Origin of the sequence: Aliikangiella coralliicola, assembly GCF_007004725.1 — a bacterium.
GTDB lineage: Bacteria > Pseudomonadota > Gammaproteobacteria > Enterobacterales > Kangiellaceae > Aliikangiella > Aliikangiella coralliicola.
Genome location: NZ_ML660161.1, coordinates 57,034 through 172,376, shown reverse-complemented (window position 1 = coordinate 172,376; position 115,343 = coordinate 57,034). Strand labels below are relative to the sequence as shown.

Here is a 115,343-nt window from a genome sequence, read left to right as displayed (position 1 = left end):
TGAAGTAATAGCAATTGCTCACTAAATCCAATCCATCCAACGACCAGGCCTACCATACCTAAGAAGATAATTGTCCCAATGTGAAACCGTGTTTTGAGTAATTCTCTCTGCGCTTTAACTTTCAGTACCAGTACGGACTGTTTGACATTGCTAAAAACTAAAATAGACAACATCAGCAAAAAGCCCGCAAAAACTCGATTTTGATACGCCAGGTTATAAGCTTGTTCAATGTCGAGGTTTCTCTCCGGTGCTCTCACACCAATGGGATCAACCAGCACAAATAAAGTCATGAGAACACCACTTATAGACACTGCGTACATGCCGTTAACAAACAACTGCCCAAATCGGCGGTGTTTTTTGTCGCCTTTCTTAGCAAATATTGGCAACCAGAAGACCACTAATGCAATACTTCCAGCGATCACATGAATGTAAAATGCAATTTGATGAATTAACTGAGGCACAAGTTTCTCCTACTATTGTCGGCTACCTGGTTTTAAGAGATCCAGGCTTTAAAGAGTCCAGGTTTTAAAGAACCCAGACTTCAAGGAAGCATGACCTTGAACTGATGACTCATTTTAAGAAAGCATCGTTGTTAATATCAGTGCGAAAAGTCATGAATTAAAACCGTGACTTTTGGCCTATTTCGAAGTTGGAGTATTTTTGCCATAATTTAGCCATGAACAGTCAAACTTGCCCTAAGACTTCAAAAGTCAGTATCAGCCTTGCCGAAGTTGCAGGAATTGCAACCTGGATGGTTGTGTTCGGAATTACCCTCTATTGGCTTTATAACGGGGGCCCGCAAAGACAAGAAAAACTGGGTATTGTTGTTACTTTGTTTTTGATATATCTCGGCTGTTTTCTAGCCATTACCAAAGACAATTTGTTTCCAGATAAAAGCCCTTATTACTATCTTCTTTTGGCGGTGCAGCTGTCAGCTTCACTTTTGATAATCTGGTACATACCTCTCGAATTTTTACCAATACTCACTATTATCTGGGTTGCAATATTGCCGCACTTTTTTAAAATTAGCACAGCTATTGTCATCATGATTCTCACCATTGGTGCATGGTCATCAATATTTGCGTTTCATTGGCAATATAGCTCCGCATTTTTTCAATCTTTACTGTTTTCGACATTCCACTTCTTTGCCATATTAATGGGTTACCATACACAACAGGCGGAAGCTGTGTCTTTAGAATCACAAAGATTGGCAAAAGAATTACAGGCAACACAACATCTACTAGCCGAAGCGTCGAAACAAAATGAGAGAACCCGAATTGCCAGGGACCTGCACGATTTATTAGGACATCACTTAACGGCACTGATTATTAACTTACAGGTTGCAGGACATTTGACCGAAGGAGAAGCGAAAACTAAAATCGATCAATGCTATTCTCTGGCAAAGTTACTACTAAGTGACGTTAGAGACGCAGTGACAACGCTTCGCGAAAATCAAACTCTCGATTTTTCCAAAATGATTCAGTTGATGAGCGATCAAATTCCTAAATTGAAAATTCATTCAAATATCGATACGCACCTTAACCTGGAAGAAATTGAGCTGGCCAAAGCTTTGCTCAACTGTATTCAAGAAGCCATCACTAACAGTTTGCGCCATAGTGGTGCCAGCGAGTTCTGGGTGTCTGTTGAGCGAGATGCGTCGAGCCTGAAATTAGAGTTGTTCGACAACGGTCAAGTTCATGGAGAACTCTCTCCAGGAAATGGTTTAAATGGCATGCGAGAGAGGATTGAAGAATTTAATGGCGAGTTACACTTTGAACGCGTTAAGAATGCGCTCAAAATTGTCGCACATATCCCATTATCAAGTAATTTAGTTGAGGCATAGCGTGACAATTCGCGTTCTATTAGTCGACGATCAAATGTTAGTGAGAGAAGGTATCAAAAGCCTTCTCAACCTTTCAGACAAAGTCAAAGTTGTTGGTGAAGCCCAGGATGGCACTGAAATAATCGATGCCATTCAATCCTGCCAACCACAAGTTATTCTGCTGGATCTCTCGATGCCGAAAATGGATGGTATCGAAACTCTCAATTTATTGAATGAAAAGCAAATTAAAATTCCGACAATTATCTTAACAACATTTGACGATCATGAGTTTATTCTCCGAGGCATTCACGCTGGCGCTAAGGGCTACTTACTAAAAGACGTTTCTTTAGAAACGTTGATCGAAGGAATTGAAGCAGTTCATCAGGGAAAAAGCCTGATGCAACCGGCACTGACAGAGAGGCTAATCCAAGGATTACAAGGTTTCAAGCCAGGCTTTGAGGCACCAGATACTATTGAGTCTCTTTCTCCCAAAGAAATTGAAGTGCTCGGATTAATGGCTAGTGGTTGTTCCAACAAAGAAATTTCCCAAGCACTACACAAGTCTGAGGGAACCATTAAAAACCATGTATCTAATGTACTCGCCAAGCTGGGGGTGCGCGATAGAACCAGAGCAGTTCTTATCGCAATTGAAAAAGGTATTCTTTAATTACGTTGTTTAAGTGACAGCACTACTTAATCAACCACTTTCCACAAATACCAACTGGCAACACTTCGATAGGGTTGCCAACGCTCAGCCAGTGTTGTCATTGCCTGAAGGTCGCAAGCCTCATCACCGAATAAAATTCGCATTCCCCTTTGCAACCCAACATCTAATACAGAAAAAACATCCATTCTACCTAGTGAAAATATCATAAACATCTCTGCTGTCCATTGGCCAACACCTCGCAGTTCAACCAGCTTTTGGGTGACTTCCTCATCACTAGCGTCGACTAACTTTTTAAAATTTAATTTTCGACGTTTAACCGCATCGGCAATACCGAGTACATACTCTGTTTTTCGAGTCGATAAACCACAACCACGCAAATCTTCACTAGATATTTTTAAAAGTTTAGTCGGTCTAAACTGCTTTCCCGCCAGTTTTCTAACCCGACTCTCAATAGTCGCTGCCGCTTTAACCGATAGTTGCTGTGAAATTATTGATGAAATCAAAGTGTCGAAAGGATCCGATTTTTCTACATCAATCACGCACTTGCCATGCTCCTTAACCACCGGACCAAGATAGTCACACTTGAGTAGTTCACGACGGGCTTTATTGAGTGTCTTTGGAGTCATTTCATTTTATCTTCAGCCAATAGATTCGCTTGCAACAAATACTACCTATACAAGTAGTTAACTGTCAAGCCGATCAATCGATATTGCGATGCCCAACCCACAATGTAAAAGATCGTTTGGCATCCTCAAATAATTTGTTTATGGTGTTACAAACATTTGAATTGGCCTTAGTTAAAACAAGACAATCAGCTAATCCCTCGTTCAGGAGAACAATAGTGAAAAACATAATGCTTAGTTTGTTTTTGATAAGCATCTTTTCGTTACAAGCATCAGCAGAAAACATCAGCAAAGAATTATTCAAAGCAATGAATGAGCGACTCAGTTATATGGAAGATGTTGCGCTGTTTAAAGCCAATCACCATCGGCCTATTGAAGATATTGAAAGAGAAAAACTAGTGATAAAAAAGGCCGTTATAACAGCTCGCAGTCTCGGTATTGAAGCAACGCAAATAGAAAATTTTTTTCAAGCTCAAATTGCAGTTGCCAAAGCAATTCAATATCGCTATCGCGCAGATTTACTGTCAAAACCAACCACTCGAAAACCAAAAGACTTACAAAAGTTTGTTCGTCCTGAATTGGTACAGCTAGGCGAGACAATCATCAATAAAATAGCGGCTCGAATAAAAAGTGAAGGCCAGTTCCAACCCACTCAGTTTAGCGAATTCAGCGAGATAATTGATGTAAAGTACGTGAGCCAGTCAGACAAAAGACTGTTATTTGATGCCTTATTAAAAATTAAATTGCAGACCAAAAAATCTGCTGTTCGGTCCAACAGTTAATTTGACGCGCGAGGGAAAAATGTTTCGATTATTATCCTGTTTTATACTACTTTGTTTTTCACTAACCGCAACAGCTAACGATGGCATTGTCAGTGTTGCTAGTTCAAACAGCGTCAAAACTACAGCAGATCGCTTAGAAAAAATTCTGAAAGAAAAAGGCATGACTGTCTTCGCCAGAATTGACCACACCGCTGGCGCGAAAAAAGCCGGTAAGGATTTGCGTCCTACCGAGTTAATTATCTTCGGCAACCCAAAAGTTGGTACTCCGTTAATGCAGTGTCAACAAAAAGTCGCGATTGATCTTCCTCAAAAAGCGTTAATTTGGCGAAATGACTCGGGACAAGTCTGGCTATCTTATAACAATCCCGAGTATCTAATTGAACGTCATCAGATTAAGGGGTGTGAAGAAGTTATTAAAAAAATAACCGGCGCGTTGGACAAATTTGCCAAAACTGCAACATCCAAAAAATAGATCAGGTGGTGCAATTCACCACCTGCTAAAACTTTTAGTTGCGGCCGGCCATCACGCCGCCATCTACATCCCATATCGCGCCAGTAACCCAGCTTGATTGATCGCTGAGTAAAAAGTCGATGGTAGCGGCAATATCTTTTGGTGTACCGATCCGACCAATTGGATGAAATTCATTAAAAGTGGCCAGTGTCTCATCGATTTCTTCAGGGTTAATGAAAGCACCATAAATAGGAGTTTTTACAACCGCAGGAGAGACAGCATTCACGCGAATATTTTGCTCTGCAAGTTCCATAGCCATATGCTGTGTTAACGCATGTAGACCGGCTTTTGCCATCGAATAAGCTGATGATGGAGTCGCCTTGATTGCTTGCTTGGCCCACATGGATCCAATATGAACAATTGAGCCTCCGCCATTAGCGACCATATTCGCAGCGACAGCTTGCGAGATAAAAAAGCCAGCACGATTTAAGTCAGCATAAGCGTCATAATCACTATACTGGTGTTCCAAAAATGCCGTCGGCTTAAAATATCCGGCGGCGTTAACCAGATATTTAATATGTCTGTTTTGGCTATTAATGTGCTCAATAATTCGTTTCACATCGTCAGCATTATATAAATTTGCTTGCACTGTATTGACCGGAGTCGCTCCAGACAATGATTGCTTGGCAGCATCAAGTTTCGATCTGGAATTGCCAATAATCGTTGTTTCGATACCTCGTTCGAGCAGTCGCTCAGCCGTCGCAAAACCCATTCCGCTGGAACCACCTACCACTAGCGCTGTTGGTTGATTTTGAATATCCATAGTTCACCTCTCAAGTTGAATAAAATAGTAGTTAACTAACGAGTAGCTAGCTAAAATGTAGATTCAGCATATCCAAGACGGTAGCCTATTGAAAAGTAGGTACAAAATAGTACGGTAGGTACTTTCAGGTATAAATTAATGAAAAATCAGGAAAAAATATTTCGGAAAAAATCTGCGCCCGAAAGAAGTGCTCGTATGGTGGAAACCATTTATGGTTGTAAATGGTCTCTTACCGTCTATCAATTGTTAGCTAATGATATTAATCGGCCAGGGGAAATGGTACGAAGTGTTGAGGGGTTAACCACCAAAGTGCTGAATGAATGTCTGAGAAAAAATACGCAGTTTGGTATTTTGGAACGGGTTTCCTACAACGAAGTGCCGCCCAGAGTGGAGTATAAAGTAACCCCGTTTGGCACTCGGTTTATTCGCATTCTTGATGAACTCGAAAAGTTGCAGGAAGAAATTATAGAGTTAACTTAAAATCAGGAAATTCAATCACAGATATTGATTTCAAAAAATTGAATCGTTTCCAAAACAATTAACTCACACCAATAATTTCTCCGTCCTCTAACAGTTCAACTTTTGTCGCTGCAGGCTCTTTCGGCAGCCCGGGCATACGCATGATTTTTCCCGTCAACACAACCAAAAATCCAGCGCCCGCATTCACTTGAATATTTCTCACTGTAACCTGAAAATCACGTGGCCGACCGTGCAACAAGGGGTCATCTGATAAAGAACTTGGCGCTTTGGCAATGCAGATCGGTAACCCAGTGAGCTTAAGATGTTCCACATGATGCAAATCAACTTCCGCCTCTTTGGTAAACGCCACATCGCGAGCACCATACATTGCTTTGCAAACTTTTTTAATCTTATCGACGACGCTATCGCGTAATTCATACAGGGGCTTGAACGGCCTATTTTGTTCAACGGCTATTTTTACTTTTTCAGCCAGTTCAATCGCACCTTCGCCGCCCTTGGTAAAATGGTTGCTTTCGGCGAATAAAATACCTTTCGCTTCAACATGATCGCGGATAATGGCAATTTCTTCATCACTGTCGTCGGCAAAACGGTTAAGTGCAACCACAGGCGTTTTGTTAAACAATTGAACACTTTCGATGTGTTTGTCCAGATTTTCGAGACCAGCCTTAACAAACTCTGTGTTTACCGTGGTTAAATGTTGTCTATCCATTCCTCCGTGCATTTTTAGCGCCCGAACAGTAGTGACTAATACAACTGCAGCAGGATCGAGTTCGGCCAGACGACACTTAATATCAAAGAACTTTTCAGCGCCTAAATCAAATCCAAACCCAGCTTCAGTAATTGCCCACTCTGCATGATGCATTGCCATTTTTGTGGCTAGAACACTATTGCACCCATGGGCAATATTCGCGAAAGGTCCACCATGAATAAAAGTCGGCGTTCCTTCTAACGACTGCACCAGATTAGGGTGCAGGGCATCGCGAAGTAACGCCAATAAAGCGCCGGTAATACCGAGTGCTTTAACAAAAACGGGTTCGTCGGTATAGCTATATCCAATCAGAGTGTTATCCAATCGGTTTTCCAGATCTTCAAAGTCTTTCGCCAAACACAAAATAGCCATCACTTCCGACGCGGCAGTAATATCAAAACCACCTTCCCTGGGAATTCCCTGCATTTTTCCGCCAAGTCCAAGAACAATTTTCCGTAAACTACGGTCATTCATATCCATCACTCGGCGCCATACAATCTGACGTGGATCGATATTCAACGCGTTGCCATGATAAATATGGTTATCGATAGAAGCCGAGATCAAATTGTTAGCAGAAGTAATCGCGTGAAAGTCGCCAGTGAAATGTAAGTTGATTCGATCAACCGGCACAACTTGAGAGTAACCGCCACCGGTGGCGCCGCCTTTCATTCCCAGACAAGGGCCTAGTGATGGTTCTCTTAGCGCTAAACAGACAGAATCTCCCAACCGGGTAAATGCCTGGCCCAGGCCAATGGTGGTTGTCGTTTTTCCTTCGCCTGCAGGTGTTGGCGTCGTTGCAGAAACTAAAATCAGTTTGCCACTATTCTGCTTAGTTGCCTGTTTGAGTGCATCAGCATGGATTTTGGTTATTTCTGACCCATAGGGCATTATGTATTGTTCATCGATTCCCAAACTTTTGGCAACTTCAACGATAGGTTTAGGTTTGAATTGCTTAACAATTTCTGCATCATTCAGCATTAGCTTTTTCCTTTTCATCAGTTTGGCTTGAACTGTCGGGAAACAAATTGTTCTGATCTTGCCTGGAGGTTGATTGACTTTCCACGTCTTGAGAATTTCGACCAGGTCGAAACTGGTACAGTGTATTAATCACAGAGCCAACGACCACAACAATCGCTCCGCCAATAAAAATTTGCTGTAACCTGACAGGCTCAATCAAATTGGAAAAATAAAAATACACTATCAGTGCCGCGATCAAGATCGCAAAGCCTACGCAATAACAGACAATTGCCGCTTTTGGAATTTTGTTGATTACAATGTGCATATTATGTCTGGACTCAAATTATGTCTGAGCTCAAATTATTTCTGAACTCTAGGTTTGCTCGAATTCTCCGAGAGAAAAGACTATTCCATTGGAGGTGAGTTGTACATGACTTGTGTCATTCGTTTCATCAATATCAGCTTCCGCAATCAATCGATAATAGCACTGACGACTAATTCCAGCATAAAGATTGCGGCGAATGAGGATTGAAGGAAGCCACTGTTCTTTAAACAGGCTCAACTTGAGTTGTCCGCTTGCCATTAAATCGACTTGATTGTCGCAGTTATCAAAAAATCGAAAAATCTTTTTATTATTTTCGTCAATCACCTCAAAATCAACAATAACAAATGGTAACCATTCGACCTGGATTGATAATTTTTCCACCGGTGTCACCAAAAAATAGTCATCACCTTCTTTTTTAATCACACGGGAAAATAACAACTGAATTTTGCGTCGTGTTAACGGTGTCCCACCATAAAGCCAACTACCATCAGACTTGATAATGAGTTCAAGCTCTCCGCAATACTCCGGATCCCACTTTTCAACTGGCGGTATAGGCGAATCACCAATTGATTTGATGAGCGATTCAGCAGAGACAGCTTGTCTGGAATTTGATTTCGTCTGATTCGGTCTGTTGGAAGACATTGCTACCCACGACCTTTGCGGATCCAATACTGGTAGGGAATTTCGCCCGTTTTTGCTTCAAGTAACTCGTGATCCATAAACTCGCAAAAATTGGGGACGTCTCTTTTAGTTGCCGGGTCATCGGCAACAATCAATAATACCTCTCCGGCTTGCATTGTACGAATCGACTTACGGATCATCATAATTGGCTCCGGGCAACGTAATCCTTCTGCTTCAAGGATGACATCAGGCTGAATGCTCATACTACTCACTATCTATGTTCTTTCTAGATTACTACTACAGTTTCTAATGACAATTACAATCTCTAATAACGACTACAAGTTCTAAAAACAAAAGCGTCGACTAACCCGTATCGGAATTAATAGTTTTACGCTTTATTAGCGTTTTATTCGCTTTGACCTCGGGATCGACTGGATTGATTTGGCTTCTTTCCTCGATAGTTACTTTTACCAGGTCCATTTTTATGATGACCTTTGCCCCGTCCTCCTCTATGAGCTGGTCGCTCCATACTGGCCGAGGGTTTGATATTTGCCAACAAGTCAGGAGACACATCTGCAGTCGGAATGGCACTTTCAATGTAACGCTCGATAGCTGGCAAATTAAAGGCATTATCTTCGCCGGCAAAAGAAATCGCGTCTCCCTCTGCGCCAGCTCTGGCAGTTCTGCCGATTCTGTGAACATAATCTTCCGCGTCATCAGGCAGATCGTAATTAAACACGTGAGTCACTCCGTCAATATGCAACCCTCTTGCAGCCACATCGGTAGCGATCAACACTTCTATTTTTCCTTGCTTTAAATCTTCGAGTAATCGAATTCTTCTTTTCTGCTGTACGTCACCGGTTAACAAACCAGCTTTAATATCATTGCCTTTAAGACACAACCAGACCTTCTCCGCCTGACGCCTGGTATTAGTGAAGATCATTGCTTTCTCAGGCTGGTACTTTTGCATCAATCCGACCAATAGCGGTAACTTTTCATGATTAGCAGGATAATAAAGTAGCTGACGAACTCTGTCAGCGGTGACTTGCTCTGCTTCAACATGAATGTGTTGCGGTGAGTTCATATGTTCATAAGCGAGTTCTTTAACTCGATGAGACAAAGTCGCAGAAAACAACATGTTCAGACGCTCAGTGGGCTTGGGCATTTTACGAAAAAGATAACGAATATCATTGATAAAACCCAAATCGAACATACGATCGGCTTCATCAAGAACCACACAGTCTAAGGCATAAAAGTTATATACGCGTTGCTTGAAGTAGTCGATCAATCGACCTGCGGTGCCAATCAGTACATCACACCCTTGCTCAATTGCTTTGCGCTGCTTATCGTAATCCGCGCCGCCAAACACAACGCACATCTTCAGATCAGTATATTTAGAGAGTTTCTTGGCATCTTCAAATATTTGAATCACTAATTCTCGGGTCGGCGCAATTATAAAGGCTCTGGGTTCATTAATTTCTCGTCCTTCAACCTCAGGTAAAGTCAGTAATTCATTCAAAATTGCGAGTAAAAAGGCATTAGTTTTGCCGGTTCCGGTCTGTGCCTGCCCAGCCACATCCTGCGAATTAAGTAATAATGGCAAGGCCTGAGCCTGGATTGGCGTCGCAAATTGATAACCAAGTGAATCAAGGGCCTTTAATAAGTCTGGATGAAGCCCCATATTACGAAATGCAGTTGTGGATAAATGGGTAACCATAGTAGCAATTGTTCCTGATAATTTGTTTGGATTTTGCGATCTCTGGTTGCAACTTGCACCAACTGACTGCAGAATAGACCAAAATAGTCATATTAGATTAATGCCGCATAATAGCATTTACTGTGAATGCGGGCGAATAGTGTTTTTTAGGAGAAGAGAATTCATGAGCAGTGATAAGATTGTTCAATTAACCGATGACAGCTTTGACGCTGAAGTATTACAGTCAGATATTCCGGTATTAGTCGATTTTTGGGCAGAGTGGTGTGGTCCATGCAAAATGATAGCGCCGATTCTCGACCAGCTTGCTGATGAGTATGATGGTAAAGTAAAAATCGGAAAGCTCAATATCGATACAAATCAGGCTACAGCGCCACAGTATGGCGTCAAGGGTATCCCTACTCTTATCCTGGTTAAAAATGGCGTCGTCGAAGCTCAGCAAATTGGCGCAGCCAGCAAATCACAGTTAGCGGCGTTTTTAGATAGCAATATTTAATGAATTTTTAGAGCACTTTCCCAAGCCATATTTCCTGGCTAACAGGGTAAGAGCCACTTATCACTGTGCGAACCAGGTAACTGTCGCACAGTGATAAAATCGATTAGACGCTTATCGCGTAGAGGGATGATAAATCGATAGGTCGAATAGAATTCAGTAAAATGTTGGACAATTTTTTATTTTAGTGCTACTTTTCAATTGACAGCTCGTTTCAGAGTCTCCTGGCTCCTAAAATAAGTCTGTTTCTAGAATGAACTTCTAATTTGTCGTTATTCCTCTGCAATCAAATAAGATTAATAATAAGTTCGCTATTCGGGCGTAACCCCATTTAATTTGCAGTTGGTTTGATGTCGAAACACCATATATTCAATAAAACGGGTAATTTAATCTACGTAAATTTTGAACTCATTTAGACCGAAGACTAAATTTACGGACTCAACTTCTACTTTTCCACTCTATAAATAATAAAGTACTCCTATGAATCTAACCGAAATTAAACAGCTTTCAGCAGCTAAGCTAAGCGAAATGGCGAAAGAAGCAGGCCTGGATGATGCAGCTCGAATGCGCAAACAGGATATTATTTTTGCAATTCTTAAAAACCACGCGAAAAGCGGCGAAGATATTTTCGGAGATGGTGTTCTCGAAATCCTGCCCGATGGTTTCGGTTTTTTGAGAAATGCCGGTTCTTCATATCTAGCAGGCCCTGACGATATTTACGTTTCGCCCAGTCAAATTCGCCGCTTCAGCTTACGCACTGGAGATACGATTTCCGGTAAGATTCGCCCACCCAAGCACGGTGAAAGATATTTTGCGTTACTGAAAATAAATGAAATTAATTTCGACAGCCCAGAAAACGCTAAAAACAAAATATTATTTGAGAACTTGACCCCGCTTCACCCTGACGAGCGAATGGTGATGCAGCGTGGAAATGGATCAAGTGAAGATATGACCGCCCGTGTCATCGACTTATCTGCCCCGATTGGTAAAGGCCAAAGAGCCTTGGTGGTTTCGCCACCGAAAGCCGGTAAAACCATGATGATGCAGAACATTGCACAATCAATTACCGCCAATTATCCAGAATGTGTGTTAATTGTATTATTGATTGATGAGCGCCCTGAAGAAGTAACAGAAATGCAGCGCTCAGTAAGAGGCGAAGTGGTCGCTTCAACTTTCGATGAACCAGCTAGTCGCCACGTTCAAGTTGCAGAAATGGTCATTGAAAAAGCTAAACGGTTGGTCGAACATAAAAAAGATGTTGTTATCTTACTCGACTCGATTACCCGATTAGCGCGTGCTTACAATACAGTTGTCCCCTCTTCCGGCAAAGTATTGACTGGTGGTGTTGATGCCAATGCATTGCAAAGACCCAAGCGATTCTTTGGCGCTGCAAGAAACATCGAAGAAGGCGGTAGCTTAACCATTATCGCAACCGCATTGGTTGATACAGGTTCAAAAATGGATGAAGTCATTTACGAAGAGTTTAAAGGAACCGGTAATATGGAACTTCACCTTGACCGGAAAATTGCCGAAAAACGCGTATTCCCTGCCATTAACTTTAATCGCTCCGGTACGCGTAAAGAAGACTTGCTAACAACCCCTGAAGAGCTGCAAAAAATGTGGATACTCAGAAAGATCATTCACCCAATGCAAGAAATTGAAGCGATGGAATTCCTGGTGGATAAACTCGCCCTCGGTAAAACCAACGAAGAATTTTTTAACTCCATGAAGAGAAAGTAGACTGCTAAAGTCATGCTTTCTTCATCAGTCAAATATAAAGACCTAAGAGACTTTTTGGATCATCTTGAGCAGCAAGGTGATCTCAAAAGAATTTCCGCTTCCGTTGATCCAAACCTGGAAATGACAGAAATTTCTGATCGGGTTTTACGAGCAGACGGACCCGCACTGCTATTTGAAAACCCAAAAGGATTTGACGTTCCCGTATTGGCTAATTTATTTGGCTCGACACGCAGAGTCGCCGCAGCCATGGGTTGTGAAGATGTCTCCCAATTAAGAGAAGTCGGCAAACTACTCGCATTTCTTAAAGAGCCGGAACCACCAGAAGGACTCAAAGACGCCTGGAACAAAGCGCCGCTTTTCAAACAAGTGCTCAATATGGGCCCTAAGCTCGTCAAAAAACCAGAATGCCAGTCAGTTGTTTTTGAAGCAGATGAAGTTGATTTACACAAAATTCCTGTTCAAACCTGTTGGCCTGGTGACGTTGCACCATTGATTACCTGGGGGTTAGTCGTTACCAGGGGGCCTAATCAAAAACGTCAAAATCTGGGAATTTATCGGCAGCAGGTCATTGCTAAAAATAAAGTCATCATGCGGTGGCTATCTCATCGTGGCGGCGCGTTAGATTTTAAAGCCTGGCAAGAAACCCATCCAGGAGAACCTTTTCCGGTAAGCGTGGCATTGGGTGCCGATCCGGCGACTATTTTAGGCGCAGTAACACCTGTTCCCGACTCGTTATCGGAATATGCTTTTGCAGGTTTGCTTCGTGGCGAAAAAACTCGAGTGAGTGAATGTCTTTCTAATGACCTTCAAATTCCTGCAAGTGCAGAATATGTATTAGAAGGCTTCATTTATCCAGGCGAAATGGCGCCCGAAGGGCCTTACGGTGATCATACTGGTTACTATAATGAAGTAGAAGAATTCCCTGTTTTCACAATAGAAAAAATAACCAGCCGAAACCAACCTATTTATCACTCGACATACACCGGTAGACCGCCTGACGAACCAGCCATACTTGGCGTTGCGCTCAACGAAGTTTTTATTCCTCTTTTACAAAAACAATTTCCGGAAATTATTGATTTTTATTTACCGCCCGAAGGATGCTCTTATCGTCTCGCGGTAGTGACCATGAAAAAACAATATCCGGGTCATGCTAAAAGGGTGATGTTAGGCGTATGGAGTTTTCTCAGACAATTTATGTATACTAAATTTGTTATCGTCACTGATGACGATGTCAATGCGCGTGACTGGAATGATGTTATCTGGGCAATCACAACTCGGGTTGATCCTAGCCGCGATACAACACTCATTGATAATACGCCAATCGATTATCTGGATTTTGCTTCTCCGGTGTCTGGTCTCGGCTCTAAAATGGGAATCGACGCAACCAACAAGTGGCCCGGCGAAACTAATCGCGAATGGGGAGAATCAATAGAAATGGACGAAAAAACCAAGCAGCGTGTTGATGAAATCTGGCCTAGTTTAGGGTTGTAAAAAATTTAAGCTTACACAAGAAAATACGATGAATGAATTAAACTGTACAACCACTGAAATTAAACAGCTAACGGATCAGATTTATCGAATTAGAATTCAACCTGAAAAGGGTAACCTGTTTGAGTTTAAAGGTGGTCAGTACCTCTATTTGTTAATGCCAGATGGAAAACGCATTCCACTTTCTATCGCGAGCGCGCCTGAACAAAAAGCATTTATCGAACTACACATTCGATTAATACCTGGCCATGATTTGGCGGCGGACATGCTAAACCTTTTTAAAACTGCCACACGCCTCCATATTGAAGGCCCTTACGGTGAGTGCTTTCTCAAGCAGGGAGACAAAGACTTAGTAATCATAGCCGGTGGCACAGGATTTTCACCGATGAAAAGTTTACTCGAAAGCGCTTTGGCGCAAGGCACCTCGAGAAAGTTATCCTTATATCTAGGGGCCCAGGCCTCATCCGATTTATACCAATCGGAGATCATTAACGAATGGAATCACGGACAATGTCAATTCACCTATATCCCTGTTGTTTCGGAAACTGACAAAAACTGGACGGGAGAGACTGGGTTTCCACACGAAGTTGCACTGGCACAGCTAGGTGAAAAATCCTCAGAGTGTGAGTTTTACGTTAGCGGTTCCGAAGCAATGGTGATGAATGTCTATCAATCCCTGGTAAAGGCCGGCGTACCTAAAGATCAAATTCATTCAGACATTCTTGATATAAAACGAGAAATGGGGCAACTAATATAAAAAAACCGGCAATGCCGGTTTTTTTTTCAGAAAATTAATCCTGACCGTTTAAACTAAATAACCTCAGGTTAAATTGCTTAATGGCTATATTTGGCAAGAATTTTTTGATATTCGCCATTCTGTTTTAACTTGGCCAGTGCTTTATTAAACGCATCCACAGTCTCCTGTTTGACACTTTTTTTACTAAACATAATGGCAACATCACCACTATGAACCTCCAGTGGATGTTGTTCAATATCATCTTGAAGGCCTTTACGCTTGATAGTATACGCGGCCACAAATGGATCTTCTAAAAAGCCGTCAATCTGATTTTGTACCAGGTTATAATAGTTCACTTCAGTGGTAGGAACGCTGACAAATTTCCCCTGATAGCTTTCATTGTCTTGAAGCTCACTAACCTGCTCACCATAAATGTAATCTTGCGTAACGCCAAGTCGAAAATCGCCATCTAGCAATTGTTTTAAATTAAGCTCAGAATATTTACCAGACTCGCCTTTTCGAACATAAAGAATAAAAGACTCATGGCGGTAGTTGTCGGAAAAGTGGGCGAACTTTTCTCGCGCAGTGGTCCTTGAGGCGCCACCTAGCATATCAATACTTCCATTGCGTATTCCATTAAGCAGATTCATCCAGTTTTTCTGAACGAAATTAAGATCACAGCCAGCCTCTTTTGCCATTGCGCTAACGAGATCAATTTCCAACCCTTGCACTTTGTCGTCGGGAGTCAGGTATTGATAGGGTTCCCAAGGATCCCACCCCATATTTAATTGGCATTTTGCAGCAATAATACTTGGTTTAGCTGCTTCTTTCTTTACTTGCGGTTTTTTAGGCTCAGGAGCTTCTCCACAGCCAGCCAGGACTAAAACAAAACAACTTAATAGGCCGAATAAAAGCTTTCTTTTCATCCTGTTCTCCGTTGTTGGTGGGTGAGTGTGACCTATCTTAAGTGTAGTCCAGCTAAGGCATTTTCACCTTTCATTTTGAATAAAAAATTGGGTTTTTAGATATCATAAGGCCACGTTCAAATTTAGAATTTGAGATATTCAGATTAATTCTCGTATTCCTGGTTTGCTGATCCGTGTTACTCAGGTTCAACTCACCTGAATAACATCAAGATATTTAGAATGGCAAACCCATATCGGAAGAGGGGTTCAGGTAAAAGGGTACTTTTTATCAAGCTGAGTGATTAGTAAAAATATTGGCGAGTATTCACTTACTAACGACTTTTCAGGAAATTGCTTTGCAGATATAAAACGACAAGAATTTTTACAAAAAAAGGCGCTAACAGCGCCTTTTTTAACCATATTATTTAAAGAGACCGGGCTCTAGTTTAAGATCAGCTCATCGCAGATTTAAGCTTTTTCATTGCATTCTTCTCAAGCTGACGGATTCTTTCCGCCGAAACCTGGTATTTTTCAGCTAATTCCTGCAAAGTTGACTTGTCATCGTTAAGCCAACGAGAAGCGAGGATATCCTGGCTTCGCTCGTCCAATGTTTGCATAGCATTGCTAAGCTTTTGCTGGTGAAAATCTTCCCAGTTTTGCTGCTCTAATGTTTGAGCAGGGTCGCTTTCAGGCGCTTCAAGATACGCTGCTGGCGCGAAACTGCTCTCTTCATCGGCATCATTAGGCAAATCAAAAGCAGTATCCCTTGAGTTCAAACGGCTCTCCATACGGCGAACTTCAATTTCCGAAACGCCTAAATCTTCTGCAACCACTTTAACTTCATCATTACTTAACCAATTAAGGTTTTTCTTAGCACTTCGAAGATTAAAGAACAATTTGCGTTGTGCTTTAGTTGTCGCAACTTTCACAATCCGCCAGTTTTTAAGTACAAACTCGTGAATTTCCGCTTTAATCCAATGAACCGCAAACGAAATCAATCTAACGCCAACGTCTGGATCAAATCTCTTTACCGCCTTCATCAAACCAACATTACCCTCCTGGATGAGGTCGGCTTGCGGCAAACCATAACCGCTGTAGCTTCGAGCGATATGAACAACAAATCGTAAATGTGAAACAATGAGTTCACGAACGGCATTAAGATCGCCTTCATCACGATAACGCGTAGCGAGTTCGTTTTCTTGCTCGGCTGATAATACCGGTACCGAGTGTATCGCAGTAACATAGGATTCAATGTTACCTTGCGGCACCGACATTGATAATGTAGCTAATGCTTTGCTCATAATTCATACCTTCTTGCTGTTTTAGCAAGTAATAGCGAAAGTAACCTTATTACTTTCAAATGAAATTTCGTCCTGATAATACTGGGAAAAACCCAATACAGATTCCTATAATTGCCTGCTAGTTTAGCACTCTATATTCAAGAGTGCTAATTTTTTAGCACTTTCGGTATAAGAGTGCTAAAAATAACGAAAGTTTCCTTAAGAAACAATTTGTTACAGCTTTCTCATAGGTCTATTTATAGACCTCGAAGCCACCGAAAAGTTACTAATTTAGAGATGTTTTTATGAATAATTAGGCAGAAAAATGCGTCAAATGCCAAAAATGACACTGTGCCGGGCTAATTATCGAGGCTCAATCTGTCGAATGTGTCGACCAACGCTCAACCATGAACCTAGCAATCCCAATACACAGCTTGCTGAGATTAACTGAAAGCTTTGCAGCCAACCAAGACCACTAATGCGAAATTGGCTTTGATAAAGGCCCGCCAGGTTAGCCACGGGATCTTGCAACCATAACAATGAAATGGTGAGAATTAGCCAGCAAGTAACGCCCGATAAGAGTCCATACCAGAAACCAGTATATAAAAAAGGGCGTCGAATAAACGCATCAGTCGCACCAACCAACTTAACAACTTCTATTTCTTCGCGTCGATTCTGAACAGATAAACGGATAGTGTTTCCAACAATCAACAAAACAGCTAGCGCCAGAGCCACCCCCAACGCCGAAGCTGCTTTTTCAGCCAATTGCAGCATTGCATAGAGTTTACGCACCCAATCTAAATCTAATTGGGCCAACTCGACTTCACGGTAGGTCTTAAATTGCGACAACATAATTTCAGAAGCTTCCGGCGAAGCGTGGGAAACAGCAGGCTGAACAACCAGCACAGGCGGCAGCGGATTACTATCAAGCTGCTCAATTGCCTCGGCAAATCCAGAATGCTGTTTAAAGTCATCTAAAGCCTGCTGTTGAGTAATAATGTTCACATTGGCAACACCCGGCTCTTGACTAACTTTATCTGCTAACTCAAGTAACTTCGATTGCGAGAGATCAGATTTAAGATAAAGTGAAATTCGGCTTGCGCCATCCCAATTTTCTGACAAAGACTTACCGTTTTCGAGCAGGATTTGCAATCCAGCTGGTAATGCAAGCGCAATCGCGATTACCAACACTGTCATAAAGTTAGAAATCGGATTAGCCAAAATATCAAGAATGCCGCGCCGCGCTTCAATTTTATGCAATCGAACGAGCATATTCAGGCGAGCACTTAAAGTCGCTCCCTGAGACAAACTGGCGCCGGTAAGTTGGTCGTTACTCACTAGCGACCTCCTCAGAATCCTGCTCAAGGCTATCGACCTGATCTTGAACCAGTCGGCCCTCTTTCATTACCAGAGTTCGATAGTGCATTTGGGCAATCAGGCTCAAGTCATGTGAGGCGATCAAAAGGCTCACGCCAACCTGGTTGAATTGCTCGAAAAGGTGCATGATTTCGGCGGAAAGCTCAGGGTCAAGATTACCGGTTGGCTCATCGGCGAGCAATAACGGCGGTTTATTCACAACCGCACGGGCAATCCCTACTCGCTGCTGTTCTCCCCCTGACAGCATTATGGGGGAATGCTTCTCTTTTGAGAGTAAACCAACCTTGTCTAAGGCAGCTCTGACTCTGCGGCCGATTTCTCGATGGGGGTAGCCTTCAATCATTAAAGGAAGTGCGACATTATCAAAAACCGTTCGATCAAATAACAATCGATGATCCTGAAAAATCATACCGATATTTCTGCGGACGCCTGGAATCTTTCTTCTACTAGTACGATTCAGGTTTTTGTTATTAACAACGACTTGCCCTGAAGTCGCGCGCTCCATCAGACAGATGAGTTTTAATAAAGTGCTTTTTCCAGCGCCGGAATGACCCGTCAAAAAAGCCATTTCACCGTCAGCAAGTTCAAAATTAACCCGCTTTAGTGCTTCTTGGCCATTTGGATAACGCTTGGAAACCTCTGCAAACTCTATCATCTATTTACCTGGTTATTATTTTTATAATCGACTACAGCTATTAACGCGTTGTTTGGCGTCCGATTTATTGTTCCAAGTAGCGGCAAGCAAATGATTATTGTTCAAATAAAGCCTCAATAAAATCCGCCGCATTAAAAGCGCGTAAGTCCTCTTTACTTTCCCCTACCCCGATATAGCGAATCGGTAATTTCATCTTGTCTGCTAAAGCAAACACAACACCGCCCTTGGCTGTACCATCTAACTTAGTGATAGTAACACTATTCAACGCGACAGACTTATTGAATTCCGTCGCCTGTACCAGTGCATTTTGCCCAGTACCGGCATCCACGACTAGCATTACTTCATGCGGCGCGGTTGCATCAACCTTTCCCATCACCCGTTTAACTTTACTGAGCTCTTCCATCAAATTGCTTTTGTTATGCAACCTTCCGGCAGTATCAGCGATGACGATATCAATATTACGGGCCTTTGCGGCTTCAACCGCATCATAAATCACCGACGCACTATCGGCCCCTGTATGTTGCGCAACAACCGGAACTTGATTACGTTCGCCCCAAGCCTTTAACTGCTCGACTGCCGCAGCACGGAAAGTATCACCCGCAGCTAACATGACTGAATTTCCCTGTGCTTGGAATTGGTGGGCTAACTTTCCAATCGTCGTTGTTTTACCCACACCGTTAACGCCAACCATTAAAATCACAAATGGAGAATCTTGCTGTGGAATATTCAGTGGAGCCTGTACAGGCTCAACAATTTCTAACAGAAGCTCTTTTAAACGCTGGGTTAACGCGCTGGTATCCTTAAGCTCTTTTCGATTGGCTTTGTCGGTCAAATCTTCAATAATTCTGCTAGTGGTATCAACGCCGACATCGGCCATTAACAGCAGCGTTTCAACTTCTTCAAGGATATCCTCGTCAATTTCTTTTTGCCCGAGAACTAGATTCGCAAGTCCCTCTGAAAATTGTGAGCGGGTTTTCGACAGGCCTTGCTTTAGTCGCTGGAAGAAAGAAACTTTCGGCGTCTTCGTGGGTTGCTCTGCAGGCGTTTCTACTTCACTTTGAGCTGGAGGAATTTCCGTTTCTGCGTTCTCAGTTACACTCGAAATCGGTTCTTTGACAGATGAGCTCTCATCCGCTGATAGTGTGTCTTCAGTTACAGGAAGCTCGCCATCAGGTTCTTTAGAAGCGACCTCTTGTTCTGACGGCTCTTCTGATTTGGTACTTTTTTTGCCACCAAACCAGCCAAACAGCCCCTTTTTCCCCGGTGATTTGTCGGACATGTATTTCACTTCCACCTACAGATTAAAAACTGGCGATATGCTACCACTTTATCCTTTGTCCGACTATATCCACCTGGTGACTATTATCAAGCAACAGCGCATTATTCAGACGGCGGCTTCTCAGGAGGTTGCCAAAGTTCGACTTTATTTCCATCAGGATCAATAAACCATCCAAAATAGCCATATTCGCTTTTTTCAGTGTCAGCCATGATTTGGCAGCCGCTAGGTTTCAGTTGTTCAAGCATGGCATCCAGATCATCAACCATCAGATTGAACATATAATCTTTGCTACCGGGCATGAAATATTCAGTCTCTTGCTTGAATGCTCCCCATACCTGATAGCCGTTCTCTGGAATAGCCTCTGGCTTAAAACTCATGCCATAAGGAAAAGCCATCTCCATATTCAGCCACTTTTGGTACCACTTGGCCAAGTTTTCAGGGTCTTTTGATTTAAAGAAAACGCCACCTAAACCGAGTATTTTAGCCATGCTTAATTCCTTTGTTCTCTGGTAGAAGCAAAAAACTTAGTTGAAATCAGCGGGCTAAGCAAGATGATTCAATTCACAAAGAGATAACAATCTAAATTTTAGATTGTTTTAGTAAAAAGAATATCCTTTTTTTTGTTTGTTTATGACGGTATCCTTTCCCTGTTATTTAAATCCACAATGTTGTTAGGGTTATTCATATGCCTTTTTATATAAAGCAGGGAAAAATTCCGTCAAAACGCCATATCACTTTTTACCGTGAAGATGGTGAGCTATATCGTGAAGAATTGTTCTCTACACACGGATTTTCCAATATTTACTCAAATAAATACCACCACAATATGCCAACTAAGGTTTTACGGGTAGAGCCTTATGAAGTTAATCACGGCAGAGAGTGGAAAGATGCATTATTGCAAAACTACAAAGTTCATACTCAACGTTGCGAGAGTCAGGGTAACTTCTTTACAGCAAGACGTAATCAGGTATTCAACAATGACGTGGCTATGTACACTGCAAATGTTACCGAAGATACTGACGACTTCTACCGAAATGCTTATGCCGATGAAATCATTTTTGTCCATGAAGGCACTGGGACATTAACCTCTGAATACGGCAATATCGAAATAAAAAAATGGGATTATCTGATCGTACCTAAGGGAACAACTTATCAACTCAAGTTTGATAGCTATGACTCAGTTCGATTATTTGTTATCGAGTCACCAACGATGGTATCAATCCCCAAGCACTTTCGAACACCAACAGGACAACTGCTTGAGAGCGCTCCCTATTGTGAACGGGACATTCGCACACCGGAACTTCAGGAAAAGACTGTCGAAAGAGGCGAATTTTCCCTGATTATCAAGTACGGTGAAAAATACCAGAAAAACATTTTAAAATGGCACCCCTACGATCTAGTCGGTTGGGACGGTGCTTGTTACCCTTGGGCATTCAATATCGACGATTACGCCCCAAAAGTTGGAAAAATTCATCTTCCACCAAGTGATCACTTAGTTTTTACCGCTCATAATTTTGTCGTCTGTAATTTTGTGCCAAGGCTTTATGATTTTCACCCAGAGTCAATTCCTGCGCCGTATTATCATACGAATATCGACAGTGAGGAAATTCTTTACTATGTTGAAGGAGACTTTATGAGCCGAACCGGCATAGAGCCAGGCTCAATTACACTGCACAAAAAAGGTGTTCCTCACGGCCCGCAGCCAGGAAAAACAGAAGCATCAATTGGCAAGAAAGAAACTTATGAATATGCAGTAATGGTTGATACATTTAATCCATTAAAAACCACCAACCATTTCCACGACTGCATGGAACAAGATTACAACCAAAGCTGGTTAGAAAATTAGTTTACCGGAGATTAATAATGACTGAGAATGTACAAGAAAATCCACTGAAGTTACGTGGCATCAGCTTCACCGAATTTTGTTCAGAAGATACAAAATTCATGCATGATGTTTTTATGGATTTTGGCTTTTCGAAAATAAAAAAGCATAAAGGAAAGGATATAACTTACTACAAGCAAAACGATATCCACTTTTTACTTAACGCCGAGAAAAAAGGCTTTTCTGCTGAATTTACCAAAGCTCATGGCCCAGCAATTTCTTCAATGGGTTGGAAAGTTGACGACGCAGAATTTGCTAAAGCTGAAGCAGTAAAACGCGGTGCAAAACCAGCTGAAGAAACTGATTTTCCATACCCTGCAATCTATGGCATTGGTGATAGTTTAATTTACTTTATCGATCAGCATGAAGGCGAAAACTCTATCTGGAATTCAGCGTTTGAAGATCTGGATGATCCAATTATTCAGGAAGATAAAGGGTTTATCGAAATCGATCATCTGACCAATAATGTTTATAAAGGAACGATGGAAACCTGGTCTAACTTTTATAAGCAAGTATTCGGCTTTGAAGAAATTCGTTACTTTGATATTAAAGGTGTTAAAACAGCATTATTGTCTTACGCACTTCAAAGTCCGTGTGGCACCTTCTGTATTCCAATTAACGAAGGGAAAGATGACAATAACAACCAGATTGACGAGTATCTTGATATTTATGATGGTCCCGGCGTTCAACATTTAGCGTTTAGAACTCGCGATCTAGTTGCTTCATGCGACGCGCTAAAAGGCTCGTACATCGAAACTCTGGATATTATTCCTGAGTACTACGACACTATTTGGGAGCGGGTTCCTTGGGTAAAAGAAGACAAGGAAAAAATCAAACAGCATCAGATCCTTGTTGACAGCCAGGCTGACAATACTTACCTGCTTCAGATTTTCACGAAAAATTTATTCGGTCCAATTTTTATCGAAATGATTCAGCGTGAAAATGACCGAGGTTTTGGTGAAGGTAACTTTCAGGCGTTGTTCGAATCGATCGAAAGAGATCAAGAAAAGCGCGGCGTAATCTAAGTTAACCTAGTTTACGACTATAAAAGGGCTGATTTTTTCAGCCCTTTTTATTCTCACCCCAAGATTGCCGAATTCAATTTTTACTTAAAACCTGGCAAAGTCTCAATTACTTTTCGCCTGAGTTAAGCCCACCGGATTTTTTTCTGGATCTTCAATAACTGCAAATTTCAAATCACCATATTGCATCGGTGGAATGCGAATATTAACACCAAGAGACTTAGCTTTTTCAACATAGGCCTCAACGTCATCCACTTCAATGTAGATGGTTATTTCCGCCCTTCCCTCGGGTTCATGTCTAATACCTGCTGTTAGTTCGCCTTCGGTTTCAATATCATAGTAATCGAATGTTGGAATATCACGACGAGTAATATTCCAATCAAAAAGATCGCCGTAGAACGATTTTAGTTTTCCGCCATCAATACCGGCGATATCAACATGAGTTATTTTAGCCACCCGATGCCTCCCAGAATTATTTTTAATAAAAATAGTACAAAAAAGCGAGTTTTAAAACTCGCTTTTTTAGTGTTGTGATATTTGATGGCCAACTAAAACTGGCCTGTATCGATTTATCTTTTAAATTTTCTGGAAATCGTGGTAAATAAAAGTAAAAGGATCATCCAGTAGAAAGAACCACCACCGCTACTGCTATCTTCATCTCCACTATCATCGCCCCCTCCATCATCACTTGATGGTTTTACAACCTTCACTCGAATCGATTGTTCAGTAACAACATTAAAACTATCAGTCACAGTTAATTTGAATTCAAGCTCTTCTTCTGCCGACGGTGCATCAAAACGAATGCTCGTCGTTGATTCTCCTTCAAAGTTAATATCACTTCCCGCAGTTTGCGCCCAGAGCATAGTCACAGTTTCGTCTTCTGCGTCGTTGACCTGCGCTGTTATTTCGACGGGCTTAGAAACTTCGACTTCAAAGTCATCTGGTAAATCAATTGTCGGAGCTTGGTTACTTTCATCATCAAGCAAAGTAAGGCTCACTTGCTGCTCTTCTATCAAATTATCATTAACCATTTGGTAAACCATCAGATCAACCATTTCATTTCCCTGGTTTGAATCATCATTGATAAAATTAATTGTCAATGCCTGACTATTTTGTTCGCCACTTGCCCAGACTAAACTCTGCTGATCCAATTGAACACGAGCATTTCCAACATTGAAATCAGCTTTAGTTTCTCCATCACTTCCACCAGTACGGCTTATCGAAAGGGTAACACTCGAATCAATATTTTCGCGTAGTTCGAAACTACTATCGGAAAGCATTAATCGACCGTAATTTTGATTGTTTTCATCGGTTTTAACTACCAAGGCATAATCTTCAAATTCTCCACTATCTAAGGTTGCACAAGCCCCTTCATCACTCGCCGCGTCGTTATAAGCGACCATGACACGCATGATGACTAGACCAGTGACCGCTGAATCAGGAATTGCAACATCAGTGGTTAACTGCAACGACTCTCCTTCATCTGCTGCGGTAAATGTTTCATTATGAATAACTTCAGACTCTTCAAGCTCTCCGTTTCCATTCCAATCAATCCACACTTTAAATCGTTGAGAATCATTATTCTTTCCGCTACCCGAATTGGCGTGGACAACTAATTGATAACTACTTCCAACCATGACTTCAGTTGAAAATTCTTCCAGATAGGAGCTATGTCCAGTATTGGTATTATTTGTTTCGACATTTTCAATATCGGCGAAAACCAACCCAGAAATATGTCCATATACAGCCCACTCTGCTGCTCCGACACAACTCGGTGCAAACTTGGCGGTAATCAAATTTTCTTTTGTTGTCGTATGCGAAACTTCTTCTGAATCAGTCACCGTTAGTGAAACAGGATAAACACCAGGCGCATTGTAGACAATTGGCGGTGGAGTCTCTCCCTGATAACTCTCAGGAGTGCCACCAGAGAAAGTCCAATCCCATGTTTCAATAGTGTCTTCAGAACTCGACAGGTCATTGAAATTAACCGGGTGACGAATCAGCACAGCCACATTATCCACAGCGAAATCAGCAATTGTCGTTAGTCCCGAACTTTCAATAAACAGACCATAATCCTCGGTTTCTCCAGAATCGAGTTGAGAATATGCAGTTTCGCCGCCGACACCATCAAGATAGTGGGTCACAATACGCAAACCAATTTGTCGATCCGTCACTGCATAATGTGGGATATTGATCGTCGCTCTAACGACATATTTTCCATCGACCATTTGAGAATTATTGATGACTTCAGAATAAACTAATTCGTTTTCTGAAAAGACATAATCGCCATTCCAATCAGCCCAAATTCGAACACGGTTGTTATCGTTAGGTCCACCAGCGCCCGGTGTCACTGTCACTTCTATTTCAAATGAGTCCCCTTGTTCGAAAGTTGAGCTCATTGATTCAGTTAAATTGCTATAGTTTTCATTTTCAGATGCGTGGTCTACCGTTCCAAAGCGCACATTTGACGTGGTGATATAACAACAGTAAGAGATGTCTGGGTAATCGTGATCATAACTGGTATACGCATCAATAAAACTGAATTGAAAGTCCTGAGTGGATTCGCTGATACTTGCAGTACCACCCGCTAGTGCAGGGTCTAGCCAGGTTAAAGTTGCAACGACATTATCAGTTTGTTCATTTGCCTCAGCAGCACCGCTAAAAATAAGCGTGGCGGATGTTTGGCTATTTAGCGTAATGGTCGCAGTAATCCCCTGTGGCAACCCATTAATGACATAGTCTGCGCCTTGCTCTAATGCTCCACTAGAGCGAGCAAACCGAGCGTTAGCTACTGTGCTAATGACGACTTCATTATTCTCAAAAGTACCATTATTAATAAACGCTTCGCTGAAATAATCAGTTGAATAGTTAAGTGAGTTGAGATGAGAAATATCTTCATCAATAAAGACTGCGTAGTCTTCATATTCCCCACTGTCTAAATTATCACAAGCGGTATCTCCCCATGTTCCCTGATTGTCATATCCACCAAAGGCATTGAGTATTCTCATCATTATTTTTCCGCTGACTGCATTGTCAGGGATTAATATATCTGCATTAACGGCAACTGAAGTATGCTTTTCTGTTGCCTTAAAACGATGATCGAGAACAGCTTCTTCATCACTGTAAATACCATCGCCATTCCAATCAAACCATGCACGTGTTCGCTGATAATCCGAATCTGAATCACCAGAATTACTGTAAATCGTTAAAGGATAAGTTTCACCACTATTTGCCGCAGTAAAAAATTCGTTGTAGTAAGGTGTATAACCATTTCCCTTGGTATCACCGGGCGTGTTATCAATATCAATAAATTTGACACCTGCAACATGGGCGTAGCCCCACCAGTTTGCCGTCGGTTTACATTGTGGCGCAAAATAGGGTTGAATAAAGTTTTGCTTAGTCGTGGTATGAGAGTTGCCGGAAGCATCTGTGACAGTTAAAGTCACGTCGAATTGGCCTTCGCCTCGAAAAACAACAGCGGGTTGTTGTTCTGTTGAAGTTTCAGGAGTGCCGCCCTCAAAAGTCCACTGCCATTGAGTAATAGTGTTATCTGATATCGACAAATCTGAAAAAGTAAAAACATTGTTGATGTGCTTACTAAAATTATCGACACCGAATTCAGCGACAACGGAAGAAGTTTCAGCGGCGATGTTAATACCGTAATCTTCTACATCTCCAGAATCCAGATTTCCATACGCAGAGTCCCCATCATCTCCATTTAAATAATGAACCATCACACGTAGCCCAACATTCTTATCGGTATTGCTAAAATGCGGAATATTGATCATGGTTGAGTAGGCATATTCATCACCAGAAAACTCACTTATCATGACTTCGTGAGAGGCGACCAACTCGTTATCAGCAAAAACAAAATCACCGTTCCAGTCAGCCCACACGCGAATTCGATTGGTATCGTTCTCTCCACTATTGCCTTTGTTCAGTGTGATTGAAAGTGAGTGCGAGTCTCCTTCTGCTACATCGGCGATTTCAGTAGCGGTATAATCTGCGTAAGTTTCCTCAGTCGTATCATTATTAATTGTCACAAACTGCACGTTGGTAATATGAGTGTAACCACCCCAGCTAACCGTCGGTGCATGGTGATCATATCCTTGATAAGCATCGGCAAAATTAAATTGAAGCGTTGACTGTGGGTCGGAAATAGAGTCGAGACCACCTTCAATTGCACCGTCTAGCCAACTTAGAGAAAAACTTCCTGAGTTAATCTGTTCATGACTCTGGGCATTTCCATTGATTGTCAAAACTGCCGCGGTATTGCTTTGCAGGTTGATTGATAATGACAGGCCAGCAGGTAGCCCCGTCACAACATAATCAGTCCCTTCAATCAGCGCTCCGTTATCCGCCGCAAACCTGGCTCCCAAAACAGCTTCAAGCTGGATCGCTTGGTTAAAAGAGCCATCATTAAGGAAATCTTCATCAAGACGACTATTCGATAAAATGACATTCGGTTGTGGTGTCGCTAATGCGCCGGTAGCAGCAATGTTTTCATCGCTCCATAATGTTACCCGCGCGGGATGCTGAAGCGCAGCTAGCATTCTATCTACCTGGCCTTGAGTAAAATTGGCATATTGACTGGTGTAGTCCATAAAATTTTGCCAATTGATAACTTTGTCAGCACAGTTTAAGTCGCCTTCACCTAGCCCGGAATTATCTTGTTGTGGCGTATCACAAACATAGTCACCGGTGGATTCACATAGATTATTCTCTTCATTTGCGACATTACAACCGCCATTGAAAGTATGAGGAAGGTCGACCCAGTGTCCAAACTCATGAGTTAAAACTGATCGAAAATTTTCGTTAGTGTTGGAACCAAGATAGCTGCCGTTATAAACAACCCTTGCTAAGTTACTATCAGACATAGTGACACTTGGATACCATGCCACGCCTGAATTATTAAGAACGCCATCGTTATACAAATCGTTCATGATATAAACATTCATATACCGATAATTATCCCAGGCATGTTTTTGAATTTGCTCGTCATATCCTTGACCGTGACCAAACCCCGACAACTTTGGGTGAAAAATTACGCCTGTTGTTGGGTTGCCCACAGGATCGATGGTAGCTAATTTAAATTGGATATCTAACTTTTGTTTTTCTCCACCCCAATCAGTTTTTACTTCGTCCCAGTCTTCCGCCAATCCCTGGAAATCTTCGTTTGTTTTTACTAAAGCTTCCAACACTCGCTCATAATCAACTTGGGTGCCACCATTATATTCCCGTCCAAAAACATGGAACACCACGGGAATAGTATAAATATCTGGCACATTACTGTTTTGTTTTAGTTTTCTCATTGACTCCTTTCGATATTGCTTTGCATTTTCATATTCCATCGGGTATCGCTGATAAAACTGCGACATAACATGATCAGTACCACATGAATCAGTGACCGATGTGTGCGACAACATATTTCGACTTTCGACAAATGGCGAGGCGATTGATATCAACAAAACTGTCGAAACCAATCGGCCAAATAAAACTTTCATAACTGGCCCCTTATTATTATTCGAATAAATATTATTTATTGGTAAATGTAACTGCGCTCTTTTCTCTACTTCACTGAGTATCCACAGCATGTTGTTCATACCTGAAAAGCAATTGCTTCGTGTATACCAGTAAACAACCAGGCTATTTCACGACTTAGTTTGACCTTACTAACTGATTTCGAAGAACATTCTGCGAGTTCGAGTGAAATATTAATGTTGAAGCACTTATTTTGCAATATTTATACTATAAATAAGATTATTAAAGGGCGTTCTTTAAAATAGAGTGATAACTGTGTCATGAAAATCAAGGGAGATTGGCGGAACAGGTTCGTTCAATAAGGGAAGAAAACAGGCGTGGAATTAGTCATGGAAAAATGACTTAGCACTGACAGCCTAAGTCAATTCACCAAAATAAATGATTTTTCTGAGCTAGTGAGAATGACGCGGTAACCCTTTGGATATATTACGATACTTAACCATCCGCTCAAACACCGCACCATCAGCGAGATCGGATACATTCTCTTTATAAATTTCTTGCCACCAGGTCTGGCTTTCAGGATAGAGTTGCTTTTCCTTAAGCGCATCATATCGCGACCTCAATTCATCTTCACTCAGCAATGCATCGACTCGATGGTTATTCAAATCGATTTTAACTTTATCACCATTTTTCAAAAGTGCTAAACCACCTCCTCTTGCAGCTTCAGGTGAACAGTTGAGAATTGATGGCGAACCAGAAGTTCCACTTTGTCTTCCATCACCGATTGTTGGTAAGGCGCTAATTCCTTTTTTTAACAGGTATCCTGGCGGCTGCATGTTAACTACCTCTGCAGAACCGGGATAGCCGATTGGACCGGCATATCGCATCACCAAAATTGAATTTTCATCAATTTTCAGTTCAGGGTTTTCTATATCACGGTGGTAATGTTCCGGACCATTGAAAACAATCACATTACCAGTAAACACATTAGGGTTATCGCTATTGGACAAGTACCGAGCTTTAAATTCTTGCGTGATTGCTGATGTTTTCATAATTGCAGAATCAAACAAATTTCCACTCAATACCATCAAACCTGCGTCTGAATTAACAGGCTTCTCCAAAGGCTTAATAACATCCTCGTTGATCACTAGAGAATGTTGGTAGTTTTCAGCGAGTGTTTTACCCGTTACCGTGACTGTCGTCGGGTTAACAAGTTGATTATCGACAAGTGTTTTCATCACTGCGGACAAACCACCCGCTTTATGAAAGTCCTCACTCAAGTATTTGCCAACCGGTTGGCAGTTAACCAACTGGGGTACTTTCTGTCCATATGATTGCCAGTCCTGAATATCTAATTCCACACCGGCGTGTTTGGCAATCGCATTGATATGCACCGGGGCATTGGTAGAGCCGCCAATTGCAGAGCAAGTGACAATTGAATTTTCGAATGCTTCCCTGGTTAAAATTTTATCCGGCGTTAAATCTTCGTGCACCATTTCAACAATTCTTTTTCCGGTATGATATGCCATCTGTGCTCTTTCGCGATAGGGCGCTGGAATACTTGCACTTCCCGGCAGCATCATGCCCAAGGCTTCTGCCAGACAGTTCATCGTTAACGCGGTTCCCATCGTATTACAATGGCCAGCCGAAGGCGCAGAGCCAGCAACCAGAGAAATAAATTCCTCATAGTCAATTTCACCTTTCGAATGGGCTTTTCTTGCTTCCCAGATCACGGTTCCTGAACCAACGCACCTTCCTTTATAGTCGCCGTTAAGCATTGGCCCACAAGAAAAAGCGATTGAAGGTAAATTAACACTTGCCGCAGCCATCAATAATGCGGGCGTTGTTTTATCACAACCTGTTGTTAACACCACAGCATCTAAAGGATAGCCATGAAGAATTTCGATCAGTGAAATACATTGTAAATTTCGATCTAATGCGGCAGTCGGTCTTCTTCCGGTTTCCTGTATTGGATGAACAGGAAATTCAATGGCAATGCCACCTGCATCTCTAACACCATCTTTAATTCTCTTAGCCATTTCAACATGACTTCGATTACAGGGAACAAGATCAGAACCCGTTTGGGCAATGCCAATAATTGGTCTTGCTGACTGAAGCTCTTCAACTGTTAGTCCATAGTTCAAGTAACGCTCCAGATACAGTGCGGTCATGCCGGGATTGAGTGGATCATCAAACCAATCTCTACTACGTAACTTCTTTTTCAAACTCATTTGTTTATCCTTCATACCATCACTGCGACATTTCACTTTTTGCTTTGCGATAAGCAGTCATTATCCTGGTTGCGTTGTTTTTTATTTCTGCTAATGACATACCAGGCTTATACAGTGAACTGCCAATGCCAAATCCAAAAGCACCCGCTTTCATATACTGACCCATATTTTTTTCACTAACACCTCCCACAACAAAACATTGTGTGTTTTGAGGCAACACCACATTCATTGCCTTAACCCAACTTGGTGGAAGCGTTTCAGCTGGAAATAACTTTATCGCATCGGCGCCCGCTTCCAATGCGTTGAAAATTTCAGATGAAGTTCCACAACCGGGCATCGATACCATATTCAATAATTTCGTTTTTTGAATGACATTTGGGTTGTAATTAGGAGAAACGATTATCCTTCCACCTGCATTATGAACCGCTTCAACTTGAGATTCTGAAATGACCGTTCCCGCACCGACAATTGCTTCATTGTTGATTGAGTTACTCATTTTTTCGATGGATAAAATAGCATCTTGAGAATTCAGTGGTACTTCAATAATTTTGATCCCGCTATCAATCAAAACATTCATCACATCAACAGCCGTGCTTGGTGATAAGTGCCGTAAAATTGCGACGATTGGTGCATCATTTATTTCATTAAGTTTCATCATTAAACTGACTTTTAAAAATAATTATTTTGTTTTGCAAGTGAGTAGATACCAGACACATAAGTTGTGTCTGGCTCTAAGCAAAAACTCTCAATATTAAAGTGTGAAAAAGCTAGTGTGTAAAGCTCCTGAAGGTAATGACTGCCAACAATAACGACTTTGGAATTACTCGAATATATTTTGGTGGCGGACAGAATCTCGTAACCAATAATCACTCCCGAAAGATAGGAAGACAGATGTATGTCATCGAGTTCGCCGGAAAGCAACTTTACACGTCCAGAAAAAATTGAATTGAGAAACCCTGCAGTTTGAAAGCTTGCATCAAGTCCCTTCTGAAAGGATTCTTTATCAAAGCTTTTTGAAAAAATAATCCCTTTAAAAAGATCTAAAGAAAGTAACGTGGAATACATTTCACCTGAAGCAAAAGTTGAGAACCGACGAATTTTTCCATCTTCTACAACGGCCCATTTACTATGAGTACCCGGCAAACAAATTAGCTCACAATCATTCGATAATTTGTTAACAGCGCCAAGTATTTGAACTTCTTCTCCCCGCATCACATCTGACGTTTTTTCGTCTTCGATAAAACATAAACCTGGAACAATCTTGACTGATCTATCGAATAACTCGACACTTTCCAGAGCTAAAGATATCGTCTTGGCACTACAAGGTGTTGGTAAATATTGCGTTTCTTTTAGGCCGTTCCTGCTGCCGACCATTCCCGACATTAAAACACCGGCCTGGGGAAATTTATCAAGCCAAGATGCACATTGGCTTTTAAAACAAGTCTCAATGTCGTCGCGAGTCAGATTAAAAATTCCCTGATCACTTTTTATCGTATCAAGTAATTTTCCGGTCGACTCCACTAAGTAGGCTCTGAAACTCGACGACCCCCAATCGACTGCGATCAATCGACTCACGCTCTACCACCATCAACAACGATCATCTGCCCGGTAATCATTTTGGAAGCCGTCGATGCCAAAAACAGCGCTGCATTCGCAACGTCTTGTTCAGATATTGTCGATTGTAAGCATTGCTCTGCGAGACATTGCTCCACAGCTTCCGGAGTCGCCCAAAGTTTGCGTTGTTTTTCAGTCATTACCCAGCCAGGAATGAGCGTATTGACTCGAATACCGTCGCTACCTAACTCGCGCGCCAAAGCTTTGCTGAGGCCGACGATCCCTGCTTTAGCCGCAACGTAAGCGGGATAACCTGACAGCCCAAGTAACGCCGAATTCGATCCAATATTAATGATGCTGCCACCCTGCTTTTTTTTCATCCCCTGAGTAACAGCTTGTGCAGTAAAAAAGTGCGGACGAAGGTTCACGTTTAAACTTTCATCCCATTGTTGTGCAGTGAAGTTTTCCAAGTTGTGGCGAGCGTCATTCGCCGCATTGTTGATGAGAATATCGATTTCACCAATTTTGCTGATGATCAATTTTATCGATTCATTCAAAGTCTCAACATCAGCAATGTCGCATTCGATAAATAAGGGAGACACGCCAACTCGCTGATTGACTTTATGGCACAAGCTTTCAGAATTCTCTTTGTCGATTGAAACAAAAGCGACATTCGCGCCTTGTGCACAAAAACTCTCTACCAAACAAGCACCAATACCAGACCCTCCCCCGGTAATTAGCACATTACAACCCGCCAAATCAGAATAAGAAGAAACCGTCATCTAATACTCCCGAGAACAGTACTTTGCATAAAACATACTATATATAATACAATATATTCAAAAAGACTCACAATGATCTTTTTGAAAGTGTCATTAAAGTTGGTATAAAGAATGAATTATTTCGTCTGGACTCATCAAAAACAGTCCAGATTTTTATTAACCTTTACAATTGATGCTCGATTAAGTCCAAGGCTTCAATCAGTATTTTGCGACTCGCAGCATGGGCTTTTTCAGGATCTCGCGCCACAACGGCTAGAAAGATCGCATTGTGATCGCTGAAATTGGCAGTGGGAACCCCTTTCAACTGATTGGTAAAACGAATGCTGACCCTGAGAGCTGTTTCAATAAAGCTTCTTAATTGAATGAAAAATGGGTTCTGGCTAGCCAGTAACAGACTGGAATGAAACTCAATGTCAGCGTCAAGCGCATCATCCAGGCCTTCTTCGGCCTTTCTCATTCTAAAGAGTGCGGTTTCGATACGCTTGATATCAGACTCATTGGCAGTTTTCGCCGCCAGAGAAGCCGCCTCAGGCTCAATCGCCAGGCGAAGCTGAGTAAAATCGCGCAAAGACTCCAGACTGGGCGTGCTCATCAGAATCCAGTTCAACACATCAGTGTCAAACATATTCCATTTCTCTTTCGCTTGAATGGTGATGCCCTTTTTCGGCCTAGATACAATCAGTCCCTTGGCCGACAGCATCTTCACCGCTTCTCGGGTCGCTGTTCGGCTGATTTCATATCTTTCGCATATTTCAGCTTCCGAAGGCAGTCCATCCTCAATCGAATAGTCTCCCTTAACAATGGCCGACCCCAGTTCATTAACCAAATAATGGGTTAAGTTACGACTCTCTGACATTTTTATCATTGATTAGAATTACATCACTTTTAATAATATATGTATCATAATTGAGATAGTAGTTACGCGCCAGATCTAAAAAGACTTTCACTCAAAGATCCTCGTCCCCCGCTGTTATCGCAATCTTGTCTTTGCTGTTAACAACCTACCACCAGGTAGTATAGAGTGCGCCTAATATACAAACCACTGCCACAGTTGATAGATTATAGCCTTTGGAAGTCTTATAGTTTAAATTCGTTACCCAGGAATCTTGCGCCCTGTTTTCAATTTTGGAAACGATGATAATTGTCGCGACGCACGCTAAAAACACAACACCGACCCTGTCGATAAAGGGCAACCAGGGAACAGAAATTTTTAACACAAAACTGAAAACCGCGGAGCCAATTGCCGAAAACAAGGCACCATTCGCTGTCGCATGTTTCCAGAACATCCCCGCCAAAAATAATGCAACAATTCCCGGTGTAAAAAATCCGGTGAACTCTTGAATATATTGAAACGCCTGATCAAGATTTCCCAGCAATGGTTTAGCGCAAATAACCGCAATCAACATCGCTAGAATACTGATCAATCGGCCAACCATCAAATAGTGTTTGTCATCTTTGTCTTTCGCGTAATTAGCGTATATATCCATTGTAAAAATGGTAGAAATGCTATTGGACATCGAACCTAGTGAGGAAACAATAGCAGCGACCAACGCCGCAAAAATAAGACCTTTGATCCCAGAAGGCATCAGGTTCATCAATTCAGGATAAGCTTTATCCGCCGGTTCTAATCCAGGCGCTAACGAAAACGCCGCAATCCCCGGTAATACCACGATAATGGGCATCAATAGTTTAAGAAAAGAGGCAAAAACAATGCCTTTTTGAGCTTCAGCCAAATTTTTCGCGGCCAGCGTACGTTGAATAATATATTGGTTAAATCCCCAGTAGGAAAGGTTCATAACCCACATTCCACCGACTAGCACCGATATACCTGGAAGGCTCATATAATGGGGGTTATCAGTACTCAATATCATATCGAATTTTTCCGGGCTTTTTTCCAGCAGTACAGAAAATCCTGCCAGTACACCATTCCCTTCGGCTAACAAATCTAACGACAAATAAGTTAATAACAGCCCACCGCATACCAGAACAACAACCTGGATAATATCGGTAAAGGCAATCGCCTTAAGACCTCCGTATAGTGAATAGGTAATTGACAAGACCGCTAAAAATAAGAGTCCATAACCCATATCAACGCCGGTGATAGTATTGATCGCCAATGCACCCAGCCATAATACTGAGGTTAAATTAACAAAAACATAAACACCTAACCAAAAGACAGCTAATGTTGTCCTGACCCTGTTGTCATAGCGTTTCTCCAAAAATTGCGGCATCGTATAGATTTTCTGCTTTAAAAATATCGGCAGAAAATATTTTCCAACAATCAACAAAGTAATTGCTGCCATCCACTCATACGAGGCAATGGCAAGCCCAATGGCATAACCAGAGCCCGACATCCCGATAATTTGCTCAGCTGAAATATTGGCCGCGATCAAGGACGAGCCAATTGCCCACCACGGCAAACTATTACTCGCCATAAAGTAATCATTGGCATTTTTTTGATGCCCTTTCTTTTCTTTTGACACTAACCAGGCGATCACAATCAAAATAACGATATAACCGCCGAAAATACCCAAATCTAATGAAGAAAGTTGTTCCATGCCCTACCACGAACCTTTTACGTTTTTTATACAAACCTATTATATTTGCGCCACAAATATTTTATATTTCGTATACAAAGAATCAATCTTCTTATAAAATACCTTAAATGTATTATAAATGCTACAAATAAGTTAATAAGTCTTTAACAGAAAACAATGGGAAGGTGAAAATGAAGTTGACTGTAATCGGAATGGCACTGTTTGGCCTTTTATTCGGCACAACGAGCAACGCGATGAAAAGACAGCCCTGGGAAGACCATACCGTTTTTGCGATCAACAAAGAAGAGCCTCATGCAACTTTATTTCCATTTTCGTCAACCTACGCTGCACTAACATCGAAAAAAGAAGAAAGTACCAACTACCTGTCGCTAAACGGTTTATGGAAATTTGATTGGAAAAAATCGCCTGGCTCTGCGCCAAGTGGATTTCAAAAACCAGGCTACGATGATTCGAACTGGGATACTATTAGCGTTCCGGGAAACTGGGAAGTGGAAGGTTTTGGACGCCCTATTTATCTGGATGAACGTTATCCGTTTAAAAGCGAATGGCCAAATGTACCTAAGGACTACAACCCAATTGGTTCCTATCGCCGAGAATTCGAAATTCCGGTCGAGTGGAAAAACAAGCAGATATTTTTGCATGTCGGCGCTGCAAAATCTTCACTAGATGTCTGGGTGAATGGAAAAAAAGTGGGTTTCAGCCAGGGAGCAAAAACGCCGGCAGAATTTGACATTACCCAATATATTCAACAAGGCCAAAATATTATGGCTTTCCAGATCCGCCGCTGGACAGATGCAAGTTATCTCGAAAGCCAGGACATGTTAAGAATTTCTGGCATCGAAAGAGACGTCTTCCTTTTTGCCACACCAAAGCAACATATTTTCGACTTTCACGCCAAACCACAATTAAATGAAGACTTTTCAAATGGGTTACTAGAGTTAGATGTTGAACTCAAAAACTATTCAAAGACTACTGGTGAATATTTTGTAGAGTATCAATTACTCGATGCTAACCGCGATTTAAAAATCATCGCATCAGGAAAGCATCAAACATCATTATCAGCGCTAGAACAAACCCAAATTTCTTTTCAAGGAAAAATAAAATCGCCAAAACTTTGGTCAGCGGAAACACCTTATTTGTACAAGTTGCTTATCAAATTAAAAAACCGGCAAGGCGAACTTCTTGAAGCGATCTCAGACGACATCGGCTTTCGAACAATAGTGATCAAAAATAGTCAATTGCTGGTCAATGGCAAAGCGATCACCATTCGTGGCGTCGATCGACATGAAACCTCTCCCCATAAAGGACATGTGGTTAGCAGAGAATCCATGGAGCTGGACATCCGTTTAATGAAGCAACATAACATCAATGCCGTTCGCTCCAGTCATTACCCAAACGATCCTTACTGGTATGACTTAACCGACAAATACGGGCTTTATGTGATCGATGAAGCGAATATCGAATCTCACCCTTTAGCCATTGACCCAAAAACTCAACTGGGAAATGAAATGAGTTGGCTGCCAGCCCATCTCGACAGAACCAGGCGAATGTTCGAGAGAGATAAGAATCATCCATCAATTATTATCTGGTCTTTAGGCAATGAAGCCGGTGAAGGAAAAGTTTTTGAGACGACTTACCGCTGGTTAAAAGAACAAGACCCAAGCCGTCCTGTTCAGTACGAACCAGCAGGGTTAGAGCAGTATACTGATATTTTTGCGCCCATGTATCCTTCGATTGAAAAGCTGGAAGCCTACGCAAAATCAAACCCCAGCAGACCAGGAATTATGATCGAGTATGCCCATGCAATGGGCAACTCCGTCGGTAACCTTAAAGATTATTGGGAAGTTATTAATCGATACGATGTGCTTCAAGGTGGCTTTATCTGGGATTGGGTCGATCAGTCTTTAGAATATGTGAATGAAAATGGCGTAAAGTATTGGGCATATGGAAAAGATTTTCATGCGGAACTACCCACTGACGGAAACTTCCTGAATAACGGCCTGGTTGATCCCAATAGAGTCCCGCACCCACACCTGTTCGAAGTCAAAAAAGTTTATCAACCAATCACCATTTCAAATTTTAGTGCTAAAGATAAAACAGTAAAACTAGAAAACAGATTTGATTTTATTGACCTGAGCAGATACTTGTTGAAATGGGAAATAGAGGCTGACGGAAAGCCTATCAGTCATGGATATCAAAATATTCCCACCATAAAACCAGGAAAAGAAAAAGTTGTCGCACTTCAATTAACGGGCATTCCCAAAAAAAGCGACAAAGAATATTTCATTACTGTCAGTGTACAAGTCGATAAACCAGAAGCATTACTCGATTCTGATCACGAAATTGCCTTCGAACAATTTAAAATTTCTGTAACGAAAAAGAAACCAGACCGCAGGAAAGTGAGTTCCTCTAATATCAAAAAATTAGAAAACGAAAGGGCGGTCACCCTTTCAAATGACATATTTTCTATTGAGTTTGATAAAGACACTGGATGGCTCAGTGATTACCGGTCTTATTCTAAACCGTTAATCGAGTCACCGTTAGTGCCAAACTTTTGGCGTGCGCCAACAGACAATGATCTTGGCAACAAAATGCAACATTGGGCGTCAGTATGGCAAAGTGCTGCACATCAATTAGAGCTGGTTTCGCTTTCGGTTGTTGAAAATGCAGGCCAATTTCGAATAACGACAAAACATAAAAATCGCCAAGTTCAAGCTGAATATCAAGCCGAGTACACGGTATCTGGAACGGGTGAGATTCATGTACTAACTAAACTAACACTACCCGAAAATAATGATTTGCCGAATATTCCAAGATTTGGAATGCAATTAACTTTGCCGGGTGAATTTAAATTTCTTAGCTGGTTTGGCCGCGGTCCTCATGAAAGTTATAGTGATAGAAAAACATCTGCCAGAATCTCTCACTATTCTTTTCCAGTTATCGAACAAATTCATCACTACTCAAGACCTCAGGAAAATGCGAATAGAACCGATGTTCGTTGGCTAACACTTAAAAATGAAAGCGGACAAGGAATTTTGTTCGTCGGCGACTCATTACTTTCGTCCAGCGCCTGGCCTTACAAACAAGAGGATATCGATTTTGTCGCATCACGAGACGGTGAAGCATCGGCATCCGGTCTGGTACCAGTGACATCGAAACATGGTGCAGAAGTGCCCATTCGAAATTTAGTGACCGTAAATATTGATCACAAACAGATGGGCGTAGGTGGAGATACCTCTTGGGGAAGGCTGGTTCATAAACAATACACAATTGCGCCGCGCTCCATGGAATACGGATTCACAATGGTTCCATTCAATGCTGAAGACAATGTGCCAGACCTCGCTCGAAATATCAAATTGGTCAAATGAGCAATGCTGCAAATGAGAGGGAAACTAAAATGAGCAAGGTAGAGTCTCTTGTCAATTCACAATGCATCCTGGGTGAAGGACCACTCTGGGTCGCTGATCGAAAAAAAGTGTTTTGGGTCGATATTAAAACAGGCGTGCTTTATTGTCTCAAAACCGATAATGGACACTTAGCCCAATGGCACTTTTCAACGCCATTGACCAGCATCGTCGAACGCACCAATGGACGATACTTTGGTACAACCGCCCAGGGTTTTGTGGAAATCGATTTAGAAGGAACAAAACTCAACCTGATCGGCGGCCCGGAAATTGAAAATGTCAGTAATCGCCACAATGATGCGAAAGTCGATCCATTCGGTAACCTTTGGTCAGGAACAATGGATGACAATGAAGTTCACTTAAGCGGCAATCTTTATTGTCTGGATAAGTTTGGACGATGTGAAGTTCGAGATACTAACTATTGTGTTTCCAACGGCCCAACTTTTTCACCGAACGGGCAAATCCTCTATCACACCGATACTTTTCAGCGTCGAATATTTCAATACAAGTTGTCGCCGGATGGCAAATTATCCGATAAACGGCTATTTGTAGAAATTGAGCCGAAAGACGGATTTCCTGATGGGATGACTACCGATGTTGAAGGGAATATCTGGGTGTGTCTTTATGGCGGACATAAAATCATTCGCTTTTCGCCAGAAGGAAAGTTACTGGAAGAATTTCCAATGCCTTGCGCCAACATCACCAGCTGTGCTTTCGGTGGTGATAATATGGATTTGCTTTACATTACAACGGCAAAGTGGACTTTAAGTGAAAGGGAAATAGCAGAACAACCTTTGTCTGGAAATTTACTAGTGATGACAACGAATACCCAAGGGGTAGCATCCGAAAAATACCAGGGCTAATGCTCACGCTATCGATGAAATAATGCCTGAGAAAATATCATGATAAAATCAATTGTTATCGTCGGGGGAGGAACCGCCGGTTGGATTTCTGCAGGGATTATTGCCGCCAGACACCGCGCTGATAACAATCAGTCGATAGAAGTTACCCTTGTTGAATCCCCCGATATTCCAACTATAGGTGTTGGCGAGGGCACTTGGCCCAGCATGGTCAATACCATAAAAACCATGGGTATTTCAGAGCGCGAATTTGTTAGAGAATGTGACGTTTCGTTTAAGCAAGGGATTAAATTTGAACGCTGGATTAGCGGACGAAATGACGATGTCTATTACCATCCTTTTAGCTATCCACACCGAAGCCAACAAGGAGGGTTAATTGCCCGTTGGTTAAGAAATAGCAACAGTAAATCTTACGCCGAAAGTATTACGACACAATGCTATTTAGACGAACTCTCTCTCGCACCGAAGCAATTGAACTCGCCGGAATTTAATGCCTTAGAAAACTATGCTTATCATCTTGATGCAGCAAAATTCTCAACATTTTTAAAAAAGCATTGCACGCGTAAATTAAAAGTGCGACATATTGTTGACAATGTTCAGGGAGTGAATACGAATGAACAAGGTAATATCACTTCACTAAAAACCCAGCAAAACAATGAGATCGAAGGTGACTTATTTATTGACTGTAGTGGTATTTCTTCAATCCTGCTTAGGCAACACTTTGGTATTCCATTTAAAAGCTGTAAAGATACTCTTTTTGTAGACCGTGCATTGGCAGTCCAGGTTCCTTATCAAAAACCGAGCTCGCCAATCGCTTCAATGACGCGTTCAGTTGCACAACAAGCCGGCTGGATTTGGGATATCGGATTACCCTCCAGGCGCGGAATCGGCCATGTTTTTTCAAGCAATCACATTTCAGTCGAAAACGCCGCAAAACAACTTGAAGACTACCTAAGACCAAATGTTAATAACATTAATGATTTTCAATTCAGAGAAATTCGATTTGAGCCAGGACATGCGCAAAAATTTTGGGTAAAAAACTGTATCGCAGTTGGTCTGTCAGCGGGCTTTGTAGAACCCCTTGAGGCTTCCGCATTAGGAATGATTGAACTCTCAGCCAGAATGATCGCAGAACATTTACCGGTTTCTCATTCAAGTATGGATGTTGTCGCTGAGAATTTTAACCAAATATTTTTACAACGCTGGCAACTCATTATCGACTTTCTAAAACTGCACTATTGCTTGTCAAAAAGAAATGACTCTGAATTCTGGATTGATAACAGAAAAAGTCAGTCAATGTCTGACACATTAAAAAATTTGTTACGACTTTGGGAAAACCAACCCCCGTTAGACAATGGATTTATGAACCCCTACGATATGTTTCCTGTGGCTAGCTATCAGTACATATTATATGGCATGAACTTCCTAACCCAGCCCAGTCACCTCAACTCGTCTAAATTCGAAACCCAGGAAGCGATTAAAAATTTACAAATCATGGCCAGCCGAACCGAAAAACTCGCTGCACTAGTACCAACCAATCGTGAATTAATCAAATCAATGACCGCTCGATAGTACAATCAGTTAATTCGAATTCGAAGCAATAATTCAAGCATAAAAAAAGGCGGACAAGTCCGCCTGTAAAAATGCTCGGGCGACGAACACAAGGATTAAAACGAAGCTCTCACACCAATCGCGTAACGTGGACCTGTCTCAGTAATTGACATCATCTGATTTTCAAACGTCGCCCTTTTTTCATAAGTTTCATTAGTGACATTAATTCCCTCAAAGAAAATCTGGAAATTTTCATTAATATCATAACTGGCACTCACATCAAATTGGGCATAGTCTTTTACATAAACAGGATGCTGATAAGATCCGCCACGCCAATATTGAAAAAACTCATCTCGGTTGTTGTAGGCAATTCGCGCTTGAAAATCATTTTTTTCATAAAACAAAATCAAGTTTTGCGAATCACCCAACCCAACCTGGAAAGGTTTATTCGGTTCATCTTCAGACGACTCCCCATCAACAAATGTCATATTTAAAATGACACCAAGACCGTCTAGTGGCTCTGGTAAATTATCAAACATATGTTGAATGATTAGTTCCTGCCCAGTTATTTTTGCGGTATTAACATTGAACGGGCGAGAAATAGTGTAGGTATAGGTGCCACTTGGTAACGTGATCGTTTCGATACTTTCTTCGTCTTCAATGTACCCGTCAATTCGTTTTTCGTAATAGGCTATTGACGCGTAGCTAGCATCACCGTAATACCATTCCAAACCAATATCATAGTTTTTGGACTCGTAAGGATTAAGTGCGGGATTACCGCCCGAACCTGTCAAGTCATCGATATGCCCATCGTTATAAGAAGTTCTTGGGCTCATCTTGCCAATGTCTGGACGTGTCATACTTTTTGAATAAGCAAAACGAGTAATCCAATCATCGGTTAAATCAACTTTCAGATTGAGACTGGGCAATACTTTGCTGTATTCACTTTTAAGATTGATAGGCAGGGTGTCATCGGAGTAAACACCACCCAGTGTATTAGGATCGGTAACAGACGGTTCAAGGTCAATTAGATAAAACTGCGTTCCTATACCGGTCGTGGTATTTTTGATATACCGCAACCCCAATAACGCGGACCAATTATCTTGCTCCAGAAAAAAGTCTGTATAGAAGGAGGTCACTTCTTCTTTGACCGCAAAGTTATTATTCCAGGTGCGTTCCTCGGCTGTAAAATTCGGATTAGCGGCAATCGCCTCGCGGATCCATACCTGGTCTTCTGCTGAAAACTGGCTTATTGCTTCTTCACTTGCTGCAAAATTAAAAAACTCTGCCGAGCTAAAGGTCAGCCATTGCTGAACCGGGTTACCGTCAACGGCAGAAAGAAAACCATCTGCATCGTATAAACTGAACATACTGGCCGGCATAGTGACATCACCGAAACACCCCAGTAAGCACACTAGCGGCCACGGCGTACTACCATTTCTGGTGTTTAACTCTCGCTCTGAACTGGACGCACCAAAGCTGACACTCACCAATGGACCCACATTGACATCCCATTCACCGGACACTTTCGCCTCGGTAATTTCATCGGAAATATACGAGCCACCTCTTTCTCCCCAACCGCCTAACAGGTTATTAGCATCGAGCTGTTCTTGGAAAGTTAAGGTGGGTAAGGGCGCATTAGTGGAATTGTCATAGGAATAATCGTTTCTTACCCCGGCAACGGTATCGGTCCAGCCATCGAAATTATCAGATACTGCAGTCGAACGATAAATATCCGCTGCTAGCTGCAATGTACTACCAACATTCCACTCCATATTAAAACCATATAGATCGGTCTCGGTAGGGCGGGTAGACTCTCGATTCAAATAGTCCGTTTTTCCGCCTCTTTCCCCCAGAAAATCGAGAGTAACGGCAGTTCGGTTTGAATCTAACGAAGCGCCGGCGATCCAGTCGGTATCAAACCAATGGGCGAGTGTATGCTCGGAATAACCAACGTCATATTTTGAAACCAGGTAATCAGCGGTCAAAGTAATATCTTCAGTCGGCTTGTATTGGAATACCACAGTACCTCCGGTACGTTCACGGGTTTCCAACTTAGCAATTTGATCATAGTTTCGCGGCATAGTTACATCTGCCATTTCTATCATTTGACCCGGGTTATTCGGATCTTCAAAGCTCAGGTCAGTTTGATAAAATCCGCCATTTTGCGCCTGGTCAGAACGATACTCCCGATCAGTTCGTGCAAAAGAGAGTAGTACTCCGAAAGTTTCGTCTGCGAAGGTATTACTGATTAGTCCCGACACCTGCGGTTTAGTGGTATCGGTCATTCGATCATGTAGAAATTTGGCGCTACCAACAGCTCGAAAACCTTTGATATCCAAAGGTTTAAAAGAGTCCAGGTTAATCGTCGCACCGGAAGCCCCCTCAACCATACTGGCCGACTGGGTTTTGTGAACCTGTGCGCCGCTAATCAATTCCGATGCAATCACATCAAAGCTAAACCCTCGGCCACCGCTGATTGATGCTAAAGAACGGCCATTGAGTAGCGTGGTGTTGAACTCCGAACCAAGGCCACGCACACTGACTAACTGACCTTCGCCACCTTCACGGTCAATAGCAACACCAGCAATTCGCTGTAATGACTCGGCAACATTTTGATCAGGAAACTTACCAATATCTTCGGCGGTAATCGCGTCGATAAAGGTCTTGGCTTCTCGCTTGGTGTCCATGGATTTTTCCAGACTACCCCTGATACCGACAACGACTATCTTATTTTCATCTTCCGCAACCTCTTCCTGATTAACTACGCTTTCATTGGCCGAGTTCTGCGTACTATCAGCAGATTCTGCAGCGAAGACGTTTGTACTGATTACTCCTAGATTCAACATAATCATCGCGGGCAACAGCCGCAACTTATGCTCTTTATTGTTCATGATTTTCCCCCTACGAAGCCTGATTCAATCATCAAGTCATTCATTTTTTCTATGAAACCCAATTTGAGATTGGTAGTTATACAATAACTAGCCGCCATATTGCAATATTTATCATACAATTAAATATTTCTTCAATCATATTCTTCTCGATAAAAAATGATACCGGGACCATACATGCTGGCTAAAAAATGGGAAATCTCTTATTTTTACACTAAGTTAAGCTAGATAAACCAACAGTAAAAATGCTAGGATATAGAAATTAAAATAACTTATTTATAATATAATAAAAATGCCTTTAGTGAGCCAAATCTCCAAGAATTACTACGCAAAACCGGTTTCAACGCTGCTAACCGCGATTATTCTTACGATTCTTTCGGGTTGTTCTCAAACCCAAACATCGACAGCACCGGAGCATTCCTTCGGTGTAAAGGAATTATCAACTCAATATCAAGGATCCATCGACCGAACCGGTCGGCCGACATACCACCAGGAATTCGATCAATTTAAGAACCAGAGATTCAACCCACTATTCGATCTCGGCGCGTGGCATGGTTTTTTACTACCGGAAGAGAATTCTTATTCAGCGACTTTTAACGGCCCCATGGTCATCGCCGAAGAGTACAGTTTATTTATCGCCTCGGCATTCGAGCGACTACAAGTCACCACTGAGGGCGGTAAAGCCATCCAGCTGAGCAACGGAACCAAAACCTTCGGCGCAAAGCCTGGCCAACTATGGCAACAATATGTACTGGATAATTTAACGATTCAATTGACCTTACGATTTGTTACCGACAGAACAGCTTTAGTATCGACGGAAATAACTAATCACTTACAAGCACCGCTCGTTCTAAATTTAAATTGGCAAGGTTCATTACTTTCTAACTGGGACCAATCGAAAACAGTTGCCGATAAATTTCCGCAATGGCAACGCTCGATCACATCAAGTGACTCGGGTGTCCAGTTTAATTTCGGAAAGGTAAGAGCGACTTGGGAAAACATGATGAGTGGCGAATCTATGTATAAAATTGAGCGCTCAATTCCGTCTTCCACTACTATCAAACATGCATCGCTGAGCTACACTAGCTCGACAGAACTCACTGTGCCTGCTCTTGGCAGTAAAACCATTCAAACAACGCACAGTTATCTTCATACCAAACAGGAATCAGCTTCTGAACAAATAAAAGTAACTTCTGTTCTGAATAATCCAAATCAATATATCGAAGCAACCGAGTCACGCTGGCGAGAATACATAAACAGATTGCAGTTAAATAACATTGGGAAACCAGCTATTCGATTGAAAGTTAAAGCACTCGAAACCTTGATAGGGAACTGGCGCAGTCCAGCAGGAAAACTCCAGACCGGTGGTATTTCCCCCTCAGTTACCGCTCGTTGGTTTAACGGCTTCTGGGCCTGGGATAGCTGGAAACACGCTTATGCAGCCAGTTACTTCTCACCGCAATTAGCCAAAAACAACGTGCGCGCAATGTTTGACTATCAAATCCAGTCTAACGACAAACTCAGACCGCAAGACCATGGCATGGTCGTTGACGCAATCTTCTACAACTCAGACAGCGTGAGGGCAGGAGACGGCGGCAACTGGAATGAGCGAAATAGTAAACCACCGCTAGCAGCTTGGGCAGTTTGGCAAATTTTTCAGCAAGACAACGATAAAGATTTTCTCAAAGAAATGTTTCCCAAGCTCGTTGCCTATCATCAGTGGTGGTATAAAAACCGAGATACCAACCAAAACGGCCTGGCAGAATACGGTGCCACCAACCATCGAATCCATAATAATAAGAAGGGTGAACTTCTATTTTCAGTTCAATACCCTGCGATAGGCGGAAGCCAGGAATTCCCTGAAAATCTGAATTTAAAAAATTGTCAGCAAGGTAAAAACTCGGTTTATCATTGCACCGGCGTGGAACTTTACACGTCGGTACTAAACGAAGGTAGTTATCAAAGGTTAGATATCCAGGCCCAGCACGCATCGGGCTGGGAATCAGGCATGGACAATGCGGCTCGCTTCGGATTCGTTACCGATGTTCAACTCCAGTTATACGCCAAACAAAATAAAATTACCCTGGACCAGGCTCGCAAAGACTGGCAAGTTCGTTTCTTTGAAAACAGAGATAACAGCAATAATCTTCTAGGTTACTCAATCGACCAGGAATCTGTCGACCTCAACACATTTCTATTCGTTGAAAAACAAATACTTGCGCAAATAGCGAGCGTGCTTGGTCAGGACAGTCTCAGCGCAAAGTTTATTCAGCAAGCAGCTCATCTGAAAAGCCTTATCAATCAATGCTTTTTCGATGAAGACACCGGTTATTATTACGATCGCCAAATTTCTGAGCAAGTTGATGCCAACCAATGTGGGGGTGAGTTACTAGTAAAAAGAGGCAGGGGGCCGGAAGGGTGGTTGCCGCTCTGGGCCAACATTGCAGAGCCTGATAAGGCTCGCCGCGTTATCAGGATTATGACCGACGAAAATGAGTTCAATACGACGATTCCGTTGGGAACTGCTTCACTAACCAACCCTGCTTATGGATCAGATATTTACTGGCGTGGGCGGGTCTGGCTTGATCAATTTTATTTTGGCATCAAAGCCTTAAAAAATTACGGATTCAATCGAAAAGCAGAAGCACTGACCGCTCGATTACTAGAAAAAGCGCAAGGCCTGACCGACTCAGGTTCAATTAGAGAAAATTATGATCCAGTGACCGGCGGCGCATTGGGCGCAACTAATTTTAGCTGGAGCGCAGCCCATGTCTTGATGCTTTTGGACAATTGATGCTTTTGGACAATTGATGCTTTTGGACAATTGATGCTTTTGGACAATCAATAACGAATTAGTAAACCCGAGTTCAGGTTAATAAGGTTGCGCAAAGTTTAGATACAACATTAGTGCGGTCATCAACATCACGCCTAATCCAATCATACAAACCAATCCTATGCCGATTGCGCGAAATATGGAATGGAACGGTCGATCGGAATACTCATGATCGTCTATCGACTTTCCCTGAAGAAAGCCTGTGAGTGGTAATACAATGACCGCAGCTAAAAAATTGATCAGCAAATAAAGTAACGAAGAAGGGTAGTCGATAAACAGGCTGGCAAACAACAATCCGATAGTCGCGATAATTGTTAAAAAGAGTGTAACAATCGCTTGTCGCTTTTGCCCAAACTTTTCAAAATTACTTTGCAGTAATAACCCGGCAGCCAGCACAGAACCAAATAAAGTCGCCACGGCGATCGATAATATATTATAGATACTTCCTTGATAAGTCTCGGGCTCAAACTCAACCCCAATTTGTGATTGCGGCGATTGATAAGGGTTATCGGTATTTTCTGCGGCTTTAGCTTCTGCTTCGCTTTCCATTGGGTTTATAATGCCTATTCAAATAATGGGTTTCAAACAGATCAGATCATTTAGCTAACAATATTAGCAAACAACGATTGGCCAAAACCAATCCAGCAACTTCGATTTGTCTAAAACAGCAGATTCAAAATAAAAAGGAGCTATCGTGGAGTTTTACTACACCAAATCCTCGCCTTACGCTAATTGCGTTAGAATGGTTATATCAGAGATTGGAATTGAAGCGCAAATTAACTTTATCGAAGCCCACCCGTTTGAGGATAAGGAATCTTTTCTAGCGGCCAGCCCGTTAGGGAAAGTGCCATGCCTGGTTGCTGACGGCGAAACCATTGCTGACAGCGAAGTGATTTGCGACTATCTTGATGCTACCCATACCGGCGGAGAATTATTTAATCCAATTTATGCCGACTGGCGACTGAAAACATTTTACTCAATTTGCTCAGGGCTCATTGACGTTAGCGTCGCCAGACGTATCGAGTTTTTACGCGATAAAGATGGCATTAAGTCTGAATTCTGGTGGCAGCGATATAACAATGCCATCTCACGAACGCTAAAAGATATCGAAACTCGATTAGCGATTCTGCCTGACGAATTTACCGTGTTGCACATCAACTTATTGAGTGCACTGGCTTACCTGGATTTTCGTCATTCAGACATTAACTGGCGAGAAGGATATCCGACAATAGAAAAATTTTATCAGCAATTTAGCAGTCGAAAGTGTTTTACGAGTAATCAGTTAACTGAATAATTTAGTGTCCAACTCAATCCAGGTACGCTAGATCAGAAATACTCAGAAAAAACAAAGGCGGAATATTCCGCCTTGAATGATTAACACCAATTGCTCACATCGTCTGCAAGATCACAGCTCAAATCACTGCAATCATAACGATGTGATTACTTCTTAACCCAGCCTTTGCTTTTTAGAAAAATATAATTACCTTTTACTGTTTTTTTCAATGCAGATTCTCCCGCAATTTGCTGCACTGTCTGTAGAGATTGCTTACGTTTTTTGGCAATCGCTTTGTAACGTTCTTTTCGCTTATTATTCACATTTTTAACCAATGCTTTAATTTCTGGCGAAGCATTCTTAATGATGCCCACATAACCGTCAAACCTTTCACCGATAATACCCGCTTTTTTTGGCGCAGTGAGTTCAGACGCAATAACAGAACTACTGAAAGCTAAAAATAAAATGATGATCGATTGATAAAATAATTTCATGTTAATAATCCTCATTAATTCCTGGTTTCTAGAAAAGGTCGTCTTCAGCAAGAACTTCTTCTACGTCTTTTTCAACAACAATTTTAATTTCATGATTAATCGTGATATTAGCTTCTATTCGAATTGGCTCCGTCGGCGCTTCAACTCGAACCGTTGGATTGCAAGCCGCTGTTAATGCAATTAAAAGCGCGACACCCGATAGTCTTAAAAAAGACGGCGTTTCTGGTAAAGACGATGGACTTAACATAGTTTGTCTCTTGTAACCTTTGAATAGACGCAATCATAGTCTATTTTTAATGAATTTGAACTGAATAATTAATATTCCTTGTATCAGGCTCATAATCTATGATGATTAAAAGGCCTAAAATCAGCTCCCCTAAATACGCAAATTCAATCAATATTTACTGTGAACCTGTCTTAACAGAGTTGAGAATCGCCTCTTCGAAACTCCCCGTTAAAAATAGTGACTTAAATAGTCCCGGTAAATTGCCAGATATATTTAATACAAAGTCTACTGGATAACCATCATACAAATCTGGGTTATTGCCCAGTAAATGAATCTTTATATGATATTGTTCATTCTTATCATATCCAAAATCACCGCTCAACTCTGTAAAATGAAAGTTCTCTAATGCTTTTAGTGCAATATTACTCGATTCATCCAGTGGAGTGCCGGTACTATATCGTATAATTCCTTTATTAAGACTTTTAAATGTCGCATTTTCAACAACAATTTTATCGCCATCGTTTTTAACTGGAATATTTAGATCAATATCTCCCTCCGCAAATAAAGCATCCATTTTTGTGAAAAACACTAACTCAGTTAACGACATTTTTTTCACTTTAATTTCTGATGGTAATATCTGGCCGCCTTCAATAACGATCTGCTCTCCACTGAGCGTACCGCCCAAAAGGCGTAGACCGAGTTTTTGTATATTTAACCGGTTATTGTTATCCAGCAGCAAACGAGTATTAAAATCAGTCATTTCCAGATCACTCGCAAAAACTATTTTCTCACCTGTTATTTGTGAAGAAGCAGCAACCGGGTCGAGACTTTTTAACTGAGCATCCAGATTAACATCAACGATTGTATTTTTTCCAAATTGAATATCAGCCCCTCTCAGTCTGGCTCGATTATCGACCAACAAATTCTCGCGTTGAACAAAGTTTCCCTGATGGCTCAACTCACCAGATTCAAACGCAATTTCCGGTAAATCGGAAAGTTCAAGAGATTGAATCAAAAAATTTACCAGTTCCAGGTCAATATCATGCTTTGGCAAATTCACGTCGAGATAGCCATTTTCTCTATCCAATGAGACTTCAAATGGAGAAACGATCGATTCGTTTAACTTAATTTCCCCATTTCCCGCAACAACTTTTTCTTCAATGTTCAAAAGTAAATCAGCTGATGCCTGTTGATAGGGAATATCCGAAATCTCTCCGAAACTATCCTGCATTGATATTTTGATCTTGCCGTTAGTCAGTGATTGGTTAATACCAGACAGCGCCACCGAAACCTGGTTATCCTCAGAAGGCATCCATTGAGGTGTCTTTATTGGTTTAATCGCTAATGTTCCAGAAATATTCCCTGAGTCTAAACTGGTCAATTCCAGCTTGCCCGAGATAGAGGCTACTATTTCCGATTCACTTTTTGCATTCCTGAAATTAACAATTGCATTGTTTATCTTTGTTTCAACCTGGATGTTTTCAAGAGAAAAAAGATTTAAGTCGACAGTGCTAATTTGGCTACGAGTGACCAACTGATCTACACGCAATTTATTATCTGGTAAATCAACTTCATTAAATTGAGTATGAATCTGAGGCTCTATTAACTGAAAATGTTCGGCATCAATTAATACCACCGTTTCAACACTAACGTCAGGCTTATCAATCGTCATTTGATTGGGTTTAAAGTTAAGGCTTTGATCTGAACTCAAGCGAAGCTTAGTATTCAGCTCAAATGGAAAGCTGTTAGATTCGCTAACACTATTGACTGATAACTGAACAGGTTGTTCGGTAAACGGAGAACTTCTCAATGTGCCAAGATAACTCAATTCGCTGTGTAGCTTTTGTAATTGATCATCCTGCACCAATTGAATATTAACTTGACCATCAATGTTAATTTCATTAACTAAAGCCTCATCAATATTTTTCAGATACGCTTTTAACATTTCAGGCGGAATCAGCTCCTTCACCACTAAATAGAAGCGATTAACGTCCAGCTGCAATGAAACCTCTCGGCGATTGCTATCAATTTTATACATCATTGATAGCAACTTATTTCCTTCGACTTCCAAATTTGCAGTGGTTTTCTCTTCGCTAATATTGACCAGTAAACGAGTGTTCCTGGTTTGTGCAATCAGAGGACCTTTAACTAACTGAAAAGCCATTTCCGCCTTTCCAGCCTGCTCCAGCTTCAGTTTAATATCGCTGATGTTAATTTCTTTTTCTTGTCGAATAACTTTTACCTGATCAATTTGCACCTCAGAAAATTTAAGTTGCTGATAGAGGCTAGAAAAATCGATTGTGGGCAAATCAAGTTTAAATTGGTTTTCAGGCGTACTGGCTTTCTCATTATTCTCGTTCAAAAACTGCAGTGAAATCGCTTCAGCTTTTATTTTTTCCAACGAATAATCCAGCGAGAAATTTGTCAATTGAATATCAATTTGCGCAACTTTTATTTCGACTCGATTGACGCTAACACCGTGCAAACCGGGATAGCCAATCTCAATATTAGTCAGTGACATATTTTCCGGTAAAAAGCGCGCTGCCAAATTTGCAGCCCACCAGGGAAAAGTGGCATAGCTGAATAAAATCAGGAACAACAGAACAACAGCAACCAGTTTGAAACGATTAACCATAACCTGAAAACTTCCTCAAAAGCTTACAACTGCCAGTAACTTCTGGCAGGTACAAGCATCAATAATGCTAAGCTGAATGACTGATAACAAGAAATAGGAATAATAAACACTATTCTGCTAATAAAATCTATTCATAAATAAAAATGAGGCAAAATTGATTGTTGTATGAGAGCGGCTTGGCTATATTAAAACTTGAAACTAACTAAAATCGAGTGACTGAATGAACTTCCCAAATAATGGCACCACCTTATTGAAACAGTTGTCGTTCTGCATGTTTATTTTTTATGCAGGTTTTGTTCATGCCAAAGCTGAAAAAGAGCCGCTACCACTCGATGAGTTGCGCGCATTTTCCGAAGCCTACTATCAGATAAAGTCCTCTTACGTTCAACCGGTGGATGACGTTGATCTTTTACGTGCCGCGATTAGAGGCATGGTAGGCAGTTTAGATAGACACTCAAAATATCTGTCACCACAAGAGTTTGAGCGGTTCAATACTGATAATGAGGGAGAATATGCTGGAATAGGGTTGAGTTTTAACGATCATAAATATGGTATCGAAGTAGCCGAAGTCGTTAAAAATAGTCCCGCTGCTCGCGCTGGTATTAAACCGGGCATGATAGTGACTCATATTGATCAGCGAGAAATTCAGTTCATTCCGGTCATGGAAGCCTATACAATGCTGAAAGGCGAAGTCGGCTCTTCAGTCAATCTCACCGTCGCCGCAGCTGAATTTGCAAAACCACAAGACTATGATTTGCAAAGAGAAATTATTCTATTAGAAAGCATTACCAGCCAACAATTGCCTGATAACACCGGTTATATTGCAATTTCACAATTCACGCTTAACAGCGTTAGTGAATTTGTTGACGCCATTAAAGATCTCTCTAAGGAACACGAGTTAGAAAAGTTAATCATTGATCTAAGAGATAACCCTGGGGGTGTTATGGAAGTTGCCGTTGAGTTATCCGATCTCTTTATACCCAAAGGTAAATTGCTGATTTCAAACGGAAGAACCGATGACTCTAATCAAACTTACTACGCTCACACGAAGGCCCCATTAAGCAATTTGAAAGTGGTTGTCGTCATCAATAATCGCTCGGCCTCTGCCAGTGAAATCTTAGCTGCTGCTTTAAAAGATCATCACAAGGCTTTGATTTTTGGTGAAAATTCATACGGAAAAGGGTCTATTCAATCGATTGTTCCTCTCAATCACGAATCTGGAGTCAAATTAACTACTGCGGAATATTTTTCTCCACTAGGAAACAAAATCCAGGATGTCGGCGTAAAACCTGATGTCGAATTTGAACAAACAGAGGGAAAAAATCCCTATAGTGTGAGCTTACTCGACGATCCCCAATTGTTACAGGCCTATAATCTACTATCTAAAAAACCAGTTCATTAAGAGCGCTAAATTTTGATAAGAAGTATTTTAATCACATTGGTGTTTTTGGTATCGCCATTTGCCTGGTCGAATTCAATCGGTATCCCCACTCAGCAGAAACCCAAAATTTCAATTGTCGTTGATGATCTGGGCGACAATTCCGTTATCGCCCGACAAATGGTAGCGCTGCCGGCGACATTAACCATGGCGATATTGCCTCACACCCCCCACGCTAAAAAGATATCGGAGCTTGCCAATCAACGAGGTCATGAAGTTATTATGCACCTGCCAATGGAAGCGGAAACTCGTCCTGACTTGCTCGGCCCCGGTGCGCTTTTTTCTAACATGGCAGTCAGTGAATTTAAAAATACTTTTTTAACCAACGCAGGTTCCATTCCAAACCTGGTAGGCTTTAACAATCATATGGGCAGCCTGTTAACGCAAGATCCGGAGAAGATGGCCTGGTTAATGATTTTGGCCAAACAAAAGAACTGGTACTTTCTGGATTCTAAGACCAGCGAAGCATCAATTGCTGAAAACGTCGCAGAAAAACTTGGATTACCGACAATTGGCCGAGATATATTTCTTGATCACCACACCAATGAAAAAGGGGAAGAATTAACCAACATTCTTAAAGACAGGTTGGAGCGGGCGAAACGGATTGCTCAATTTCGTGGAAAAGTCGTCATTATATGCCATCCTTACCCTGAAACTTTGGCTTTTCTACAACAAGTTTTACCAAGCTTAGTTAATGAATTTGAATTAACAAGCGTTAGTCGCTTGTTAAATAAGGAAAAATTTATTGAATTTTCAGATTCATCAATATTAAGTCGAAAATTTGTAAAATAGTACACCGACAAATATAACCAAACAGTCTAATATCTCAAAAATCTGATATTAATAATGAGGCATATCATGAAGAAAATAACCAATCCCTTGGCGGCCATTTTATTGAGCGGCATAATCGCCTGTGGCGGTGGAGGCGGCGGTGGTGGAACAACCACACCTCCAGCAAACCAGGCACCCAATGCTGCGGCTCCAGCGGATTTTAATGCTGTAGAAGCAACGACAGTAACTTTAGATGGAAGCGGTAGTAGTGATTCTGACGGTTCGATCGCAACTTATGCTTGGACACAAACAGCTGGCACGCCAAGTGTTACTTTAAATAATGCCAGTATGGCCAGCGCTTCATTTACTGCACCTGACGTTGCCGCAAACACTCAATTAACATTCCAATTAACGGTCACTGATGACGATGGCGCGACCAACTCCGATACCGTCGTTGTTACCATTACCCCAGATATGCCACCTCAGGCTGTTGCACCCGCTGATTTTCAAGCGGTCGAGGCGACAACTGTATCTTTAAACGGCACAGGAAGTAGTGATGATGTCTTGATCACAAACTACTTATGGGAACAAATCAGCGGTGACTCGGTGACTCTGACCAATGCCAATATGGCAACGGCTAGCTTCACAGCCCCCGATGTTCCTGATAATCAAACCACCGAACTCGGTTTCAGGCTAACAGTAACAGATTCAGCGAGTGTAACGGCAGCGGATGAAGTAACTGTTACCATAATCAATCAACCAGCAACCGTGGCACTATCAGGAAAAGTGACCTATGATCACGTTCCTCACAATACGTCAACCGACGGCCTGGATTATAACAACACCTTTCAGGCACCTGTTCGAGGCGCGACGGTAGAATTATTAAACGAAAGCAAAGCTTCTATTTTGCAAACTACCACTAGTGACGCAAATGGTGACTACAGTTTTGATGTTGACCCATCAACAAGCTATGTCGTCCGTGTTAAAGCTGAGCTCAAGAAAACCGGTGCAGTGCCAACCTGGGACACCACCATTGTGGATAACACTAATAGTCAGGCGCTTTATGCAATGGATTCCGCAATTCAAGCGGTGAATACTTCGCCCGTCACTTTAAATATTAATGCGGCTTCTGGATGGACAGGTTCAAGCTACGGCAATACTCGAGTTGCGGCACCTTTCGCTATTCTGGATTCAGTCTATGAAGCGCACGAAAAAATTGTCGCTGTTGACAGTACTGTCGCTCTGGCTGCGTTGAAAATTAACTGGAGTATTAACAACGTCGCGGTCAACGGTGATACGTCTCAAGGTCAGATCTCAACTTCCCACTTCAATGGCACTGAAGTCTTTATTTTAGGAGACGCCAATAGTGACACTGATGAATATGACGGCCATGTTGTTGTTCACGAATGGGGACATTACTTTGAAGGTCGACTATCTCGTTCAGACTCGTTGGGTGGTTCTCACAGCGGTAGCGATAAACTTGATATGCGAGTTGCAGTCGGTGAAGGATTTGGAAACGCGCTTTCGGGTATTATTACCGATGACTCTTTCTACCGAGATTCATTTGGCAGCGGCCAAAGCCAGGGCTTTAATATCAATGTTGAATCAAACCCAACTTCCAATCAAGGTTGGTTTTCCGAATTCACAGTACAATCCTTGTTATACGATATTTACGATTCTAACAATGACGGTGCAGACAACCTATCGCTGGGTTTCGGACCAATTTACCAGGCATTAATTAACGGTGAAAAAACAACCGATGCATTAACATCGATATTTTCTTTAGCTAATCAAATCAAAGTTGAATCTCCAGCAAACGCCAGCGCGATTGATGCACTACTAGCTTCACAAAGTGTTATCGCTGCAGACGATTTTGGTTCAACAGAAACCAACAACGGTGGCGATGCCAGAAACCTACCTGTCTACAAAGCTATCACTATTGGCGGCGGTAGCATTGAAGTTTGCAGCTTTGGCGATAACGGGTCATACAACAAACTTGGCAACCGCCAATTTATCCGCGTCGATATTTCTACTGCAGGCAGTTATCAATTTACCGCCAACGGCAAATCTGCAGGCGACAACCCTAATTTCCATGTTTACCGACAGGGTCAGTTCGTATTTGGCGGCGAAGCAAGTGGAGACGAATCGGTCACCCGAAGCCTGGATCCTGGCACCTATATTATGGATGTCCATGAACGCTCAAATATCACCGGCGGTGCCGGTAAAGACACTTGTATTGATGTCAGCATTAGCGCAAATTAGAGGATTAACAATGAACACAATCAATCGAATTGGATTAGCAGCGCTATTGGGTGGCGCACTTATGGCTTGCACTTCCGAGTCAGGTCAGAGAGTAGTATCGCAAGTCGAAAAAAGCCCAGTGAGCCACACTTATAGTAAACCAGGCGCTCCAATAACTATGACCTACAATGTTTTGACTTCTTCGCCTAAAGCCGGCGAAGAAATCGAAATTGAAGTCAGTTTTAAGTCAGCAGCAAAATCTTCAGTTAAATCTGAAATGGCATCAGCTAAAAAGCTAACCTGGCTCAATGGCAACACAAACTGGACTAGCCAGCTACAAAAATCAGGTCAAAGGGAATCGCTCCCGGTGTTAAAAGTTATTGCACCACAAAATGGTATTTACTACATCAACCTGGTTGCCAGCGTTGAGCAAGATGGAAAAACCATGGCAAAACCTTTTACTATTCCAGTCAAAGTTGGGGAAGGCCCTTTTGAATTAGCACCTGTTGGTGAAGTTGTTACTGATGAAAAAGGTCAACGAGTTATTGTTCAGAAAGCTGAATCGAATAACTAATCTTTAATTGAAACAAGAATCAACAAAGTTGGTTCTTGTTTCTTTTTCTACCAACGAAACAAATGCAAACTAGCAACAATAAAGAATAAATATTAACGGCCCCACCACCGCTACTCGACTGAGTAATACCACTCACAGCGTCAATCCAGACAGCATCAGCACCTGCAGAATTTCGATTGTCTTTTTCATAACTCCAGCTAAGAATGTGTAGTCCTGGTTCTAACGGATAATAATTAAGTTGCCATGGCACTTCACCATCCCAAGAATCAACCAGGCGGTTATCAACGTAAAAGTTGAGTTTATCTTTTCCAGACTCTGTAGAAGTTTTAACAGCAAAACTGATGAAATTATCCGTGGGGTGGTTAAAATTATGAATAAGTTCGATTGCAGCTTTTTGCGAATTATTAATGGGTTTCGACTTTAGGCTGAGCCCACCTTCAAAAAAGGAATTTGAGTCAATAAACCAGCCATCGTCTGCACGGCGAGACTGAGACCAACGGGAAGAAAGACGACCGGCCAATGGGAATATTTCTTCTTCCGGGGGCAACACAGATATCGCTCGGGTTAGCGTTTGGGTGCAACCGTTTTCAGCGACCACTTTCAAACGTAAATTTCCTTTATATAAATAATCATAGGTATACTCAGGCGCGGCACTGGTTGAATCAATTCTCCCGTCATCGTTAAAATCCCATCGATACAAATAGCTATCTTCGCCGTTATTTATCACAAAGCGTGCAGCTTCATTAATCTTGATATTTTGCGGCTCAACGGTCACCGACACTTCAGGAGGAGAGCACTCGTCAACGCCAGCCAAGGTTAAATCATCAGTCGTTTCAGGATCTAACCAAGCTTTAACTTGTGCTGATTGACTTAAATTCGCATCCCAGTGGACTGCCATTCTGCCATACCAATCAGATTCTTGTGGCGCCTGACAGGAAGCAAAGCCACCAGTTAATGTACCGGTTAGTTGTCCTTGAGAGTTCCATATTCCAGACCCGGATGACCCCGGCGCAGTCGAGCCTTCATCCCAGCTGGTTACTCTTAAATAAGCGCCATTTGTATTGTTAGAGTCACTAAATCTCTGCGTCCTGGAAAATGGTCCAAAATCAAGAGAAATACTTTTTTCCAGACCGCCAGGATGATGAATGGATGCAACCATATCTGGAATCGAATTTCGTCTATCCCAGCCAGACCAATGGACATTAAACGGACTTGGCGGTACTTTATTAAGCTCCACCAGCGCGAAATCAGAATGCTCCGATGCTGCTCGAAAAGCCGCGCCCGATTGGACATCAGTGAGACTGCCGTTGCGCGCACCATTGCAACTTGATGTCTGATAGTTCCAATAAAAAATCATTGATGCTGCAGACGAAGGGGTCACTTCACAATGTTTCGCGGTCAAAAAATAAGGCGTTCGATCATTGGAAGTATTGTTAACCAATGTGCCGGTACATAAAAACTGTCCTTTAATCGTATACCTCGCGACAGAACGAATAGGATCTCGCCAATCATCACCTTGCGAGCAGACGACATCAATATGGCATTCATTATCAGGTAAGCTAGCCTGTTGCCAATCACGATAACCCAGATTAATTTGCGACACTTCAAAATTCAATTGAGGTTTATCAGAGACAGGAACATTGATTTCAATGGTCGCTTCCGATGCTTCTATCAACGGAGACCAAAATTCCTGACTGCCGGCGACATCGTCTTTTGTATAAGGCCCCAATACTTGCTGAGCACTTTTATTATAAAAATAGAGTTGTGCACTCTCAGGTAACGTCAATTGTGATAGCACAAAGTTGAAAGACTTTGCTTGCGTAGAAGCAATATTCAAACGCCAGATAGCCATTTCACCAACAACTTGCCACTCTCCCGACATTTCTTTTGATTGTTGTGGAAAAATTGGAATAGCAAAGCGAAACGGCTGGTTTTGTTGCGCCCGGATTTTATCTTGTTTATTTAGCTGCTGTAGATTAACAGATTGAAGATAATTGACGGGTAGCTCTGGCAACTGCCTGGTAGTAAAACTCTCCGGTCTTTCTATTAAACGACTTTGCTGTATTTGTTCAGAGAGTGCCTTAAGCGGTAACGCTGAAATTATCAAAAAAATAAAGAGTAAAATAGCAATCAATTTATTCAATAAGTTTGCAACTTTAAGCGCCATTAACCACTCCTTTATTGTTATTATTTTATTCTCGTTGCCAAACTAAAATACGATTGTTGGCTGGCATTTCATAATCGTGACGCAATGATAACGAATTATTTCGTGCTAAATCTTGTAATGCTTCAAAGTTTCGGATCCCTTGGTGAGAAAAACGTGATTTCAACCATTGATCAAAGCGGCGATTACTCTCGCTCGTATACTCTCCCTGATAATTAAAAGGTCCATAAAGTATCAATAAGCCTCCGGATAAAAGAACCTCTCCTGCGCATTGATACATCTTCTCCACAGCAGCCCATGGCATGATATGAGCGGTATTTGCGGAGAAAATACAGTTAAACTTTTCCTCAGGTAAAGAATCATTCAGTAAATCGAGCGGAAATGGTTGCACCACATTATCTAGATTTGCATCGCTAATCCAAGCCTGAATACCAGCATGATTTTCTGGTAAGTCACTGGTATACCAAGTAATTTCAGGTAGATTCTGCGCAAAAAAAACAGCATGCTGACCAGTACCGCTGCCGATTTCCAATACTTTGTCTTTTGGTACCAGTAGTGATTTAATTTTCGCTAAGATTGGCTGCTGATTTCTCTCACAAGATTCAGCAAAAGGCTTACCAGACATGATTAAAATTCCCGTAAAAAAGAGTTTCGACTATAACTTGATTTCCGCTGTCAGTCATTTTGCAGTGAAGCATCGATTATCTTAGAAGCTCACCGCCTCTTGGTCTGTACTAATAATATTGAATTTGTCTCTGCAAAATTCAATCAGCGAGGATTCCGACTACAATTAAATTAATAGCAATTATAGTCAAGGTTATATGGATACAGTGGGTTAAAGTAAATGCGCGTTTTCCGGTGCTTACTATTTATATTTTTTGTTTCGACCAGTGCTTGCGGCGCTAAAGCAACTGCCAGTGCCAAGTCAGAGGTCGAATTAAAAGCTACATTCCCTGGCAAAATATCAATTATTAAAGGAGACGCTGATCCTGCTGACTATCAATTGATTACACTAGAAAATGGCATCAAAGTTTTGCTTGTAAGCGACTCAAGAGCAAAACTTGCAACGGCGTCGTTATCGGTGGCGGCGGGCTACTTTCACGACCCCAACAACATGGCCGGCGTCGCGCATCTTTTAGAGCATATGATATCGAAAGGATCAGCAAGATACCCCGGCGTCTCAACTTACCGAGACTTTATTGGAAAAGTCGGCGGAGGCGCTAATGCTTCAACTTCCCGCGAAGTAACAAACTACTACTTTTATGTTCCGGAATTAGCATTTGAACAGGCCCTTGATCGATTTTCCGCACAATTTGAATCACCCGTACTTTCAAAAGAAACAATGTACAAAGAGCGGCAAGTTGTCGACGCGGAGTTTAGGTTAAAATATCAGGATTCTTATCGACGTAACCGGGAAGTTATTCGTCTGACCGTTTCAAAAAAGCATCCATTTCGAAAATTTTCGACAGGAAATATTCAGTCACTACAAGACACTAAAAATGCAACCTTGCATCAAACATTAAAAGATTTTTACCATCAATATTATGGTAGTGAAAATATGGTATTGGCGTTACATTCAGCCAAAACAGTAGAGGAAATGTCACAGCTAGCCAAACGCTATTTCTCACAGATAAAAAATAAAGGAAAATTGACAAAAGTAAATACGATTATTCCAACAACAAAAAAACACCAAAACGTTCTTATCAAAATACAACCTAATGCCAATCAGCAAAGACTAACCATGAATTTTATAGTCCCATCATCAGCGGCACCAAAAAAGAGCAGTGTGGCGGGATTTTTTACCTGGTTATTTGATAGCAATCAACCGGGCAGCTTACAATACTATCTTCGGAGTAAGGCTTTGATCTGGAGCCTAAAATCTTCAACAGAGCCAGTTGATGAACACTACGATTTTTTCAATATTGAGTTTCGCTTAACGCAAGCAGGTCTCCAGTCAACAGATAAAATTCTTACCGCAACCTACAGCTACCTGACAACTATTCAATCAAAAGGGCTCAAGTTAAGACAGTTTTCAATTTTTAAGCAAATGAAAGACAAACAATTTCATACAACCGAAGAAGTATTATCAGGCGAAAAAATAAGAAATTTATCACGTCGGTTATTGCGAGCGAATCCACCACAATTTTTCACTTCGCAAGACCATATTAGCAGTTTCGACAAAATGAGCTCGATGAATTTTATAGACGCACTTTCACCAGAAAATTTACGAGTAATTATTCATGCAAAACAATTTGAACCGGGGAAGATTGAGAACTACTATGGCACGCGATACGAAATTAAACCGCTAAAGTGGCAATTTAAAGAAGCGTTAGACTATCAGTTTCGCTTGCCCGATAAATCACCTTATTTAACGGAACTAGTTGAAGATAGTGGCGAAGAATATTTTCGCAAAGCGAAACTGATTCAGTCATCTAAGTTTGTTCGTCGGTATTTTCCCAGTATGCGGCCAGGAAGCCAGTTTTCAGCAATTACCCTATTTGTCGATAGTGCGCTAGCTAATCGCACCGATAAAAATCGAGTGCTTAACCACTTGTGGGTAACCAGGTTAGACGAACAACTTAGAGAATTACAACAGCTTGCAGAGTGGGCATTAATTGATTTATATGTCAATACCACTCCCAGTGGGTTCCATGTAACCATGACAAGTCCAGACGAGTTATCAGAACAGATACTCGAATCAGTTTTGCAAGAAATTTTATTTCCCAGCCTTTCGCCAAACAAAATGCTCTCTACTTTTCAACACCAAAAGCTGCAATACAAGACACAAAAAAATATGAGAGTTAAAGATATTTTACAACAGCAGCAAAACGAAATTTTACGAGTTGTTCCCAGAAAGCAATTTGCCTATCACTTTCTCGACCAAGTTTCACAAGAGAATTATCGAAAGTTTCTCAAACGCTATCTTAGCAAAGCGCGCGTCACCAGTGTTTTTTATGGAAATATATCTGCTGGAAAATTTAAGAAAATGAACATTCAGATCAGGAAAAAGCTAGTTAACAAAATAAGAACGCCATGGTATCGAAAGCCAACGAGTCCACAGTGGCCAGAAAGCTCATTAACTTCTGAAGTTGAGACAGAACACCAGGACTCAGCTGTCAGCATCGCATTAACTTCTAAAAACCACAATGTCGACAGTGAAGCGAAAATCAGATTGTTATCAAGTTTAATAAAAGCGCCATTTTTTCGCCAGTTTCGAACAGAGAACCCGTTAGGATATTCTGTTTCTGTCAACCATAAAACCGTGTTAAATGAGTCATACCTTCATTTTTTCATTCAATCACCAGATACCGACATCCATCAGCTTTTCGGTGAGATTAGCCGTTTTAAAAAGAATTATTTAAATCAGTTAAAACAACTCAAGACAGATGAATTTGAAACGATAAAGCAGTTAGTATCAACCAGATACAGTGCAAGAGCACTCAATGAGGCACAGGCTTTCGAGATTGTAAAATTAAACTTTCGAAGCGGTAAACCATTAGACTACGAAGCCAAGGTCTTTGCGGCACTCAAGCAAATCACAGTAAATGAATTATATCGCTATGCCAAAGCGCTGTTTGAAAATACAGATACCGTTTCATTGCAGATAGCAGCAAGTCAATAACACACCGCCTGGTAAAGAAAATAAGCCAGACTCACTGAAAATAAGTTCAATTGCCCCTTTAAATTCAGTGATTGAGCTTTTTCCTACGAATAAAATTAACTAGAATGTAAATACCTTTACCCAGCGACACTTTTCAATAAGGAAGATCGAATGATAAAAGGGTTCTACAAAAACCTGTTTTTTACCTTAATTCTGCTTAGCTCGATGTGCTCAGCTTTGCCTGCATGGGCCAAAGTTGATTACTTAATAGAAATGAGTGACCCGGAACATCATCTTGCCGAGATCACCATAAAATTTCCAAAAGGGCACTCAGAACTCGAATTGAAAATGCCAGCCTGGCGAACGGGTAAGTACAAGCTGCTCAACCAGGCAAATGGTATCAGACACTTTCAAGCGCAAACCAAAAAAAGAAAAGCCCTTAAATGGACTCGTCGAGACAAGAGCAGCTGGGTAGTAGACAATCCCGAGCAGTCAGCTATCGTTGTAAAATATACCTTATATGCTAATGAATTGGGGCTTCGTACCCGACACATCGATAACACCCATGCATTTCTCGATGCCACTGCGACTTTTATGTACTCGCCACAATTAATGGATCAGGTGCATAAGGTGGAACTGAAAGTCCCTGATGGCTGGAAGAGCTACTCTGGTATGGTTCAAGTTGATAAACATCAGTTCATTGCGCAAAACTACGATCAGCTTGCTGACTCGCCTATTGAAACAGGAATTAATGAACTCCACGAATTCAGTGAAGATGGAAGAGATTACCAGGTGGTATTCTGGGGCAAAGCCAACCGGAGTAACGACAAAATAGTTGAAGATTTACGCGCATTGGTAGGGCAAAGTCAAACTATCTGGAAAGGCTATCCTTACAAGAAATATGTGTTTATGATTCACGCAACTTCTGGCGCCACCGGTGCGACAGAGCACTTGAATTCAACAGTTATTCAGCGCCCTCGACATATTTTTGGCAAACGAAGTGATTATCTCGATCGCTTTTTACGGACAGCATCACATGAACTCGTTCACACCTGGAATGTGAAGGCTTATCGTCCACAAGCACTCGTGCCTTATGATTACCAGCAAGAAAATTATAGTGACTTGCTTTGGATCGCAGAAGGTTCCACTAGTTATCTTCAAGATCGATTATTGCTTACCGCTAAGTTACAGACAGTCAAAGAATTCCTTACCATGTTAAGCAAAAGAGTTGATAAATTTCGTCGTAAACCCGGCACCAAAGTTCAATCAGTCAAACAGGGGAGTTTCGAAACCTGGACAGCTCAAGGTGGAGATTTTGCCAATAACCACAGTGCAGGTATTTATTCCGAAGGCTTTATGGCTTCGTGGCTATTAGATTTTCAGATTTTGTCAGATACCAAACTCAAGTCTGGTTATAAAAACATCCACCAGATGATTTATCAGAAAAAAGAACAGCTAACCAACAATAACGATCCACTAAAAACGATTCCTTTTTCTGAAGAAGACATAAAACAACTTTTAAAACAACTGACTGATAAAGATTATCAAGATTGGTGGCAAGACAATATTGACTCCCCTTTATCAATCGACTTCGAAGCGCTATTGAAAAAAGCTGGTTTACAATTTGCTGCATTGAAAGAAAAAGATTTCAAGGTCTGGACAGGTTTTAAAAGTAACGAGTCAAAGGGCTTGATCACCTTAACCGAAGTAGAAAAAGATGGTCCTGCCTGGCGTGCCGGATTAACCACAAAAGACCAGTTAATTGCTGTCAATGGATATCAAGTCAATCAACAAAATCTGGAAACCTGGTTGAAACAATTTAAGCCGGAAGACACGATTGAATTAACATTGTTTCGCAATCAGCAACTCGTCCAGAAATCCTTAACGTTAGGTAAAATTGCTAAAAAAGTTCACCAGATTGAATTGATGAAAAAGCCAAGTAAAAAGCAAAAAGCATTTTTCAAAGCATGGCTAGGCGTTGATTTCCCTGAAGAGAAAAGCGAATCATAGTTAACTTAACTCCAGGTTAACTTAATTCAGAAATAACAAAACCTGGAAAATGACATTAAAAAAGGCGCTCAATTGAGCGCCTTTTCATCATTAGAAGCAGAATAATGATTACATCATTCCAGGCATTCCGCCCATTCCGCCCATGCCACCCATATCAGGTGCACCGCCGGCTTCTTCTTTTGGCAGGTCAGCAACCATAGCTTCGGTAGTGATCATCAAACCAGAAACTGAAGCGGCGTGTTGAAGCGCGCTACGAGTTACTTTAGTTGGGTCAAGAATACCCATTTCAATCATGTCACCATATTCGCTGTTAGCAGCGTTGTAACCGTAATTTCCTTCACCATTTGCAACATTGTTAAGAACAACTGAAGCTTCTTCACCAGCGTTATCAACAATCTGACGTAGTGGTGCGTTTACTGCGCGAAGTAAAATTTGAATACCAGCAGTTTGGTCATCGTTAGCACCTGTTAAGCTACCAACTTTAGCTGCTGCACGAACCAGAGCAACACCACCGCCCGGTACAACACCTTCTTCAACTGCTGCGCGAGTTGCGTGAAGTGCATCTTCAACGCGTGCTTTCTTTTCTTTCATTTCAACTTCAGTCGCTGCGCCAACTTTAATAACCGCAACACCGCCAGCTAATTTAGCAACACGCTCTTGAAGTTTTTCACGATCATAATCAGAAGAAGTTTCTTCGATTTGACGACGAATTTGCTCAACGCGAGACTCGATGTTTCCTGCATCACCAGCACCATCGATAACAGTTGTGTTTTCTTTAGTGATAGAAACTTTCTTAGCAGTACCTAAATCTTCTAAAGTTGCGCCTTCAAGATTAAGACCAACTTCTTCAGAGATAACTGTTGCACCAGTCAAGATTGCGATATCTTCAAGCATTGCTTTACGACGGTCACCGAAACCAGGCGCTTTAACAGCAGCGACTTTAACGATTCCACGCATGTTGTTAACAACCAATGTTGCCAGGGCTTCACCTTCAACATCTTCAGCGATGATTAGTAAAGGCTTGCTCGCTTTTGCAACGGCTTCAAGTACTGGAAGTAAATCGCGAATGTTAGAGATCTTTTTATCAACCACCAAAATGAATGGAGATTCAAGTTCAACAGACATGCTGTCCTGATTGTTGATGAAATAAGGAGAAAGGTAACCACGGTCAAACTGCATACCTTCAACAACGTCTAATTCGTTGTCTAGACCAGAACCTTCTTCAACAGTGATAACACCTTCTTTACCAACTTTTTCCATCGCTTCAGCAATGATGTTACCAACATCAGTGTCTGAGTTAGCGGAGATTGTGCCAACTTGAGCAATTGCTTTACCGTCTTCACAAGGTACAGAAACGCCTTTAAGCTCACCAACAATCGCTTTAACAGCTTGGTCAATACCACGTTTAAGATCCATTGGGTTCATACCCGCAGCAACTGATTTTAAACCTTCAGCCAGGATAGCTTGAGAAAGAACTGTTGCAGTTGTTGTACCGTCACCGGCCACATCAGAAGTTTGCGAAGCAACTTCTTTAACCATTTGTGCGCCCATGTTCTCAAATTTGTTTTCTAATTCGATTTCTTTTGCAACAGAAACACCGTCTTTAGTGACTGTCGGCGCGCCGAATGATTTTTCTAATACAACATTACGACCTTTTGGTCCAAGCGTTACTTTAACTGCGTTTGCTAAAGTGTTAACGCCAGCCACCATTTGTGAACGCGCGTCATCACCAAATCTTACGTCTTTTGCCATAATAATTTCCTCTAACTCAAATTTTCGAATTCTTTGATGTGAATACTAAAGTAAGTATTTACTTACTCGATGATTCCCATGATGTCGTCTTCGCGCATCACCAATAATTCTTCGCCGTCGACTTTAACTTCGTTTCCAGCATACTTACCAAACAACACTTTATCGCCAACTTTAACGTCTAACGAACGAACTTCGCCATTATCAAGGTGCTTACCGTTACCAACAGCAAGTACTTCACCACGGCTAGGCTTTTCTTTGGCATTATCAGGGATAACGATACCGCCGGCAGAGGTAGTCTCATCTTCAGTACGTCTAACCAGAACGCGGTCATGTAAAGGACGAATACTCATTGATTGTTCTCCTAATGTGACTATATATTAACTATTAAAATTTACATCGACCGGTAATATGGGGATGAATTTTTAGCACTCAACCCCTGAGAGTGCTAATTTTGAAAATTTTTAAGCTTTTTTGCGAAAAAAACAGTCTGAATTACGTTTAGACGGCTATTTACCCACTTAGCGTTTTTATGTCCATAAAAAATGTCTAACTTCTCAAAATTTCGGATTAGTTGTACCCCGAATAAAACAATCTTGATATGATTTCACGTTAGTTTTTTTACCTTCTTTCGTGTTATCAGGATTTCCGTTGCTTACTCGCCCATTGGCTTATAAAGGGCCAAATGACCACTTATCTCAACTGTTTCCATTACCGACGCTCTACTCGGGAATGCACCTATTGCTAAACGAAATGTTAATGGATTGGCAATACCTCAAAGAAGAACAACTGGTACAGGGTGTTTTTCTTTTCGCAGACCGGTTAATTAAAACGCGCCTGGCCTGGCCTTTAGACATAGCGGACGAAAAAAACATTTGTGACTGTGCCAAAAGCTCAGGTGAGGATATTTGCTCACATCTGGCGGCATTAGCAATAGAGAGCAAAGTACATAACGATCGGCTGCCACCGCCATTAAAACAAAACGAAAACTTTTCATCTGAGTGGCAATATCTATCCGACTGGATCAGCAAACAACAGTTCGACCCTTTTCCCAATATGGCCCGTCATCGTGTGATTTACCTGCTTGACGGCGAGCCGGGCAACATTTATGTCACCATTCACAAGGCCTATCTAACCCAGCAAAACGAGTATGTTCGTAAAGCTGAGCTAGATCTGTCAATTATCAATAATGACAAGCTGCCCAAATTTGTCAGCCTGACCGATCAGCAAATTCTGAATGACATGCAGTTTGCCATCGCCAAATCTGGAGACATTAAGCAAATCACCCTCACAGAACAGGCCGATAGCACTGACTCTGAATACCTCAACCGATATTTATTTCAAACGTCGGAAAATCATCATACTTTATCCAGAATAGTAGCGTCAGGACGATGCTTCTGGCGATCTTGCCATCGTCATGCATTAGCCTGGCATACAAGTTATGTTAATGATGAAGATTGGTGGCCAATATCGAATACCTTATATTTAGACCGAGCAGGTAGTCGTGTCGTTAATTATCTGCCGATCTCGTCAATTCAAAAGCAGCAACATCAGTTGTTCTCGTGCTATCAACCGGAAACGACTCCTGTTAAGCCACGCTTAACGATTTCTACCAAACAGATCGGATTACCCTGGCACAAGCAGACTTTACACGAGCTAGATATTGCTGAAATCAGTTTTGAAGTATCGAATCAGGCGTTTTCGCTGCAAGATTTAATGATCTGGTATCAAATCAGTACAGAAGCAAGCAATCGCACTTCCACGCCTGATGATACTTCCACACCTCGCGATACTTCCACACCTGGTGATACTACAGCACCAAATGACGCCTTGCCGGAAAAGGTTGCCGGGCTTTTGCATCAGCTCGACTGGGTGCCAAGTATTCAAGCCGGCTTTGAGCAACCCATTAGTCAAAATTTTGATATCAGTTGCCGCTACCTAGATGATAACCTCGCTCATTGGTTTCCGTTATTAAGAGGCCTCAATCTTGAAGGTTGGCAAATTTGCTTTAGCCCCGAGTTCCGATTAAATCGGCGTAAGGTAGACGACTGGTATAGTCATGTTTCGGCCAAGGATTCTACCGCTCTTTTTTCGACTGATGATTGGTTTGAAGTAGAAGTCGGCGTTAAAGTCGATGGTGAATCTGTCAATTTACTACCTTACATCGTTGATGCACTTCGCAAAGGCCAGTTAAATTTTTCAACCGAAAAAGAAACAATCACAATTGCACTTGATGGCCAGAAAAACATTGAGATTAGCCAAGCTCGCGTAAAAAGTATTGTCGATATTCTGCTGGAACTCGCTGAACAAAAACCGCTTTCCGCGAATCAAAAATTGCGGCTTCCGGTCAGCCAGCTGGTGCGCATAAAGATGCTCGAAACGAAAATGGAACAAGCAGCGGAGTGGGGTGCCCAGGAACTAGAACGCAAAGCAAAAGTCCTGGCACAAAGTAACGGCATTGCAACGGTAACCATTCCCACTAATGTCCATGCCCAACTAAGAGACTATCAGCAGCGGGGTGTTGACTGGCTACAGTTTCTCGCCAATGAAGGACTGTCTGGTATTCTGGCGGATGATATGGGGCTCGGAAAAACGCTGCAGACCCTCACCCATATTCAACTCGAAAAAAATAGCGGTCGTATGCAGGGCCCATGTGTTGTTGTTGCGCCGACCAGTCTGCTGGGTAATTGGCAGGCCGAAGCGGCAAAGTTTACGCCTGAACTGAGCATTATTAATTGGGCCGGTAACCAACGCCATCGCCTGATTGAGAAGCTGGCCGATGTCGATCTAATCATTACGAGCTACGGACTACTACTTAGAGACGCAGAAAAACTGAATCAGGTAGGTATTCACCTGCTAGTGCTCGACGAAGCGCAGGCAATTAAAAATTCTCGCAGCAAAATTACCAGGATCGCGTTCGAGATGTCTTCAAAACATCGCCTATGTTTAACTGGAACGCCATTAGAAAATCACCTGGGTGAACTCTGGTCACTGTTCCACTTTTTAATGCCCGGATTGCTTGGCGATCAAGCACAGTTTAAGCGCCTGTTTCAAATTCCCATTGAAAAAGAAAATGATTGGCAGCGCCAGCAACAACTCTCGCAGCGAATTGCGCCTTTTATGTTGCGCAGAACTAAAAACAAAGTTGCAGCAGATTTGCCGGCGAAATCAGAAATCGCAGAGTTTATCGAGCTGAGCGAGTCTCAAACCGATCTTTACGAAACGGTCAGAATGAGTATGCTGGAAGAAGTACAGAAAGCGATTACCCAAAACACAAAAGGCGGGAATCAGTTACTCATTGGGAACGCATTACTAAGGCTGAGGCAGATCTGTTGTCACCCCGGACTCGTTGAATTTGGAAGAGAGTTAACCGAGCCGGAAAACTCCTCAAAAATGATCTGGTTGCAAACAACATTACCCGAATTGATCCAGTCAGGCAGAAAAGTTCTGATTTTTTCATCATTCACCTCGATGTTGGATATAATCGCCCAACAACTTGAACAAATGGATATTCGCTATTTGATGCTAACCGGGCAATCCCGGCATCGTAGTGAATTAGTGAGTCAGTTTCAGAATGGAGACACGCCGGTATTTCTAATCAGCCTGAAAGCCGGTGGTGCCGGACTCAACTTAACCTCCGCTGATACAGTTATTCATTTTGACCCCTGGTGGAATCCAGCAGCGGAAGATCAAGCGAGTGATCGAACTCATCGTATCGGCCAAGATAAACCTGTCTTTATCTACAAGTTAATTACCAAGGGAACCGTTGAAGAGCGCATTTACCTGATGCAAAAACATAAGTCTCAACTGGCTAAAGATTTGTATCAACAAAATGAGCTAGCCCAGTCGTTATCCAAACCAGACTGGGAAGCATTATTAGCACCGTTGGGTGATTCGTAATTCAATTTCGTTTTGCCACAATTACACGACATAGTAACTAACTTTATGATGTTGTTTTATGTTGGCTCAGCTTGTTGACAAATGCTCACCCAACTCCCGCCGCTCGATCAGCTGCAGACTTTCTTCCGCAAAACCTGTACCGGCTTCAGTAAAGAAATTAAATACCTTATCGATACCGATATGAAGTAAGCGTTCTTTCTCGTCTTCATATCGAGCGATCGCGGCAATCTTCCCGGTGAAATGGGAGCGACGTAATTGCTCAGTGATATTATGGCTGTCTTGCACAGAAGGTAGCGCCAGCAAAATGAGTTTTATTTCGGTCAGATCAAGATTTTCCCAAAGATCCGGATCTTCACCATCCCCCGGGAAAACCTTCATACCACTCCGTTTATATTTACGCACTCGATCCCGGTTAGCATCAACTCCCCAAACCCTGTCACCGGCCAGCTGGTTTAAGGAAACATAAGCGCCGCGCCCAACCCGTCCCATACCAACAACCAGAATTTCTGCAGTTTTAGGCAACAAGTAAACATCTTCTCTTAATCTCAGTTTAGTTTCAAAACGCTTAAATCTTCGCTTCCAGCGAGCAAATATTTTATGGGCAAAGTGATACAAAATACTGGTGAACACAAACGAGATTGATACGCTGAGCGCAACCACAACCAGCCACTCTTTAGCCACTAATCCTAGCTGGCTACTAAGCGCTAATACAATTAACCCAAACTCGCTGAAATTAGTCAGCGCCAGTGCGCTCAAAAAGGAAGTTCGCCCACGTAATCTAACGCTACAAAAAATAAAGAAGAACAAGGTAAACTTAATTAACAATAGTAAGGACAAAATAACGGCGCTAAATAGCATCGTCCAATCGGGGAGTGCGGTGAACCCGATTGAAACGAAAAAGCCAATCAAGAAAAGATCTTTGAAACTCAGTAGAGATTTAGCCAGCTCAGTTGCTTTGCTGGTACCGCTCAAAAGCAATCCAGCAACGAGAGCACCAAGATCACCTTTAATTCCTACCAGCTCAAAAGCCTGGTAACTCCCCAGTGCCAAAAATATTCCTGCCAGAGGTAGCAATTCACTATGACCTGCCTTCTCAACCAGTTTTTTCAGAAACGGCTTTAACATCCATACTAACACCAGTAAAAACGCCCATAACGATGGTGTCTTCCCGGTGATAACGACCAAATAAACCACGGCAATAATATCTTGCATAACGAGAATAGCCACCGCCAGGCGTCCATGTCGGGTACTCAGTTCACCGTTGTCCTCAAGTAATTTAACAATACAGACAGTGCTACTAAAGCTCAGTGCAAACGCGATGATTGCCGCTGAAGAGTCATCGATATCAATAAAGAGTGGCAGTTGGATGGCGCTAAGAAAGAGTAATATGGCAAAACTGAGTGAACACCACAATAAAATATGGACGCTTGAACCAAGCCATACCTCCCGCTTTAAGAGATCGCCTGTTTTCAATTTTAAACCAATGGTAAATAACATTAGCGTGATTCCCAAATCAGCCAATGTCTGTAAGCTTTCGTCTGGGACTTGCCCCATCAAATGCAACAGAAAGCCCGCTAGCAAATAACCAATGAGCGGTGGTAAGCTCGCTAATTTGAATAACATTCCACAAGCAAAAGCAAATAGAATCCAGATAAAATCCATTGTTTTTCTTTACCTCTAGCCAAATTGTTACAGTAATTTGTGGTTTATTGCATTACTAGCCTGATAAAAAGATACTACTCGCCTGTTTAGTCCCAGATTATATCTGCAGGGAATTTCGTTGCACAGTCATGGATTAGTTTTTTTGACGCGCTAGTCGACAAACCGATTAAACCTGATCAAACAATAGTTTTTCAATATCAGCTGAACTTAAGGGTTTTGAAAAATAATACCCCTGGGCAAAGTCTGCGCCGGCATCTCGCAGAAACTCAAGTTGTTTTTCAGACTCAATACCTTCTGCAACCGTTGTTAAACTAAGCGAATTTGCGAGCGAAATAATGGTTTTGACGATTGCATCGTTTTCATCACTAGCACCGATTTTACTGACAAAACTTCGATCAATTTTTAGACGGTTGATAGGGAGTTGATTGAGATATTTTAACGATGAATATCCAGTGCCAAAATCGTCCAGAGCGATTTCAATGCCCTTTTCTGATAGCTGCTTAAAAATCTTTTTAACTTTTGGTACATCTCTCATCAACACACTTTCTGTCAGCTCAAACTCCAGCAACCTCGTATTGAATGGATATTTCTGTATCATACTATCAACAAATTTGACTAAATCGTAATGATTCAAATGTCTGGCAGATAAATTAAAAGCCAAACCAATCAATTGGCCGGCGTTATGCCATCTGGACAAATTCTTTACAGCCTGTTCAAAGAGAATCTCTGTCAACTGAATGATGACCCCTAAATCCTCGGCAACTGGAATAAATACAGACGGAGGAATAATTTCGCCTGACTGCGTTTTCCATCGAGCTAAAGCCTCCATACTTGTCATTTTCTGGCTTGCCATATCATATTGAGGTTGATATTCGAGAAAGAACTCATTATTGGTAATGCCGCTTCTAAGTTTGTTTTCGAGTTCAAGCCGTTTCTTGACAGCTTGATTCATCGATGGTTCGAAGTATCGAAATTGATTCCGTCCTCGACTTTTTGCGTGGTACATAGCAATATCTGCATTTTTTATTAGCGCACTGGCGCTGTTTCCATCATTCGGATAGATCGCAATTCCAATGCTCAGTGAAACCGACATTTCGTGTTTTTCAATAATCATGGGAGGATCGACCAATTCAATAATTTTTTGTGCTATTTTGTGAGTCACACTGTCTTCAATAATATCCTCTAGCATAACGACAAATTCATCTCCCCCTAACCTGGCCACAGTGTCATTTTTACGAATAGCGCCGCGGATGAGCAAAGCGACATTGACCAAAAGTAGATCACCCACTTCATGTCCAAGTGTGTCATTGATCTGTTTAAACTTATTCAAGTCGATAAAAAAGATTGCTAACTTTTTCTTTCTACGATGACAGTGCGCTACCGAGTAGGCGATTCTGTCGAGTAAAAGAACGCGGTTGGGAAGTCCAGTTAATGCATCATAGTTAGCAAGTTTTCTTAGTTTAACTTCTGCCAGCTTTTGCTTTTTTATATCGGTTAAAGCAAAAACATAGTGCTCATTATTTTCGCTATCGAAGAAGCTTGTTGAGTTGATTATCACTGGAAGGGGGGATTGAGTGTTCCTTAACAATTGCGCTTCACCTTCCCAATGATTATTAGTAGCGATTCGTTCAAAAATGTCATCGACTAATGCATCATTTCCACTAAGATCGTTAACAAAAAATACATCTTTATTTATCACGTCATCTAAAGAGTAATTCGTTGTCTTATAAAAAGTCTGATTTGCCGCTATGACCTGCTTCAACCTGTTAAGGACAAAAACGATATCCCGAGTATTTTCAAATGCCATTGAGAGCAAACGCATTTTATCACGCTCTTCTTTACGATCAGTAATATTGGTGAAAGTCCCCGTCACCCGAGCAGCTTTTTTTCCTTGATCATACTCGGACACGGTTGCCATATCTCGATACCAGGCCCAACAACCATCTTTACCGCGCATTCGATACACTGCATCAAAAAACTCTCTCTTTTGTTCGAGAAAATTTTCCCACTGGTGAATAAACTTTTCTTTATCGTCAGGATGGATTGCTTCCAGTCTATTTTCAAATGCAATCAACTCATCTTCTTCCGTGCTTGATGCTTGATTAATTCGCGGCTCGTAAATCGAATTGTTTTTTTGATGCCAATCCCACAACCCACTATTGCTCCCTTTAAGTGCAAGGTTTAGCCGCTCTTCACTTTGCTTCAATCGATTATGTGCCTTCTTTTTTGCTCTTGCTCGTTTTAGATAACGCTGATAATTGATCCAAAATATCAAAATGATAACTAAAAAATAACTAATGTAAGCCTGAATAGAAAACCATGGAGCAGGTAAGCTACGAATGTGAACTTTTGCGGACGGTGATTCCCGGTTAGTTTCATAGTCGATAGCACTGATATTTAGAACACTGCTTCCGCTTTCAAATGTGGGTAAAAATAACTCATTTTTATCAATAATTGTTGGTTCGGTCGCAGCATCGCCATCGATCCAGTACTTAAACTTTACCTGCTTAGGTTTATCAAAAAGTAATGCTGAGAACTCGACCTTCAATCCAAAATCATCATGCTTTAACTTAACATGATAGTTATTATAGTCGCTGTATTTTTCAGGGATTTTGTTAGAAAGTAATGATAGCCCCGTTATGAATGTTTTTATTTTTCTGTCATAGTTGTTTGATACGTTATTTGGAGAAAAACGAAATGCACCTTTAACACTCCCCAGAAGAACATCGCCATCGTTTAACTGCAGTTTAGTACCACCGTTAAACTCACTGGTGACGAACCCATCATTGCTATCAAACAATCTTGCGCTATAGTTATCTTTATTTATTCTGAACAAACCTTCATTTGTCGAAATCCAGATATTGTTATGATCATCTGGAAAAATATCCATCATGGTATTTGCGTTAAGCGATTGCTCGCTAATAAACTTTATTTCTTGTCCAGTTTTAGCATCTAGAACATAAATACCGTAGCCAACATAACTTACCCACAACTTATCGCCATCCCGAAAGATATCAACAGGCTCTGACTCTGAGCGACTACCAGCAGGTAATTGGTGAAATGTTTTAACTAATCCTGTATTTGGTGAAAACTTGACTAAACGCTCAGCGCCAGAAACAAAATAAGTATTTTCTTCTCCAGTTTCGGCTGAGAAAATATAAGGCAGCCTCGCTTTAATATCACCATTAGTTTTCGTCGATTCGATTAAAGAAATCTGATTCTGACTGAGATTATATTGATAAATTCCATCCTCATTAGTCAGTAAAAAATTATCATTGTCAGTAAAGAAAATGTGGTACACCGGTTTTTCAAACAATGACTTTAGTAGCTGCGGAAAAACAAAAGGTTCTTCTTCCAAACTATTCGTATTGAAAACCCTCACACCTTTATCAGTACCCAGCCACAACAGTCCATTATTGCTGGTAATCGTGTAAATGGTGCTATCACTATAGACTTGTTTTTCATCTGGATTAACGAGTAAATGAGTGACTTTTCTTGTTTCTGGGTCAAGTCGGTTAAGCCCATTCTTTGTTCCTATCCAGATATAGTTATCAGGCGTTTGATGAGTCGAAAGAACAATATTATTAGTTAATTTTTTATCGTCGTCTCCCTTTTGCCAATAATGTTCTTTGATTCCCGGATTTGGGTGCCACTTAAAAACCCCATCACCTCGACTACCAAACCACAGATTCCCTTCTCGATCTTCAATCATTGATACGATATCGTCATCTGTGGTGTTAAATGCAGTATCTGAAAACTTGAATACAAACTCGACATCGCCAGATTTATAAAAGCGATATAACCCTTTATCAGTCGCAAGCCAGTAAAAGCCACTTTTTTCAATGATTTTCCAGATGTTCAAATCACCAATCAGCTTTTTTCCAGCGTAATCTAAATGAGAACTTGGTGAAACAAGTACTTCTTTTTTCAACGAATAGAGCCCTTCTACTGTTCCCACTAAAATTTCCTCACTTTCATTGATTAGCAAGGACTTCACATTGTTCTGATCTTTTATATCTGATTGAGCAGGGGTATGAAGAATTAAGCGTGACTCTTTCGTCCGAGTATTGAGAGAATAAAGCCCTTTGGATGTTCCAATAAGCAGGTTATCTCCGACTAACAGTAGCGTTCGGATCAAGTCATCCTTACCAACCGAATCTAATAATGCTTTCAGCGGAATAACAAATTCAAAATTATTTTTTTGCCTATCGTAAAAAAAAATTTCCAGATAAGTGGCAATCCATAGATTACTCGACGAATCTTCAACAATCCTGTTCAGCGTGGGAAATTCTAGTTTATAGTCCGCAGGCGCAACCAGATTGATAGGTGAGAGTGTATTGTTAGCTTTATCCAGAACATAATTATTTTGTGGGCTAGCGCCAATCCAAAAAAGTCCTTGTGAGTCTTGATAGATCAATTCAACAAAATTGTTAATCAACGCCCCGTCGGGACTCGGGATTTGAGTTACCCGGTAGCCATCATAGCGATTAATCCCTTGATAGGAGCTAATCCATAAAAAACCATCGCTGTCCTGCATCAGTCCAGTGATATCACTTTGATTAAGACCATGGTCTGTCGTTATCTGGGTCAGTTTTACGTATTCAAACGCCTCCAGATTTTGAGGCCAGACTAATACAAATGTGATGAAAAATAGAGATAGAGAGTGATATACAGCTCGCATGCGCCTTCACTGTTTTTGTGATTCTCTCATAGTATAGCAACGGCTCAACAGATTTGAGGAAAGGTTCGTTGCTATTTAGAAATTCGATTACAGCGACTGACTAATGCTGCAAGTTAGTAAAGCTGGCGCCATGCATCACCGAGGCGAACAAGATTACTCACTACGCTCCTCATACTCGCCTTCAAGCGTCCGTCCTTGTCTCCTTTGGGCAGAACTATGGTTATCGTAACTGTTGAATTCTGAACCGTCATGAAAGTGACTTGATTGCGAAAATCCACTGGCTTTATTCTGCCATCGCCGCATCAGTTGCTTCGCAATGGTTCTTCTTACTTCCGGGATCATTAATGAAAACCCTATAAAATCGGTAACAAAACCTGGTGTGAGCAACAAACCACCTGCAAATAGCAGTTGCGCGGCTGACGCCATTTCTAACGCGGGAATCTGGCCCTGTGCCATACTCATTTGAATATCCCGCCATGCTTTAAACCCTTGGCGTTTAAGCAAATTAACCCCAACAACGGCAGTAATCACAACGATAAAGAGTGTGGTGCCGAGCCCAAGGATGTCACCGACCTGAATAAACACGCCAATTTCGATAATGGGGACTAAAATAAAAAGTAGTAACAATAGTTGCAAAATATACCTCAGGGCAGCACTAGAATTATTCCAGACGTTAAAATAAGACTATCGTAATTTTGATGGCTTGTACTTTAAAAAAAGCTAAACTTGAGCATTATCCATTTTATATGGGTTCAATGTTGGCAAATTCAATGGTTTATAAGCGACTGGTTGTTATCTATTTAGCATTTTGCGGACAATAAACCATGCTATTATTGTCAAGATGATATAAAACGTGTCGATTAATTTAAGGCCCAAAGATCAACAGACCTTGGCGCAGCGAGTCTAAGTAATATATTTATGTCTGATACACAACTTACCAACGAAGTTAACCAACAGTTTCTCCGTCGCACGCCAGTGAAATTGCGGCAGTTTTCCCGGCTACTCAGCGATATGCTAACCCAGAAAATTGACCCGCTCAGAATTAAGGCGCTGCTCTCTCAAGTTAATAAAACGCGTGAGGCTTGCATTGCCCACGAATTTGAGATGACGGCCAATCTACTCAACCAGGTTTTTAAGCAATTATCGTTAAGCGAAGACACACTGGATACCCAAAAGCCTTTATTGAAAAGGTTATCGGCAAAACTGCAGGAACACTCGGAAAAGCTTGAGTTGGGAGTTCGCCCGCAAAAAACACCGCAGCAACCTGCAAAAGATGCTGTTGAAGTTGTCGAAAAACCGATTGAGGAAGAAGAAGTTGACGAAGACGATAGCGTCGATCGTTCATTGGAAGAACACGGTATCTACCTTGATAAAGGCACCATCATTTTTGTCAGCGAATCTGGCGACTGTTTCAAGACGATGAGCGAGCAATTCGTATCTCTCGGCGTTGATGTACACAATACTACCGCCATGGGTGAAGCCAGGCAGCACGCCATCGATAATCCCGGCAGCGTCATTGTAGCGTCGCTCAAGTTTGCCGAAAATAACGAACAGCTGGCCGATGAAGAAATCGAGGTAAACCGTATTCCCTTGATCTACACCGCGGAAGAAGACGATCAGGTAAACCGCCTGCTAGCTTTACGCAACGGCGGAACCGGCTTTTTAGTAGAGCCGGTCTCAGTATCAGGATTACTAGAACTGATAGAGCGTCAGTATGACATTCATGCAGACTCGCCTTACCGCGTATTAGTGATGGAAGATTCAAAAGCACAAGCCAGATACTATGAAAAAGTTCTCGGCAAGGGGCATTTCGATATCCGTGTTGTCAATAATCCTGAAGTCTTACTAGAAGCATTACGAGGTTTCGACCCTGAAGCCTTACTGATGGATATGCAGATGCCGGGGTGCTCAGGCATAGAGTTAACCCGAATAATCAGGCAAATGCCTCGGTATGCCTACTTACCCATTATCTTTTTATCGGCAGAAGAAAGTATCACCAAACAAAATCAGGCGCTGCTATCAGGCGGTACTTCTTTTATTGTTAAGCCGGTGCAAAAAGAACAGTTGATGTTTATGGCGAATTTATACTCTCGGCGTTACCGAGATTTGAATCCGCAAATTGGCGTCAATCCTGACACAGGACTGACCTATTCGCCCCAATTTAAACAGCAAATTGCGATTGAATCAGCCAGAATGACTCGAAACAGCGGAAATGCAGCCCTATCTATCATCCAATTAGATGAGACCGAAGCACTCATTAAAAACACTAATTTCTCGCTGATTAACGTTGCAATCCAGCAACTGGCGCTACTTCTTAAGAAAAGACTCAGAAAAACCGATATTATCGGCCACCTGGATAACGGCCAGCTCGGTGTGATTCTAACAACCGGAAATAAATCCGACTGGGTCAGTATTATGGATGAAATCAGGCTGCAATTTGCAGAATTGCCCTTCCATTTACAACATCAGGATAAACCGCTAACTGTCAGTATCGGCCTGTCAGCCCTTTCTACTAATTCAGATGCTCATAAATGGTTTGAACGCTCATCAACCGCCCTGAAACAGGCGATTGAAGCGGGTGGAGATAGAATTCAGCCCTGTGATTCATTGACCAACCTGTAAACTGCGCACCACCAATAATGGACACCAGCCAATTCAAATTATGCCTGACCACTGTGGGAGACAAATCTACCGCTCGTCAAATAGCGAGATCTCTTTTGCAACAAAAACTGGTAGCTTGCGTCAATATTAGCGCAAAGATGACTTCACTCTACCATTGGGACGGCGATATCGCTGAAGATGACGAGTTTTTGCTATTGATGAAGACGTCTTCGCAGAAAGTAGACGAGTTAAGAGATATACTGCTTGATCTACATCCTTATGATGTGCCTGAATTTATTGTACTTAACATCAAAGACGGCGCATCTGAATATTTAACCTGGATTAATTCTGCCTTAAGCTAAAGGATAAACAATGGCAAAATTAGACAACGAAAGATGCTAGTGGTATGACTTTAATGAAATCTCGATTTAGTAAGCTGTTATTTTTATTGACCATAAGCCTGTTCGGCGGCTTTTCTGCGGTTCACGCGGAAGAATCTGATCTCTCCAAGCTATTTGCGGCGCAAACCGAGTTCCTTAAGGTCGATGAGGCCTTCAAGCTGACGACTGAAATTGTAGATCAGGAAATTATTGCCAAGTTTGAGATCGCTGATGAGTATTATATGTACCGCAGCCGGTTCTTTTTCTCAGCAGACGGCGCCACGTTAGGTTCCGCTTATATTCCAGCGGGCAAGAAAAAAGTGGATGAATACCTGGGTAATGTCGAGGTTTATTACAACCACCTGGAAATCAGCGTTCCCTTTGCCGCCCACCAGAAAGAATTTACTTTTATCATCGAGTTCCAAGGATGCGCAGAGGCGGGGCTTTGTTATCCACCAGAAGAAAAGAAACTGCAGTTATTCGCTGATACGATATCGCCAAAAGGTACACCGACAAACACGGCTTTAACAAGTTCGAACGCTCAGGGTTCTTCAAACCAATCTTCTCCGGCGGAAACAACAACTAGAGCAGGTGCAGCAGACGGAACTGAGTTTGTGCCAGAACAAGAAAAAGTGGTGAATTTTCTCACCGACAAAAGCTTATACGAAATCGTCGCCTACTTTGTTTTGCTGGGAATAGGACTCGCTTTCACGCCCTGTGTGTTGCCAATGGTCCCCATTTTATCGAGCATAATTGTCGGTCAGGGAAAATCTGTTAGTACCGGTAAGGCTTTCGGTTTATCCCTCGCCTACACACAAGCGATGGCAATCCCCTATACCATCATCGGCGTACTCGTGGGAGCCGCAGGCAGTTCATTTGTTAACACCTTTCAAGAACCGCTATTTATTATAATCGCCGCGGTTATTTTCGTATTACTTTCGTTGTCCATGTTTGGATTCTACGAACTTCAATTACCGCAAAGTATGCAAAATCGCCTCAATAATATCTCCAATAGTCAAGAAGGCGGCTCTTACCTTGGAGCAGCCATTATGGGGGCAATTTCGGCGCTTGTGGTATCTCCCTGCGTAACGGTTCCCTTAGCTGGCGTTTTACTCTACATCGCTCAAACCGGTGACCAATTGATAGGCGGAGCTGCTTTGTATTCGTTAGCCCTGGGAATGGGAATTCCGCTACTGATTGTTGGCGTCGGTGGTGGGAAAATTCTGCCCAAAGCGGGTGCCTGGATGAATGCTGTCAAAGGCGCTTTCGGTGTCGGTATGTTGGGATTGGCCCTTTATATTTCTAAGCATTTAATTCCCGGCCCGATCTACTTATTTGCGTGGGCGATGCTGTTAATTGTTTCTTCTATTTACATGGGTGCTTTATCTCAAGTGAACAGTAATGGCCAGAAATTGTGGAAAGGTGTGGGACTCGTATTTTTCACCTATGGCATTATTTTGATTTTAGGCTCAGCACTCGGTAATGGGCGATTGTTTTCTCCGCTTGCTAACTTGAATCAAATAGCATCATCATCTGAGAATAGTCACACTTCGCCAGACGTTCACGCAGGCTTTAAACTGGTCAAAACCATTGCCGATGTCGAGAGAGAAATCAAACAAGCCAATGCCCAAGGAAAAACAGTGATGTTTGACTTTTTTGCAGAGAGCTGTACCGCCTGCTATGAATTTGCTGATTTCACATTTCCCGATCCAAAAGTAAAAGCCGCATTAAAAAATACGGTTTTAATTCAGGCTGACGTTACTAAAAACGATAGTATCGATAAAGCGTTAATGGAACACTATGGCGTGGTTGGATTACCCAGTATTTTATTTTTCAATCATCAGGGCAAAGAAGATAAAAGATTACGCGCCATTGGGTTTGAAGGTGCCGACATTTTTGTACAGCGTATTAATGCGGCGTTTAAGTAGGACGATTGTTTTATCTGTAAAGGCCAACATATAGGCCTTTACAGATAATTCATTACGTAATTTTAAAGAGCTTAACAACCTCCACCGCCGCCAGTACGATCAGTTTGGTAGCTCTGGTGATAGTGAAAAACAACATGTCCGCTACTATACACAGAATAGCTCACAGTTGTTATTATCATTAAGTTTGTCATTGACCCCGCTTCACAAGAACCGAAACCATGACTTCCTCCTGAAGCACCACCGGGTTGTTCTTGAAAAGCTTCCGGTTTTATTGCTTCTACCGCTTCTTCAAACTCCTGAGCTTCACAATTGTTAGTGAATTTATGAGTCCCTGGCGCAGGCTTAAAAAGATCATTAAGCGGATTTCCTACAGGTGTTAAATAATCAGAAAGGCGGTGCCCAGAAGCAGTTCGGCTATGCTGAAGATGTAGTACTGGTGTATTTATATTGTTAGATGTATCTAAATAAAATACTAATGTTCCACCGTCTCCCATGGTCGCAGTCCCCATGGTTGCTGCAGTATTCCAGCTAACACCAAAAGACACTGCCCCCACACTCACATTAACGCTGTTTACCTTGGGTCCAGATGAAGTGACCGGATGATGCGCCATAACTCTATCTTTAAGTAAATTACGAAAATCTTTATTACTAAAATAGTCAAATGGACTATCTTCACTCTCAAGAAAACCATTAGCGCCACAGTCTTCGGTTATCTTATATTTCGGGTAAGACTTACTTTTATCAACTGATGGGGAAAACTCCGCTTCAAATGCTTTCCAGCTTTCCTTAACTTCAGCACGTACAGCCTTAGCTTCATCGGATGCGCTTTTCTCCCTGGCAGTTAAACTACTCCCAATAATCTTTAGTTTGCCATTATTGTTGCTCGCAATAAACTTGATAAACTCTGGTTGGTTGTCATTCAAAAAATACCAGATTTCAGGACTGCCAGGTGGAACGATTTCATCCCAAGTACAATATTTTCCATATTGCCCATTTCGACAATGATTCACCCGCTTCATATATTTACTGGTAATAATCCCCTTAAGATGCATTTCATCAGTATTTGACTCATAAGCGATATAATTTTGCGCATGTGATGCTGCGGCAAAAACAACCACAAATACTAAAACCATCCTTTGAATTACTTTGCTCATCCTTTCTATTCTCCTTTTTAAAGTTTTCCATATAATTTTTAATTTCTCATAAACTATAGATAAGGCCAATGCCTTATCTGACATATACCGTATTATTTTTAACTTGTTAACACAATAATCAATCTGAGATACATTTTAAGTTTTCTTGAACACCCATCAATAATTATGAAGTTAATCATTTGTATTTCTGATAGTTTAAATAAACTAGGCTGGCTATCAGGTATATTACCTTGAAAATAAAGACTCACTTGCAAAAAAAGAAAATACCAAACGATCAACTACGCCATTTTTTTCAGCTTCCACATTTAAAATTTTCACTAGTTTTTTTCAATTTGTTTTTTTAAATTTATTTTTTAGATCGAAACCAAATCTGATTTTTCTATTCACTCAATAAATATTTTGATGCTAATTTTTGGTACTATTTAACTGAATTTTTTATTGTTTGAATTTTAAAAAAAGGCAAAAACTAATTAACGCCTTTTGTTTAATTTTTATTATTTAATAATTTTTTTCTGTTAATCAGAGTTATTAAAAATATTGATTCAATTTTTATTAAACCCTATTCAAGATTAATTCAAGGATAACAACCTCTCGTTCGTTTCAGTTCATTTTATCTCTATGTAAGAATGATTTTCGCTTTGAGCCAGCGGCCAAATTAAAAACGTAATTTTATTTTTTTAATTCCGTTTTTTGGTAGGAGGCCAATTTACAAAGTGAATTGAATGGTTCGAAATATTGAATCATTCGAAAAAAATAAACGTGTCTATGTACACAATAATTATAAAACCAATCATGGAGTTTTTATGAATAACTATAAATTCAATCCGAAAAAATCAATACTAAGGCAGTCGATAAAACTTGCATTAGCGTTAGGGGCTTTTCATTCAATTGGCATTTCCACAGCCTATGCCGCTGAAGAGGAAGCAACTGAAGAAGAAAAAATTCTGGTGACAGGATCTCGTATCCGCCGCGATGAATTTTCCAGTGCATCTCCCATTCAAATTTTAAAAACAGAGGAAGCAAAAAAATCAGGCATTACCAGTGTCGCGCAAATGTTGCAACGGATGAGTTTGTCTAACGGTCAGCAATTCGACGAAACTTTTAATTCAAACTCAGGTAATTCAAACGCAACAGAAGCACCACCAACCGGTGGCGTTGGATCTTCAAATGTTGGACTAAGAGGTTTAGGACCAGAGCGAACATTAATTTTAATTAATGGCCGTCGACTCGGTGCTTCTGGCGTTCGAGGTGCACCAGCACAACCGGACATTAGCATGATACCTTTCGAAATGGTTGAAAGAATTGAAGTACTATCAGATTCCGCATCAGCAATTTATGGCGCTGATGCTGTAGCTGGAGTGGTCAATATTATTTTGAAAGATCATATTGATGGTATGCAATTTTCAGCGACGATTAATAGTCCTGTCGATGACGGCGGTCAGATAAAACAATTCTCCTTCGCCACAGGATTAGAATCAGAACGCTCAACTTTTGTGTTCGGCGCAGAGTTTTATGATAGAGAAAGAATCGCAACCGGTGATCGTATTGATTGTATGAAGTCACGATTAAGAGATACTAATACCGGCGCAATTTATTCTTACTGTCGTAGCGGATTCTGGGACAATGCCGCGATTCCATTTGGCGACGTCTCAACACCTTCACCGGGTGACTGGGCACATTTTACCGAAGGGGTTTCCGATCTAACCAATCCGATTACCGGGCAACCGATTACTAACTGGAGCTCGCCTTTAGGATTACCAAATTCACCATCCAGTTTTCCTTGTTGGGGCGGATGCCAGCTAGACGACAATGGAGACTCATTCCGATTTTATTCTTACGATCCTTTTTACAATGATCAAAAAGAAAGAATGAGAGCAGATCTGGTTCAGCCGGTTACCCGTTTCTCAGTTGTTGCCAGAGGTACCTATTTACCAGAGTGGGGAGAAAGCACTAGCTCGGAACTTTATTATGAAACTTCCTACTTTCACCGCCACCTGACCAATACCGCCGCGGCGGAGCAAGCATTTGTTGCGTTAAATGCCATGATTCCGCAAGAAGATGCCGACGGTAATATTGTTAGAGATGCGAACGGCGATCCAATCCTGGCAGTGAATCCTTTAAACCCGTTTGGTGTTGACGCGTTAAACATTATCACTTTTGATGATCTTAACCAGACCCGTGATGTTGAGCTTGATCATTTTCGCGCCGTGGCCGGTTTAAGGGGAGATATTTCCGGCGAATGGGCCGCTCAAAAAGGTTGGAACTGGGATATTTCTGCAACTTATGATCGAGGCACCGGTGTTCAATCGCAACCACAACTGAATGAAGATCGACTGGCGTTAAGTTTGGATACTCAACGATTAGATGTAAACGGTAATGTGGTTTGCGGCTATACACTCAATGTTAATGCCGGACAGGGTTTTATCACACCGTCTCAGTGTGTCCCTTTTCAGGCATTCCACCCAAGCTTGTACAACAATAGTGGAAGTTTCTCTGGAACTTTTGCAACCGATGCAGAAAGAGAGTACTTGATGGGCGAGCGGGTTAACACCACTGAAGTTGAACAAACTATGTTTCAGGCTTTCGTGGGCGGCGAACTTTTCGATTTTGAAGATGGCGGCTCGGCGAGCATCGCAATCGGCGCAGAGTATCGGAGAGACTCCATTCGTTCACGCGCTGACTTCTTAAGCTCGCATGGTGCTCACGCGGCAGAAAATCCATCAACAGAAGGTGCAACGACTGGCTCTCGTGATATTACAGAATACTACGCAGAGCTTAACCTGCCGATTCTGGTTGGCGTTAGTGGCGCAGACTTACTCGAAGTTGATATCGCCGCAAGAGCCACCGACGAATCTAATTTTGGTAGTCAAAATACCGAACGTCTTCGTGTAACCTATTCGCCGGTCGACTGGGTAACTGTCAGCGCCGCCTATGGCACTTCGTTTCGAGCACCTAACTTGAGAGAACAATTTTTAGGCGACCAGTTTGACGGCGTTTCCGGTGCCGCAGATCCTTGTCATGTCACTAACGCCGGTGCAGGATGGGACGGTTCAACCTATAACGCAGCATTAGACAGACGTAGTGCAACAGCACTGGCTAACTGTATTCAACAAGGTGCCGATCCAACCTTTCTTGGAAGCTTGGGAACTACCACAATCCCGGTTCGAATCGGCGGTAATGTTTCTGACTTGAAACCTGAAACATCCGAACAAACCACAGTGACTTTGAAGGTAGCACCAATCAATGATGGCGATGTCAGTTTCGATTTTGCAATCACCTATTTCGACATTGAAATTGAAGATACCATTCGTTCCATTGGCGCCGGTGTGATAATGAACAACTGTATTTTCGGGGAAGCGAATCTGGCAAGTTCCTACTGCTCTCGTGTGACCAGAAATACCAACCCGGTTCCTGGCACTGAGCAATTGAACTTCCCAACCATTGTCGATGCGTCTTTTATCAACGTCGGGTTGGAAACCTCAACCGGTTGGGATTTAAATACTCGGCTAGGTTACAATTTCGGCGACATGCAGTTGGCCTGGAATACGCAGCTAACCATTCAAGACGAGCGTACTGAAAAAGTCCTGGACGATGATCCTGTTCATGATCTGGTCGGCGAGTTTGGTACGCCGGAAAACCGTTTCTTGAACACCTTGTCGTTAACTCATGGCGACTTTCAATACACCCTGGTTTCACGTTTTGTGGACGATACCCAAATCGGTAGAGATGCCGATCTCTCAGCAGACTGTTACACCGCAGCTGATAGCACTGTGTTAGTAGGTAACCCCAATGTCGTGTTGGTGTGCGAAGCTGAATCACAGTGGATCCACGATGCATCGGTCACCTGGACACCTAACAGTGACTGGCAACTAACCGTTGGGATATCTAACCTGCTGGATGAAGAGCCACCGTTAGTTAATCCATCAGCCGGTTCAAATCGTGGTGGTCGTCTTGTTTCGTCTGGTTATGATCAGGTCGGTCAATCGTTATTTGCGAGTATGACTTATAAGTTCTAGTCTGCGACAAATAATTCACCATTAAGTCGGATTAGGTTATCCGAACCCACTCACAATGCTGATTATTTCACGATAATCAGCATTGTTGTTATCAATCTTACAGTTAGCCTCTCCTTGATTGCTCTCAATTAACCTGAATTCTTGCTCCTTATCTCGATCCTTAGGCGACTCATGTGACAACTTGTCGCAGTGGTATTCTCGATACAGCCTTGTAAAATAGAAAATTAGTGAACCAACGCTTAAGATTATGTGGTCTTAGTAATTAGATGGTCTTGGATGACAGACCAACGCTCAACAGGCTCAAATCGATGTTTGAAAATATTAATCCCCAAAATCGCCAGGCAAATCTGGAAAATGTGCGAATTTTAAATCGGGTCAGATCGATCGCAATTATTTGCCAGTTAGCATTGATTTTATTTGCTACCCTCTATCTGGACATTCGTCTACCGCTCAATTGGCTATTTGCATTGTTAGCATTCGAAGTCGGTTTTCAAATTTTTAACATTCTACGTGCCAGGCAAGAAAGAAGTGTCAGCTCTTTCGAATTGTTAACGCACATAGCAACAGACTCGTTAATACTCGCAGGACTGGTTTATTTTTCCGGCGGTGCGAATAATCCGTTTATTTATCTGCTACTACTTTCTATCGCACTCGGAACATTAATGCTCAAACCCCGTGATCTACTTTTGGTGTCAGTGCTTCAGCTAATTCTTTATTCTTTATTAAATATCTATCAGCGTCCTTTGGAACTGGCAGATTCGAGTCCTCTGTCTTCATTTCACTTACATCTGGCAGGAATGTGGGTAAATTTTGTGATCACGGTTATATTGATTTCTATTTTCGGACTGCTGACGCGTCACTCAATGCGTAAACAAGAACATAGGATTCAATCGCTTCGCGAAAAACAGTTAAAAGACGAACAAATTTTAAGTTTAGGTATTATGTCCGCCAGCGCCGCTCACGAACTTGGGACTCCGCTAGCAACCATGGCGATTATTATTGATGATTTGAAACACGAACCCTTAGCGCAAGAAATCAACCAGGACATGCAACTGCTTTCCGCTCAAATAGCGAACTGTCGAAATATTATTCAGTCACTCAGTGAAAAAAGCCACAAAATCAAAAAACAGCTCAGTCAGGAAACACTCGACAAGCGCGCCGACAATGGAGAAATACTTAAACATCGATTACAAGCCATCATCGACAACTGGTTAGTATTTCGGCCACAAATTGCACTAAAACAACAATGGAGCAAAGCCTTTGATACTTACGTCCAAAATATCCCAATCAGTGTTGAGCAAGCTGTCACTAACCTGTTAGACAACGCAGCAGACGCCAGTATTGAAAACGGCAATGACATTGTTGAGATCAATTGTCATTTTAGCGAGCAGGATCTCACCATTGATATAACCGATTTTGGCCAGGGAATTACACCGGAAATGAAGCGTTCACTTGGAGCGAGCATCCAGGAAACACAAAAACCCGGCGGACTGGGCTGGGGGTTGTTTTTATCAAACGCCAGCATCGAACGGTATGGCGGAAAAGTTCAGCTACTGGAAGCCGACCATGGTGGAACGCTTACTCGGATTAATATGCCAAAGTTGCTTTCGTTCTGACCTGATTATTATTTATCCTAACGTCAGGTTCATTCAGTAAGGTTAACTATAATCCTAAAATTAGTTGTACTCAATTAACGGTTAAGAGACGACAAAGTGACAATATTAAAGATTTTCATTATCGATGATGACTCAGTTTTTCGCGAAATTTTAACTCGAAGCTTAAAGCGCATGGATTGTCAGGTACAGCATTTTGCTCATCCATCTGATGCAATTGAAAAAATCGCCGCAGAACGCGAACCGGTTGTGTTGTTAGACCTGAAACTCGATTCTGATTCCGGGCTTCGCTGGATCAAGAAAATCAAAGTGTCTAACCCACAAAGCCGAATTATTTTACTCACTGGATACGCCAGTATTTCTACTGCAGTTGAAGCGATTAAACTGGGGGCTGATGATTACCTGGCCAAACCAATAACAGCGAGAGAGATCCTCGAACATCTTCAGGAAAAGAATCTCGGCGAAGAGACACCTATCAATCCAAAACCCATGTCGGTCGACAGGCTAGAATGGGAACACATTCAAAAAGTTTTGTCGGACAACCAGGGAAACATCTCTGCTTCCGCACGCGCACTGGGAATGCATCGTCGCACACTTCAGCGAAAGCTCGCTAAAAAGCCAGCTAAATTCTGATATTTGATAAGTTATCCCGAATTCAGGTTAAATTGATCTGAATTTTTAGGTCGGCCAGTTTTTTATCAACTTGATGTTAATAAAAACAGAAGCGACTTCATGAAAAATCTTTTACTGAGATATATTCTAATATTCCTTTATTCCAGAATCAGTCGCTAAAATTAAATGATCAGCCGGCCGACGTGCAAAAAGTCCATTAGTCACAACACCGGTAATCTGGTTAATTTCAGATTCAAGAATTTGGGGCTGTGTGATTTCAAGGTTATAGACATCGAGAATCACATTTCCATTATCCGTAACAAAGCCAGTTCGATAGGCAGGATCACCACCAAGTTTAACTAATTCTCTGGCAACCTGGCTTCGTGCCATTGGTACAACCTCTACCGGCAGAGGAAACTTTCCGAGGGTTTCAACATATTTAGATTGGTCAGCAATACAAACAAATTTTTGTGCTACCGCAGCAATCACTTTTTCTCGGGTCAATGCGCCGCCGCCACCTTTGATTAATTCGAGTTGATGATTGGTCTCGTCAGCACCATCGATGTAAACCGGGATCTCATCAGCTTCGTTTAAATCAATGACCTCAATATTCAATTTTTTAAGTCGCTCGGTCGATGCTTCAGAACTAGAAACAGCAGCTTTAATTCGATGTTTATGATCGGCTAATAAATCGATAAAACAGTTCACTGTTGATCCTGTACCAATCCCAATAATTTCGCCATCTTGAAGGTATTTCAGAGCAACTTTTGCTGCTTCAATTTTGAGCTGATGTTGTTTATCCATGATACTTTTTTTCCAATTTAATGGTTGAGATCAACGATTGATCAACAGAATTTTTTCGAAAATTTTGACGCTTTTTTATGCTGTCAAAACCGCGCTAAACATTTTTTTAAATTGCCTTCGTTAATTGATTATACAAGCTTTACCCATCACCAGAAACGAATCTTTCACACCGAAAATGTGACCTGATTAGAATTTAGCCAATTTTTTGGCAAATAGGCTTGATCATGTCAAAAAACAGGAGTATGTTGTTTGTCCGCTTTAATTTAGCTGTATTAATTTGTTGTAGCTAGCAAGCGTGAATGGATTTAATTTTAAGCTGTATGGCAAGGGACTCCTAATACCAATAACATTAATAAAAAAATGGTTGCTTAAAAAAAGCAAATTGGAGAACCAAATGAAACGTAAACCAGATATTTTAGTTGTACTGGCTGCGTTACTTGGAATCGGCATGATTTTGTCGAGTTTTAGTGGGGTAAGTGTTGCAGACACACGCACAGAAGTACAAGTATCAGCAGTTGAGTAATCCCTCAGTGTGTTAGGTTTTTAGTTATTAGCCAATTTTGACTGGTAATCATTCTAACAACGAGAAAATTTAGCCTTCTTATTATCTTCATGATACGAAGGCTTGTTTTTCTTTTAGCTCGCTTCAAAAATTCTCAAATTGAGATTATCTTAAAAACAAAAAATTCTTTTCTCTACGACTTCTCTGGATAGCACTCAAATAACTTTGTCGCGAATAATGAATCTCAGGTTAAATCAGCTAAAATTGGTAAAATTTCGTTGGTGTAACCACACCGTCAAGGGGATAGTCCCACTCTTGAGCAGGGATCGCTGAGACCCGCTGCTCATCGTAAGCAATTCCTATGCACAGCGGTCTTTTATCAGCAAATTCTGGCGACAATAGATGAGCTAAAGTGGCATCGTAAAACCCGCCCCCCATTCCTAAACGATTTCCTTTTGTATCAAAGGCAACCAGCGGCATAAGTAAAATATCCAAACTGGAAACTCTAATCGCTAAATTAACGGGTTTATCAACTTCCGGGATCCCGAACCGATTGACCGACAGCCGAGTCTGGCCATCATAAGGCATAAACCACAGCCGATTCGGTTTACTGGGCTTAAGCTTTGGTAAAAAACACCGGCCTTTATCTTCCAACAGCGCATCAATCGTTGGTGCCGTATTAATTTCACCATCAAATGAAAGAAAACACGCAATTGCCTTTGCAGATTGATAGGAAGTCAGCGCCTGAATGTTGATACAAAGGTTTCTAGCTGCAATAGCAGCGCTTTGTTGATCGATCTGAGTACGTAGTTGGCGTGTTTGCTGACGAATTAATTTTTTTTGCTGCTCAATCGCTGTTAGTTGCGGTCTCACTTTTTTTACTCACTATCAATGATCTAGGGCGTGTTTATCTTGGCCAAGTTTGAAAACCAGATGAAGAGGTGCAGTGAGATAATTATCATCAATTAAAGAAGGGATAAAAGCCATCACCCGCTTTGCCGTTTGCTGGTCTCGCCCATGAACCCGGAGGTTCAGGGGGGAATTCCGTAATCAAATCAGGCTTTCCGATACGAGCCGGACTTGCACACCATTAATTAACAAGAACTCCCAGAGATAAAATTTATCGGCTCAAGGACTACATCAGCTAGGCGCACAAAGCAGGCGATTGACTCAGTAGCTATGTTAACTCCATTTGCGCATCAGAAGCTAGTACCGAATCGATATCTTGTTGTAACTTTTTGATCCGCTTAGATACATTTTTTGCAGATTCAAAGTCGCCGGACTCACCTTCGCGTAGCTCGTAGGCCATGTTTAACGCCGCCATCACAGCAATACGCTCAACGCCAACAATTCTGCCGCCGGCCTTAATTTCTCGCATTCGGCGGTCTAAATCTTTAGCTGCATCTTCGAGTTTGGAAACCTGCTCATCGGGGCTGGAAACATGGTATTCATTACCCATGATATGCACAGTAACGGGTTTAATTTCAGCCATTGATCAACCCAATTCCTTTAGTTTGCTTATCATCGCTTCAATTTTCGCACTCGCAAGCTTATTTTTTTCGATCAGGCTCTCACGATCCTGTCTTAACTGGCGGTTTTCCTGCTGTAATGCCTGGTACATTTCAAGCATCTTGGAAACGCTACCTTCGAGTTGTAAAAGATTTGAAGTATCCATGGCAAACTATTGTTTTTTAGAATGATTTCAATATAGAGCGCAAGACCTCCCCGGTCAATGGTATAATCGGCAAAATTACCAATAAAATGATTAAAAAGGGTGTTTGAGGACGATATCATGGAACTTAAAGACCAGGACACGATTGACTACGAGCTAGTCGAAGAAGTTTTAGCTGACGCTGAGTGTGAAACTAGTGCCGCCGAATTACAGGCAATTCTGTGCGGAATGCTCGCCGCAGGGCTAAAACCAGGAGACCTCGGCTGGCTAGATATAGTGGCCGACATTATCAATGATGAACGAGAATTGACCGTCGATGCAAAGGAACTAATAGCCAGCTTATGTAACTGGAGCAACAATCAAATGAGTCAACATGATTCTCTTGCACCGACACTTTTGCCAGATGATAGCTATCCAGCCCTTGATCAACTCGAAGCCATCGCGGAATGGTGCCAGGGATTCCTCCTCGGATTCGGGCTGCAAACCGGAAATCAGGATATCGACAACGAAGAAGTGCGCGAATCACTGACTGATCTGGCGGAAATCTCACAGATTGAACAAATCGTGGAAGATGGTGAAGAAACAGCCCAGGCCCTGGTGACCATTGTTGAACACATTAAGGTCGCTGTGCAGATTGTCTACTGGGAAATGGTTGTGAAACCACAGTCCGGTGCAACTGCAATCGCTCCGGGTAATCAAACGCTGCATTAAGACCTACCGATATCGATGGCAATTATTTGGCCGATAGCGAGCATTGCGATCGGTCCAATAACTAAGCAATCGTTTGAGCGCCCCGCGCTGGCAGAAATCACCATCAAAAAGTCATCTATTGGCTAAACCAATAGTTTTTCACGCCGACCTATGGGATCCTGCTGACAGATACTCTAGAATAACCGCGCAGGAATGGCTGTTTATTTTGGTGATGAAATATCGTTACATACCCGGTAACCTGAACAGCCACCTTTATTATCATTTTAAATTAACCACAATTAAGAAGCCGCTAATGATTTCTCGAGCCGAATATGCCCGTCGACGACGTGAATTAATGGATTTGATGGGAAAAAATTCAATTGCGATTTTGCCGTCTGCCAAAGAAGTAGTCCGCAGCCGAGACACGCATTTCTCGTTCAGGCAAGACAGTGATTTTCATTACTTAACCGGATTTCCCGAACCTGATGCTGTGCTGGTGTTATTGCCGGGTCGTGAACATGGTGAATATGTCATGTTCTGCCGCGAAAAAGATCCCAAAATGGAAACCTGGCACGGGCGACGCGAAGGGCAAGCTGGCGCAAAAAAGAATTATGGCTGCAACGATGCCTTCCCGATTGATGATATCGACGAAATATTACCGGGATTAATGGAAGGCCGTGAGCGAATTTACTACGAATTCGGCAACCACGCCGAATTTGACAATAACATCATGAGCTGGGTGAATACTTTTCGTGCTCAAGTCAAAAAAGGTGCTCATCCCCCCGGCGAATTAATCGATCTCAGTTACATATTACACGATATGAGACTGATCAAAAGTAAGGCCGAAATCAAAGTTATGCGTAAAGCAGCCGAGATCAGTGCAAACGCCCATAAAGCAGCTATGAAGGTTTGCCAGCCCGGGATGAATGAATTGCAAATAGAGGCCGAACTCAAATACCAGTTTGCTAACCAGGGCGCTCGATTTGAAGCCTACAGTTCAATTGTCGCCGGCGGAGAAAACGCGTGTATTCTGCATTACGTGGAAAATAAAGATCCGCTACAAGACGGTGATTTGTTACTAATAGACGCGGGGGCGGAACTCGATGGTTATGCTGCAGACATCAGCCGAACTTTTCCCGTCAACGGCCGCTATTCAGACGCTCAACGAGAAGCCTATGACTGGGTTTTAAAGGCCAACAAAGAGGCGATAAAAGCCGCCAAACCTGGCAATCATTGGTCTGCGCCCCACGATGTGGCAGTGAGAATATTAACCAAAGGGTTAATAGCCATGAAGATTCTGGAAGGCGATCTCGACCAGCTAATTCAAGAAGAAGCTTACAAACCATTTTATATGCACAAAACCGGTCACTGGATTGGGCTTGATGTCCACGATGTCGGCGATTATCTGCAAGATAGAGAACCAAGAATATTAGCAGAAGGCATGGTATTAACTGTTGAACCAGGATTGTACTTTACCCCTAAAACCAAAGGCCTTGATAAAAAGTGGTGGGGAATTGGGATCAGAATCGAAGACGACGTACTGATTACCGCAAAAGGAAATAGCGTGCTTACCAAAAGCGTTCCCAAAGAAGCCAGCCAGGTTGAAAAGTTGATGGCCGACGGTTAGCTTATGACGGTTTCGGTCTCGGCAAAAAACACTCACTCAAAAAAGCCAATTAGCGTTCAATGAGAAAAAGATGAGTCAAAGCTACGATATTGTCATAACCGGCGGTGGTATGGCCGGTGCAACTGCCGCAATTAGCTTTGCTCAATTAGGGTTGTCAGTTGCACTCATTGAGGCGGTTGAGCCAGAGCAGGAACTGAGCACCAGTTATGATCAAAGGGCTGTGGCACTATCAGCTTCATCAGTCGCTATCTATCGTTCCTTAGGCTTATGGTCTGAACTAGAATCAGTCGCTTGCCCCATTAAAAACATTCACGTTTCTGATCAGGGCCGCTTTGGTTTTACCCGACTGGCAGCATCAGATTATTTAATAGACTCCCTTGGCGAGGTCATATTATTAGAACAAGCCGGTCCAATTTTATGGGCGGCACTTAAGCAATATCCATTAATTGATATTTATTGCCCGGCAAAGCTGGAAAAATTTGAATCGGAAAAAAATTATTGCCGATTGACCATCAGCCAATCAACACAAACCAAGGACAGCGACACCGAAAACAATCAACAACTTTCCACCATAGACGCGAGTTTGATGATCGCAGCCGATGGCACTTATTCACGAATTGCCGAAACGCTAAATCTCCCCATCAACCGAGAGCCTTATCACCAGCACGCGGTAATAGCGAATATCTCAACTGACAAAAAACATGATAATCACGCCTTTGAGCGTTTCACCAATGAAGGACCTTTAGCATTATTGCCGCTAACCGCTAATCGGATGAGCCTGGTCTGGTGTCACAAGCCTGAAAACGCCGATGAAGTGATGGCCTGGGATGACGGCCATTTTATAGAAGCACTTCAGCAAGCCTTCGGCTATCGACTAGGCCGTATCACCAAAGTCGGCAAACGCTATCAATATCCGCTCAGTTTGCACCACGCCCAGCAACACTTTAGCGACCGAGTTTTACTTTTCGGCAACGCGGCTCACACCCTGCATCCAATTGCTGGGCAGGGTCTGAACCTGAGTTTAAGAGATATAGCTGCGCTCACCGATTGTCTATCTAACGCTTGTCTGTCAAATTCCCGCTTATCTGAACATGCAGAGTCAAGCAGAGATTTTGGAAATGGCGAGTTTTTAGCCGATTATATTCAATCTCGGCAAGCCGACTGGCAACAAACAATCATTGCTACTGACTCACTTGCCCGGTTATTCAGTAACGACTTTTTACCTTTAGCCCTGGTACGAAATAAAGCGATGAATCTGATCAATCGGCTTCCATTTGTTAAGGAACAGCTCGCGAATGCAGCTATGGGCTACAGCGGCTTTTCGTCTCGATTGACGCGAGGTCTAGCAAATCAACCAATATTTAAGGCATCAAAATGAACTATTCCAAATTCGATATCGTGATTGTCGGTGGTGGGATGGTTGGGCTTGCCATGGCTGCAGCGCTCGCCGATAGTACCTTTAAAGTAGCCGTGGTTGAAAAAAACGACTTCGAATCGATTGCAGCCGAAAAACTTTTATCAAATTTACCTGTTTCTTCCCAAGCATTTGACCTTCGTGTCAGTGCGATTAGTCCGGCTAACCAGGAATTGCTCACGGCGCTAAATTGTTGGCAGAATATTCCTGAAAGTCGTTTAGCAGACTACCAGTCAATGCATGTCTGGGATGGAGATGGAACAGGCAAGATTACATTTAATGCGGCAGAAATAGCCGCACCAAAGCTTGGCACCATTGTTGAAAACCAGGTGCTACGCGCCGCTATTTATCAACAACTGGCAAACAAAAGCAATGTAACCTTGATTGAAAATGCTGAGATTAATTTTATCAGCACTTCGCAGCAACAGGTTGAAATTAGCCTGACGAATTCTCATCTATTAGTCGCCAAACTTCTGATAGGTGCTGATGGCGCATTTTCGCAGGTCAGGGAAAAACTGGATATCGCTATCTCCGAAATGCCTTATCGGCAAACCGCGTTTGTCGCCAATGTTGCGGTTGAAAAAACCCATCAAAATATCGCATGGCAGAGATTTACACCAACCGGTCCGATTGCGTTTTTACCCTTGCCTGAGCCGAATTTATGTTCTATTGTCTGGTCTATTGATGACAATCACAATTGCGATAACAATAACAGCAGCAATCATCTAAAGCAGTTAACGCCACAGGAATTTGCAGATAAATTAGCTTCTCAGTTTGAGTTTAAGCTTGGTCGCGTTACTGCAGTGAGTGAGTTTCGGGGCTTTCCCTTGATTAAGCGCCATGCGCAAAGTTACTTACGCGACCGTTGTGCATTGATTGGTGATGCCGCTCACACGATCCATCCTCTGGCAGGACAAGGGGTGAATCTGGGGTTTCAAGATGTCGCTTGTTTAAGTCAATTGCTGATCGACTTGCATGATAAAGGTCGAGACATTGGCTTAAAAGCAAACTTAAGAATATTTGAGCGAGAACGCAAAGCAGAAAACAGTCTGATGCAAGAAGCAATGAGCGGTTTCAAATGGTTATTTGGTCAACAAAATATGCCGATAACGCTACTAAGAAACTTTTCGCTCTCTGCGGTAGACCGTTCAAACTTATTAAAACAAGTGATAACGCGCCGTGCGATGGGCTTTTAAAAAAATTTAAACTAAACTGATATAACCTGAAATTAACAATAACATTTACTATAAGAATACAAAAAACAGCGACACAGACACATTTAAAATTTGAACCAGTGTAAGTACATCAGATTTCTGCTCACTAATTGTGGCTAATCAACAACAGTTGATATCAAAAACAATAGTGATTAAAAACAAAGTAACAAACACCAATAAGGAAATGTCGTTTGTATTTGAGGTATTAATTTGCAAATTAAATCAAATCGGCAATTCAGAACCTACGTCATTAGCTGGTTTCTAGTCGTTGCCGGCTTGATTGTGTCACTCGGCGGTGTAAGTATCTATTACAGTGCAGAGAACCACCTTCTGGAAAACTATCAACGAGATAAGCTCGCACAAATTACAACAATGGCGACGCTGATTGATGCTGAACAGCACCTCCAGATTCAAACCCCAAAAATCGCCGCCAGTAGCAATAACAACAAACTGTATAAAGTTTTCGAAAAAGCAGCAGCTAGTGATGGTTTTCATCACCGCTTATTTTCACTTAATTTTTCTCCTTCATCAGAGCAGCTTAAATATGCTATTGCCCCAACAAAATTAGCCACCGATAGTATTATGATTTCATCGGATATCGTTGAAATGATGATCACTGTCAATCCAGATGGAAAACCTCAACTCATCTACCGCGGCAATCCTGTTAAACGAATTGACATTACTCGAAAAAACCAAAACTATTTGATTCAACTCAACTCAAACACCAAAAGTTACAGTATTTCGATTAATGATAAAGACATTGTCCAACTAAACCTGAAACCAGAATTAACAGCGAAATATAAAAATATTGAACTGGACGCCAAGCAGTTAAAAACTCAAGTAACTATGATCAATTTTTTTGAAAATGAATTTTTGTTTAAATATCGCTTTATACCTGCAGCGCAAAAAATTCATATTGCCGGAACCTCTTTTTACGATGATGAAGCGCTAACCAAATCGCTTTTACTCGTAGTTAAGTCAGCAACACCTTCCGCCGGAATTTATCAGTCCAGAGAAAATGGCCTTGCGGATTTCTATGTCTATGCACCAATCATAAAACAGCGACTTCAGGGCCAGGAAAAAAGTTATCCAAGTTTACTGGTACTGCATATTAACCGCCAAACGCTCTCCCAGTTAAGAGAAAATCTACGTCACTCCATATTACTCGAATTAAGTCTACTCGCAATTATGTTGATGGGCGCAGCTATATTTTTTGCCAGGAAGATTACTAATCCTTTAGAACAGCTAACACTTGCCATCGCCCGGCTAATGCAGAACGATTTCAATTTCAAACTATCAACAAAAAAATTCGGTAGTTTCGGCTATCTGGCTAACCTGTTTAATTTGATGTTGGCAAGATTACAAAAAAGCCGCGGTGAACTTATTCAGCTCAATAAATCATATAGCCGCTTTGTACCCCATCAATTGCTCAAACAACTGAGTTCTGCCGGAGTGAATGACATTGCACTCGGTGACAGTTGTGAACGACAAATGACAGTATTATTTTGTGATATCAGGGGATTTACAACTTTATCGGAAACAATGTCTCCTGGCGCAAACTTTCGCTTTATTAATCGCTACCTGAAACAGATAGCACCAGTTATTAATAAACGCGGAGGAATTATCGATAAATACTTGGGAGACGGTATTATGGCATTGTTTCCTAATGGTGCTGACGAGGCACTCAATGCGGCCATCGAAATGCTCGAATCGTTAGATGAATATAACCAGGTGTTGCAACAAAAGAACCTCCCTGCAATTGAGGTTGGTCTGGGGCTCCATGCTGGGCGAACCATGCTCGGTACAGTGGGCACGCCATCACGAATGGACGCAACGGTTATTTCTGATACAGTGAATGCGGCTGCAAGAGTTGAATCCATGACGAAATCTTTTTGCACTAAAATATTAATTACTGAAGAGACCAAAAGACAACTGAAAAAAATATCGGATTATCGGATCCGTTATATTGCGTCCTGTAGAATCCAGGGAAAATCAAAACCCGTTACCTTGTATGAAGTTTACAATAACGATCCTTATAGTTTGCAACAAGAAAAGTCGCAGAATCAAAACATGATGATCCAGGCGTGGAAAAAATATAAACAGGGCGATAGCGCCATGGCAATTCAAATGTATCAAAAGCTGATTGAGAAAAGCCCCAACGACAAATCATTATTTGCACTAATAGAACGCTGCCAGAGTGGACGGCTTTGAGTTTGAGTTTTTTCGATTCACCAACAGATATCAGTCAGTTTCCCCACTATACTTTGCTTCAAAATAAGAATGATGAATCATCTTTTTTAACACTTCCATATCAATATCTTCCAGCTTATTAACATACAAACAACTCACGCTAGCTTTATATTTCCCTAACTTTTTCAACAAAGTTTCATACTCAGTAAACCCATTCATAATATAAAGTGTCATATTGGCTTTGCGCGGCGAAAAGCCAGTACGCAACCAATCCCCCTCCCGGCCAGTCGCATATTTGTAATGCATCTTTCCAAACCCAACAATGCTGTTTCCCCACATCATTGGTTTTTCACCGGTCACCTCGCTCATTACATCTAAAAGAGTCAACGCATCTTCACGGCGTTTTTGGTGCTCAACCGAATTGATAAATTTTAATACAGAGGCTTTATTGGGTTTCGTTTTTAACTCCGCCATGATCTTATCCTCGTGCTGTTTACACTAGTCCACCAGAAACTTACAAAACTTTTAATTCACAAAATGATGATTTTAAAACGATGATCCCGGTTGTTTAAGAAACTCAATTTCAGCTTCCGTTGACTCCCGATTGAGCACTTGATTTCTATGCGGGTAACGACCAAATTTTTCTATGATAACTTTATGTTTTATTTCGTATTGATAATTATCTTCAAGTCCGGGTTGAGAAAATAATTTTTCTGCCTGCTCATGGACTATTAAAGACTCCGAATGCATTAACGGCATATAAAGAAACTTACGCTGTTGCACAGGCAATTGTTGATCGTGCCCTCCCGCAACGGCTTCTTGAGTCAAAGCAACAGCAAGCGAATCAAATGCAAAGGCTTGGGCAGAATCGCGAAACATATTCCTGGAAAACTGATCGATAACAATAATTTCGGCTAACCTGCCTTCTGGCGCAACGCGCCACGAAGCTAACTCACAGCTTATAGCCGCATGATAAATATCAATAAAACGTGTTCGAATAGTCTCGTCGAAGGCATCATCTTTGATAAACCAGAATTTCGGTTCAATCTCTTGAAACCAGAAATCGATAACAGAAGAATATTGAAAAAGCATAAGGGTCACATTGATTGTTTTCGTTAGGCAATAGTCTATCAACTATGTTAATCGAATTGATCACATTTTGCATGTTTACCATATCAAAGTGATATTCCAATCATTTCGGAAGGCAGGCTAAGCGTTTATTTTCAGCGATTCTATTTCAGCAGGCTTAACCTGGCATAGAAATCCAGTTTTTTATCCGACGCTCTCACATCCGCACCCAAACAGAACATTCCCTGAGTCTTACCATTCTTGTCATTAATAATGGTGTTGATCCATTTATAAGGCAGACTTGTACCATCAAAAGTTAATATATCGTGAAAATATTGATTATTTGAAAGTTGACTTCCAGTCATCAGGTAGTCAAACAAAAGGAGCATTTCAGTTCTTTGCTTTTCAGGGATAACTTTAGTTAACCAGCAGAGGCCGGCTACTTTTTCTTTGCTAGCATTAAGAACTTCACACCCTTTTTGATTAATGAAAGCGATTTCTCCATCTGAGTTAACCAGTAAAACGAAGACTTCATATTCGTCAAATACGCTGAGCTTTTTTTGGAGCGGAACACGATTATTGATGGGGTCGCCGATTAAATCAACTGGACACAAATGATCAATCAGAGGATCTTTACTAACAAAAAAATAACTGGATGGAGATACTTCTTTCTCTTCCTTCTCTTCAGTCTCTAATAGAGTTTTTCCCTGCATACACTGTACTACCTTTATTACCAGACAAGCATAAAAAACAAGCATTGCTCCTCAAAGCGTAGTCATCATGACTAAAACTGTCAAATTTATAATTCACAGCCACAGGAACCGAAAATTAACTGCTCTATTAAAAAATCAATTCCAAAATGAGATAAACTATAAAGATATCTCTTTTTTATTATCCCCCGAATGCATCCTCATTTCGCTTTTTCTATCCAGGTAAAGTAAAAGAGGGGGTAATAGTAAAAAATCAACCACTAATGCAAAGATCAAGGTTACGGCCATGAGTAATCCGATGGTAGCCGAAGTGTTCATCGGAGATATTGTTAGTATGAGAAATCCCGCGGCGAGAACCGTTGAAGTAATTATTAACGCGGTTCCGACCCTGTGAAAAGAATCTCTGATTGCATCGGAAGTAGTTAATCCACCTCTTCGCGCCCGAATATATTTATGTAGAAAATGAACAGTATCATCAACTACTATACCTAATGTCGAACACGCAACTATTGACAAAGAAATATCAACGTATCCAAATGTCATTCCCCACAAACCATAAGCAAGCGCAGCCGGAATAACATTGGGAATTAAACTAATCAACCCATATTTGAATGATTTTAGCACCACCATCAAAACAGCAGATATGCCAACCAACGCTATCAGAGTTCCTTTCAGCAAACTAGTAATATTTCTCTGTGCAATATGCGCAAAGACCATTCCTAAACCAGTGGCTTCTGAAACTTGAATTGCCGGTGCATTTGTCTTTAACCAGACCTGCGCTTTTTGATCAATGGCCAATAGTTCATCAGAACCAGCATCAGAGACAGAAACACTAAAACGCGATGCATCTTTATGAATTGTAACCAGGTTATTTAACCCCAATCCTTCAGGCAAACCAAACTCATAAAACAACAAATACTGCGCTGCCAATTCAGCCGAGTCTGGTATTCGATACCAACTGGGTTCATCGCCATGCATTACTTGATTTAAGTCTTGCATCAGGTTACTAAGTGACTTGACGTTCATCACTTTATCCTGGGATAAAAACCATTTTTCAAATTCATCGAGTTGCGTTAAATATTCTGGATGATAAATACTTTTATTCTTTGCTGGTTTAAGTGAATACTCCAGTCCATTAATGCCGCTGAGATAACCATCCAACCGCTTCACTAGTTGAATCAGTTCAAAGCTTTCATCAAAGTAAGTCGCCCAGTTATCACTCAATCGATTATTTGGAATAAATATAATGAGCAATAAGGTGATTGATGATGTCAAAATTAATAGTCGCTTCTTGCGTAAGATGACGAAATTAGCAAAGGATTTGATCAAACTACCCTGTGGTTGTTTGAGATTTTTTCCAACGGGAAAAACCATCAACAACGCGGGCAAGAGAACCAGACTGAATATTAACGCTATCAGTACACCAAGTGACACCATGTTACCTAAATCTCGATAGGGCGGTGACTCGCTAAAATTCAAACTTAAAAAACCAATAATGGTGGTAATACTAGTAATTAATACAGGCATGAAGTTTATATGCAGGCTTTTTAAAATGGCTTCTCTCTTGGTTTGTCCTTCGTGTAATTGATGATAATAGGTAACCAGTATATGAACGCTATCAGCGACCATTATCGACAACAAGATACTTGGTGCAAATCCTGCAATCGGTGTTAACACCGGCGATACCCAACCGAAAAAGCCGAAGGTTGAAATCAGGCAGGTAGAGATCAAAATAAAAATGGTAATAGCGCCGAATAAGCTCCGCAGAAATAAAAACAAGCCGCTAAAAATAATTAGATAACTGATAGGTAATAAAACTGAAATATCATGCGCTATTGCACGCGAAAGTGTTGTATTAAACGTCGTGGAGCCGCCATTATCGATCTCAAACCCCGGATATTTTTCTCGATAACTATCACGAAGAGCTTCTATCTGCGTGGTAATTTGTGCAGAAGCATCGGCGATATCTTCAGGTAAACTGATATTAATCACCACAATGCCGACCTTTCCATCCGCGGTAATCAAACTGTTCACCAGTCTTTTCTCGTTGAGCGCTATACGACGAATTTCTAAAATATTTTCGTCGCTCAAACTGGCCACATCTTCTACCAGGTAATTAGTTTCTATGTCATCTCCAAGGGATTGAGTGTAGAGATAATTGGTTGGAGAAGAAACTCGGTAAGAGTAGTCGATAAACCATGAAGCCCGCGTTAACGCATCGATAAGCGCTAAACCATCACGTGTAAAAATATCACCATCTTTGGCGGTAACAACTAAAGTAGCAGTATCTGACTTAACATAATTATCTTCAAATGCTTCATAAGCTTTTAGTTGAGGATTGTCTTCACTAAAATAAACACGAAAATCATTGCTGATCTGTAGCTTAGCCATTCCCGAAGCAATCGTTATAACAGACAAAAGAACCATAAAAATCACAACTTTCGGCGAATCAATAACCCAAAGAAATAAGCGATTAAGAATTGGATTCATATAGATAGGCAACCCTTTTTATGCGGGATATTCAATTGACGATTCTTTTTTCATTGAGCACTTAAGCTCGCCATTATAGCAGATGATATTCACACGATTGTTCAGATTATCATTTTAAACTAATCTCATAATATTATAATGGATTTACTCGATAATAGACTTACTCGCAATTCTGGCAAATCAAATTCTCCTAACTCCTAGAGGCTAACATGATCCGAAAAATGAAAATAACCGATGTTGAGCAGGTATTAGAAATTTACCGGCAGGGAATTGAAACCCGAAATGCGACTTTTCAAACGGAAGTTCCCACCTGGGAGCAGTGGGACAAAGGACATCATCAACACTCCCGTTTAATTTACAAGTCTAACGAGGTAAAACCAGGAAATATTGCTGGCTGGGCAGCACTTAGCCCAGTTTCAAAACGAGCCTGTTATGTTGGCGTTGCTGAGTTGAGTATTTATATTCACACCCAATTTCTCGGTATCGGTATCGGCACAAAGCTGATGGCAGCTCTTATTGAAACTTCCGAGCGAAATGGCATTTGGACTTTGCAATCTTCAGTCTTTCCGGGAAATCAGGCGACTATAAAACTACACGAGAACTTTGGGTTCAGGCGAGTTGGAATTCGAGAAAAAATTGCGCAACTCGATGGGAAGTGGCGGGATACGCTAATACTTGAAAGACGAAGTGAGTCTTTAGGACAAAAGGATTAAATCGAAAAAGTCTATTTAAGAAAGTCACTCCAATCAGATCACTATTCATTTTATGCTATAAAAACCTTTGGGAGATCTCTCGACTGCGCTCGAGATGACAGGAGCGCGATTAGGATGACTCCTTCATGAGTTAAATGCCTACCAAACTTTGGCAGCTCACTGTCACTATTGTTTCGACTTCATTTCATTTAATCGCTTTAATTTTTGCTCAGCGTGTTGAAATCCCGGTAATACTTTCAACATATTTTGAGTTTCTATAATCGCACGATCAATTTGACCAAGCCGTAAATAATAATCTGACAGATAATCATAGGGAATAATCATGTCTGGATAAATTTCAGCATAATAACGCGCTGTTAGAATCGCATCTTCATGTTTACCCGATGACCATTGACTATCACTTAAATTCATTAACACACGCTGTGGAACGAGAATATTTTTACCGAATTTTTTACTGACTTTAGTAAAATACTTTCTTAATCCGTCTAATCCTTTATCCATTATTGATTCAGGCACGTTGAAGTCCCTGAAAGCAAAACGAAGTCCATCTAATGTTGCAACCAATGGCACAGTGGTATGATTCTCTTTCGGATAATACTCAAATGCCCAATTCATCTGCGCGGGCGCTGACTGTTTAAAATACTGGTGCATTTTTAATATGCCATCGCCTTCTTCTCCAGGTTCATGCCCCATGGCAAAATGGAACTCCGGCAACCGTGTCAGAGCACTGTCTGATTGATAATGCTCGAACAAATCCTCAACTTGGTTCATTACACTAAAATCGTTGTAAAAAACCGAGGGAGAAATAGCAATCAGTGCATTAAACAACTGAGTTTCTTTCACCAGCGCGTAGGTTGCAAACAGCCCGCCCAATGAATGCCCTATTAGTACTCGGTAATTATCGGTTCGATATTTTTTATCGATAACGGGAATTAATTCTTGTTTAATAAATCGTAAGAAGTTTTCAGCGCCACCACCATCTTGTGCCTCACGCCAGGCCGAAGGCGTTAAGTCCCGACCGCGAATGGTGTTTGGAATGGCGACAACAATCAATTTGGGAAATCCACTTTGATATAACATTTCGGCAACCGCTTTGGTGTAGTCAATGCTGCTTTCGCCGTCTAAAACATAAACCACCGAGTAGCGCTCTTCAGAATTAGCATAACCCAGAGGTTTTGACACATAGATAAGTCTTTTCTCCTTGAGCGCTGCGGATTCAACCACTAGGCTTTCAAGTGAGTTTCTGGCAGTTTGAGCATCGCAAATATTCGAAAACGATCCACTTGCAACCAGTATCAAGACAATCAATAATCGGCAGTCTAATTTCATGAATACTTTACCCGTCAGTAGTGTTTTATTGTTTGTGAGAATCGATGATAATGACAATAAAGCAAAACGGTCTGACAAAATAATGAGATGGCTCTGAATTAATTCTGATTCAGAATTAATTTTAATTAAATCATAAGGTTATCTTTATTGAAAAACCTACCACAAGACACAAACTTCATTGCGGACGGCTGGTTGATTCAGCCAGAATCGCTTAAGATCAGCCACCCTGAGAAGGGAAAGTTCTCAGTTCAACGCAAAGTAATGCAAGTGCTAACGACCCTGATTGAGGCTGACAATCAACTGGTTGAGAAACAGGCTTTAATCAATCAAGTTTGGCAAGATACTGCGATCACCGACAACTCCCTTAACCAGGCTATTTCTGAACTACGCAAGATATTTTCAGATTCGCGTAAAGACCCACAATTTATCGAAACAGTGCCCACAAAAGGGTATCGATTTGTCGCCAAAGCCGAAGCCACTCAATTGAATGAACTTTCAATCGGCGAAGATCAAACAGAAACCCCATCATTGATCCGCAAAAACAGGGTTGCAGTCACTATTAGCTCAATAATGATAGGTGTCCTCATATTGCTGAGTCAGTTTTGGTTACGTAACGACGGCCCAAACGACAACAAGCTTAATCTTACTGTTGCCCCAAATGGGCAAGCGATCGCGTTTTTTATCAAACAGGCCAATGGCTTTTATTTGCATATCCAGCAAACCGATCAATCTGCTGCGCCACTCGCGACTTTTATCAAACGCCCAGAATCTCTGGCCATGGCCTGGTCAAACGACAGTCAAAAAATTGTTTACAACGCGACTCAGAAATCACAAACATTTTACGCCATCAATGTGCTAGAGCTGGCTACCGGCCAGACTCGCTACTACAAAGCCGCTAAGGACAGCTCAAAACACCAGCGAGAATCGCTGCCTGCAAATTTTGACAAACCGACTGAGAGCGTAGAGCATCAGGAATTCGTCGTTGAAGGTAATAAAATAGAAAAAGTGAAATACGATGAAGATGAATTTTTTTCCGCCTACTTCGAGCAAGGACAGATTTCCAGCTTTAGCTGGCAAACAGTAACTCCTGAGAAGGCCACAAACATAAACTGAGGAAGCATCAATTGAAAGTAAGACGCGCAACCATTCAAGACCTCGATTCACTTGTCACCTTTACCGCGCAGGAAGCCGAACAAGCAGAAGGTAGCATTCGTGCCCCGGAAACACTGCGTCGAGGAATAAAAGCAGCCTTAGAAGACCCGGACAAAGGAATATACTGGGTTTTAGTAGACGCATCTGACTCTCCTGTCGGCAGCATTTCAGCAATAACAGAGTGGAGTGACTGGAATGCTGGATATTATTGGTGGATTCAAAGCCTGTTTATTACGCCTGCCTGCCGCGGTCGCGGTTTAATTAACCATTTACTTGACGCCGTTAAACAGGAAATGAGTCGGCAAGGCGGGCTAGAACTGAGGCTTTACGTGCACAAAGACAATCACGCCGCCATCCGCGCTTATGAAAAGGTTCAGTTTGAGCTCTCAAACTATCTCATAATGATCGATAAATCCTAAAACAATTTATTAACCTGAACTCGGGATAAGAACAGCCAGAAAACGTTTAGATTTTAAGACATTACTAACATATCGTTAAAGACAGGCAGTAAAAGGCGCTGAATTAGCTAGAGGTTTGCTTGTCACTAAAGTAAAAATTAACAGGTATCAGTCTTTTATTGGTGCCTTAACTGTCAATTGGTATAATCCTTTTTTTCTTGAGTAATCGTCGTTTTTTATGTTTAAAAGCTTATTCACGCCCAAGTGGAAACATCAGGATGCCAAGGTTCGGCAAGAGGCACTAGCCGCGCTGGATGCGGATCAAGATGTGTCAATCATATCGCAAATGGCAATTTCAGATGAGTCTGCGGAAATTCGCCGTCGAGCATTGGCCAAAATCAGTGATTCCAAGGTACTTCAGTCAATACTTCTGCAGGCAGGCAACCCTGCTGACTGGTGTCAAGTGGCCAGCCATTTAGCAGGATTGCAGGCTGAAAATATCGATGCATTAACGGTACAGTTTAATAATAAAAAGAGCACCTGGGATGAGCAAGCAGTCTCAAACGCGATAACCAAATGCGACAATTCAGCATTAGCTGAATCGCTTCTACTTTCCAGCGATGATCCGCAAATTTTATTACAAGCAGCTACCAGCGCGAAGTCGATAGAACTGCGACTGAGCATTGTTGATAAACTCGACGACCTGAAATCACTTCAACAATTACAGAAGAAAGCGAGTCACAAGCAAGTCATTCAAGCTGTCAGAGAAAAGCTCAAAGGCATTCGCGCTAAACAACAGCATATCGATGATACTTTGCAACAGGCGGATAAAATCTGTCAAAACCTGAGCAAACTTGCCAATCAAACCTGGGATACGCAATTTACCACCAAAGTGCAGCTATTGACCCAACAATGGCAAGCTCTGGATGGTGAAATTATTGACGACAAACCCCTGTCTGGTAAAAGAGTCGATAATTACAACGAGGCTTTAACAGCTTGCCAGGCGACGATTGACTCAATGCAGGAAGAAGCCAGACAGGCAGCACTAGTTCAAGAAGCACAAGCTAAACAATCTGAATTATGCGAACAATTAGAGAGCCTGATTGAAGAAATAAAGTCCGAGCGATTAGAATCTTGTCAATCTCTGCGTGAAGGATTAACACTGCTGGACAAAAACTGGCAACAAATCATCACAGAAGTCGATGCTTCCCCACAGATGAAAGGTCGGTTCAGTGGATTACGGGAAACTTTACAAGGCCACTTAGCCGTTTGGGAGAAATTTGAATCGCTCACTCCGAATTTCATCGAGTTAACCGAACAACAAGCAGACATGGTGTCATTCGGTGACCTGGAAAAATGGCAAAAACAATGGACCAACCTTGAGAAAAAATTACACTGGCCCGAAGAACTTGCCATTCCGTCAGGCTTGGAAATCTGGCGCAAACAGGCCAAAGAGCTACAGCATAAACTACACCAGTTAGAAGCAGAGCAAAAGAAAAAAGCCTCTCAGCTGCATCGTAAAATTAGAACGCTGGAAAATCATATTAGACAACGTAATTTAATTGCGGCAAACAAACTCTCAAACTACATCAATTTCGAACTGAAGGAGTTAGTCGGCGACTTTCTTACCAGTGTTACTCGCAAGCTGGAAAACCTGGAGCCAGACTTGAATGAATTGAGAGATTGGCACGCTTTTGCCACGACTCCCAAAAAAGAATCTCTTTGTAGTGCTATGGAAAAGCTCAGCGAGAATTCCTTGGACCCTCTGGTGCTCGCAGAAAAAGTTCACGAACTTCAAGAACAATGGCGTGAATTAATTTCCTCAGATGCAGCCGCTGATCAAGCACTCTGGGATAAGTTCAAGCAAGCTGCCGACAAAGCTTATCAGCCTTGTCTTGTTTATTACGCTGAACAAGATCAAGTTAAAGCGGACAATTTAAAACAGAAAATAGCAATATGTGAGCGGCTGGAAAAACAGATCGCAGATTTACGCAACTCGATTTCCAACAACGAGAAAGTCGAGCAGTCCCATTCTAGTGAAGAGGTAGCAGAGAGTGCAAAAACAGCTACTGAAACAACCAGCCAATCCATTGACTGGAAGTCGCTGGACAAAAACTTCCGCGATTTGACCAAAGAGTGGCAGCAATACGACCCCGTGCCTAACAACGAACGAAAAACCATTCAAAAACGCTTTAATAAAAGCTTTAATGGGTTAAAAGGGCTGATTCACTCGGAGAAACAGGCAAATCTTGATGAGCGAGTAGAGCTGGTTGCCAAGGCTGAAAAATTAGTTAGTTTAGAAGACAACCGAAAAGCCATCGAAATTTCAAAGCACCTTCAACAAGAGTGGAAAAACCTGGGCATTACATTCTTCAAAGCTGATCGAGAACAATGGCATCAATTTCGTAAAGCAATCGATCAAATCTTCGCACAAAGAGATGAGCAAAAACAAGCTTTTAAAAACGAATTGAAGTCCAGCGAACAAAAAATCAAATCATTAACAACTCAGATCCGCTCTCTTAGTGAACTGGAAGATAGTGAATTAAACCAAAAGTTAGAAGAGTTCGACTCGCTTCGTCAGCAATGGGATAAACAAATTGAGCTCCCCAGAAACTCAGCGAAAAAACTAATCAATGAGTTCGAAAAAGCCTGCCAACACTTTCGAGATCGCTATTCGGGCATTGGAGAACGCCAACTTAAAAAGCGGTTAAAAGCTATTAAAGACGGCGCACTTCTGCTGCAACAGGCAGAAGAAACATTACTTGAAAAACAGGCCGTCGATATTACATTCATCGAAGAACAACTGGCTCAATTGCCAATTGATGAAAAAGGTAAACGTGTTCTTGAACCACGTTTGCAGCATTTAAAAACGGCAATTAACGACAACGAATTTAGTGAAAATATTTCAGGCGTCACTGAACTGGAAAAATTGGCATTAGAAGCCGAAATTCTGTCAGAAACTGAATCGCCTGAATCATTTAAAAACGAGAGAATGGCATTACAACTTCAACGATTACAGGAAGGTTTAACCAGCCGATTATCTCAGGATGAATTAAACCAGGAATTACACAAGATGTTCTACCAGTGGGCATCCTATGGTTTTATTCAAAGCGCTGCCAGAACAATAATAAATCAGCGATTCGATAAAATATTTACCAGAATTGATTTGTAAACTGATTTTGATGGGGTGGCTACACACTGAATGTTAGCCACCGACAATCAGTTTAAAGACACCAATCAATAGGCGTTTTACCTTGAGCCATAAGTAGTTCATTGGCCTTAGAAAAATGCTTACTTCCAAAAAAACCTCGATGAGCAGAAAGAGGTGAGGGATGAGGGGCTTTCAATACATGATGTTTGCTCGTGTCGATGGTGTTTCCCTTTTTTTGTGCATGAGATCCCCACAGCAGAAAAACTAACCCTTCTCCCTGATCGCTTAATCCCTGAATCACTTTATCGGTAAACAGCTCCCACCCCAGATGTTTGTGAGAATGGGCTTGCCCCTGTTCAACGGTAAGCACGGTGTTAAGTAACAATACGCCTTGTTCGGCCCAGGGTTGCAAGTACCCGTGCTGTGGAATTTCAAAGCCAGTAATATCATTGGCAAGCTCTTTATACATATTGACCAACGACGGTGGAGGGGCAATACCGGGCTTTACCGAAAAACATAGTCCATGGGCCTGGTTGGGGCCGTGGTAGGGATCCTGCCCAATAATAACCACCTTAACCTGTTCCAGCGGCGTCACTTTAAACGCATTGAATACTTCTTCTTTTGGCGGATAAACGGTAACGCCTTGCGCTCTTCGCTCGGCAACATACTGCAGAGTTTGCTTGAAGTAGTCTTGCTGTTTTTCAGCAGCTAAAATATCGGACCAGCTCGTCATAATTATTTTCAGGTTAGAGAATTCTGCGGACTATTATGCCCATTGAGGCCTGATAATAAAAGAGCCTGCTATTGTTGGATTCAAATAAAAGCAGAACAATTGACAATATCTCATGTTTAAAAAACTTTAGTCTCGTTAGTTCATCCATCTAGCGCCATATTCAATAGAAAGTTAACACAATCAATTGGACAGTTGGTCAAGTCGAGTTCAAAATGAATCAACGGAAAAGGTTAACTTAGTAAAATAAGAGGTTACCGATGAGTCGATTATCTTTTGTTCCATTTAAACCTGAACACTTAAATGCATGCCTGAGTTTGTTTAACACTAATCTAACCGGGTATTTTTCTCCGGAAGAAGTGTCAGACTTTCAGCTATTTCTGGAAAACCTTGACCAAAACACCCATTATTATGTTGGTTTTCATCATGAACAAATCATCGCTTGCGGCGGTTGGGATAAACAGGACAAAGGCTATTTTTTACGTTGGGGAATCGTCGATAATGCCCAACACACGAAGGGGCTCGGCAGCGAGTTGTTGAACTTCAGAATAAAAAAAATTGAAGCGCTTTATGGACCCGTTGAAATCTATATCAAAACGTCCGGTAAGGCCCATGGTTTTTTTGAAAAATTTGGGTTTGAAACCTTCAAAATTGTTCCAGACGGTATTTATCAGGGAATTGACGAATACCGTATGAAAAGGTCGCCCCAGGATAGCTAATACTTTTAATCCCGTTGCAATGCCTCAATGGGATCCATCTTGGATGCTTTTAACGCAGGATAAATACCAAAAGTTAAGCCAACAATGGCGCAAACACCCACCGATAATAAGATCGCAGATAACGACCAACCAACAGTCCAGTCGGCATAAACCGCGATCACCTGCGCAATAATATAACCCAGAATAATGCCTAATAATCCACCAATGGCGGCGACGGTAAAACTTTCGACCATAAACAGGTTCATCACATCTTTTTTGCGCGCACCAACGGCCCGCAGCAAACCAATTTCTTTAGTCCGCTCCAACACGGTCGCTAACATAATATTCATAATACCAATACCGCCGACTAACAATGAAATCCCCGCAACACAAGACATCACAATGGTAAAGATGCGACGAGTTTGCCGATGCTGTTCCATTAATTTTGCCGGTACCACAATTTCATAGTCATCCACTTTGCCGTGACGTTGGCTAAGCAAATGATTAAGAGCAATTGCCGCCATGTTCGGATCGGTATCTTTGGTAATTTTTATTCTGAAAGTATCAATTTCATTGTCGAGGTCGGGAAAGCGAAACTTTTTCAGCGCGGTTTTTAACGGAACAAATATTCTGTTTTTCTCTCCGCCTAATTTGATCCCTTCAAATTCGTCTTTGTTAAGTGACTTATCTTTTAATACCCCAATGACACGTAACCACACATGATTGACTTTAACCAATTGCCCAAGAGGGTCTTTATCCGCAAACAATACTTTTGCCGTGTGCGCTCCTAACACCGCCACCTGTCGATATCTTGCTTCACCATCAACGTCAAAGAGCCTTCCGGCGCTAACATTAAATCCACTCAATTCAAAATAACTCGGGGTAACACCATAAACAGATGCGTCGCTTTTAACACCATGACTGAAAACAATAAATGTCTTAATCACTTTTTCCGCACTAGCCTGTTCCACAAAAGGTAGAGTTTCGCTAGCCACCTCAACATCTCTTTGCGAGAGACCGACAGAATGATCGCGAATTTCTGCGAGCTGTTGCGAGTCCATTTTCTTAGCATTGACGATTACATTTCGCAGTCCCATAGAGTCGATCAATTCCAGTGCTTCCTGTTCGGCGCCTTCACCGATACTTAGCATGGCAATTACCGCACCGACGCCAAAAATCATTCCAAGCAACGTCAATGCGGTACGCATCTTATGATGCCAAAGTTCTTCCCAAGCATCTCTTAGTGCATCAAAGAACGCCATGATTGCCTCCCGTATTTTGCTGTACGACAGATTGCGGCGTAAACAACGCGACTATATCACCTGACTCTAATCCTTGAGTTATTTCTGTTTTAGCAGTGTTACGAGATCCAATTTGAATTTCCCGCTTAACCCAATCTCCAGATTCTTCTACATACACAAAATACTGACCATTTTTGACTGAAATACTTTGTGAAGGAATACTAATCACCTGACGCTTTTCAGCAGCGAAGACTATCGCTTTCAACTGGCTACCTGGTCGCCAATGTTCCAGTTTTTCACCATCGATACTAACGACCGCTTCAAAATATTTGACAGGGTTTTTATTATTTCGAGATTTAGCAATACTATCAATTTGCGCCAGTTTTCCTTCAATAAGCTGATCGGGATATGCGTCTAACTTTAGTTCCACTCTTTGTCCAACTTTCAGTCCCGCGGCTTCCGATTCAAGAATGAAGATTCTCGCCTGTAATTTTGATAAATCAGGCAGCGATCCTAATTTTCTACCTGGCCAGGTAGTGTCACCAACACGCGGCTTTTCTCCACGCCAGTTTTTTTCTAAAACAAAAAGTCCATCATGTGGTGCAGTGATTTCCAATTTTGTTAACGCGTCTTGATACATGCCTAATTTTGCAGAATGCTGACCTTGCTTCAGTCGTAACAACTCAAGTTCAGATTGTGATTTGTCGTCATGACTCTCGCCACGCCATTCGGTATAACCTTGCTTCGCTTCCAGGTAGGCTTGATTTTTCATTTGGTCGATAATTTCGTTACGCGAATAAACTCTTAAATCATCAACAGAGTACCGGTTAGCAATATTAAGCTCGTCTTTAATTAGTTGCGCATCATTAGAGATTTCTCGCTTTTCGTTACCGAGTTGGTTTTCTTTTGTTTGATAGCCAATATTGGCTTTATCGATTTGAAATTGTTCTTGCTCGCTTTGATGCCTATATTTTTTCGGATCAAAACGGGCAACAACCTGTCCTTTCTTAACCAGTGTATTTTCCTCCGCAAGCCATTCGATAACCTGAGCTTCAAACACGCCACCGGGCATACTGATATTGGTTGCTTTTGCCGCTTCTAACTCTCCAGAACCGGGAATTTTTACGATAAAATCAGCCTTTGCCACAACCATCTTAATCGTATCAGCACTCGAGTTTTCAGCACATCCAGACAAAGTTAATACACTGGAAAGCGTCAAGGATGCGAAAGTGTATTTTAACCTGCCGACTGTTCCTTTATTTATATCGTTCATTCTCTACCACCTACTGCAACGCCAATGCTGATGATTGCTGCGCGTCATCAACATGTATTTTTATTCTTGCAGCCATACCCGGCCGCATCAAATCGATGTCAGGATTCTCCAAAGTAATTTCTGCATCAAAAATAATATTTGGCTGATCTTTACTTTTGCGCCGAAAAACTTTCCCGAGTTTAGTCACTTTGCCAATAAAAACCCTTTCAGGCACGGCATCTAACACGACTTCCACTTTCTGTGCTAACTTTACGCTACCGGCATCTGCTTCGAGGATTTTCGCTTTTACTATCATCTGATCGAGTGACGGTAAACCAATAATTTGTCTCCCCATCCACACAGTATCTCCCATCGAAATTTTCTTTCCCTGATAGTCCGGTTTGTAAATGATAATGCCTGATTTAGGCGCTTTAATCGTCATTTTGCCAATGCCCGACTTCAATTGATCTACTTCACTTTGAAGCCGTTCATTATTACTTTTCGAAATGGCTAATTTAACCTTGTTTGATTCAATCGTCTTGGCGACAGTCTTCTCTAATCGTTGGGTTTCATTTTCTGCGATTTTAAATTGAAGATTTAGTTTTTTAGTCTCCAGATTACTTTCCAGATTTTTAGATTGCTGCCACTTTCGATAGGCTTTATCCTGCTTCATTTTGGATTCTGCGAGTTCCAGATTTTGTTTTTCCAGTTTAGCTTCGTTCGTCAACAACGTATTTTCCAATGTTTTTTGTGCTGTTTTTAACTCACTTTTTTTCATCGATAGTTTCTGATTAAGCTCGCTTACGTCGAAACTGACAATTGGCTTTCCTTTATTGACCTGGCTTCCTTCGGCAGCTAGAAAAGTAATTTTATATCGCCATTGATTTCGTACGGCTGGCGGACTCACGACGGCAGTATCACTTGAAGCCAGTTCGCCGTTAGCTTCAACGATGCCCGACACCTTAAGTTGTGTTTGACTATTTATACTGGAGTCTTGCTGCTCACAACCAGAGACCAACAACAGAGCACCCACCAACAAAGTTATTCTTAACATACTAGCCAGCCTCCGTTGTCATATTTTTTTCTGCTGAAGAGTTTTCGGTAATCGAATTATTCTCAGCGCCGACGCCGTTTTCTGGTATTTCAACTCTCACGCTCATACCTGGCACAAGGGAATGCTTGGAAGGCTCTGTGATTTCAATATCGACATCGTAATAGGTCGCACTGCCCCATTCTTTTTTAGATTCCGCCTGCTGGCCAACTTTTCGAATTTTTCCTTTAAAATGGTCATTGGGAAATGCATCTAACGTCAATGTAACTATCTGGCCTACGCCAATTTTGTGCCAGTCAACTTCATTCACCCATGCTCGTACCGACTCATCCCCAGCACCGGGAATTGAAGCAACATTCCACGAAGTTTGTACTGATTGACCTTCAGTAATTTTACTCCCATTCCAGGGATGCATCGCATGTAATACGGTTCCTTTTCTTAGCGCCTTTAACTGCATAAACGCCAACTCCGATTCTTTTTTCTTTAGAATTGCCCCAATTCTTTTTATT

At 41.7% G+C, this 115,343-nt stretch carries 89 protein-coding genes and 1 other RNA gene (2 of these 90 only partly in view); 40 read left to right on the top strand and 50 right to left on the bottom strand.

Annotated elements, in window-relative coordinates; translation table 11 throughout:
* Nucleotides 1-461, bottom strand: partial view of a DUF2306 domain-containing protein gene (locus tag FLL46_RS03735; protein ID WP_142892101.1) — the 5' portion only. Its footprint begins 283 nt before the window's first position; only the first 461 of its 744 coding nucleotides appear in the window; its start codon is at nucleotides 459-461; its stop codon lies off the left edge, out of view.
* A gap of 215 nt (nucleotides 462-676) precedes the next feature.
* Here FLL46_RS03735 and FLL46_RS03730 point away from each other — a divergent pair, with 215 nt between their 5' ends.
* Together FLL46_RS03730 and FLL46_RS03725 are read left to right on the top strand one after the other, a co-directional pair.
* Nucleotides 677-1,843, top strand: a complete 1,167-nt coding sequence (locus tag FLL46_RS03730; RefSeq protein WP_142892100.1) for a sensor histidine kinase — start codon at nucleotides 677-679, stop codon at nucleotides 1,841-1,843.
* Nucleotide 1,844: 1 nt separating this feature from the next.
* Nucleotides 1,845-2,489: a response regulator gene (locus tag FLL46_RS03725; RefSeq protein WP_142892099.1), complete on the top strand. Its 645-nt coding sequence runs from the start codon at nucleotides 1,845-1,847 to the stop codon at nucleotides 2,487-2,489.
* Nucleotides 2,490-2,515: 26 nt separating this feature from the next.
* On the opposite strand, the gene FLL46_RS03720 is transcribed toward FLL46_RS03725, so the two are convergent.
* Complete coding sequence (locus tag FLL46_RS03720) at nucleotides 2,516-3,115, bottom strand: DNA-3-methyladenine glycosylase family protein (protein WP_142892098.1); 600 nt, start codon at nucleotides 3,113-3,115, stop codon at nucleotides 2,516-2,518.
* 215 nt (nucleotides 3,116-3,330) lie between these two features.
* On the opposite strand from FLL46_RS03720, the gene FLL46_RS03715 reads away from it, so the two are divergent.
* Nucleotides 3,331-3,894: a chorismate mutase gene (locus FLL46_RS03715; protein WP_168204034.1), complete on the top strand. Its 564-nt coding sequence runs from the start codon at nucleotides 3,331-3,333 to the stop codon at nucleotides 3,892-3,894.
* 19 nt (nucleotides 3,895-3,913) lie between these two features.
* On the top strand, nucleotides 3,914-4,366 hold the full coding sequence (locus tag FLL46_RS03710) for a DUF302 domain-containing protein (RefSeq protein ID WP_142892096.1): 453 nt from the start codon (nucleotides 3,914-3,916) through the stop codon (nucleotides 4,364-4,366).
* A gap of 34 nt (nucleotides 4,367-4,400) precedes the next feature.
* Here FLL46_RS03710 and FLL46_RS03705 read toward each other — a convergent pair whose 3' ends face one another.
* Nucleotides 4,401-5,168: an SDR family NAD(P)-dependent oxidoreductase gene (locus tag FLL46_RS03705; RefSeq protein WP_142892095.1), complete on the bottom strand. Its 768-nt coding sequence runs from the start codon at nucleotides 5,166-5,168 to the stop codon at nucleotides 4,401-4,403.
* A gap of 138 nt (nucleotides 5,169-5,306) precedes the next feature.
* Between FLL46_RS03705 and FLL46_RS03700 the strand changes: the two genes are divergently transcribed.
* Entirely contained in the window at nucleotides 5,307-5,648 is a 342-nt protein-coding gene (locus FLL46_RS03700) for a winged helix-turn-helix transcriptional regulator (RefSeq protein ID WP_142892094.1), read from the top strand.
* A gap of 58 nt (nucleotides 5,649-5,706) precedes the next feature.
* Here the strand turns inward: FLL46_RS03700 and FLL46_RS03695 are convergent, their stop codons facing one another.
* The 5 genes from FLL46_RS03695 to rhlB form a co-directional block, all read right to left on the bottom strand.
* Complete coding sequence (locus tag FLL46_RS03695) at nucleotides 5,707-7,374, bottom strand: formate--tetrahydrofolate ligase (RefSeq protein ID WP_142892093.1); 1,668 nt, start codon at nucleotides 7,372-7,374, stop codon at nucleotides 5,707-5,709.
* Nucleotides 7,364-7,678: a hypothetical protein gene (locus tag FLL46_RS03690; protein ID WP_142892092.1), complete on the bottom strand. Its 315-nt coding sequence runs from the start codon at nucleotides 7,676-7,678 to the stop codon at nucleotides 7,364-7,366. Before FLL46_RS03690 ends, FLL46_RS03695 begins: the two co-directional genes overlap by 11 nt.
* 48 nt (nucleotides 7,679-7,726) lie before the next feature.
* Nucleotides 7,727-8,320, bottom strand: a complete 594-nt coding sequence (locus FLL46_RS03685; RefSeq protein ID WP_142892091.1) for a DUF1285 domain-containing protein — start codon at nucleotides 8,318-8,320, stop codon at nucleotides 7,727-7,729.
* A gap of 2 nt (nucleotides 8,321-8,322) precedes the next feature.
* The gene (tusA, locus tag FLL46_RS03680; protein ID WP_142892574.1) at nucleotides 8,323-8,562 is read right to left on the bottom strand and encodes a sulfurtransferase TusA; all 240 of its coding nucleotides are present in this window, start codon (nucleotides 8,560-8,562) and stop codon (nucleotides 8,323-8,325) included.
* Nucleotides 8,563-8,705: 143 nt separating this feature from the next.
* On the bottom strand, nucleotides 8,706-10,016 hold the full coding sequence (gene rhlB / locus FLL46_RS03675) for an ATP-dependent RNA helicase RhlB (RefSeq protein WP_142892090.1): 1,311 nt from the start codon (nucleotides 10,014-10,016) through the stop codon (nucleotides 8,706-8,708).
* 163 nt (nucleotides 10,017-10,179) lie between these two features.
* On the opposite strand from rhlB, the gene trxA reads away from it, so the two are divergent.
* The 4 genes from trxA (at nucleotide 10,180) to FLL46_RS03655 (ending at nucleotide 14,491) form a co-directional block, all read left to right on the top strand.
* Nucleotides 10,180-10,509, top strand: a complete 330-nt coding sequence (trxA, locus tag FLL46_RS03670; protein ID WP_142892089.1) for a thioredoxin TrxA — start codon at nucleotides 10,180-10,182, stop codon at nucleotides 10,507-10,509.
* A 477-nt stretch (nucleotides 10,510-10,986) separates the two neighbouring features.
* Nucleotides 10,987-12,246 (top strand): transcription termination factor Rho, encoded by a 1,260-nt coding sequence (rho, locus tag FLL46_RS03665; RefSeq protein ID WP_142892088.1) that lies wholly within the window; start codon nucleotides 10,987-10,989, stop codon nucleotides 12,244-12,246.
* Between the two features lie 12 nt (nucleotides 12,247-12,258).
* A complete protein-coding gene (gene ubiD / locus FLL46_RS03660) occupies nucleotides 12,259-13,737 on the top strand; it encodes a 4-hydroxy-3-polyprenylbenzoate decarboxylase (protein ID WP_142892087.1) in 1,479 nt (492 codons plus the stop codon).
* A gap of 28 nt (nucleotides 13,738-13,765) precedes the next feature.
* The gene (locus FLL46_RS03655) at nucleotides 13,766-14,491 is read left to right on the top strand and encodes an NAD(P)H-flavin reductase (RefSeq protein ID WP_142892086.1); all 726 of its coding nucleotides are present in this window, start codon (nucleotides 13,766-13,768) and stop codon (nucleotides 14,489-14,491) included.
* A 77-nt stretch (nucleotides 14,492-14,568) separates the two neighbouring features.
* Here the strand turns inward: FLL46_RS03655 and FLL46_RS03650 are convergent, their stop codons facing one another.
* The 6 genes from FLL46_RS03650 to FLL46_RS03625 form a co-directional block, all read right to left on the bottom strand.
* A complete protein-coding gene (locus FLL46_RS03650; protein WP_142892085.1) occupies nucleotides 14,569-15,396 on the bottom strand; it encodes a substrate-binding periplasmic protein in 828 nt (275 codons plus the stop codon).
* Nucleotides 15,397-15,827: 431 nt separating this feature from the next.
* On the bottom strand, nucleotides 15,828-16,676 hold the full coding sequence (rpoH, locus tag FLL46_RS03645) for an RNA polymerase sigma factor RpoH (protein WP_142892084.1): 849 nt from the start codon (nucleotides 16,674-16,676) through the stop codon (nucleotides 15,828-15,830).
* Between the two features lie 342 nt (nucleotides 16,677-17,018).
* Nucleotides 17,019-17,993, bottom strand: a complete 975-nt coding sequence (gene ftsX / locus FLL46_RS03640) for a permease-like cell division protein FtsX (protein WP_142892083.1) — start codon at nucleotides 17,991-17,993, stop codon at nucleotides 17,019-17,021.
* A complete protein-coding gene (gene ftsE / locus FLL46_RS03635; RefSeq protein WP_142892082.1) occupies nucleotides 17,986-18,687 on the bottom strand; it encodes a cell division ATP-binding protein FtsE in 702 nt (233 codons plus the stop codon). Before ftsE ends, ftsX begins: the two co-directional genes overlap by 8 nt.
* Nucleotides 18,688-18,781: 94 nt before the next feature.
* Nucleotides 18,782-19,966: a signal recognition particle-docking protein FtsY gene (ftsY, locus tag FLL46_RS03630; RefSeq protein WP_142892081.1), complete on the bottom strand. Its 1,185-nt coding sequence runs from the start codon at nucleotides 19,964-19,966 to the stop codon at nucleotides 18,782-18,784.
* 101 nt (nucleotides 19,967-20,067) lie between these two features.
* Complete coding sequence (locus tag FLL46_RS03625) at nucleotides 20,068-20,454, bottom strand: VOC family protein (protein ID WP_142892080.1); 387 nt, start codon at nucleotides 20,452-20,454, stop codon at nucleotides 20,068-20,070.
* Between the two features lie 197 nt (nucleotides 20,455-20,651).
* Between FLL46_RS03625 and FLL46_RS03620 the strand changes: the two genes are divergently transcribed.
* Together FLL46_RS03620 and hppD are read left to right on the top strand one after the other, a co-directional pair.
* Nucleotides 20,652-21,812: a homogentisate 1,2-dioxygenase gene (locus FLL46_RS03620; protein WP_142892079.1), complete on the top strand. Its 1,161-nt coding sequence runs from the start codon at nucleotides 20,652-20,654 to the stop codon at nucleotides 21,810-21,812.
* A 17-nt stretch (nucleotides 21,813-21,829) separates the two neighbouring features.
* Nucleotides 21,830-22,873, top strand: a complete 1,044-nt coding sequence (gene hppD, locus FLL46_RS03615) for a 4-hydroxyphenylpyruvate dioxygenase (RefSeq protein ID WP_142892078.1) — start codon at nucleotides 21,830-21,832, stop codon at nucleotides 22,871-22,873.
* A gap of 102 nt (nucleotides 22,874-22,975) precedes the next feature.
* Here hppD and FLL46_RS03610 read toward each other — a convergent pair whose 3' ends face one another.
* The 8 genes from FLL46_RS03610 to FLL46_RS03575 form a co-directional block, all read right to left on the bottom strand.
* Nucleotides 22,976-23,326 carry a VOC family protein gene (locus FLL46_RS03610; protein WP_168204033.1) on the bottom strand — a complete coding sequence of 117 codons (351 nt, stop codon included), beginning with the start codon at nucleotides 23,324-23,326 and terminating at the stop codon, nucleotides 22,976-22,978.
* A 113-nt stretch (nucleotides 23,327-23,439) separates the two neighbouring features.
* Nucleotides 23,440-28,374 (bottom strand): M43 family zinc metalloprotease, encoded by a 4,935-nt coding sequence (locus FLL46_RS03605; protein WP_168204032.1) that lies wholly within the window; start codon nucleotides 28,372-28,374, stop codon nucleotides 23,440-23,442.
* 429 nt (nucleotides 28,375-28,803) lie between these two features.
* Complete coding sequence (locus FLL46_RS03600) at nucleotides 28,804-30,582, bottom strand: IlvD/Edd family dehydratase (RefSeq protein WP_246119261.1); 1,779 nt, start codon at nucleotides 30,580-30,582, stop codon at nucleotides 28,804-28,806.
* 19 nt (nucleotides 30,583-30,601) lie between these two features.
* Nucleotides 30,602-31,240 carry a 2-dehydro-3-deoxy-6-phosphogalactonate aldolase gene (locus tag FLL46_RS03595; RefSeq protein ID WP_142892074.1) on the bottom strand — a complete coding sequence of 213 codons (639 nt, stop codon included), beginning with the start codon at nucleotides 31,238-31,240 and terminating at the stop codon, nucleotides 30,602-30,604.
* A gap of 11 nt (nucleotides 31,241-31,251) precedes the next feature.
* The gene (locus FLL46_RS03590) at nucleotides 31,252-32,157 is read right to left on the bottom strand and encodes a 2-dehydro-3-deoxygalactonokinase (RefSeq protein ID WP_142892073.1); all 906 of its coding nucleotides are present in this window, start codon (nucleotides 32,155-32,157) and stop codon (nucleotides 31,252-31,254) included.
* Complete coding sequence (locus FLL46_RS03585) at nucleotides 32,154-32,918, bottom strand: SDR family NAD(P)-dependent oxidoreductase (protein ID WP_142892072.1); 765 nt, start codon at nucleotides 32,916-32,918, stop codon at nucleotides 32,154-32,156. Before FLL46_RS03585 ends, FLL46_RS03590 begins: the two co-directional genes overlap by 4 nt.
* A 163-nt stretch (nucleotides 32,919-33,081) precedes the next feature.
* On the bottom strand, nucleotides 33,082-33,783 hold the full coding sequence (locus FLL46_RS03580) for a FadR/GntR family transcriptional regulator (RefSeq protein ID WP_142892071.1): 702 nt from the start codon (nucleotides 33,781-33,783) through the stop codon (nucleotides 33,082-33,084).
* A 136-nt stretch (nucleotides 33,784-33,919) separates the two neighbouring features.
* Nucleotides 33,920-35,476 carry a sodium/sugar symporter gene (locus FLL46_RS03575; protein WP_142892070.1) on the bottom strand — a complete coding sequence of 519 codons (1,557 nt, stop codon included), beginning with the start codon at nucleotides 35,474-35,476 and terminating at the stop codon, nucleotides 33,920-33,922.
* Nucleotides 35,477-35,646: 170 nt separating this feature from the next.
* Between FLL46_RS03575 and lacZ the strand changes: the two genes are divergently transcribed.
* The 3 genes from lacZ to FLL46_RS03560 are packed head-to-tail and all read left to right on the top strand — an operon-like array spanning nucleotide 35,647 to nucleotide 41,312.
* Complete coding sequence (lacZ, locus tag FLL46_RS03570; RefSeq protein WP_142892069.1) at nucleotides 35,647-38,844, top strand: beta-galactosidase, LacZ type; 3,198 nt, start codon at nucleotides 35,647-35,649, stop codon at nucleotides 38,842-38,844.
* A gap of 29 nt (nucleotides 38,845-38,873) precedes the next feature.
* Nucleotides 38,874-39,743: an SMP-30/gluconolactonase/LRE family protein gene (locus tag FLL46_RS03565; RefSeq protein ID WP_168204031.1), complete on the top strand. Its 870-nt coding sequence runs from the start codon at nucleotides 38,874-38,876 to the stop codon at nucleotides 39,741-39,743.
* Nucleotides 39,744-39,782: 39 nt separating this feature from the next.
* Entirely contained in the window at nucleotides 39,783-41,312 is a 1,530-nt protein-coding gene (locus tag FLL46_RS03560; protein WP_142892067.1) for a tryptophan halogenase family protein, read from the top strand.
* A gap of 95 nt (nucleotides 41,313-41,407) precedes the next feature.
* Here FLL46_RS03560 and FLL46_RS03555 read toward each other — a convergent pair whose 3' ends face one another.
* Nucleotides 41,408-44,185, bottom strand: coding sequence for a TonB-dependent receptor (locus tag FLL46_RS03555; RefSeq protein WP_142892066.1), 2,778 nt, complete (start codon nucleotides 44,183-44,185; stop codon nucleotides 41,408-41,410).
* Between the two features lie 298 nt (nucleotides 44,186-44,483).
* Here FLL46_RS03555 and ygjK point away from each other — a divergent pair, with 298 nt between their 5' ends.
* Nucleotides 44,484-46,976, top strand: a complete 2,493-nt coding sequence (ygjK, locus tag FLL46_RS03550) for an alpha-glucosidase (RefSeq protein ID WP_168204030.1) — start codon at nucleotides 44,484-44,486, stop codon at nucleotides 46,974-46,976.
* Nucleotides 46,977-47,054: 78 nt separating this feature from the next.
* Here the strand turns inward: ygjK and FLL46_RS03545 are convergent, their stop codons facing one another.
* Complete coding sequence (locus FLL46_RS03545) at nucleotides 47,055-47,564, bottom strand: hypothetical protein (RefSeq protein ID WP_142892064.1); 510 nt, start codon at nucleotides 47,562-47,564, stop codon at nucleotides 47,055-47,057.
* A gap of 145 nt (nucleotides 47,565-47,709) precedes the next feature.
* Here FLL46_RS03545 and FLL46_RS03540 point away from each other — a divergent pair, with 145 nt between their 5' ends.
* Nucleotides 47,710-48,309 (top strand): glutathione S-transferase family protein, encoded by a 600-nt coding sequence (locus FLL46_RS03540; protein WP_142892063.1) that lies wholly within the window; start codon nucleotides 47,710-47,712, stop codon nucleotides 48,307-48,309.
* A 146-nt stretch (nucleotides 48,310-48,455) separates the two neighbouring features.
* On the opposite strand, the gene FLL46_RS03535 is transcribed toward FLL46_RS03540, so the two are convergent.
* The 3 genes from FLL46_RS03535 to FLL46_RS03525 all read right to left on the bottom strand — a co-directional run bounded on the left by FLL46_RS03535 (nucleotide 48,456) and on the right by FLL46_RS03525 (nucleotide 51,643).
* A complete protein-coding gene (locus FLL46_RS03535) occupies nucleotides 48,456-48,782 on the bottom strand; it encodes a YdbL family probable chaperone protein (protein ID WP_168204029.1) in 327 nt (108 codons plus the stop codon).
* A 28-nt stretch (nucleotides 48,783-48,810) separates the two neighbouring features.
* On the bottom strand, nucleotides 48,811-49,029 hold the full coding sequence (locus tag FLL46_RS03530) for a YnbE family lipoprotein (protein WP_142892061.1): 219 nt from the start codon (nucleotides 49,027-49,029) through the stop codon (nucleotides 48,811-48,813).
* A gap of 154 nt (nucleotides 49,030-49,183) precedes the next feature.
* Nucleotides 49,184-51,643 (bottom strand): intermembrane phospholipid transport protein YdbH family protein, encoded by a 2,460-nt coding sequence (locus tag FLL46_RS03525; protein WP_142892060.1) that lies wholly within the window; start codon nucleotides 51,641-51,643, stop codon nucleotides 49,184-49,186.
* A gap of 220 nt (nucleotides 51,644-51,863) precedes the next feature.
* Here FLL46_RS03525 and FLL46_RS03520 point away from each other — a divergent pair, with 220 nt between their 5' ends.
* From FLL46_RS03520 to FLL46_RS03505, 4 genes are all read left to right on the top strand, one after another.
* The gene (locus tag FLL46_RS03520; protein WP_142892059.1) at nucleotides 51,864-53,045 is read left to right on the top strand and encodes a S41 family peptidase; all 1,182 of its coding nucleotides are present in this window, start codon (nucleotides 51,864-51,866) and stop codon (nucleotides 53,043-53,045) included.
* Nucleotides 53,046-53,057: 12 nt separating this feature from the next.
* Nucleotides 53,058-53,873 (top strand): divergent polysaccharide deacetylase family protein, encoded by an 816-nt coding sequence (locus FLL46_RS03515; protein WP_142892058.1) that lies wholly within the window; start codon nucleotides 53,058-53,060, stop codon nucleotides 53,871-53,873.
* 66 nt (nucleotides 53,874-53,939) lie between these two features.
* Nucleotides 53,940-56,114, top strand: a complete 2,175-nt coding sequence (locus FLL46_RS03510) for a carboxypeptidase regulatory-like domain-containing protein (RefSeq protein WP_168204028.1) — start codon at nucleotides 53,940-53,942, stop codon at nucleotides 56,112-56,114.
* Nucleotides 56,115-56,124: 10 nt separating this feature from the next.
* The gene (locus tag FLL46_RS03505) at nucleotides 56,125-56,667 is read left to right on the top strand and encodes a hypothetical protein (protein ID WP_168204027.1); all 543 of its coding nucleotides are present in this window, start codon (nucleotides 56,125-56,127) and stop codon (nucleotides 56,665-56,667) included.
* A gap of 19 nt (nucleotides 56,668-56,686) precedes the next feature.
* Here FLL46_RS03505 and FLL46_RS03500 read toward each other — a convergent pair whose 3' ends face one another.
* Both FLL46_RS03500 and FLL46_RS03495 read right to left on the bottom strand, forming a co-directional pair.
* A complete protein-coding gene (locus FLL46_RS03500; protein ID WP_142892055.1) occupies nucleotides 56,687-58,834 on the bottom strand; it encodes a trypsin-like peptidase domain-containing protein in 2,148 nt (715 codons plus the stop codon).
* A gap of 25 nt (nucleotides 58,835-58,859) precedes the next feature.
* Nucleotides 58,860-59,456: a DUF938 domain-containing protein gene (locus FLL46_RS03495; RefSeq protein WP_142892054.1), complete on the bottom strand. Its 597-nt coding sequence runs from the start codon at nucleotides 59,454-59,456 to the stop codon at nucleotides 58,860-58,862.
* Between the two features lie 219 nt (nucleotides 59,457-59,675).
* Here FLL46_RS03495 and FLL46_RS03490 point away from each other — a divergent pair, with 219 nt between their 5' ends.
* Both FLL46_RS03490 and FLL46_RS03485 read left to right on the top strand, forming a co-directional pair.
* Nucleotides 59,676-62,453, top strand: coding sequence for an insulinase family protein (locus tag FLL46_RS03490; protein ID WP_142892053.1), 2,778 nt, complete (start codon nucleotides 59,676-59,678; stop codon nucleotides 62,451-62,453).
* Nucleotides 62,454-62,603: 150 nt separating this feature from the next.
* The gene (locus tag FLL46_RS03485; protein WP_210418588.1) at nucleotides 62,604-64,442 is read left to right on the top strand and encodes a M61 family metallopeptidase; all 1,839 of its coding nucleotides are present in this window, start codon (nucleotides 62,604-62,606) and stop codon (nucleotides 64,440-64,442) included.
* Between the two features lie 108 nt (nucleotides 64,443-64,550).
* Here FLL46_RS03485 and groL read toward each other — a convergent pair whose 3' ends face one another.
* Nucleotides 64,551-66,194: a chaperonin GroEL gene (gene groL, locus FLL46_RS03480; protein WP_210418587.1), complete on the bottom strand. Its 1,644-nt coding sequence runs from the start codon at nucleotides 66,192-66,194 to the stop codon at nucleotides 64,551-64,553.
* A gap of 62 nt (nucleotides 66,195-66,256) precedes the next feature.
* Nucleotides 66,257-66,544 carry a co-chaperone GroES gene (gene groES, locus FLL46_RS03475; RefSeq protein WP_142892051.1) on the bottom strand — a complete coding sequence of 96 codons (288 nt, stop codon included), beginning with the start codon at nucleotides 66,542-66,544 and terminating at the stop codon, nucleotides 66,257-66,259.
* A 298-nt stretch (nucleotides 66,545-66,842) separates the two neighbouring features.
* On the opposite strand from groES, the gene FLL46_RS03470 reads away from it, so the two are divergent.
* Nucleotides 66,843-70,091 carry a DEAD/DEAH box helicase gene (locus FLL46_RS03470; RefSeq protein WP_142892050.1) on the top strand — a complete coding sequence of 1,083 codons (3,249 nt, stop codon included), beginning with the start codon at nucleotides 66,843-66,845 and terminating at the stop codon, nucleotides 70,089-70,091.
* A 66-nt stretch (nucleotides 70,092-70,157) separates the two neighbouring features.
* Here FLL46_RS03470 and FLL46_RS03465 read toward each other — a convergent pair whose 3' ends face one another.
* From FLL46_RS03465 to FLL46_RS03455, 3 genes are all read right to left on the bottom strand, one after another.
* Nucleotides 70,158-71,753, bottom strand: a complete 1,596-nt coding sequence (locus FLL46_RS03465) for a cation:proton antiporter family protein (RefSeq protein WP_142892049.1) — start codon at nucleotides 71,751-71,753, stop codon at nucleotides 70,158-70,160.
* Between the two features lie 166 nt (nucleotides 71,754-71,919).
* The gene (locus FLL46_RS03460) at nucleotides 71,920-76,434 is read right to left on the bottom strand and encodes an EAL domain-containing protein (RefSeq protein WP_142892048.1); all 4,515 of its coding nucleotides are present in this window, start codon (nucleotides 76,432-76,434) and stop codon (nucleotides 71,920-71,922) included.
* Between the two features lie 153 nt (nucleotides 76,435-76,587).
* Nucleotides 76,588-77,070, bottom strand: a complete 483-nt coding sequence (locus tag FLL46_RS03455; RefSeq protein ID WP_168204026.1) for an FxsA family protein — start codon at nucleotides 77,068-77,070, stop codon at nucleotides 76,588-76,590.
* Between the two features lie 282 nt (nucleotides 77,071-77,352).
* Between FLL46_RS03455 and FLL46_RS03450 the strand changes: the two genes are divergently transcribed.
* The 3 genes from FLL46_RS03450 to FLL46_RS03440 are packed head-to-tail and all read left to right on the top strand — an operon-like array spanning nucleotide 77,353 to nucleotide 81,343.
* Nucleotides 77,353-79,056 (top strand): response regulator, encoded by a 1,704-nt coding sequence (locus FLL46_RS03450; protein ID WP_142892046.1) that lies wholly within the window; start codon nucleotides 77,353-77,355, stop codon nucleotides 79,054-79,056.
* 17 nt (nucleotides 79,057-79,073) lie between these two features.
* Complete coding sequence (gene cutA, locus FLL46_RS03445) at nucleotides 79,074-79,397, top strand: divalent-cation tolerance protein CutA (RefSeq protein WP_142892045.1); 324 nt, start codon at nucleotides 79,074-79,076, stop codon at nucleotides 79,395-79,397.
* A 53-nt stretch (nucleotides 79,398-79,450) separates the two neighbouring features.
* Complete coding sequence (locus FLL46_RS03440) at nucleotides 79,451-81,343, top strand: protein-disulfide reductase DsbD (RefSeq protein ID WP_246119260.1); 1,893 nt, start codon at nucleotides 79,451-79,453, stop codon at nucleotides 81,341-81,343.
* Between the two features lie 71 nt (nucleotides 81,344-81,414).
* Here the strand turns inward: FLL46_RS03440 and FLL46_RS03435 are convergent, their stop codons facing one another.
* The gene (locus FLL46_RS03435; protein WP_142892043.1) at nucleotides 81,415-82,497 is read right to left on the bottom strand and encodes a hypothetical protein; all 1,083 of its coding nucleotides are present in this window, start codon (nucleotides 82,495-82,497) and stop codon (nucleotides 81,415-81,417) included.
* Nucleotides 82,498-83,300: 803 nt separating this feature from the next.
* Here FLL46_RS03435 and FLL46_RS03430 point away from each other — a divergent pair.
* The 3 genes from FLL46_RS03430 to FLL46_RS03420 all read left to right on the top strand — a co-directional run bounded on the left by FLL46_RS03430 (nucleotide 83,301) and on the right by FLL46_RS03420 (nucleotide 88,759).
* Nucleotides 83,301-86,513 (top strand): TonB-dependent receptor domain-containing protein, encoded by a 3,213-nt coding sequence (locus FLL46_RS03430; RefSeq protein WP_168204025.1) that lies wholly within the window; start codon nucleotides 83,301-83,303, stop codon nucleotides 86,511-86,513.
* Between the two features lie 308 nt (nucleotides 86,514-86,821).
* Complete coding sequence (locus tag FLL46_RS03425) at nucleotides 86,822-88,129, top strand: ATP-binding protein (protein ID WP_168204024.1); 1,308 nt, start codon at nucleotides 86,822-86,824, stop codon at nucleotides 88,127-88,129.
* A 96-nt stretch (nucleotides 88,130-88,225) separates the two neighbouring features.
* Entirely contained in the window at nucleotides 88,226-88,759 is a 534-nt protein-coding gene (locus tag FLL46_RS03420) for a response regulator transcription factor (protein WP_246119259.1), read from the top strand.
* 126 nt (nucleotides 88,760-88,885) lie between these two features.
* Here the strand turns inward: FLL46_RS03420 and rpiA are convergent, their stop codons facing one another.
* Complete coding sequence (gene rpiA, locus FLL46_RS03415) at nucleotides 88,886-89,542, bottom strand: ribose-5-phosphate isomerase RpiA (protein WP_142892040.1); 657 nt, start codon at nucleotides 89,540-89,542, stop codon at nucleotides 88,886-88,888.
* Between the two features lie 394 nt (nucleotides 89,543-89,936).
* On the opposite strand from rpiA, the gene FLL46_RS27780 reads away from it, so the two are divergent.
* A complete protein-coding gene (locus tag FLL46_RS27780; protein WP_281281928.1) occupies nucleotides 89,937-90,065 on the top strand; it encodes a hypothetical protein in 129 nt (42 codons plus the stop codon).
* Nucleotides 90,066-90,302: 237 nt separating this feature from the next.
* On the opposite strand, the gene FLL46_RS03410 is transcribed toward FLL46_RS27780, so the two are convergent.
* The 4 genes from FLL46_RS03410 to FLL46_RS03395 all read right to left on the bottom strand — a co-directional run bounded on the left by FLL46_RS03410 (nucleotide 90,303) and on the right by FLL46_RS03395 (nucleotide 91,719).
* Entirely contained in the window at nucleotides 90,303-90,917 is a 615-nt protein-coding gene (locus FLL46_RS03410; protein WP_142892039.1) for a 5-formyltetrahydrofolate cyclo-ligase, read from the bottom strand.
* A gap of 110 nt (nucleotides 90,918-91,027) precedes the next feature.
* Nucleotides 91,028-91,211: non-coding RNA, 6S RNA (gene ssrS, locus FLL46_RS03405), on the bottom strand.
* Nucleotides 91,212-91,221: 10 nt separating this feature from the next.
* Nucleotides 91,222-91,536, bottom strand: a complete 315-nt coding sequence (locus tag FLL46_RS03400; RefSeq protein WP_142892038.1) for a cell division protein ZapA — start codon at nucleotides 91,534-91,536, stop codon at nucleotides 91,222-91,224.
* 3 nt (nucleotides 91,537-91,539) lie between these two features.
* A complete protein-coding gene (locus tag FLL46_RS03395) occupies nucleotides 91,540-91,719 on the bottom strand; it encodes a cell division protein ZapB (RefSeq protein ID WP_142892037.1) in 180 nt (59 codons plus the stop codon).
* A 117-nt stretch (nucleotides 91,720-91,836) separates the two neighbouring features.
* On the opposite strand from FLL46_RS03395, the gene FLL46_RS03390 reads away from it, so the two are divergent.
* The 5 genes from FLL46_RS03390 to FLL46_RS03370 all read left to right on the top strand — a co-directional run bounded on the left by FLL46_RS03390 (nucleotide 91,837) and on the right by FLL46_RS03370 (nucleotide 98,872).
* Nucleotides 91,837-92,427 (top strand): UPF0149 family protein, encoded by a 591-nt coding sequence (locus FLL46_RS03390; protein WP_142892036.1) that lies wholly within the window; start codon nucleotides 91,837-91,839, stop codon nucleotides 92,425-92,427.
* Nucleotides 92,428-92,545: 118 nt separating this feature from the next.
* Nucleotides 92,546-94,033 carry a Xaa-Pro aminopeptidase gene (gene pepP / locus FLL46_RS03385; protein ID WP_342779770.1) on the top strand — a complete coding sequence of 496 codons (1,488 nt, stop codon included), beginning with the start codon at nucleotides 92,546-92,548 and terminating at the stop codon, nucleotides 94,031-94,033.
* A 70-nt stretch (nucleotides 94,034-94,103) separates the two neighbouring features.
* Complete coding sequence (gene ubiH / locus FLL46_RS03380; RefSeq protein ID WP_142892035.1) at nucleotides 94,104-95,411, top strand: 2-octaprenyl-6-methoxyphenyl hydroxylase; 1,308 nt, start codon at nucleotides 94,104-94,106, stop codon at nucleotides 95,409-95,411.
* Nucleotides 95,408-96,643 carry a UbiH/UbiF/VisC/COQ6 family ubiquinone biosynthesis hydroxylase gene (locus FLL46_RS03375; RefSeq protein WP_142892034.1) on the top strand — a complete coding sequence of 412 codons (1,236 nt, stop codon included), beginning with the start codon at nucleotides 95,408-95,410 and terminating at the stop codon, nucleotides 96,641-96,643. Before ubiH ends, FLL46_RS03375 begins: the two co-directional genes overlap by 4 nt.
* A gap of 228 nt (nucleotides 96,644-96,871) precedes the next feature.
* Nucleotides 96,872-98,872, top strand: coding sequence for an adenylate/guanylate cyclase domain-containing protein (locus tag FLL46_RS03370; RefSeq protein WP_142892033.1), 2,001 nt, complete (start codon nucleotides 96,872-96,874; stop codon nucleotides 98,870-98,872).
* A gap of 30 nt (nucleotides 98,873-98,902) precedes the next feature.
* Here FLL46_RS03370 and FLL46_RS03365 read toward each other — a convergent pair whose 3' ends face one another.
* From FLL46_RS03365 to FLL46_RS03350, 4 genes are all read right to left on the bottom strand, one after another.
* A complete protein-coding gene (locus FLL46_RS03365) occupies nucleotides 98,903-99,325 on the bottom strand; it encodes a DUF1801 domain-containing protein (RefSeq protein ID WP_142892032.1) in 423 nt (140 codons plus the stop codon).
* Between the two features lie 72 nt (nucleotides 99,326-99,397).
* Nucleotides 99,398-99,943, bottom strand: coding sequence for a DUF924 family protein (locus FLL46_RS03360; RefSeq protein ID WP_142892031.1), 546 nt, complete (start codon nucleotides 99,941-99,943; stop codon nucleotides 99,398-99,400).
* A 140-nt stretch (nucleotides 99,944-100,083) separates the two neighbouring features.
* A complete protein-coding gene (locus FLL46_RS03355) occupies nucleotides 100,084-100,632 on the bottom strand; it encodes a PAS domain-containing protein (protein WP_168204023.1) in 549 nt (182 codons plus the stop codon).
* A gap of 156 nt (nucleotides 100,633-100,788) precedes the next feature.
* Nucleotides 100,789-103,119: an efflux RND transporter permease subunit gene (locus tag FLL46_RS03350; protein ID WP_142892029.1), complete on the bottom strand. Its 2,331-nt coding sequence runs from the start codon at nucleotides 103,117-103,119 to the stop codon at nucleotides 100,789-100,791.
* A gap of 209 nt (nucleotides 103,120-103,328) precedes the next feature.
* On the opposite strand from FLL46_RS03350, the gene FLL46_RS03345 reads away from it, so the two are divergent.
* Nucleotides 103,329-103,832: a GNAT family N-acetyltransferase gene (locus FLL46_RS03345; protein ID WP_142892028.1), complete on the top strand. Its 504-nt coding sequence runs from the start codon at nucleotides 103,329-103,331 to the stop codon at nucleotides 103,830-103,832.
* A gap of 165 nt (nucleotides 103,833-103,997) precedes the next feature.
* Here the strand turns inward: FLL46_RS03345 and FLL46_RS03340 are convergent, their stop codons facing one another.
* Nucleotides 103,998-105,161 (bottom strand): alpha/beta hydrolase-fold protein, encoded by a 1,164-nt coding sequence (locus tag FLL46_RS03340; RefSeq protein ID WP_142892027.1) that lies wholly within the window; start codon nucleotides 105,159-105,161, stop codon nucleotides 103,998-104,000.
* Between the two features lie 147 nt (nucleotides 105,162-105,308).
* Between FLL46_RS03340 and FLL46_RS03335 the strand changes: the two genes are divergently transcribed.
* The 3 genes from FLL46_RS03335 (at nucleotide 105,309) to FLL46_RS03325 (ending at nucleotide 109,883) form a co-directional block, all read left to right on the top strand.
* Nucleotides 105,309-106,274: a winged helix-turn-helix domain-containing protein gene (locus FLL46_RS03335; protein WP_142892026.1), complete on the top strand. Its 966-nt coding sequence runs from the start codon at nucleotides 105,309-105,311 to the stop codon at nucleotides 106,272-106,274.
* Nucleotides 106,275-106,285: 11 nt separating this feature from the next.
* Nucleotides 106,286-106,732, top strand: coding sequence for a GNAT family N-acetyltransferase (locus FLL46_RS03330; protein WP_142892025.1), 447 nt, complete (start codon nucleotides 106,286-106,288; stop codon nucleotides 106,730-106,732).
* Between the two features lie 217 nt (nucleotides 106,733-106,949).
* A complete protein-coding gene (locus FLL46_RS03325) occupies nucleotides 106,950-109,883 on the top strand; it encodes a DUF349 domain-containing protein (RefSeq protein WP_142892024.1) in 2,934 nt (977 codons plus the stop codon).
* Nucleotides 109,884-109,935: 52 nt separating this feature from the next.
* Here the strand turns inward: FLL46_RS03325 and ung are convergent, their stop codons facing one another.
* Nucleotides 109,936-110,595 (bottom strand): uracil-DNA glycosylase, encoded by a 660-nt coding sequence (gene ung, locus FLL46_RS03320; protein ID WP_142892023.1) that lies wholly within the window; start codon nucleotides 110,593-110,595, stop codon nucleotides 109,936-109,938.
* Nucleotides 110,596-110,852: 257 nt separating this feature from the next.
* Between ung and FLL46_RS03315 the strand changes: the two genes are divergently transcribed.
* Nucleotides 110,853-111,311, top strand: coding sequence for a GNAT family N-acetyltransferase (locus FLL46_RS03315; RefSeq protein ID WP_142892022.1), 459 nt, complete (start codon nucleotides 110,853-110,855; stop codon nucleotides 111,309-111,311).
* A 5-nt stretch (nucleotides 111,312-111,316) separates the two neighbouring features.
* Here the strand turns inward: FLL46_RS03315 and FLL46_RS03310 are convergent, their stop codons facing one another.
* The 4 genes in view from FLL46_RS03310 to FLL46_RS03295 are tightly spaced (at most 10 nt apart) and all read right to left on the bottom strand, a layout consistent with a single transcriptional unit that may run on beyond the window.
* Nucleotides 111,317-112,552 (bottom strand): ABC transporter permease, encoded by a 1,236-nt coding sequence (locus tag FLL46_RS03310; protein ID WP_142892021.1) that lies wholly within the window; start codon nucleotides 112,550-112,552, stop codon nucleotides 111,317-111,319.
* On the bottom strand, nucleotides 112,539-113,804 hold the full coding sequence (locus FLL46_RS03305) for an efflux RND transporter periplasmic adaptor subunit (protein ID WP_142892020.1): 1,266 nt from the start codon (nucleotides 113,802-113,804) through the stop codon (nucleotides 112,539-112,541). The genes FLL46_RS03310 and FLL46_RS03305 overlap by 14 nt, the downstream gene beginning before the upstream one ends.
* A 10-nt stretch (nucleotides 113,805-113,814) precedes the next feature.
* Entirely contained in the window at nucleotides 113,815-114,837 is a 1,023-nt protein-coding gene (locus FLL46_RS03300; RefSeq protein WP_142892019.1) for an HlyD family secretion protein, read from the bottom strand.
* Nucleotide 114,838: 1 nt separating this feature from the next.
* A protein-coding gene (locus FLL46_RS03295; protein ID WP_168204022.1) for an HlyD family secretion protein crosses the window boundary here: on the bottom strand, nucleotides 114,839-115,343 show its final stretch. It continues 530 nt past the right edge of the window; only the last 505 of its 1,035 coding nucleotides appear in the window; its start codon lies beyond the right edge, outside the window — the gene reads right to left on this strand; it ends in the stop codon at nucleotides 114,839-114,841.

What these genes read in the sequence shown, in the direction of transcription:
- FLL46_RS03730 (WP_142892100.1), top strand. Translation starts at nt 677, where the DNA reads ATGAACAGTCAAACTTGCCCTAAGACTTCAAAAGTCAGTATCAGCCTT.
- FLL46_RS03720 (WP_142892098.1), bottom strand. Translation starts at nt 3,115, where the DNA reads ATGACTCCAAAGACACTCAATAAAGCCCGTCGTGAACTACTCAAGTGT.
- FLL46_RS03710 (WP_142892096.1), top strand. Translation starts at nt 3,914, where the DNA reads ATGTTTCGATTATTATCCTGTTTTATACTACTTTGTTTTTCACTAACC.
- FLL46_RS03705 (WP_142892095.1), bottom strand. Translation starts at nt 5,168, where the DNA reads ATGGATATTCAAAATCAACCAACAGCGCTAGTGGTAGGTGGTTCCAGC.
- FLL46_RS03700 (WP_142892094.1), top strand. Translation starts at nt 5,307, where the DNA reads ATGAAAAATCAGGAAAAAATATTTCGGAAAAAATCTGCGCCCGAAAGA.
- FLL46_RS03695 (WP_142892093.1), bottom strand. Translation starts at nt 7,374, where the DNA reads ATGCTGAATGATGCAGAAATTGTTAAGCAATTCAAACCTAAACCTATC.
- FLL46_RS03690 (WP_142892092.1), bottom strand. Translation starts at nt 7,678, where the DNA reads ATGCACATTGTAATCAACAAAATTCCAAAAGCGGCAATTGTCTGTTAT.
- FLL46_RS03685 (WP_142892091.1), bottom strand. Translation starts at nt 8,320, where the DNA reads ATGTCTTCCAACAGACCGAATCAGACGAAATCAAATTCCAGACAAGCT.
- tusA (WP_142892574.1), bottom strand. Translation starts at nt 8,562, where the DNA reads ATGAGCATTCAGCCTGATGTCATCCTTGAAGCAGAAGGATTACGTTGC.
- rhlB (WP_142892090.1), bottom strand. Translation starts at nt 10,016, where the DNA reads ATGGTTACCCATTTATCCACAACTGCATTTCGTAATATGGGGCTTCAT.
- trxA (WP_142892089.1), top strand. Translation starts at nt 10,180, where the DNA reads ATGAGCAGTGATAAGATTGTTCAATTAACCGATGACAGCTTTGACGCT.
- rho (WP_142892088.1), top strand. Translation starts at nt 10,987, where the DNA reads ATGAATCTAACCGAAATTAAACAGCTTTCAGCAGCTAAGCTAAGCGAA.
- ubiD (WP_142892087.1), top strand. Translation starts at nt 12,259, where the DNA reads ATGCTTTCTTCATCAGTCAAATATAAAGACCTAAGAGACTTTTTGGAT.
- FLL46_RS03655 (WP_142892086.1), top strand. Translation starts at nt 13,766, where the DNA reads ATGAATGAATTAAACTGTACAACCACTGAAATTAAACAGCTAACGGAT.
- FLL46_RS03650 (WP_142892085.1), bottom strand. Translation starts at nt 15,396, where the DNA reads ATGAAAAGAAAGCTTTTATTCGGCCTATTAAGTTGTTTTGTTTTAGTC.
- rpoH (WP_142892084.1), bottom strand. Translation starts at nt 16,676, where the DNA reads ATGAGCAAAGCATTAGCTACATTATCAATGTCGGTGCCGCAAGGTAAC.
- ftsE (WP_142892082.1), bottom strand. Translation starts at nt 18,687, where the DNA reads ATGATAGAGTTTGCAGAGGTTTCCAAGCGTTATCCAAATGGCCAAGAA.
- ftsY (WP_142892081.1), bottom strand. Translation starts at nt 19,966, where the DNA reads ATGTCCGACAAATCACCGGGGAAAAAGGGGCTGTTTGGCTGGTTTGGT.
- FLL46_RS03625 (WP_142892080.1), bottom strand. Translation starts at nt 20,454, where the DNA reads ATGGCTAAAATACTCGGTTTAGGTGGCGTTTTCTTTAAATCAAAAGAC.
- FLL46_RS03620 (WP_142892079.1), top strand. Translation starts at nt 20,652, where the DNA reads ATGCCTTTTTATATAAAGCAGGGAAAAATTCCGTCAAAACGCCATATC.
- hppD (WP_142892078.1), top strand. Translation starts at nt 21,830, where the DNA reads ATGACTGAGAATGTACAAGAAAATCCACTGAAGTTACGTGGCATCAGC.
- FLL46_RS03605 (WP_168204032.1), bottom strand. Translation starts at nt 28,374, where the DNA reads ATGAAAGTTTTATTTGGCCGATTGGTTTCGACAGTTTTGTTGATATCA.
- FLL46_RS03600 (WP_246119261.1), bottom strand. Translation starts at nt 30,582, where the DNA reads ATGAGTTTGAAAAAGAAGTTACGTAGTAGAGATTGGTTTGATGATCCA.
- FLL46_RS03595 (WP_142892074.1), bottom strand. Translation starts at nt 31,240, where the DNA reads ATGATGAAACTTAATGAAATAAATGATGCACCAATCGTCGCAATTTTA.
- FLL46_RS03585 (WP_142892072.1), bottom strand. Translation starts at nt 32,918, where the DNA reads ATGACGGTTTCTTCTTATTCTGATTTGGCGGGTTGTAATGTGCTAATT.
- FLL46_RS03580 (WP_142892071.1), bottom strand. Translation starts at nt 33,783, where the DNA reads ATGATAAAAATGTCAGAGAGTCGTAACTTAACCCATTATTTGGTTAAT.
- FLL46_RS03575 (WP_142892070.1), bottom strand. Translation starts at nt 35,476, where the DNA reads ATGGAACAACTTTCTTCATTAGATTTGGGTATTTTCGGCGGTTATATC.
- lacZ (WP_142892069.1), top strand. Translation starts at nt 35,647, where the DNA reads ATGAAGTTGACTGTAATCGGAATGGCACTGTTTGGCCTTTTATTCGGC.
- FLL46_RS03565 (WP_168204031.1), top strand. Translation starts at nt 38,874, where the DNA reads ATGAGCAAGGTAGAGTCTCTTGTCAATTCACAATGCATCCTGGGTGAA.
- FLL46_RS03560 (WP_142892067.1), top strand. Translation starts at nt 39,783, where the DNA reads ATGATAAAATCAATTGTTATCGTCGGGGGAGGAACCGCCGGTTGGATT.
- FLL46_RS03555 (WP_142892066.1), bottom strand. Translation starts at nt 44,185, where the DNA reads ATGAACAATAAAGAGCATAAGTTGCGGCTGTTGCCCGCGATGATTATG.
- FLL46_RS03545 (WP_142892064.1), bottom strand. Translation starts at nt 47,564, where the DNA reads ATGGAAAGCGAAGCAGAAGCTAAAGCCGCAGAAAATACCGATAACCCT.
- FLL46_RS03535 (WP_168204029.1), bottom strand. Translation starts at nt 48,782, where the DNA reads ATGAAATTATTTTATCAATCGATCATCATTTTATTTTTAGCTTTCAGT.
- FLL46_RS03530 (WP_142892061.1), bottom strand. Translation starts at nt 49,029, where the DNA reads ATGTTAAGTCCATCGTCTTTACCAGAAACGCCGTCTTTTTTAAGACTA.
- FLL46_RS03525 (WP_142892060.1), bottom strand. Translation starts at nt 51,643, where the DNA reads ATGGTTAATCGTTTCAAACTGGTTGCTGTTGTTCTGTTGTTCCTGATT.
- FLL46_RS03520 (WP_142892059.1), top strand. Translation starts at nt 51,864, where the DNA reads ATGAACTTCCCAAATAATGGCACCACCTTATTGAAACAGTTGTCGTTC.
- FLL46_RS03510 (WP_168204028.1), top strand. Translation starts at nt 53,940, where the DNA reads ATGAAGAAAATAACCAATCCCTTGGCGGCCATTTTATTGAGCGGCATA.
- FLL46_RS03505 (WP_168204027.1), top strand. Translation starts at nt 56,125, where the DNA reads ATGAACACAATCAATCGAATTGGATTAGCAGCGCTATTGGGTGGCGCA.
- FLL46_RS03500 (WP_142892055.1), bottom strand. Translation starts at nt 58,834, where the DNA reads ATGGCGCTTAAAGTTGCAAACTTATTGAATAAATTGATTGCTATTTTA.
- FLL46_RS03495 (WP_142892054.1), bottom strand. Translation starts at nt 59,456, where the DNA reads ATGTCTGGTAAGCCTTTTGCTGAATCTTGTGAGAGAAATCAGCAGCCA.
- FLL46_RS03490 (WP_142892053.1), top strand. Translation starts at nt 59,676, where the DNA reads ATGCGCGTTTTCCGGTGCTTACTATTTATATTTTTTGTTTCGACCAGT.
- FLL46_RS03485 (WP_210418588.1), top strand. Translation starts at nt 62,604, where the DNA reads ATGATAAAAGGGTTCTACAAAAACCTGTTTTTTACCTTAATTCTGCTT.
- groL (WP_210418587.1), bottom strand. Translation starts at nt 66,194, where the DNA reads ATGGCAAAAGACGTAAGATTTGGTGATGACGCGCGTTCACAAATGGTG.
- groES (WP_142892051.1), bottom strand. Translation starts at nt 66,544, where the DNA reads ATGAGTATTCGTCCTTTACATGACCGCGTTCTGGTTAGACGTACTGAA.
- FLL46_RS03465 (WP_142892049.1), bottom strand. Translation starts at nt 71,753, where the DNA reads ATGGATTTTATCTGGATTCTATTTGCTTTTGCTTGTGGAATGTTATTC.
- FLL46_RS03460 (WP_142892048.1), bottom strand. Translation starts at nt 76,434, where the DNA reads ATGCGAGCTGTATATCACTCTCTATCTCTATTTTTCATCACATTTGTA.
- FLL46_RS03450 (WP_142892046.1), top strand. Translation starts at nt 77,353, where the DNA reads ATGTCTGATACACAACTTACCAACGAAGTTAACCAACAGTTTCTCCGT.
- cutA (WP_142892045.1), top strand. Translation starts at nt 79,074, where the DNA reads ATGGACACCAGCCAATTCAAATTATGCCTGACCACTGTGGGAGACAAA.
- FLL46_RS03440 (WP_246119260.1), top strand. Translation starts at nt 79,451, where the DNA reads ATGAAATCTCGATTTAGTAAGCTGTTATTTTTATTGACCATAAGCCTG.
- FLL46_RS03435 (WP_142892043.1), bottom strand. Translation starts at nt 82,497, where the DNA reads ATGAGCAAAGTAATTCAAAGGATGGTTTTAGTATTTGTGGTTGTTTTT.
- FLL46_RS03430 (WP_168204025.1), top strand. Translation starts at nt 83,301, where the DNA reads ATGAATAACTATAAATTCAATCCGAAAAAATCAATACTAAGGCAGTCG.
- FLL46_RS03425 (WP_168204024.1), top strand. Translation starts at nt 86,822, where the DNA reads ATGTTTGAAAATATTAATCCCCAAAATCGCCAGGCAAATCTGGAAAAT.
- rpiA (WP_142892040.1), bottom strand. Translation starts at nt 89,542, where the DNA reads ATGGATAAACAACATCAGCTCAAAATTGAAGCAGCAAAAGTTGCTCTG.
- FLL46_RS27780 (WP_281281928.1), top strand. Translation starts at nt 89,937, where the DNA reads ATGAAACGTAAACCAGATATTTTAGTTGTACTGGCTGCGTTACTTGGA.
- FLL46_RS03400 (WP_142892038.1), bottom strand. Translation starts at nt 91,536, where the DNA reads ATGGCTGAAATTAAACCCGTTACTGTGCATATCATGGGTAATGAATAC.
- FLL46_RS03395 (WP_142892037.1), bottom strand. Translation starts at nt 91,719, where the DNA reads ATGGATACTTCAAATCTTTTACAACTCGAAGGTAGCGTTTCCAAGATG.
- FLL46_RS03390 (WP_142892036.1), top strand. Translation starts at nt 91,837, where the DNA reads ATGGAACTTAAAGACCAGGACACGATTGACTACGAGCTAGTCGAAGAA.
- ubiH (WP_142892035.1), top strand. Translation starts at nt 94,104, where the DNA reads ATGAGTCAAAGCTACGATATTGTCATAACCGGCGGTGGTATGGCCGGT.
- FLL46_RS03375 (WP_142892034.1), top strand. Translation starts at nt 95,408, where the DNA reads ATGAACTATTCCAAATTCGATATCGTGATTGTCGGTGGTGGGATGGTT.
- FLL46_RS03365 (WP_142892032.1), bottom strand. Translation starts at nt 99,325, where the DNA reads ATGGCGGAGTTAAAAACGAAACCCAATAAAGCCTCTGTATTAAAATTT.
- FLL46_RS03360 (WP_142892031.1), bottom strand. Translation starts at nt 99,943, where the DNA reads ATGCTTTTTCAATATTCTTCTGTTATCGATTTCTGGTTTCAAGAGATT.
- FLL46_RS03355 (WP_168204023.1), bottom strand. Translation starts at nt 100,632, where the DNA reads ATGCAGGGAAAAACTCTATTAGAGACTGAAGAGAAGGAAGAGAAAGAA.
- FLL46_RS03350 (WP_142892029.1), bottom strand. Translation starts at nt 103,119, where the DNA reads ATGAATCCAATTCTTAATCGCTTATTTCTTTGGGTTATTGATTCGCCG.
- FLL46_RS03345 (WP_142892028.1), top strand. Translation starts at nt 103,329, where the DNA reads ATGATCCGAAAAATGAAAATAACCGATGTTGAGCAGGTATTAGAAATT.
- FLL46_RS03340 (WP_142892027.1), bottom strand. Translation starts at nt 105,161, where the DNA reads ATGAAATTAGACTGCCGATTATTGATTGTCTTGATACTGGTTGCAAGT.
- FLL46_RS03325 (WP_142892024.1), top strand. Translation starts at nt 106,950, where the DNA reads ATGTTTAAAAGCTTATTCACGCCCAAGTGGAAACATCAGGATGCCAAG.
- ung (WP_142892023.1), bottom strand. Translation starts at nt 110,595, where the DNA reads ATGACGAGCTGGTCCGATATTTTAGCTGCTGAAAAACAGCAAGACTAC.
- FLL46_RS03315 (WP_142892022.1), top strand. Translation starts at nt 110,853, where the DNA reads ATGAGTCGATTATCTTTTGTTCCATTTAAACCTGAACACTTAAATGCA.
- FLL46_RS03310 (WP_142892021.1), bottom strand. Translation starts at nt 112,552, where the DNA reads ATGGCGTTCTTTGATGCACTAAGAGATGCTTGGGAAGAACTTTGGCAT.
- FLL46_RS03305 (WP_142892020.1), bottom strand. Translation starts at nt 113,804, where the DNA reads ATGAACGATATAAATAAAGGAACAGTCGGCAGGTTAAAATACACTTTC.
- FLL46_RS03300 (WP_142892019.1), bottom strand. Translation starts at nt 114,837, where the DNA reads ATGTTAAGAATAACTTTGTTGGTGGGTGCTCTGTTGTTGGTCTCTGGT.